Origin of the sequence: Winkia sp. UMB3158, assembly GCF_030217145.1 — a bacterium.
Classification (GTDB): domain Bacteria; phylum Actinomycetota; class Actinomycetes; order Actinomycetales; family Actinomycetaceae; genus Winkia; species Winkia anitrata.
Genome location: NZ_JASONH010000005.1, coordinates 54716 through 167035 on the forward strand (window position 1 = coordinate 54716; position 112320 = coordinate 167035).

The following is a 112320-nucleotide window of genomic DNA, read 5'->3' on the forward strand; positions in this document are numbered from 1 at the left end:
TGAAGCGGAAATGGCGCTGGGTCGAGTACTTATTGCGGTAGCTCAGGCCGAGGTGGACGGTATTCGCGTTGTCAAAGCGGCACACGATATTTCCAATGGCGGCTTGGCTGCAGCAGTGCTGGAGTCGGCTTCACGTTTCGGTATTGGCGCCAACATCGATCTGGCTCGCGTCGGTTTCGAGGGACAGGACGACACAGTCCGGCTGTTCTCGGAATCGCAGGCGCGCGCTTTGGTTGTGGTACCTGAAGTGGCCGTGTCCATGGTTGCTGCCGCAGCGGAAGCAGAGGGCGTAGCTTGCTCGCGCATTGGTACTACCGGTGGTTCGATGGTCACCTTCACTCGTTCTAACGAGAGCGAGCCGGCTGACTTTGAAGAGTCTGTTGCGGGTGCGGCTGACCGGTCTGTGATCGCTTTGGACCTGGCCGATTTGGCCGAGGCTTCCCGCAAGGTGTTGCCGGAACTGTTTGCGTAGCCGGTAGTTGGTCCCGGGCTAGGCTCGGGACCAACGATGGTAGCGTGAAGCCATGCCTATCCTGATTGCTGGTATTTTTTCTGTTCTTTTGACTTTGCAGGCACTGTATTGCCTGTTCCTGGTTATTGCCCCCGGGCGCGAGGGGTTTCGGGTGGGGCATCCGCTAGGTTTGCCCTTTAAGGTGTTGCGTAGGAGCGAGACGGTTTGGCATCGGGCGCACATGCATGCCTGCCCATTCTTCTTATTGGCGATTGCCCTAGCTTTGATAAACATTGTGGTGCTGGTGGCGTTGGCCCCTTATGTTTCTGTTGCTACTGGCGTGATTGCCGGCATTGGCTCGGTAATCATTGTGGCAGGTATGTGGGCCCTAGCGGCAGCTGCGGCTTTGCGGTGGGCGAGATTGAACTAGCTGCCCAAAGTTTCCTTGCGAACTTTTAGTTTAGTCAAAGACAAGTGTATAACTATTGGTGCGCACCTAACGGAATAGTAAAGCGCGGGTAAAGCCCGGGTGTCTAGGGAAGGAATATAATGCATAAAGCAGCAGAAGCGGTGTACCAAGACGTGTTGCGCCGCAACCCAGCAGAACCAGAATTTCACCAGGCAGTAGCAGAATTTCTGAACTCTATCGGGCCGGTTTTGGATGAGCATCCCGAATACGCCGACCATGCCCTGTTAGAAAGATTGGTAGAGCCGGAACGTCAGATTATTTTTCGCGTCCCCTGGATCGACGACTCTGGCAAGTGCCAGGTAAACCGCGGCTATCGTGTTGAATTCAACTCCGCCCTCGGCCCGTACAAGGGTGGCCTCCGCTTCCACCAATCCGTAAACCGCAACATCATCAAGTTCCTTGGCTTTGAACAGATTTTCAAAAACTCTCTAACCGGGCTTGGCATCGGCGGTGGCAAAGGTGGGTCTGACTTTGACCCGCACGGGCGCTCCGACAACGAAGTGATGCGTTTTTGTCAGGCCTTTATGAGTGAACTGTACCGTCACATCGGCCAGTTCACAGACGTACCTGCCGGCGACATTGGCGTGGGTGGGCGCGAAATCGGTTACCTGTTTGGTCAATATAAGAAACTGACCAACCGCTTCGAAGCAGGCGTCTTGACGGGGAAGAAGCTCGGCTGGGGCGGCTCGCTTGGGCGCACGGAAGCAACCGGTTACGGCACTGTCATGTTCGCCCAGTCCATGCTGGGCACCATATCGGAAGGGCTTGAGGGTAAAAGCGTAGCGGTTTCCGGTTCCGGCAACGTAGCAATTTATGCGGCGCAATATGCCCAAATGAAGGGCGCAAAGGTGCTGACCGTGTCTGATTCGAACGGGTGGGTCTACGACAAGGACGGCATTGACGTAGAGCTACTACAGCAAGTCAAAGGGGTAGAACGAGGGCGGGTAAGCGATTACGCGCAACGCAAGAGCGGTGCCGTATTCCACGCCGAAGGCCGTCCCTGGCAGGTAGCCGTGGACGTGGCGCTGCCGTGTGCGACCCAGAATGAACTCTCGCAGGAGGACGCTAAGACTCTGGTGAGCAACGGAGTGAAGGTAGTTGCCGAGGGGGCTAACATGCCGTGCACCCCGGGCGCTATCGACGCTTTCCAGCAGGCAGGCGTGCTCTATGCTCCGGGCAAGGCCGCAAACGCTGGGGGAGTAGCAACCTCCGCCCTCGAGATGGAACAGAATGCTTCCCGCACGAAGTGGACCTTCGAGCAGGTAGCCACAAAGCTGGAACACATCATGGCCGACATTCACGACACCTGTGCGGAAACTGCTGCCCGCTACGGGGCCGAGGGCAACTACGTGCTGGGCGCGAACATTGCGGGATTCAAGCGCGTAGCTGACGCCATGATCGATCAGGGATTCATCTAAAAATAGCAGTGGGGTGTGGATCGATTCACAGTTACGGTGATGATCGCGTTATCCTTTAGACATGATTGATCTTCGTGCACTTGAAGCCGATCCCACCCCCGGCTACGCCTCGCAGAAGGCTCGCGGGGAGGACCCGGCCCTTATCGACCAGGCCATTGCAGCAGACCGCAAGCGTCGCGAGGCGCTTAGCGAATTCGAATCCGCCCGTGCGGAACAGAAATCTGTGTCTAAGTCGGTGGGTAAGGCCAGTCCCGAAGAACGTCCAGCCGTCCTCGCAAAGGCGAAGGAACTGGCAGCACACGTAAAGGAACTGGAAGCCGAGGCTAATAAGGCGGCTGAAGAGGCTCGCGCAATTGCCATGCGCATCGACAACATTGTCAGCCCGGAAGCCCCCACCGGTGGGGAAGAGAACTTCACCGACCTAGAGCACGTGGGGGAGCGGCGCGACTTCGCCGCAGAAGGGTTTGAACCCAAGGATCACCTGGCAGTAGCCGAAGGGCTCGATGCCATTGATATGAAGCGGGGCGCTAAAGTATCCGGCTCGCGCTTCTACTACCTAAAGGGCATCGGCGCCCGCATGGAACTGGCATTCCTTACCATGGCATGGGACCAGGCCGAGGCTGCTGGTTTCGTCCCCATGATTACGCCCACCATGGTCAGCCCCCAAACAATGGGAGGCACCGGCTTTTTGGGTGCCCACGCTGACGAGATCTACCATCTAGAGGCAGACGACCTGTACTTGACGGGTACCTCCGAAGTGGCGTTGGCTGGCTACCACACTGACGAGATCTTGGATCTGTCTAACGGGCCGAAGCGCTACACCGGTTGGTCTACGTGCTACCGGCGCGAGGCCGGCGCTGCGGGCCGCGACACTCGCGGCATCATCCGCGTCCACCAGTTCAATAAGGTGGAAATGTTCAGCTACTGTCGCATTGAGGACGCAGCTGAAGAGCACAAGCGCTTGCTTGGGTGGGAACGCGAGATGCTGGGCAAGATGGAGCTTCCCTACCGGATCATCGATACTGCAGCAGGCGACCTTGGTTCTTCTGCGGCTCGCAAGTTTGACTGTGAAGCATGGCTCCCTTCGCAAGAGCGATGGATGGAGGTAACCTCCACTTCGAACTGCACTCAGTTCCAGGCCCGCCGGCTAGGAATTAGGGAACGCATTGAACAGGATGGGCGCCAGGTTACCCGCCCGGTAGCCACTCTAAATGGCACCCTGGCCACTACCAGGTGGCTAGTCGCCCTCTTCGAAAACCATCAGCAGGCTGACGGATCCCTGTATATTCCTAAGGCAATGCGCCCGTACCTGGGTGGTCGCGAACTGATCGAACCGGTGAATGCATAAGCTATACCAAACATTGAACGCGCAGGGACTCACCTTTTCGGCGTCAGAAAACATGCCCGTAACAGGAACGTTTATTCCGCCTGAATTCGGTGGGGACCTGCGCGTTAGTGGTGGTTCTAAAACGGCGCCACTGCCGCAGGTCGTCGCTGGCGAAGCACCCGCACAGGTGGTAGATGCTAGTGGCGATCAGCTAGTGGTCCCAGAACAGCTTAGGGGAGTAGATCCGGCGAAGCTGCTGGTTGCTTTTGACATTGACGGCACCATTTTGGGGCGCGATGGTTCTATGTCCAGCGCGGTGTTGCAATCGTTGCGCGCCTTAGACGCTGCTGGGGCCAATGTTGTTATTGCTACTGGCCGTTCCATTCCGGCAGTGGCTGGGGTGCTCACTCTGTTGCAGTTGCGGCATGGCTTCGTAGTTTGTTCTAACGGGGCGGTGGTGTTGCGCACCGCGCCGGGAAAGACGGCCGGGGCGATCGACTACAAGGTGGTAAAAACCGTAACCTTTCCGCCGGCGCCAATCATCGATCGGCTAGTAGAAAAGATCCCGGATGCTTACGTAGGGGTAGAAGCGGTAGGATCCGGATTTTTGGTGTCGGAGCACTTCCCGGCTGGCGAACTGATCGGCGAACAACAAGTGGTAGGTTGGCAAGGACTGCGGCAGAAGGAAGTGACCCGGGTTATCCTGCGGGCGCCTTCGTTAAGCGCACAAGATTTGAAAGACATCGTGGCTGGCCTTGGGATTGACACGGTGCAATGGGACATTGGGTGGACTGCTTGGCTAGACGTTGTGTCTGAAGATTCCACCAAGGCTAGGGCCTTAGCGGAGCTAGCAGATACTTTGGGCGTTGACCATGCGCATACGGTTGCCGTTGGGGACGGCTCTAACGACGTGGCAATGATCGACTGGGCCAGTTGGGGGCTTGCCATGAAGAACGGTTCCCAGGATGCCAAATCCGTGGCCGCTGCGGTACTTCCCCCGGTCACAGAAAATGGGGCAGCGCTGGTAGGAAAGCTTCTGCTCGGATAGGTAAAACCTGGCGTACTCGGCCTGTACTCTTAAGGGGTAATCCTCAACGTAGCGGATGGGAGTAGGCGTGGGTTGGTTCAATTCGATAGAACACAACAGGTGGTTGTCGCAGCAAATGCGCGACCTTCTAGATTTCGGCAAGAACTCGCTGGTAGAGGGCGGGTTCGGGTCGATGGATTTGGAAGGAAAAGTAGACTCTGAAGCGCAACTGCCCCTGTTCGTCACCTGCCGCATGGTGCACGTTTACTCGCTGGGGACGCTCATGGGTATCCCCGGTTGCAGGCGGATGGTAGACCACGGAGTCAGAGCGCTTACGGAAGCCTTCTACGACCATGACCATGGCGGCTGGTATGACCAGATAGAGCCGAAATTGGACCAGAACGGGCATGGCATTGCTGCCTCTAAGGTAAAGATGGCTTATTCGTCTGCCTTTGTGTTGCTTGCTGCGTCCTCGGCGGCAGTGGCGAATAGACCCGGCGCGCAGGAGCTCTTGGCGCTTGCCATGCGGGACCAGGACAAACACTGGTGGGATCCGGAATACCAGATGGTTGTGGACGATCGCAGCCTAGATTTCACTTCGACCTCGGACTACCGGGGGATGAATGCAAATATGCACACCTGCGAGGCCTACCTGGCGTGCGCGGACGCTACCACCCAGCCGAAGTGGCTAGACCGCGCGATGGCGATATTGGGGCGGATGCGCAGAAACGCCCAGCACAATAACTGGCGCATTCCGGAACATTATTCGCCGCAGTGGGAGCCGCAACTGGATTACAACCAGGACAACCCTGCAGACCAGTTCCGCCCCTTTGGATGTACGCCGGGACATGGCATGGAATTTGCAAAGCTCTTGGTGGCGGCACGTGGAGCACTAATTAGGGCGGGCCGTGAGGTTCCCGAGTGGATGCTTGAAACGGCCAGTGAATTGTTTATGAGGGCGCGCCAAGACGGGTGGGCACGCAACGGCAAGCCCGGTTTCGTGTATACGACGGATGCGCGTGGAGGAGTGGTGATTGCCGATCGCATGCACTGGGTAGTATGCGAGGCAATCGGGGCGGCCGTAGCGCTGCGGCGGGCAGAATTGGACGGTCCGGGTGAGCCCGATCGGGGGCTGATCGAGGACTATGAGCACTGCTACCGTACGTTTATTGATTACGCGGACGAGTACCTGATAGCCGGGGATGGGAAGTGGAACCACCAGCTGGGCCCGGATAACCAGTTGGCTACGACCATTTGGCCGGGCAGGCCAGATATCTACCACGCAGTGCAAGCTATGCTGGCCCAGCGGGTTCCTGTATCTCCTGCGTTCGCGCAAGCTCTTGATCAAGGGCTATTGGACACGCCGCAGAGCTTGGGGCAGGAAAAGGGCAGGCCCACCCGCAGGTGAGCCTGCCGCGTGGGCGGTGCTGACTACTTCAGATTCTGGTCGTAGTGGGCGCGCTCGCCGCCAATGTACTTGGGGCGGGTGCGCGCTGCGGTCACGTGTGCTGCTCCGACTTCGGTAGCAGCGAGCCTGACCGGGGAAGCAACGTGCTTCAGATGCATCCCGATGAACGTGTCGCCGATGTCTAAACCGCCCTCCACAGCGACCTTCTCTACTAGCCACGGCTCCTGGATATGTGCGTAGGCGGCACACGAGAAGGATCCGCCCGCGTGTAATTGTGGAACTGCGTTCACCCGTTCAAAACCGCGTTTTCGTGCCAGCTCAGCGGGTACCACGAGGGCGCGGTTCAGGTGTTCACAGCACTGTGCGATTGGAGTTACGCCCGTGCCATCGGTTGCTGCGCACACGCCTTGCCAGACGGCCTCGCCGATCTGTGGTGAAGAAGCCTTGCCAATGCGGTCTCCCAAGATCTCTGACGAAGAACACCCCACTACTATTGCGTCGCCGTCGGAAAGTTTAGCTTTTTCCAGAAGCTCTTTTACTAGGTCGGCAACTTGGGTGCGCACTTGCTCTGCTGAAATATCTGTCTGCGGTGACATTACCCCTCCTAAAATATGGCAATGCGGCACTCCCAGTCTATGCGTTCGGGAGGAGGAAGTAGCTAGCTTGATTTTCGTGGTTGGTTGTTAATTGGTTAGACTGGGAGGCGCGCTTCGCGTTTGGAGAGTTGTCCGAGCGGCCGAAGGAGACGGTCTTGAAAACCGTTGTGTCAGCAATGGCACCAAGGGTTCGAATCCCTTACTCTCCGCTCTACCCCGCCATTCCGTTGGAATGGCGGGTTTTTCGTTGTAATAGTGCGGAAAAGGCCGAAGGGTGAATGTGCGGCGGTATGCGTCTATAGCCGCTAATTTGCAACAAAATAGACCTAAAATAGACCCGAGTTCGCCTATTTTCTAGTAGTTAGTACAGCGAAGAGCGAGAATGCACCGCAAGCGAATCCAGTAATTCCGAGTCCTAAGTTAAATGCGGGCGGAAGGGTAAACGGAAAAACGGTAATAAGGCCGATTGCTAGGGCGATTAGGCCAGTAATTCTAGCGACAGCTAACCTGGTTGGAGTTGTCGCCCCGTCCTGGGAAGGATGATCTGCGGAGGAATCGCCTACCATTTGGCCTTTAGTGAGGCGATATTTTTGGGCTATAAGGCTAATTACAGCGGCACATAGGGTGAAGACGCACGCCCCAATAGCGAACCAGGAGGAACGGTGCGAGGCCGAGGCTAAACAGATCAATGTAGCCGCTACTATGATGAACCAAGTTGTATCGTTTTTTCTCATGGCGCCAGAGTATAGGTCGCCTGTGCGAAATGATGACTCGCACTTCTGGGTTTATTCAAAAAATGTCTCTTAGAGCGGCGGGCTATTAATAGAATTTATTCTGCTAGTCGCCATTTGAACCTAGAGGCGATGTTGGCTGCTGCCCACACCTAGGCTGTGCAACCCGCATGGCAGGAACCGTCGTCAGGATGGGAGTCACCGGCCCTGGGGCGGCCCGCCTACTAAACCAGATCGACATAACCATAAAACCGGCAACAATACGCCAATGGGAACACCGAGGAAAAATAAAACACATAACCGAAAACGGGGAACCAAATACTGGATGGTAGACATACTCGCCTGCCGCGAATCGAACAAATATTCTAAACCAGGGATGACTTGACACTGTCACACGAAAAAATGATAGGCGAACGCCATAGGGAGGTGCCATAAAAACACCACGTAGTGTTCGCCAGGCACCGCCCTTAATCACACCCTCAACCATCCACGGTCGGTCCCGGGTACGCCAAAAAGGATTCAGGGGTAAGGGCGCTAACTAGACCACCCGTGAACACGCAAGGATGGAAGAGGGGAGGGGTGGGCCCGTATTTTGGGGTAGTTTCCGGGTGCAACCCACACGCAAACCGCAATAAACCCCCAACGGGCAAACAGTAGGAGCCCCCATAACGACCCTCGCCCAATGCGACCTAACCGGCTGGCGCATCCTAGACATCATCAAACCCACCATAGGCGGGCACGCCAAATTCCAACGCGTCCTACTCCAACCAACACCCCACACCGAAGGAAAAAGATAATGCCTGAGAAGATGGGCCGCAACAACCGCGAGTACGTTCGCCGCGCCCACGCCCTCAAACGCCGCGTAAGACTCGAACGCCTACCCTGCTGGATCTGCGGGCAACCCATCGACACCACACTACCGTTCACGCACAAGGACGCCTTCACCGCCGACCACGTACGCGAACTACACAAAGGCGGCTCACTACTCGGAGCGCTCATGCCAGCACACCGAGGCTGCAACAGTAGGAGATCCAACAAGAAGCGCAGCACGCAGACCGTTCTCAAACCCGTGAAGACCTCACGCAAATGGTAAGACCAATAAGGCCTAAGAATAAGCGAGGCAAGAGGCTTTCAAAGGCATGCATAAACTGTAAGGCTACGACACGGTAAACGCTCAGCGTAACCCACACGGTGAAACGTAAAAGCGCAGGTAGGAGACGCTTACGGGGGTGGGGGGATGCCCCCGGCCCCCCTCTAGGTTGAGGCACACGGGCAAACTCGCACTTTCCCTCCCCACACTGGGGCGGTGTACACCCTGCTGCGGCGAGGGCACCCGGATATACGAATAGGAGGCTGATTATGAGGCCATGTGGCACTATGGCAGCCTACACGCGCCACCGCCGCCACGGGGAAGAACCATGCCCCGCATGTAAGGAAGCTAAACGGTTACAAACGGCTGAGCGGCGCGCAAAAAAGCGTGCCCAGGCAAAAGCTGTTGCCGAAGGCAGACCGACCCCACCAGCAAGGCCTGTAAGGCGGGAGAAAAAACCGTATGCGGTAAAAGCTTCCGAGGAATGTATCCCCGCCACGACTTTCCCGGCTGCCCCGCCTAAACCAGAGACATTTGACCGGCTGGAGTATGACCGGTTACACGAGAACCTAAACATTGTTGATCATGCTCTCTTCGAGGCATCCCCGGGGGACGTGGCCAGGCTTTCTAAGCGCCGCCAAGAAATCGAAGAGGCTATTTTCGCCCTGCTTAAGCGGGGGAAGAAGAAAGGCGGGAACGCGTTAGATGAGCTCGCAAGACGCCGCGCGCAAAGGCCGACAGAGGCCACGGCTTGAACACTACCCGGCCTATTTCACTACTGCCGGCCAGGACGTTGCCGATCTTGCCGCCCTGGCCGGTCTGGACCTGTTGGACTGGCAAAAGTACGTGCTGGAAAAGTCTTTGGGCGAGCAAAAGGGAGGGCATTGGGCTGCTAGCGAGGTCGGTCTTATCGTGCCCCGCCAAAATGGTAAGAACGTGATCCTTGAGGCTCGGGAACTGGCTGGCCTGTTCTTGTTGGGTGAGAACCTGCTGATTCATACCGCGCACGAGTTCAAAACGGCGGGTGAGGCATTCTTGTCTATGAAGAACAGGATTTTGTCATGCCCGGACTTGGCCGAGTACGTGCTCGGTTGGGAGGGGGACCCGGACGCTAACATTCGGGGTATTCGCACCGCGCACGGGTTTGAGGCAATCGAGTTAAAGACGGGCCGTCGCCTGAAATACGCTACAAGGACAGCTGGGGCAGGGCGTGGTTTCACTGCCGATTTTTTGGCCTTAGATGAGGCTTACGCGCTAACTGAGGAACAGCAGGCGGCTATCTTCTCGATCCTGGCGGCTAGGTCCCTGCAGGGCAGTCCGCAGATCTGGTACACCTCTAGTGCTGGTATGCCGGCTTCTACCGTGCTCGCACGGTTGCGTGAGCGTGGCATGAGCAAGGACGGTGAGGACGGGCTGGCCTATTTTGAGTGGTCAGCAGCCGATGAGGCAGACCCAGAAGATAAGGACACTTGGGCTCTGGCTAACCCGTCGTTGGGGTATTTCATTTCTGAGGGGTTTGTGGCCAGTGAAAAGAATGCCCTCGATGAGGAGAAATTCAAACGCGAACGCCTAGGCATTTGGGCTGAGGAAGCAGAAGACCCCCCAGTGATTGCCCCTTCTGATTGGCAGGCCTGTTTCGATAATGCTTCACAGATTGGGCAGAGCGTGTGTTTTGGGGTGGATATTCCGCCCTCGCGTGAGAGCGCGGTAATAGCCGCAGCATCCTTACGCGAAGATGGGATGACGCACGTTGAGATTGTTGAACAAGACTACGGCACTTCTTGGCTACCGGCCCGACTGCAGGAGTTACAGGCGGCTTATCCGACCTCCAAGCTGGTTATTGATGCTGGCGGGGCGGTTGGGGCCCTGGAGGCAGATCTAGCCAGGTTCAGGGTGCGGGCTAACCGTGTGGGCGGGCGTGATTACGGGCAGGCTTGCGGCCTGTTTTTTGATCTTTCTGGCGAGCACAAGCTACGCCACATCGGCAAAGAACAGTTGACTGACGCGGTCAGTGCGGCCCGAATCCAACCCATGGGTGAATCACTGTGGAAGTGGAAGCGTAAGCACTCTCTAGCGGATATTTCCCCACTAGTAGCTACCTCCCTGGCGGTGTTAGGAGCCCACCGCCTACTAAGAAAACGCAAGCAGGGACGCAGAAGACTCCTGGTTGTCTAAATCAAACCTATGGAAGGAGCCCCTCTTTTGATGAATCTTGACAAAGTTGGCGGTCTCGATGCTGGCGAGCTGGCCTTGCTGCGAAAGATCGGGGCCCGGGTGAGTGCGCATCAGGCCGATAATCTGCAACTACAGGCCTGGTATGACGCGAAAGTGAAAGTCCCGAACCTGGGTCTTGCTCTACCGGAGCGGACCGGCTCGCGGGTGAGGACAGTGGCGGGCTGGCCTGGCATGGTTGTAGACGCTTTGGAAGAACGCCTCGATATTGATGGGTTTGACGGGCCCACGCGTGAGGCAGCAGGTCAGATTTGGGCAGAAAACTACTTGGATTCACAGTACTCAGAAGCCCACATTGAAGCTCTGGTGCACGGGGTCGCCTTTATCGTTACTGATAAGGGCGGGCCGGGAGACCCGCAGGTGGTTATTACTGTGGAGTCCCCACTGACCACGAGCGGGATTTGGGACCCGGTACGCCGCCGCCTCTCGGCTGCCGCCACTTTCATTACTGACCCGGAAAACCCTGCCCGCGTGTTGGCTGCTACCTTGTACCTACCTAATGAGACTATCCAGCTAGATGGGGACGGTACCGGCGCGTTGCAGGCTCGTGACAGTATCGCCCATAATTTGGGCCGTCCCACGGTGGAGTGTTTAGTCAATCGTCCTCGTACTTCTAAGCCGTGGGGGCGCTCAGAGATTACTGAGCCGATTATTTCTTATACGCAAGCTGCTATCCGCACTCTTTTGCGGGCGGAGATTGGTTCAGAGTTCTTTTCTGCCCCGCAACGGTACGTGTTGAACATGAGTGAGGACATGTTCGGCCCGGATAGGTCGATGGCTGAGCAGGCCCTGAAAATGTATGCGGGCCACATGATGATGTTTAGTGCGGGAGATCCGGATGATCCGGTACCCCAGTTGGGCCAGTTCGCGGCTTCTAGTCCGGCACCATTTATTGAGATGGTGAAAATGTATGCGCAAATGGTTGCGGGCGAGGCCGCCTTGCCGCCCACCTATTTAGGGTTTGTGACAGACAACCCGGCTTCAGCGGATCAGATTAGGGCTACTGAGGCAAGGCATGTAAAGCGTGCTGAACGCCGTCAGCGTACTTTTGGGCGGGCCTGGCAGGCAGCTCTTACTACTGCTGTCGCATTAGGTGGGGGCACGTTCCCTGATAACAGGTTGGCGGTGCGGTGGAAAGATGCTTCTACCCCGACTAAGGCGGCTACTACTGACGCGGTAGTTAAACAGGTCCAGGCCGGGATTTTGCCGACTAATAGTCCGGTTACTTTCCACGAGCTTGGTTTTGACGAGGCCGCCACTAACCAGCTCTTACAGGCCCAGGCGCAAATATCTCGCCAGCAGGTAATGCTAGCAACCCTTGCTGGCGGGCAGCTGAATGGGCCGGGTGCGGGGGTAGATAGGGGCCCTGGGGGCGAATGAGTAAGGAGGAGGTATGGCCGATCCTTCGGTAGAACTAGAGGACCTGTATAAGGCTCTTGAGGGCCGCTATTTTGGTAGTGCCCGCCTGGAGATGGAAGCCCTAATGGAAGTCCTCTTCGCGCGGGCAACCCAGGGGGCGAAAAAGGTCTGGGCTGCCCGCCCAGAAGACAAGGAAGAACTAGACGAGTATCTGTTCAATCAGCTTGTTGAACTCTCGCAGGGGCCATTGTGTCAGAGCGCGGATGATGTGGGAGCCCGCTATGTGAGTGTTCACCGCGCAGAGCAAGGCGCTGGCACTTCCCTGCCGCTTATAACCCCGCAAAGGGAAGGCAAACAGCTCCTAGGTGCTCACGCCCGCACGGTAATGGACGTACTTGCCTCGAAGGGCCAGTATGAGGCAGAAAAACGCTTCACCGGTATCTACGGGGACCTGGTGCTAAACAGGGTGCGTAACACGGTAAAACTATCAGCTAAGGCTGCTGGTAATAAATGGTGCCGTGTGCCTGAGGCGGGGGCTTGCCCGTTCTGTCTGATGCTGGCCTCACGCGGGGCTGTCTACGAGGATAAAACTACTGCTACCCGCTCTCAGGGCGGGAGCCGCTACCATGCGCACTGTAAATGCACGGCTGTGGAAATCCTGCACGAGGCCGACGTACCACCAGCTGCCCGCAGAGCGTGGGATCTGACCGAGAAATTCAACCTACGCACCGTTACAGACTGGGCCGCTGCCCGTAAAGACCCCGCCATCATTGAATACCTGCTAGACAACGGGATTAGAGACGACCCAACCCGCACGGTAAGGCTCGGGCCAATGCTCCACCCGGAAATCCCTACCCTGGACCCTTTAGGGCCGCTACCAAGACCAACCCTAGAAGACTTCGACGTAAACTGCTTCGGTAAATCACAGAAACGGAAGAGCGGGAAAATAAAGTACTATGGGGGCCACCTCTACGGTACCGGTATTCCAGGCAAAACCGAGTTCCCAGCATCATGGACAGCCGACGACATCATCTACGCTACAGAACTAACCCTGAGAGAACCGCAGAGAATTGTACCTAGAGGGTCGCAGCGAACTAGTCATTTCAGGGAAGTGCATGGTGTAGTAGTGGAGGTCTCTTTCTATCAAGTTAGTCCATTGGAGGAGCCCGTCTATAGGCACTCTGTTCCGATTAATGGCAACGGAGTATACTTTCGTGGAGAAGACGGTGTTGTAATGGCACGGCCGATTGATGTGTCTATTCTAGGAAGGGGAAGTTATGGACATCATTAGCCGCCAGTTCTTCCCTCATCTAGAAGGTAGGGTGGTTGAAAATATTTGGCCCTATCTGACTGGTGAATATCAGAAAATAGTCAATTTTGATGCAAGCGTGGGGGAGTTTTGGGATGCCATGGGCTCTGCCCTTGAAGGGGCGAGCGTTGCAGGGTACCGGGTCCCAGAAGAACTACTAAAAGCGGTTGAAGAAGAGTGCGACGATTTAAGCTACGCACCAGATAGCATTGACCGCTGGATCGCGACTCGTTTTCTTGACAAGATTCGTGCTTTTGATGATGTGCCCGCTAGTGTTAGTTAGCTGATCGCTGGCTGCTTGTTATTCTTGCCCGCCTGGGGTTTTTCCTGGGTGGGTTTTGTTTTACCCGAAATATTGGTCCCGGCATGGGGTTTTATCTCCCGACATGGGAAACCGTTTTTGAGAGGAAAGGTTAGTTATTATGGCTGAGGCGAAGATCAGCTCTGAGGTTGAAGAAGAATCCGCAAAGGCTGTAGCTGAGGGCGAGTCCGCTCCTGACAAGGAGGTGGATTGGCAGGCTGAGGCGAAAAAGTGGAAGGTTCTCTCACGTAAGCACGAGGCTAACGAGAAGGCGCTAGCGTCTAAAGCATCCGAGTACGATAAGTATTTGGAGTCTCAGAAAACTGAGGAGCAAAAACGCGTTGAGGCCCTCCAGAGGGCCGAGAAGGAACGCGATGAGGCTAACGCGAGCCTGGCTCGTATGGCTGCAGGGATCAAGTACGGGCTTTCCGAAGAAGACCTGGCCTTGCTGGGTGCGGGCGAGGATTTCGAGGAAAGGGCTAAAACCCTGGCTGAACGCCTAAAAGCCGGAAGCCCGGTGCGGGCGCGTTCTGCCACCCAGGGGGTAGAAGCCGGCAGTACTGTTTCTGATGATTTCCTTGGCGAGGTGCTGCGCTCACGCTAAAGCGCTGTTTCCCTTTCGCAATCACAAATTTTTTTAGTCATTTGTTTTGGCCGCCTAACCGGGCGGCCTTTCGTGTTTAAAACACGAGTTTTCCCATGAACGTAAAAGGAGAAAAGAACATTATGGGTACTTATAACAAGATTGTGGGTCGCTCCCAAACTGGTGAGCAGCTGATCCCACCGGAACAGGTAAAAGCAATCCTGCAAGATACTCCGAAGTCTTCTGTTGTCCTGGATAAGGCAGTAAAGGCTCGCATGTCTACCACAAAGCAGACCCAGCCGGTCCTGGCGACTTTGCCGGACGCCTACTGGGTTAACGGTGATACCGGGCTGAAACAGACTAGTGAGGCAACCTGGAAGGGCCAGACCATGACCGCTGAAGAACTAGCGGTTATCGTCCCGATCCCGGACGCGGTTGCTGATGATACTTCTATTAACCTGTGGGAGGCAGTAAAACCCCTGCTAGCTGAAGCACTAGGCAAGAAGATAGACCAGGCCGTCATCTTTGGTACGGACAAGCCTACTAGCTGGCCGGACGCTCTTACAGCCGGGGCCGAGGCTGCTGGTAACAGTGTAAAGCTGACAGCAAAGAAGAATGTTGGGGACGCGGTTATTGAGCTGGGCGAGAAGATGGCAGCCCAGGGGTTTGGTATTAACGGGTTTATTTCCCGGCCCGGCCTGGACTGGAAGCTACGCGGCCTAAAGGATGCTAACGGCCAGCCCATCTACGGCGGTAAACTCTCTGAGGCCCAGCCAGCCACCCTGTTCGGTTTCCCGCTAAACCCGGTAATTAATGGGGCTTGGGATGCTGCTGCGGCAGAACTGCTAGCCGTGGATTGGTCCAAGGTCGTTATCGGTACCCGCCAGGATATTACTTACAAGATCTTCGAAGAAGGCGTCATCTCTGACGAGAATGGCAAGGTCATCCTAAACCTCATGCAGCAGGACACTAAGGCTATGCGCGTGGTTATGCGCCTGGGATACCAGGTTATTAACCCGCCCACCAGGGTCGCCGGCGGAGCGGTAATACTTGCGCCCTTTGAGCATGTACGCTTCCACGCTGCCCACACACCCTGCCCATGCCCCAAACAAAGCTGTGGCTATTTTAGGTCTATCTTGTTGCACTTTAGCGGCTATAGGCACACACTGCCGCACATTCACTCTTTGGAATTTCCAGCACCATAACAACGAAAAACCCCGCCATTCCAACGGAACAGCGGGGTCAGAGCGGAGACGATGGGATTTGAACCCACGAGGGGCGAACGCCCCAACCTCCTTAGCAGGGAGGCGCACTAGGCCACTATGCGACGTCTCCACCGGCAAGCCTACCCAAATTTACGTCCTGTTCACAAACTGATTCGCGGAAGAAAGGCTAAGTTCACACAAAAGCTGCTCTGCCGTCCTCTTCTGGCACCTACTTTCGGCCCATAACCTGCCTCCTGCTATCTTGTGCGGACCATGGCGATTGCGCCTAAACTTGGGACCACTCTGACAAGGGCGGGGCTGATTCGATGGCTGACTTCATTTTGCAGCGTTGGCGCCAACTACTATTCATGTCCATCCAACACGCCTGGCTGGCAGCCCAGTGCGTTTTGCTAGCCACGCTAGTGGCAGTGGCCCTGGCAGCCCTAGCCTATAAGTCGACTCGTCTTCGTGCCCTCCTAAATAACGTTTCCACCATAGGGCTTACTATCCCCTCATTTGCGCTCTTGGCCCTACTAGTGGCACCGCTGGGGTTCGGAGTCGCTCCGACAGTAATCGCCTTAGTGTTCTATGGGGCTCTACCTATCATGCGTAATGCTGTGGTGGGGCTAGCGGGGGTAGACAATACAGTCATCGAATCTGCGCGCGGGCAGGGGATGTCCGCTACCGCAATATTCTTCCGGGTGCGCCTCCCGCTATCCTGGCCACTGATCCTTTCAGGCATACGGGTATCAACTCAGATGGTTATGGGCATTGCTGCCATTGGTGCTTACGTCTTGGGTCCCGGTTTAGGAAGCCTTATCTTCACCGGACTTGCCCGGCTAGGTGGGGCTGGTGCCGTCGAATCAGCTGCGGTGGGCACTCTACTAGTCGTAATTGTGGCGCTAATTGCCGACTTTGGCCTGGCCATACTTGGTCGTCTTACTATCTCCAGGGGGATTCGTGACTAGCCAGAAAACTTCTGAACCTACCCGCCACGCTGCTGCGGGAGGAGCCTCAATCAGGCTTTCACACATGAGCAAAACATACCCGGGTGCAGACTCGCCAGCGGTAAACGACTTCAACCTTGATATTTCCGCAGGGGAAATCCTGGCCCTTGTTGGCCCCTCCGGCTGTGGCAAGACCACCACCCTAAAGATGATCAACAGATTGATCGAACCGTCCACGGGAAAAATCATCATCAATGGCCGCGACGTTACAGATATGAACCCAGACAAGTTGCGCCGCAAGATCGGCTACGTAATTCAGGCCGGCGGCCTGATGCCTCACCTGTCCGTGGCGCAGAACGTTGCAATGGTGCCCAAGATGCTCGGCTGGACGAAGAAGCGCATTGCTGCCCGCGTTGACGAACTGCTGCGCGCCGTTGCCCTCGAACCGGAAACATATGCCGACCGTTACCCCCGCGATCTGTCCGGTGGTCAACAACAACGCGTAGGAGTTGCCCGCGCCCTAGCTGCGAATCCGCCCGTCCTCCTAATGGACGAACCATTTGGCGCGGTAGATCCGATCACCCGACGGGCATTGCAGGAAACCTTGCTAGCCACCCAAGCCCGCCTGGGAACGACCGTAGTGATCGTCACGCATGATCTGGATGAGGCCCTAAAGCTCGGTACCCGCATCGCCATCCTTTCCGAAGGTGGCAGGTTGCGGCAAGTAGGAACGCCAGAACACATCCTTATGGATCCGGCAGACGAATTCGTGTCAGACTTTGTGGGAGCAGACGCCGCCACGCGCCTCCTGAAAATTACCCCTGTCGAAGATCTGACACCTTCGCGCACCGTGACCGCACACCTGGGGGATGACCGGGAAAAAGTGCTCGCCCAGGCAGCCGCAGCAGGCGGGCACGGCATCGTCATCTTGAACGAGGACGGCAGCCCGCTCGCCTGGTTGAGCACCAAACAATATCGGGCTAGCACCGGCCGGCACCCCCAGGACAACTCCCTGCCCCTGGTGCGCGGAACCGACTCCGCGGCAGATGTCATGGAGCTGATGCTCACCTCTACCCACAACGGCGTCTTAGTAGTAGATCGTCAGGGCCGCTACCGCTTCGCCCTGCGTGCTTCCGACCTGTTAGACCAAATCAGCCAGGAGGCCTAATGAGCCGCCTTCTTGCAAAACGAAACGTCTGGATGCCACCGCTAGCGCTCCTGATCGGGTTCAGTCTCTTCTTTATGTGGCTGCGCACCGCAAGCCTTTCCCCAAAAGAGTCTCGGCAGCTAAACACCGCAAACCTCATCACCATCATGGGTGAACACCTACTACTTACAGTGCTCGGCGCCGTCCTGGTAGTCCTGATCGCGGTGCCAGCAGGCATCATCCTCACCAGGGGGCCGTTGCGTCGCCTTGCCCCCGCCGTACTAGCCCTTGCCAACGTTGGCCAGGCTGCGCCCTCGATAGGGCTGATAGTGCTTATTGCGATGGGGATAGGCTTCGGCATGAAAACAGCGCTCATAGCGATCGTTGCCTACGCCGTACTACCCGTACTCTCGTCCACCATGGTGGGGTTGGAAGGGGTAGACCGGAACACTGTTGAAGCAGCCCGCGGCATGGGCATGAGCGCCCTGGCTGTCCTCGTGAAAGTAGAACTGCCGCTAGCAAGCCCGGTTGTCCTTGCCGGGCTACGCACCGCCCTAGTCCTGCTAGTCGGCACGGCGACGTTAGCCGTCTTCGTGAACGGCGGCGGCCTAGGAGTCCTAATCCAAACGGGCATGACCCTCTTCCTGTACAAACTGCTGGTGGCGGGGGCGCTACTGGTAGCCCTGCTTGCCCTAGCCGTCGACTGGGTTGGGCGCATGATCGAACTGTGGGCCCGGCCGAAAGGAATCTGATGAGACGCATAGCAACTTCCCTGGCCCTCCTGAGCGTCATTAGCCTTGGCGGGTGCGCGCTTTCGCCCTCGTCCGGATTTGCCCCGGACATGGCCCCCGCCGAAATTGCGCATGAAAAGGGCGCCGAGGGCGTGCACGTCACCGTCGGATCCAAAAATTTCACCGAAGGTTTAGTCCTTGGCAAACTCGCCGTGATCGCCCTGCGCGCGGCAGGCTACCAGGTTACCGACATGACCGGGATGCCCGGATCCCAATCCGCGCGGCAAGCCCACACCACCGGGGCAGTAGACTTCGAATTCGAATACACCGGCACCGCCTGGACCATCTACCTAGGCGGCAAAGGCGTCGCGAACCGCCAAAAACAGTACGAGCTAGTGCGCGAAGCAGATAAGAAAAATGGGCTCACCTGGTTACCCCCTGCCCCCATGAACAACACGTACGGCTTCGCGGTGCGACAAGAAGACAAGGCACACCTGCGAACGCTATCTGACGTGGCCGCCCTCGCCCCGGAAACGCTAACCATTTGCGCGGATCCGGAATTCTTTTCGCGCGACGACGGCTTGCAGCCGGCCTTGGCCCACTACGGTCTGAGGCTGGGGGAAAATCTGCCGAGAAGAAACATAAAACTGATGGATCAGGGAGCCATGTTCCAGGCGCTCGCGGACGGGCAGTGCAAAGTTGGCGAAGTCATGAGCACGGATGGGCGGATTATGTCGTTGCACCTTGCCACGCTCGAGGACGACAAAGGGTATTTCCCGAACTACGCGGTAGCTCCCGTCATTGCTACAGCGAAGCTGCGCGAGTCTCCCGCAATTGCGGAAGTATTTTCCCGTATCACCCCGAAGTTGACCACTAAGGCGTTGCAACGGATGAATGCCGCGGTAGATGTCGAGGGCGAAGATCCGGCCAATGTGGCAGCAAAATGGTTGCAGAGCCAGGGGCTGGTGGCTAAGAAATAGGAGTTTCGCGCGGCATGAAAAATAATGCCAAACCTGGACTGGGTGACTAGGTTGTAAGCATGAACCAGACTCTAGAAAAACAGCTTTCTCGTAAGAGCATTCGCCGCTTCTTGGATGAGCCCATTTCCGATCAGGTCAGAGCAGATCTGCTAGAGGTGGCACGCCGGACGGCTACTTCCTGTGGGCTTCAGATGAGCTCCCTGATTCGCCTCACTGACCCGAAAATCAAAGAAGAAGTGGCAAAAATTTGCAACCAGGCCTACATTGCGGAAGCCCCGGAAATCTGGGTGTTCGTGGCCGATCTGAACAGCGCCCAGCATATTGTGACCGAGAAGGGGCAGGATGGGGCGAACGCCACCACCATGGACGGCTTCTTCCAGGGATTTACCGATGCCGTGCTGATGGCCCAGAATGTTGCTACAGCTGCCGAGTCAATGGGGCTCGGTACTTGTTTCTTAGGGTCGCTGTTGAATGATCCGTGGGCGCTGGTTGAGCTGCTGCAGCTGCCCAAGTTGGTATTTCCCGCCCTGGGGCTGATGTTCGGCAAGCCTGCCCAGGAACCACAACTGAAGCCGCGGATGCCCATTGCTCTGCGCGCCTACGAAAACGTTTACGACGAGGGCGAGGACGGCTCTTACCTGGAAACATTCAAGGATTACGACGCCGAGATGACCACCTACTACGATCTGCGAGATGCCAACAGGCGTGTCGATTCGTTCACCGAGCAGCTGACGCGCATCATTACCCGCGACGCGCCTAAGCGGCGCCGCATCGTGGCGGCTATAGCAGATCAGGGATTTAATCTGGCCTTGCAGGACAAGTAGGCGGTGTATGCCTAGACGTAACGCATGGCGGTGGCTACGGTGATTCGGCCGTAGCTGCCGCCGAATATTGCGGCGTGCACCGCCAGAATGTGTAGTTGGTGGATGCCCATGCGTTTCTTCCAACCTTCTTGCAGTTTCGAGACGGAATTGTAACCGGCGTAGATGCGATCTAGGTAGGGTTGGCCGAATACTTCTAGGTAGGCCAAGTCGGTTTCTGCGTGTCCACCCTGGGCGGCCGGGTCGATGATGACTCCTACTGTATTGTGCAGCGCGTCGCGGTTTCCTTCGGGACTTCCGGTCCCAGCTGCCTGGGGCGCCCACTGCAGGTCTTCCTTACGAGCCCACAGCACATTGCCCGTCCATAGGTCACCGTGGATGCGCGCTGGGGCGTCTGCGGCCAGTAGAGCCGGTTGGGCCGAGGAGAAGTCGCCGCGGCTGATGCGGGCAGCAACCTTTTCCACGATTTTTACGTCCGAGGCTGACATGGATCCGTTTTCGCGGGCGTATTTCATACACGGCAAGATTCGTTGCTCAGCAAAGAATTCGCCCCAGGTAGGTAGTGATTCCTTGGAGTTGGCTGCCGGTAGGCGTAGTTCTTTCCGGCCCATGTAGCCGTCCCCCTGCCATCCGGCGGGAGGGGCTCCCCATCCGGCCGCCCCGGCCGCGTGGGTGCGTGCTAGGGCACGCCCAAATTCAAAAGCGGCTACCTCATCTACGCGGGTCTCGTGGATGCGCCTGGTAGAGAGACGCCCGGGCACCGCCCCGGTGTGGGGGACAACGAAGGCGCCCCCTTGCGCCATCGGTTCGGCTAACCACTGTAGGCCCAACGCCTCGAGTACAGTCGCATATGGGCGAGACGGCTCCGTCTTTGCGAAGTCGTCGTGGGCAGGGGCAACCATAGGATCTAGCTGTTCAACCATGCATCCATTGTCTCGCTAAGAGCCAGAGGTGTGAACTGGACAGCAAAAGTTGCGCTGAAAAAGGGCTGTTAGTTCGCGGGTTCCTACATAGGCGCAGGTAAGAGCCTCTGTGATCAGGATCGCGTCCCGCCGGTTTGGAGGTTTCGCGTTCCGGTTGTAGAGTAATTACGTCAAAGCGAACAACGCTTATGCGCCCGTAGCTCAATGGATAGAGCATCTGACTACGGATCAGAAGGTTGGGGGTTCGAGTCCCTTCGGGCGCGCAGACACCCCGTCTAGTTGAGACCCAGCTAGGCGGGGTTCGTCGTACCCGCTAACTAGTTCTTGTACAGTGACGCGCAAGACTTTAGCGACTTTATCGAGTTCCGATAGTCTCCACTCGCGTTGCCCGCGCCACCTGAACCCCGCGCTGGCTCTATCCATGCCTATAGCGCGCGCTAATTCTGAACAGGTTACGCGCTTTACGGCGCAAAACGCCCTAATGTTGTTTGCTACCGCGTCCGCTGTGGTGTGTGTTGCTGGTGCTATCTTTGTCGCTGTCATAGATCCAGGATAATGCAAAATGCACAGAATAGAAAATATCTAGATATATCGCCGGTCGGTGTGTCGCGCATCTTTTCTTGTGCGAAATCGACAAAGATAGTTCGCGTGACTACTTCTCAAGTTTTGGCTAGCCGCGCGGTCAAGAATTATTTAGCGCGGCGTGGGTGTCCTATGGGCACCCTCGCGAAAGAAGCGGGTATGAAACCCGCTCGGTTTTACGAGCGCCTACGAGGCCGCTCGAAATGGACTGTTGATGAATTGTTCGCCCTCGCAGACGCGGGCGTTCAAATCCCTGGCATTGATCCGACTTTCATCCCCGCATGGTTGGAGGGTGCCCAATGAGTGAAGGAATAAAAAGGGGGCAGGTAGTCGGTAGTACCGTCCGTGAAGCCCTAACGGCAATCATTGACGATATTGGAGATCACCAAGTGCTAGCCCTTGCTTTGATCTCAATGGGTCAACCCGACTGTGCCCAGGCTGTCGTTACTGTAAACCCCGCTCAAACGCCTTATAGCGCTATCCAGGCCGTAGATTATGCGACTTCCAAGCTCCAAAACGCGCTAAAAGTCGCTCTAGTTCAAAGGGGAAACTATGAAGACTAATTGGTTTATCGCCGGGGCATGGGCCTGTCTAGCTGTTTCGTTTGTCTCGCTAATGCTTGTTATCGCCCTGTTCATGCTGCCTTTTGACGTGTTCGGGGGCATAACCAGGGCAGCGGCAATGACATTCGCCAGCGCGCTAACAAGCTATCTGACCCTTATCGGCGCGTTTGTCCTATCCCTACTTGACCAAGTAAGGGGTCGGTAAATGGGTGCCGCGCCAGAGCCTAATGCTTCGTGGCCTTTGCCGTCGCTTTTGACCTCACTTAAGCGCGCTCATTGGGGTGTGCTTACCGGTGGCAGGCGGCAAGGCGTTCGCTCAACGCTCGAGGGCCTTGCCGCTCAACTTCCACATGTGAAAGCCCAAGGGCGAACAACAGTGCTACAGATCGCCGGGGCGGCTGGCCTCTCGGAAGACTGGTGCCGCCAGTGCTTGCGCTGTCTAGAGGACATGGGCGTAATCGTTTGGCACAGGGGAACTATTTTCGAGGGAAAACCGATACCGTCTACGTTCCGAATCGTAAAGAAGAAGCTAGTACAGCTAATCCGCATCGCGCGCGGGGAATCGTCTAGGCGCCTTGCTCAGGCTCGCAAGGCATTTGATGCACGACTTTCGCGCCTTAAGAGGAATAGTTTACCGCCGTATAAGAGGGAAAACGCGGCCCTCCGTACAGAACCCAGTAGGGGCCTCACCACCTATAAAGGTGAGTCGCCTACGGCGGCGAACTCACCGCAGACCAATAATTCCGCAAAGGCTGAAAGCCGAAAGAAAATGCCAGCTATCCCAAATGATATTCCAGCTCATAGACTCGCCCACCCCTGTCCGCATGGCCACCAGTCGGCTAGCCGATGTGCACAGTGCCGTTATAACGCGATGGACGCTAACCAGATAGCCGAATGGCAAGCCGAACGCATGAACTCCCTAGGAGGGTATTACCAGACCATCCCCGCGGCCCCTATAACTCACCTCAGTGCCCAGGTAGAGGTATTGGTAGCCAAAGGCCTTAGCGGGGCAAAGATAGCCCTCGCAATGGCAAAGAAGAAGCGAGAACAGCATGTGCGCTAATGATCTAGCCCAAGCACGGATAGAGCGGGCGCTAGAGGACGTGGCAGCGGCAATTAGCGCCCTGGAAGTCGTTGAGTCAATGCTAAAGACCCCACTATCTGCCAAGGCGACCAGGTTCCCGCAAACGCGCGCAGTACAGCAAGCCCGCGCGGCTTTGGGTATGAGCGTTGACAACCTCGTCATAGCCGAATCGTTCTTACGCGCCCGCAAACGCCAGCTAGCGGCGCTACAGCAAAAGAAGGGGGTGGGGGTATGAGAGCGTGGACCGGTAAGGAGAAAAAGCGGTGGGGGCCCCTCATTATCGGTACCTATGGGGCTAAGTGCTGGATATGCGGACGCCCGATCAATCTAGCGTTGAAACATCCACATAAAGAATCATTCACAATTGACCATGTTCGCCCGCGCGCGCTTGGCGGCTCCAACTCACTTGCTAACCTTCGTCCCGCGCATCTTGTCTGCAACTCGAGGAAAGGAAAGCAAGTGAAAGTCACGCGAAATCCGGAGGACAACAGCGACTTTTTTAAGTGAACCAGGTGCCAGGAGATCCCGCGCCAGCATAGAAGTTTATCTATAAACCAAATAAAAAAACGCCCCCACGAAAGAGGGTGAAACCAGCAAAATAAAGCCAAAAAATAGACCTGAAAAGAGAGCAAAAAAGTGTCAAAAACACCCCAACTTTTCCACATTGGACCCGAAACCGACGAACCAACCCCCTTAGAGCTCGCAGCCAAGAACCATTTAGCCTATTTGAAAGACCAAGGCCTACTAGGCAAGCAACATGAGCTAATATCACAGCTCGTTCTAGACCTAGCGAAAGCGGTAGGAGTAGGGGCACAGTCCGCTAAAACCTCAACCCCGCTCGCAGCCGCCCAATTACTCGCAGCAATGGAGCGCCTACCACAAATGCCAGACGCTACCACCGCAGACCAGCTACAAAAGACTCTCAAGGGACTAAGCACAAAGTGAGAGAGGACGAACTCACCGCCCGCGCCGCCTCGGACTGGAACAAGTTCTTAGCTGGGGATGAAAAACGCGCCGCCCCGCCCAAATACGCCACCAGCCCAAAGGCAGGGGCCGATAACGAGCTAGAGCTAATCGAATCTGTCTCTAAGGGCCTTGACGCCCCCTTGTTGCAATGGCAGCGATACGTTACCCGCGTAGCTACCGAAAAGACCGAGGACGGCGAATACCGGTACAAAATCGTAATCGTCACAGTTCCGCGCCAATCGGGAAAAACAACGTTAATGCGCGCGATCCTTACCGCGCGCCTGTTAACCCGGCCCGGCTTCGTCGGACGGTTCACCGCGCAAAACGGCGCAAAAGCGCGGGAGCGTTTCGCAGACCTGATTAAGATCTTCGAAAAAGACGGCAACCCGCTAGCCCCCTTCGTGAGAATCAAGCGAGGGATAGGCGCGGAATCCATCGAAGCGAAATGGAACGCTAGCGCGGATCTGAAACCTTTCGCCCCAACCCTGAAAAATGGCCACGGCGACACCCCGACTTGCGTTTTTCTTGATGAAGCCTGGGCATTTGATACCGGGGCCGGAACCGGGCTACTTGGCGCGCTTATCCCGTCTATGCAAACCATCAAAGACCGTCAATTTTGGATTATCTCGACCGCTGGCAACCTCAATTCGACATTTTTCAAGGAATGGGTAGACAAAGGCCGCGCCGCCCTGGATGACCCGCACGCCCCTATAGCGTTTTTTGAATGGTCAAAACCCGACAGCCTAGACCTTGCAGACATTAGCGCTTGGGAACAGTTCCACCCCGCCTGTGGAGCCCCGCCCCTGGGCATCGTTTCAGCGCAGACGCTAACGAGTGACGCGGCCCTCGTGCCCGTGGTAGAGCGAGAACGCGCTTACGGCAATCTCTGGCAGGCAGAGGACGAAAAAACCGTAATACCCCTTACCGACTGGGACGCGTGCGAGGGCAACCTCGAAGCCCCCGGAAAAGGCGTTGACGTAGTGCTCGCATACGAGGTGGCAGGATTCAACGAGCACGCTTGCGTTGTCGCAGCGTGGAAGAACGAGGGCGAAAAAGTCTGTATCAAGACCGTCAAAAGCGCACCCGGTACCGATTGGATACTGCCCACCCTCGAAGACCTACGCACACGGCTTAGCCCGCGCGCTATCTTGGCAGATGACGGCGGCGCGACACGCGAAATTACTGATCTAGCCCGCCTGAAAGGCATCGAGGTATACACCCTTAGGCCCCGTGAGTTCGCCACTGCTACTAGCGCTTTCATAGACGGGATAAAGACCGGACGGATAACGCACGGAGGCAGTGCGGAAATGCGCGCGTGTGCCCAGCGCGCCGCCCTTAGACCCATGGCAGACGCCTACGTTTGGTACCGGCGCGGTTCCAACGGACCGATAGACGATCTCATTGCCGCCACCGTCGCATACCGGGGCGCTCTCATGGCTCCACCGCCCGCGCCGGGCCCGCTAATAGCTTTCACATAATCCACAGGCCAAACCGCGCCACCACGCGCAAAAACCAAACCCACCCGGCCCGCGCCGGGCCCCGCCTGTCATAGGGCCCTGGCAGTCTTTGGGGCATGAAGCTCTTTGACTACCTCGGTATCACCACCCCGCGCGCGGGCGTGCTATCCCCGGTCGCTGACAACTCGAACCTAGAGCGCATAACCTTCGAAAGCCTGTTCGGTGACCTCGACAACCTACCAGTGGGCAGAGAACAAGCCAAAAGGCTAGGAGTAGTATCGCGCGCGGTACAAATCATTAGCGGTCAAATCTCCCTAATGCCAATGGTGGCAATGAAAGGTACCAAAGCCACCCAAAACGCTTTCATCACCCAGCCGGAAAAACTACGCCCCCGGATCGCTACCTTGCGCGACACAGTAGAAGACCTGATCTTTACCGGGACGGCATTTTGGAAAATAACCGGCTATGACAGCGCCGGTCAAGTCCGCAACGCCAAATACATTAGCGGCGAAAAAGCCAAAGATGTTCCAGCCTCCGAGTTGATCTACTTCGAAGGACCACACACCGGCGTACTACGCGGCGGGGCAGGCGCCGCCCTTAGGGACGCGCTCAAGGCCCGCAAAGCCGCCCGCCTGGCAGCCGCGAACCCCGTCCCCTCGGTCGAACTCCACCAAACCCAGGGCGACCCGCTCACCCCCGAAGAAATAAGGGGATTAATCGACTCATGGAACGCAAATCAATCGCGTTCTAAGACGGCATTTACCAACCAGTCCTTAGAAGTCAAAACGCACGGACAAGCCGCTGAACAACTCCTAGCGAAATCGCTAGAGGACTCAGCAATCGAACTCGCGCGCCTGTTTAATCTGCCCGCCTGGGCAATAGACGGGGCCGTACACGGATCTTCGGTTACCTACTCTAATAGCCCCTCAAGGGCCCGCGAGCTCGTCGACTTTACCCTTGCCCCATACATGGAATCAATCGCGCAACGGCTCAGCATGGACGACGTTTTACCCCGCGGGACGTGGTGCCGCTTCGACACCTCGAACATCCTCCGTCAAGACGTAAAAACGCGCATGGAAGCCTACAAAACCGCCATCGAAATAGGCGTCTACACCGTCGAAGACTGTAGAGGCCTAGAGACCGGCATACCCCTCGAATAGGAAAAACAATGACTACGCTATCTTTTGCCACCCCCGCCACCACCAACGAGAACGGCCGCACCATTAGCGGACTCGTAGCCCCATACGGCAAGCCCGGCTACGCATCTACCGGAAAAACGCAAATCCGCGCCGGGGCTATCACCGTGCCTGAAGAGATAAAGCGGGTAAAGCTCCTACTCGATCACGATCCGGCCCGCCCGGTCGGCTATGCCACCGCCGCCGAAGAAAAGGAAGACGGCCTACACATGTCATTTACCCTGGCAGACACCCCAGCCGGTAACGCCGCCCTCGCAGAGGCCCGCGCCGGTCTAAGAGACGGTCTATCGGTTCGAGTGCAAGCCACCGAGGAGGACGGAATCGTTCAGCGGGCCGGGCTATGCGAGGTAGTAAACGCCGATCTAATCGAATGCTCACTAGTAGCTATCCCCGCCTTCGCAGACGCCCGCATAAGCGAGGGCGTAAAGGCCGCTTTTATCAACCCAGAAACACCAACCAAGGAAGAGGAAACCATGACAAACACCAAGACCAAGCCCGTCGAAGATACTGAAAAGGTAGAGGCAAAACCCGGCGAAACCACCGGCGGCGAAATGCGCGCCGCAATGGCAGAACAAGCACCAAAACCCAAAAAGGTGACCGCTGCCAGCATCGCCCACACGGTCGCTACAGTTATGGCATCCGGGGGCAACGCCTCCGAAGTCCGGGCCGCGCTATCCGATATCACCCCAGAGGTCGACAAAGCCAACGGCATTGCCCCGAACCGCCCCGCCTACCTAGGAGAGCTTTGGACCGCCTCCAACATCGACCGGCCTTTCATTGACGCGATCACTACCAAGCCACTCACGGCGATGAAGATGTGGGGATTCAAATGGAAGAAACGCGCCACGGTTGACGAATACGCGGGCAACAAGAAAGACATCCCCAGCTCTACCGTAGAGACCGAGGCCCTCGAGGCCGTGGCCAAGCGCTACGCCGGCGGCTGGGACATCGACCGAATCTTCGTTGACCTCGGTGACGCTTCCGTTATCAACTCCATCTTTGCCCACGCTGTAGACGACTACCGCCTAAAGACCGAGGCCGCAGTAGCTAAGACTATCCAGGAAAAAGCCACCGCAGTCGATGGGTCCAAGACAGTGCTCGAGGCCCTCGCAGCCCTTGGAACCCGCGCATCGAAGATCGGATCACGCCTTGACTTCGTAGCCCTTTCGGCCCAGGCATGGGCAGAGCTGGCAGCAATCCCACGCGACATGCTGCCCTGGTGGATTACTGGCTCGCTCAACCTCGCAGGCGGCGGGAATGTGGCCGGGCTGAAACTGTTCACCGCGCCCGCCCTAACTGGCAACACCGTTATTGCTGGTGATAAGCGCGCCGCGACGTTCTTCGAAAAGCCCCCGATCAGGGTAGACGCAATCGACCTCGCCCACGGCGGCGTTGACCTTGGCGTATTCGGATACGCGGCAACTCTAGTAGAAGGCGCCGAAGCGATATTCAAGGCAACCGTAACCGCCCCCGCCCACACCGAGGCAGCATGAAACTCGACGGCGACAGCCTCACGCTACTAACCGGCATGTGGGCAAAGCTCAACACCAATGCAGGAAACTACGACCATGCGTGCCTAAAAGAATGCGCCGAAGCCGTGGTAGCCCTACTTGAGTCTTTGCCCACCGTCCCGGTGGACGCATCGGGGGAAACCCCCGCGCGGGTACGCCTTGCCGCGATGATGCTTACCGCCCGCCTATATCGGCGGCGAAACTCACTAACCGGCATCGAGACAATCGCAGACCTAGGCACCTCCTACGTAGCCCGCTATGACCCCGATATTGCCCGAATGCTACGGATCGACGCTTTCACCCCTCCACAGATCGGCTAAAACAATGGGACGTCTACAAGAGGCTCTACAGGCCTTGGCAGAGCGCCTAACCGAGGCCGGACTACCCGCCACCGCCGGGGTAGAAGGTCTAACAGTACCAGGGGCAATACTTGCCCCCGAAAGACTCGAATACAACCGCCTTGGACGATTCTTAGAGGCCACCATAGAGGTAGTAGCGCTAGCCCCGGCAAACAGCTACGAGCTCGACTACCTCGAACAGGCATCCGCCTCGATCCGAGCCGCATTCGGAATTGACCAGTTAGAGTTTGGCACTTTCACCCTTCCATCCCTTAGTCCGGACCCGCTGCCATGCGTAACCGGAAAAATAACCATCGAAATAACAGGAGCATAAAAATGAGTAAGAGCCCGCGCATTATCGAAATGGGACCCGGCACCCTCGTTATCGGAGCCTCAGAAACCATATGCGCTATGGAACACCAAGTGCTAGAGGCAACGCTAAAACCCGACGCCAAGCACGAAAAACCCATGCGAGTACTCTCAGGGGACTACATCCCCGGCACCCGCTCCGAATCATGGACCCTATCAGGCAAGCTTGCCCAGGACACCGGAGAAGAGGACTCGGTACAAGACTGGCTATTCGACCATCGCGGCCAAGAATACCCCTTCGAGTTCACCCCACGAAATGCACGCAAGCAAAAATTCCAAGGCAACCTAATCGTCGAAGCTACCGCCATTGGTGGCCAGTCCGGGACAAAGCCCGATACCGAATTTGAGTTCGAGCTAGTCGGGGCACCAATTAGGCAGAAACTAGGCTAATGCTCTCCGGGACCGAGTTCGCAAAGGTAGAGGTAGAAGGCGCCCGCAAACTCAGGCGCGAACTACGCCGCGCGGGCCGCTCACTCGATGACCTGAAAGAGGCAGGGCGGGCGGCGGCGAACATCGTCGCAGAGCGCGCCCGCACCCTCGCCCCGAAAGGCCCCAGCGGCAATCTCAGCGCGGACATCCGCGCCGGGAACATCGCAACCGGAGGAATAGTAAAAACCGGGCGTAAACGCATCCCCTACGCCGGTCCTATTCATTGGGGCTGGCTCAAAGTGGGGGCCAACTACTCAGGGGGCAAATACAAGCCCGGCCAAAAAAGAAACATCAAGCCAAATCCGTTCCTATCGAACGCAGCTACCGAGACCGAACGGATATGGGTACCCGTATACGAAAAATACTTAGAAAAAGTCCTAGACGATTTGAAAGGAAAAGAAATATGAACATAGTCGAATCAACCGCACTCCTAGAGCGAGAAGACGGAACCCTACGAGAAGTAACCGTACGCTGTGACCAACGCGACTTGCGCGCCTGGGAACTCTACGCCAAACGCAACCGGCTAGACGATATGACTAAAATGCCGCTTACAGCATCGGCATTCACCGTCTATAACGCTCTGAAACGAACCGGCGAAATCGAAGCGGGAACGACTTTTGAGGCGTTCAACGACACCCTAATTTGTCAAAGCGATGAAGCCGTAGAAGTAAACCCTACTCTGGCCTCCTAGAGGCAGTCGTAGAACTAGCCACCCTAACCGGCATCCCTTTCACGCAGTGGGTGGAAGAAGAACCCGAGGTCATAGCCACCGCGATCAAGGTAATCAATAGAAGGGCAGAAAATGGGTAAAACCGCTATCGTTTCCGTGCGCATCTTAGGAGACGCAGCCGGGGCAAAACGCGCCACCAAAGAAACAGAAAGCGCCCTTGGCAAGCTCGAAGGCAAACTAAAAGGCATTACCGCCCCCGCCGCCCTGGCCGGGGGCGCGGTGGCCGCTATGGCCACTCAAGCCGGTCGCGCAGCCTCGAACCTACAGCAATCCACCGGGGCGGTCGCAACCGTGTTCAAGGACCAGGCTAAACAGGTCGAAAACTTCGCTGCCTCAGCTGCTACCACCATGGGGTTATCTGCGAACCAGTATCAAGAAATGGCCTCCGTGATGGGCTCGCAGCTAAAGAACCTGGGGGTAAACCAAGACCAGCTAGTAGGCAAGACCTCCGACCTTATCCGCCTTGGCTCTGACCTGGCAGCGACCTACGGGGGCGAAACCTCCGAGGCCGTGCAAGCCCTTAGCGCCCTCATGCGCGGGGAAGCCGATCCGATCGAACGCTACGGCGTGTCGATAAAGAAGAATGACATAAACGCGCGCATGGCTAAAGAAGGCCTCACCGGCCTCACCGGGGCAGCGCTGAAACAGGCGGAAACGCAAACCATGCTGAAAATGCTGTATGAACAGACCTCGGACGCGCAAGGCCAATTCAAACGCGAGACAGACTCCGAGGCCGGATCAAGGCAAATACTCAACGCCCAATACGAGAACACCAAGGCTAAGCTCGGTGAAACGCTCTTACCGATTATGACTAAGGCTAACGAGGTACTCCTAAGTGCGGTTAGCTTTGCTGGCAGGCACACTACCGCCGTCGGCATTTTGGCGGGGGCGATTGGTACCGCCGCCGCTGTAGTCATAGGTCTAAACGCGGCGCTAAAGATACACACCGCCGTATCTAACGCCGCGAAACTCGCAACCATGGGGGTTGCAGCGGCGTCGAAAATATGGGCCGGGGCGCAGTGGCTCCTAAACGTTGCTCTCAACGCTAACCCCGTAGGTCTACTCGTTGCCGGGATTGGGTTGCTTATTGGTGCCTTCGTTCTTGCCTATAACAAGTCTGAGACATTCCGCAATGCCGTTCACTGGCTCGGAGAAAAGATCAAGTCTGTTTGGGAAAACTACATCAAACCCTTTTGGGACAAAATATCGGGCGCTTGGTCGGCTGTGTCTAATTGGTATTCCACAGGGCACGCAGGCGCGCACTTTTCCGCCAACGGTCCTACTTGGGAGCTAGTCAGCACGCACGCCGCCTATTTTTCAACCCAACAGCGTCCCCAATCGGAGGGAAAGAACATAAACATCACGGTCAATGGGGCGCTAGATCCGGTAGGGGTAGCAAACCAAATCAAAGGCATTCTAGATAGCCAATCGCTACGACTGGCAGGGGGGCGAACATGGTAGCAACCACTGCCCCGAACGTCATAGTAGGAGGCACTAACTACACCCAGTTATGGGAGTACCCAACCGCCCTAGCCGGACTAACCCTCCGTTGGGGTAGATCCGGGGCGGGGGCACAACCGGAAACCCCTACCGCCCAATTCACTATCCTTTACGACCAGGAAGACCCAGAGGCCGCACGTATCGCGCAAGCCGATCTAAGGCCCGGCCAAGCCGTAGTAATAGAAGATGACAATTTTGCCCCGCCCCTGTTCTTCGGGTGGGTATCCAATGTTGAGCATTCCGACTACACCAGTCGCGTTATCGCGGTGGGGTGGGAATGCCTGTTAGAAAAAGAAATAGACCTCGGATACCGGCCGGTCGAACCATGCCAAAGCCGGGTAGACGCAATCTTGACCGCACTACCCATACCGGTCAAACGCGTGCCCTTTGCCCCATATGACCCCAATAAGAACTTCCAAGTAACCCCGTATCCGCCTAACGTGACTTTGAACGCCAAAGACGACATGAAAGGCACCGCCATAAGTCTACTTAGAGATGTGGCGAAAACTACCGGGGCGGTGTGCTGGCCATACGTCCAAGGCAAAAAAGGCGAATTTGCTATATGCTTCGAGGCCCCAATATCACGCTACCCAGGCCGGGGCGCGCTCCTATATGACACTATGCGCCACTTCGACGCCGACATAATCCAGGCCCCTATCACCTTTCATCAAGACGTCGCAAGCTGCCCACCAGAGCTAACCGTAACCTACTACAAAGGCTTTTCTTCCACCGGGGGTAAATACGACAAAGGCGAATCCACCTACACCATGGCAGATATCGGCATACCAGGGCAAAAAGGCCTAAAAGTGGAAACCGACTACCTGTACCAACCCAATATCGGGGTTATCCAATTCGATCTACCCGAATACCTCTACCGGCAAATCGAAGTCGCAACCGAAACAGTCTCCAACCTACGCCTATCAACAAAACACCTCACCCGCGCCCAATGGCTAGGCCTCATGGACCCAGTAGCCCGGATAGGCAAAACCATCCAAATACACGGCCTGAACGCCCTATACGAGCGCGCCGAACACCTTTGCCTAGAGGGTACAACATGCACCTACAACGGGCGGGACTGGCTAATAGAAGCAACCTGTTCGCTAATCCCTAGAAGTATCCCGGATGTCACCCACGGCCCCGGCAACGGCAACCGGTCCGGAGGCACCTGGGCAACCTCTACCGATACATGGGCCAAAGCACAAGAAAGCTGGAATAACCGATGAAAGACTACCGCATAAGCGAGAGTGCAAAGATAAGAGACTTTCCCGCTGAATACAACGACTTTACGAACATGGTCACCTCAAACCTAGTACACCACCGCGACCGGCTAGAGAGTGTGGAAAGCCTCTACAAGAACCTTTCCCACTCCAAAGGAGGCGGGGACCCATACACCGCCACCATCGAGGGGACCGCCCGCCAAACCACCGGCGTATTCACCTCTGTTAGCTGGTCAAAAATCCAAGACCTAACCAAACGCCAAAGCACCCAGTACATAGGCCAGGTAGCCCAGCCTTTCAAACCACCAAGCGGATGGAGGTTCGCTTGCTTCGTGATCCGTAGTGAACCAATCGCCTACGCACACACCGCATACGAAAACAAAGGCAGCATCTACATCAACCTCGAGCTAATAAAACCCGGCGCCATCGACGAAATCGAAATCGGCTGGCACCTAATCAAGGAATAACAAGATGACATTCTCATACCGAACCGAACTTACCACCCCGAACCGGTGGCACGGGGCAAATGCCCGCGCCTCCATCACTATCCACCACTTCGGCGAAAGAAATAACTACGCGAACGATGACAGCGCCGCCGCCTCTGTCGCTAGCTACCTATGCAACCCCGACGCCGGGGTATCTGCCCACTTCGTCGCCTCACATAACACCGTCTATTGCCTTGCCGCTTGCTCCGATCGCACCTGGGCAACCGGTACCCGCGCGGGCAACAACTCAACTATCTCGATTGAATGCAACCCCCACTGTGACCCCACCACCTTAGAGAGCGTGGCAATGCTGATCGCCGTGTTATGGCATTGGTACCCACACCTGAAAGGCAGGGGCCTAGTCCCGCATTCGGCATGGGTACCCACCAATTGCCCAGGACTTTACCGAAAGCGCCTGGAATGGCTCCGAGACCGCGCCCTAGCGCTTTTCCCGATAGTAGACCCGGACCACCCCGGCCAAACCCTCAAGACAGGCGCCCCGCCCGTGGGGAAATACCCCAAAGACCCCGCAACCGCCTCCACCGCCGCCCTTGCCCCCGATGGATACTGGGGTACCGAGACAACCAAGGTTTTGCAAACTATCGCCGGTACCCCGCGCGATGGGCTCATATCATCACAAAATGAACGATGGGAAGGCATAAACACAGGCCTAACAAGCGGATGGAGATGGGAAGAATATCCGGCAGGCTCGCAGCTAATCGCCCACCTACAACACCGCTGGAACACCGACACGGACGGGCTAATAGGCCCGGAAACAATTCGGGCCATGCAACGCTACTACAACACCCCCGTAGATGGGGTACTAGACGCCGACTCGCCCGCCATTGCCGCTATGCAAAAAGAAGCTAACCGACTAAGTAGAAAGTAAAACCAAATGGGTAAACACGAAGCACCACAACCGATAAGCTGGCTAACCCCACGCCTTCGCGCCTGGCTCTATGGCATCCTAACCGCGCTAATACCCTTGCTAATCGCCTACGGGGTCCTAGAGGCCTCTACCGCCCCGCTCTGGCTAGCATTGGGGGCCGCTGTCCTTGGCACCGGCACCGCGCTAGTACACACACCAAGGAAAGACGGAAAATGAGTGACATAATCGCCCTACTATCGGCAACAGGCGGGCTAACCGGCCTTGCCGCATTTATCACCTCTCTACGCAACCTACACAACACCCAGCAAGTCAAAGCTGACACGATCCACTTACGGCCAGATTCCAAAGTGCTATTGACCAAGATTGACGGCATGAAAGACCAGATAACACTGCTAGGAGATCAAATAAGTTACCTAAGATCTGATACCGCAAGCTCGATAAAAGACCTACGCGAAAGAGTAGGAGTCCTGGAGGCAAGAAAATAGAGGACCTGGGCACCAGCCTAGCCGGTGCCCAGCTAGCCAACCTACTTACGCATATAGTCAATCAACTCAATGATTGATACAATCGTAGTAGGAAGAGCTAGGAATAGCGAGATGATGGTTAATGTGAACATCTCATAATCCCTTCCTCTAAGCCGCCGGGTTCCGCCCCCGGCGGCATCCTAATGTTGAGACCGGATTATCTCAACACGCCAATCATGCCATACGTTCAGCTCGCTACTTGCACCGCTGCCCTTAGCGCTGAAAGCGGGGCAGGTACATATCTTTGCGTTGTAGCAAGCGAGGCATGTCCTAACAGCATTTGCAAAGACCTGAGGTCTTTTGTCTGTTCGTAAATCTTTGCGCTAAAGCGGTGCCGCAGTGCGTGTAAACCGGTGCCCTCTGGCAGATACTTACAAGCTAGCTTGCCCACATGCCGGGGCGTAAGTGGGTGCCCTGTAGTCTCATTAGGCAGCAAATAAGGGCCGGGCAGCTGCCTAAGCGCGCGCTCAACCTCGCTAGCAAGCGAATCGGTTAGGGGAACTAGCCTTATTTTTGCGCCTTTACCATGAACAATAAGGGTAGTCCCGCCCAAATCAGCCGTTAAATCACTAACCGATATCTGGGCAATTTCAGCCCGTCTTAGCCCACCCTCACCGGCAAGCCGTAACACTATATGGGCGCGCCAATCATTCACACTAGCAACAAGCGCTGTCCGGTAAACTGCCTCCGAGGCTGGGCGTGGACATTCCGGGCCCGCTTTGACCTTCGGCAAGGCGGCGCTAATATCCTCGCTGCCACTTCGGGCCGAATAGTATCCATAAAACCGCGTGACCGAGGCGTAAAAACTCCGGCGCGTTTCCGCCTTCCAGACTTGCGAACCGCAAAACTCAATTAGGCGCCCTTTGGTCAACATTGATGGGGTTGGGGTCTTAGTATGTCTTGCCAAGCGCCTAATATGTTCGCTTCGAGTCTCTATCGTCGCCTTTGACGCACCCGAGGCCGCTAACGCCTTTTCCCAATGCTCTATCTCAACAGCCCACGCGCGGGGCAAATAACGCCTATGCATAGCGGTTAATAATAATGACAACCATTACCAAAGCGTTAAGCCGCCAAAGTAAACCAGCTGGTCAAGTAGCCCGAGGCTCCAAACCAGAAGGTTGGGGGTTCGAGTCCCTTCGGGCGCGCAGACGCTCCTTTGAACTGAGGCCCAGTTCAAGGGAGCTTGTCGTTTAAAAAGTGCTATAGAAGCGCGGTCTGCAGGTCTTGCCAAAGCCCAGATGGCTGGCCCAACGCCTTGCGCGCCCTCCGAAGTAAAACTAGGAGGCGTGGCAACGGTCTACTGTGCGTAGCGCCGGTGGCAGGCCTGGGCAGCTATCTGTTAGAGACAGAACAATTTTGCGGAAAAAGTTTAGCGAATAGCAACCTTCCAGGGGCAGGCTGTGGTCTGCCCCTGGAAGGTATGGGCGCGACTAATCTTCCTGTGCGCTGGGCTCTAGCGCACAGGAGCCAACTGCCCAAAGCGTCAGATTCTAGTGGTGCGACAACCAGATCAACATCTTTCGGCGGAGCACTGGCGCTTCTGGTTCGTTGAACACTTCATGACGAGCGGCGGGTACGTCCACCACCGTTACGTCCTGGGCGCCGCCAGCGCGAGCGTCCTCGGCAAAATAGTGGGACCCAGCTGGCGCAGCCAATTTGTCCTCTTCGCCGTGGAAGATCAGAAGCGGCAGGCGCCAATCGCTGGCATTGGACAACACCTCGCCACCCTGGGCAACCATAGTGAGGGCGGTGAGCGCGGGAACCTTGCCCGTGAAATTTAGAGGATCGGTCGTGTAGCTTTCCACTACCTGCGGGTCGCGCGAGACCTGATCGGCCGAGAGGCGCACCGTGCCCAGGGCTGGAAACATCTGTGCTAGCGGCATGAGCGCCCGAGCAACCTTGGGAGTCAACGAAGCATTCATCAAGGCTGGCCCGGACAGTACAACCCCGGATACGCCCTCGGGCTGCAAAAGTGCTGAGGCCGCAGTTACTAGGCCCCCCATGGAATGCCCGAACAGGAAAAACTTGTCGGTGCGAATGCGTGCGGCAAGGTCCATGCGGGCTTGCACGTGATCCTTGATCAATGCCCCCACATCCACTTGCGCGCGGGGCCCCGGCGCCAAGCCATGCCCGTACTGGTCGTAGCTGTAAACGTCGTATCCGCCCTGCACCAGCGCGTCCTTGAGGGCCCTGTAGCGGCCTTGGTGTTCGGCGTAACCGTGCAAAATAAGTACGGATCCGCGCGGATCCTTGGCTAAATCTTCGTGGAAGTCAGCTTTCATAGACCCTAGTTTGCCAGGGAACGCGCACCTTTGTGCCTAAACGAGCGCTGCTAAAGCACCATTGCCGCAATCCATCCAGCTACCATTAGCGGAATGTTGAAGTGCAAGAACGTGGGGATAACCGAGTCGCGAATGTGGTCGTGTTGCCCATCCACGTTGAGGCCGGCGGTTGGCCCCAATGTCGAATCGGAGGCGGGGGAGCCCGCGTCCCCTAGGGCCCCGGCGGTACCGACAAGCGCGACGGTGGCCATGGGACTAAAACCAAGTGCGCCGCATAGCGGCACATAAATGGCGGCAATGATCGGCAAGGTAGAAAACGACGAGCCAATCCCCATCGTTACAAGTAAGCCCACCAAGAGCATGGCAAGAGCGGCCATGGCCTTATTGTCGCCGAATAGGGCGGCTGTGGATTTTACGAGCGGCTCGATCTGACCGGATTTGCTCATCACGTTTGCGAATCCCTGTGCACTGATCATAATGAAGCCGATGAGCGCCATCATGCGCATGCCCGAAGTGAATACCTCGTCGGCCTCCCGCACCTTAATTGCGCCGGTAAAGATAAATACGCCCAGACCAACTAGCGCGCCAACCAGCAATGCGTCCGCATCAGAGTTGATGGTGTTCAGCACCAGTTGCATTGAGAAACAGGCAAGGATGGCGATGACCGATACGGTGATGCGGTACTTTGAAATTTCTTTTTCTTCCGCCTCGATTTTTGTTGCGCGGTAGGTGCGTGGCCGCCTGTAGGTGACGAAGAGGGCGAATAGTAGACCTAAGAACATGCCGAGGGCGGGAATGCCCATCGTGCGCATGATTGATATGTGGGAGGTGTCCAGCCCCGCCTTTTTGATATTGCCCAGCAGGATGTCATTTAGGAAGATCTTGCCGAAGCCGATGGGTAAAAACATGTAGGTAGTGACTAGGCCGAAGGTTAGTACGCAGGTAATAGCGCGCCGGTCTAGGTGCAGCTTATTCATAACCCCCAGTAGCGGGGGTATTAGTAGCGGAATGAAGGCGATGTGGACGGGGATTACGTTCTGGCTCATGACCGCCATGGCTGCGATTGCGGCGATCATGCCCCACTTCGTTAGCAGGCGGGCTTTGGAGGAGCCCTGCTCTTCTGCCTCGTTCAGCTTGGTAATTAGCTTGCTTGCCAACATGTCGGGCAAGCCCGAATGCGCAACTGCCATAGCGAAAGCTCCGAGGAGGGCGTAGGACAGGGCAATCTTGGCGCCGTCGCCTAGGCCTTCTTGGAAGGCAACCATGGTGCCATCCAGGCCTAAGCCGCTAAGCAGCCCCCCGACCAATGCGCCTATGAACAGGGCGAGGACCACGTGCACTCGTGCTACTGCCAGGAGGAGCATGAGGCAAACTGCTATAACAACTGCGTTCATACGCAAACCCTAATGGCAGGGTTGTGCACGTGCGAAGGTTTGTCCACTAGGTGGCTTGGCGTCAGCGCCTATTCCCCTTGCGCCAGTTGGGCAGTTTCATTCCCATGGCCAGTCCGATGAGTCCCGCCGAGGAAAGCACAATAAAGCCCACAATCAGCAGATCTACGTCGAAATAGTGGGGTGTGGCCTGCTCGACGGAAGTGGTTGGCAAGATGACGTGGGGATGGTCAACGGTGTTTTCTGAGTCGCTACCTTCCTCAGAATCTGTCTTAGAATGTGAACGCTTCGGGCTGATTGGGGTTGGCCCGGGCGAACTGGAAGCTTCGGGCAGCACCTTCGGAGAGACGCCCGCGTTGCCCGCCTTGCCAGGCGCTTCAGTGGCCAAGCTAGCCCCGTCTGCCTGCTCGGGGGCAGCGTTTGGCGAGGGCGCGGCCGCAAGTGTCGAACCGGCAGCTTCAGTCGCTGGGGATTCGGGTAGTGAATCCGAGTCAACCGAGGGCGTTATCTCTTTAGGGGCACGCTGGCCCTTCACGTTTGCCTTGGGGGCGTGGGGGTGACTTTTGGGGGAGGCGACCTTCGTGCCGGGCGCCTTCTTGTCGTCAGTCTTCGGAGCTATTTCGCCACTCGGCTTGGAGCCTTGCCCGTCGGCTGCGGCGGGGGAATCTTTCCCCGCTTCCTGCGTGCCCTTCTGGTATTCCGCGGTGGAAGTGGAGGGCGAAGAAGTGGGCTCGGCTGTTGGCGATTCATCGGCCAGAGCCACCGAGGGGACTAGTAGGAAGGGCACTAATGCCGCAAAACCTACCATCCGGAAAAGGGGGCGGAAATGATGGAGTAGCAGCGCTGACATGACTCCCCCTAACTGAATCAGTCGTTACATTACAAAACCATAATGTTTTTTTCATCTTTTTGCGACCTGTGGTAAAAATTCGTCCTCGTCCTTGAGGGCGCAACCACGCTTGCACGTGGTGGTCGCACTTTCCAGCCCCTCCAGCCTACGGAAAAAATGCATTAAAGTCCCACAAACCGGGATGGAATATTCGCCACATTATGGAAGGCGTACAATTTGCCCAGTTAGTAACCCCTTAACGGTGAGGATTTTTATGTCTGGAAGCGCAAGTAGAACCCACTTAGATCGGAGGTTGACATCCGGTCAGGTATCAATGATCGGACTGTCTGGTGCCCTGGGCACTGGCCTCTTTCTGGGGGCAGGCTCTACTATCGCGCTAGCCGGGCCTGCCACCGTTATTTCGTACGCGCTTGCGGGACTGTGCGCCCTCTCCATCGTTTGGGCGTTAGCCGAGATGGTGTCCGTTTACCCGGTTCCGGGCGGACACGGCGCAATTGCCGCGCACTACCTGGGGAAGATGGGTGGCTACGTCACCCGGTGGAACTTCTCGGTGTGTATGTTGACGGCGGTGGGGGCCGAAGTTACGGCTACCGCCACCTACTTGCAGCACTGGTTTCCCGGCCTGTCGTTAGGGCTGGGTACGGTACTGTGCTCCGTATTCATCGTGGGCCTCAATATGGCCACGGTGCGGCTGTATGGCACCTCTGAATACTGGTTCTCGATGATTAAAGTAACCGCCATCTGCGTATTCATCCTTTTGGGATTGTCGCTGCTGCTCTTTGGGTGGCCGGCCTACCCGGAGCCGCTCGGTTTCGCACACCTGACAGCCCACGGCGGTTTTGCGCCCAAAGGTTTGGGCGGGATCCTGATCGCTGCTTGTATGGCGGTTTTCAGCTTCGGCGGTATTGAAAACGTATCTGTGGGGGCAGCTGAATCTGAACACCCCGAGCGGGATATTCCGCGCGCTGCCGGCGCTATGATCTGGCGACTGCTGATCTTCTACGTGCTGGCAGTTACCGTGGTGGTCGCGCTTCAGAATTGGCAGGACACGGCTGCCCATACAGGTTCAGTCTCAGAATCGCCCTTCGTGAAGGTCTTGGACGCTTCCGGAGTGCCAGCTGCAGGGCACATTATGAACGCCATCTTGATCGTGGCAGCGCTGTCGGCCGCGAACGGCTGCCTGTATTCGTGCTCCCGCATGATCCACTCGCTCGCCCTGGACAAGATGGCTCCCAACTTTGCTCGCTTTACTTCTAGGCACGGGGCTCCTCGGGGCGCGGTCCTAATAGCAACGGTGGGAATGGTGATTGCCTCCGTTCTGGCGATCGTGGCACCAAACAGTGCCTTCCTGTACCTGTATGGGTGCGCCACCGTGTCGATCCTGGTCACTTGGGTCATGGTCATGCTGACTCACCTGCGTTTCCGCAGGGACACTACGCATAAAGAAAAGCCGCCGGCATGTCTGGTTGGCTACCCGGTGGTGAATTACCTGATCATTGCTATTTCGGTGGCCATTTTTATCCTGCTGTACTGGGAACTTCCCGTGGTGTGGTACGCGGGCATTCCATACCTGATTATCTTGGTGGCTTCCTACTACCTGCTGGCGCGGTCGCGGAAGCTGCCCGATCCCGCCCCGCTTACCACCATGGATCAGAAGCGGGCCGAATGACCGGGGCAGATTCTGGCGCGGTCCGGGTGGACCAGTGGTTGTGGGCGGTGCGCGTGGTAAAAACGCGCACGCTCGCCACCCAGATGGCTAAATCTGGTCATGTGCGTATCAATAAGGAGCCGGTCAAGCCGGCTACTAAGGTGCACGTGGGCGACGAGGTGCGGGTGCGCGTTCAGGGCTTCGACAAAATTTTTGTGGCGCAAAAGCTGCTGAAGAAACGGGTCGGGGCACCAGTTGCCCGCACCTGTTACGAAGATCTCTCGCCAGCCCGTCCTCGGTTCTACATTCCGGTGGCTAAACGCGAGCCGGGAAGTGGGCGCCCAACCAAGCGGGAGAGGCGGCAATTAGACAAATTGCGCGGGCACGATCCGAACTGGGATAGGCGCTAGATAACTAAGCGAAATAAAACACCTTTTCCTAAATGGAGTTTTTTCTTTCTCGTTCTACCGTTACAGGTAGTAACTAGGAAAGGAAAGAAAGTGACGCGTATCCCCGCTGATCAGCTTGGTATTGATCTAGCAGATCTAGTTCATGATCTACATGTTTTTGCTTTCAATAGGCGCGACGAAGAACTGTGGGTTGAGGTAGCTAATAAGCGCCAGCTTTCTAAGACCACTCAGGGATATGCGTGGCTGCTCGAAGAGGTGGCTGACGAGGCGAAGCTGGCGCGCAGGGATCTCTCGCACGGGTCGCAGGAACTTACCGAATCTATTCCCGAGGACGACGAACTGGAATTTCAGGCGGTGACTTTGCTGGAAAACGCGTTGGCGTCGGATATGTCTGGATTGCAGCGCACGCTTGAAGACGTAGATATTGAGGACGTGGACGAAGTTGCTGAGGTTATCGGAGAGCTCTCTGGCCGCCTGTTGCAGATGCAGTTGGAACCGGCTGGACTGCACGAGGCGTTGGTTCAGGTTGGCCAGCGCTACGACGTGGACTTTGCCGACCTGGATACCCAGGTTGAAGACGAAGACGACGACGAAGAAGAAGAGATAGCCGACATCCAGATCGAGGACGAAGAGGACGAAGAAGAAGAGTGGTAGAGCGGGTGCAAGAACCCGGGTCTATCCCGCATAATTGAGCTATGGATAGCGCGAGCAGGCTTTTACAGAACATTTGTGTAGAGGCGGGGATGCTTCCCGCGTCGTTTAACCTTCAGGTGGCGGACGATCCGACGCAGGAGACGTTGGATTATGCGCAGGTTTTGCGTGCCGCCTTTGCTGGCATAGCCCACTCCCAGGTGGCCGCGGCATTTGAGCAGGTGTCGGCTTTGGCTGAGGCCATGGAGATGGAAGGGGAGCTGCCGGCTCTGCATGCGCTTGCTTCCGCTTACGAGGGGCAAAAGGCCGAAGCAATCCAGTACTCTACGGTGCCTGATGCCGAGGTCGATTCTTTTGGGGAATCGCTAGCGTTTATGGCACATTCGACGCTACAAGAGGTTTTTGTTGAGCCGCAGGCGATGCTTGATGCGCTGCAGTCGGCGTCACGCCAGCTGGTGGGTGAATCTTTGCCGGAGCAGGTTTCTGCCGGCCAGGATGACACGGATGTGTCGGGGCTTGACCTGTCCGATGCCGATCTGGCTGCTGCGGTTGCGATCTTGAATCCGCATGCCGATGCGCAGGAGGTTGCCGAGGAGCAGCTGGATAGTGCCGGTGTGGTAACCGATCAGTCTGAGGCCGACCAGGGTGATGAAGAGGACGAGTTGGCCCAGTGGGCAAAGTCGGGCTGGGACCTGGATATGGATCCGGAGGCAGACGGCCAAGACGAGGCCGGTTTTGCCGATTGGCATGATGATCGTTTCGATGATGAAGAGGACGAGCAAACTGACTCGGACGATTTAGACGACTGGGACTACTAACCTGTAACTAGCATTGACGGGCTCCTGATGGTTATCCACAGGAGCCCATTAGCGTACTTATCCACAATCGCCCCTTTTTTCGGAGAGGCCGATGCCTGCATTTGGTTAGCGTGCGGGTATGAAAGATGGTTATGAAGCGGTCGTTGGTCAGGACGGACTAGGGCGCCCGGCATGGGCATACGCAGATCAGGCACTGCGCGATTATTACGATTCAGAATGGTCTGTGCCGATGTGGGGAGAACAGGGCATGTTTGAGCTGCTTGCCTTACTGTTGTTTCAGGCGGGAATGCGATGGCGGCTGATTTTGGCTCGCCGCCCGCAGTTGCGCCGCCTGTTCTGCTCCTTCGACGTTGATCGGGTAGCTGCTTTTACGGACACCGATGTGCGGCAGATCTTGGACGAGTCGGCAGGCATCCGCAACGAACAGAAGGTCCGGGCCGTGATCGCGCTAGCGAACGCGGTACAGAAAATGCGCGCAGTCGGGGGACTACCCAAGGTTGCGTGGCAAGCTTATGACCCAGATCGTCCTCGGCCTATGCGAGGCGAAGAGGTGCCGTCTTATTCGGCGCGCTCGGCTGAGCTGGCGAAGCGGCTCACCGAGTTTGGCTGTAAGCGGGTGGGAGCCCGCACCGCATACGCGTTTATGCAGGCATGCGGCATCGTAGATGACAATGTGCCGGGAACCTGGCGGGCCGATGTGTTAGCTGACGAGCAGGGCAATTATTACCAGGATGAATATTCCTACCTCGGAATAACCAATGACCTTGGGGCGGATTCGCTTCCCGGTGTGGGCGGAATACCAGGGAGCGAAGGCGGATTTGCCGGCCAGGAATATCCACCAGATGAAGGCGTTTATTGGATGAAGCCAGGTGTGGAAGACGGCTACGCTAACCCCGATGCTAGCTAGCACGTGGGTGCCAATTGACAGGGCGACCATCGGGATAGAGCCGCGATTGCGCACTAAGGATTTTACGTAGGGTACTGACAGCCAAAAATAGGTGGTCAGGATTATGCTCAGCAAAAACACCCAGGGCCAACCGGTAAGAGAGGCATTTTCGTTAGTGGCAACGCCGGTATCAATATGACCATTGCTAAAAAGATTGGAAATGGTCTGCACGCCCGTTGCGCACGCATACCCGACCAGAGTCATCATGCCAGCGGCAAGAATTGTCGCTGACCGGGCAACTAGAGAGCGGCCAGCGTGGTGCACGGTTCGTTCTAATGCAAGCGCTGCCAGTGGAACAAAAGGCACTGCCCAAGCCAGCAGCCATGGGCGGATAAATGCGGCAGTCAATCCCAGTAGGGCAGTGATGGTCGTGTATACCAGAGTCGGTTTTAGTCCCCTTCTGCCTTTAGAAAGGAAGTATTGGCTGGCGCTGAAGAAAGCAAAGTAACCAACGAACCAAACTGCAAACACTAGCAAGGTAAGGAACACGTAGTCTTCGCCTTGCAATGCTCCAATCCAGTAAGGAACGACGACCATCGCCCATGCGCCATGCTGGTTGGGAACCCATCCTTGCCGTGAGCGGGAGCCGCGCTCGTTTTTTGCAGTCATACCCCTCATCTTCCCATGGGCTTTGTCCCACTCCAAGTTCCCATATGCTTGAATGGTGCGTTCCATAGAGGAAATAAATCAGGCTGCGGGCGGGCTGCCCGCCTACGCTGTGCTAGCCCCGCTGGCTGTCGCGCTCGCTAAAGATGGGGCGGCTGTAGTTTCAGCACCGCCCGGAACCGGAAAGACCACTCTGATTCCGCCCGCCCTTGCGGCAACGGTGCCAGGACGCGTCATAGTCACCCAACCTAGGCGGCTGGCTGCCCGCGCCGGCGCCCACCGCCTGGCCAGTCTGCTGGGCGAAAAAGTTGGCCACCAAGTAGGACTCACTGTGCGGGGCGAATCCAAACTAAGTGCGCACACCAAAGTCGAATTTGTAACCACCGGGGTATTCATCCGCAGGGCCATTGCCGATCCCGAACTAGCGGGAGTTGGCGCCGTAGTACTAGATGAGGTACACGAACGCCACACCGACACTGACCTGGCAGTGGGGATCTGCCACGACATTGCTCAACTGCGCGAGGACTTCCAGGTGGTTGCCATGTCCGCAACCCTAGATGCGGACAGATTCTCCGCCACTCTGGGTGGGGTAGAAGAAGTTGCCATCGACGCCGAATCCTACCCGCTCCAGATCGACTACCAGCCAGGCAAGATGCAACGGCTAACTGACCGGGGCACAAACCCGGATTTTCTTGCCTACGCGGGCAGGGCAGCCGCCTCCGCCCTCGAAAAGGATGAGGGGCAAGTAGCGTTGCTATTCCTCCCCGGACTACGCGACCTGGAAATTGCTGCCCAAGCCGCGCGCGCCGCCTGCCCGGACATGGACGTCAGATTGCTACACGGACGCCTGAGCGGAGCCGAGCAAGACAGCATCCTCGCCCTGCCTCAGAAGGGCAAACGCCTAGTCTGTACCACCAATGTGGCAGAATCATCCATCACAGTGCCAGGGGTGCGCCTAGTAGTAGACGCGGGCCTGGAACGAGTGGCCACCTTTGACGTCTCCCGCCAAATGACCGGCCTGGTCACTAACTATTCTTCAAAAGCCTCCTCGACCCAGCGGGCAGGTCGCGCCGGCCGCCTCGGTCCCGGCCGCGTCATCAGACTGTTCTCCAAAGTCGAATGGGCTCGCATGCGCTCCCATTCCTTGCCAGAGGTCGAAACCTCTGACCTAGCCCAATTGCTCCTGCTGCTGGCGGCGTGGGGGGCTCCGCGCGCTCGCGGGATGGCGCTTCCCTCGCCACTGCCCGAAGCTGCTAGTGACCGAGCAGAGAATACACTGCGAACTCTGGGAGCGGTAGACGAGCGCGGGACGATCACTGCCTTCGGTCGCCAGCTGGCTCGCATCCCCGCTGATCCGCGCCTTGGGCGTGCCCTTTTGGAAGGGGGCAAAAGGTTTGGTCCTGCCCGCGCCGGGGCGCTGTTGGCCACTCTCAGCTCTGACGAACGCGATGCGGGAGCTGATCTGCCCGCGCTGCACAGGCGGCTCAAGCGGCAGTGCCCACCGCGGTGGAAGGCGGATGCGAAGCGTTTCGCGCAGATGGCCCCCACCGAGCAAAGTCCCACTAGCGCAAGCTTAGAAGCCGAAATGGTAGCGTTGGCCTACCCTGGCAGGATCGCTCGCCGTCGCGGTAATTCCGACGAATATTTGCTGGCCCAAGGCAACGGCGCCGCCCTCCCGAAAGGCTCGCCGCTGCAAGGACAAACCTGGCTGGCGGTAGCCGACCTGACCAAGGCTAGCCCTACAAACATCATCCGCCTGGCGGCCGAATTAACTGAGGCGGACGCGTTGCGTCTGGGAGAGCCGCTGAAAAATACCTCCGTGACCGTGCACTTTGAGGACGGCAAGGTACGTGCCGAAGAGACGGTGACGTTGGGGCACATCGAACTCTCGGCAAGGCCGGTGCCTGCTCGGGGCGAGGCCGTAGCCGAGGCCGTTCGCGCAGAATTCGCCCGCCAGGGAGCCCGCCTTTTCACCTGGTCGAAGAAAGGCGAGAACCTGCGCCGCCGCCTGCTATTGCTGCACCGCACTTTGGGTGCTCCCTGGCCCGACACCTCAATGGAGGGGTTAGGGAAGAACGAACTATTCGCCGCCCCTTTGCTTGCCCAGCTAGAAAAAGGGGCGAGCGTACCGCAACTGTCGCCAACCTCGGCCTTGCAGGGTATTTTGCCGTGGCCGGAAGCAGCCAAACTAGACGAGCTCGTCCCCGAACGCCTGCAAGTGCCTTCGGGAAGCACCGTCGCCCTCGAATATTTAGAGGACGGCGCCCCACCCCGACTTTCAGTGAAGCTGCAAGCATGTTTTGGGTGGGAGCAAAATCCCACCGTTGTAGATGGGCGTGTGCCCGTACAGCTGTCCTTACTGTCTCCAGCTGGGCGGCCGCTGGCACTAACCCAGGATTTGGAATCATTCTGGAAGAATGCCTATCCGGGGGTGCGTGCCGAAATGCGGGGCCGCTACCCGAAACACCCCTGGCCGGAGGATCCCACTACGGCGCAGGCAACGATGAAAACCAAGAAGGCGCTTGCTCATAAAAAATCTTAACTTCGAAGTCTAAACCAGCGCGTTTTCCGGCGGCCTCAGAGTTAGGCATAATGGATACGTGTTGCTAAGTGATCGTGATATTCGGCGCGCCTTGGATTCGGGAAGGGTGAACCTGGACCCGCTCGCCCCCGAGCTAATCCAGCCTTCCTCTATCGACGTGCGCCTAGACAGGTGGTTTCGGCTTTTCGATAACCACAAGTATTCGGTGATCGACCCTGCTAGCGAGCAGGAAGATCTCACTCACCTTGTCAAGGTCGAGGGCGACGAGCCCTTCGTCTTGCACCCGGGCGAGTTCGTGCTGGGCGCCACTTGGGAAAAGGTTACGTTGGGGCCGGACATTGCTGCCCGCCTGGAGGGCAAGTCCTCGCTGGGGCGGCTGGGGTTGCTGACGCACTCGACCGCAGGTTTCATTGATCCGGGCTTTTCCGGGCACGTCACCTTGGAACTGTCGAACACCGCCACCATGCCGATTTTGCTGTACCCCGGAATGAAGGTCGGCCAGCTGTGCTTCTTTGAGCTGACTTCGCCGGCACAGAATCCGTACGGTTCGGGTGAACTGGGATCGCACTATCAGGGCCAGCGCGGCCCGACCGCCTCCCGCTCTTACTTGCGTTTCACGCGAGGCAATCCGGAATGAATAAACCAGTTCGCCGAGTTTCGACCGAACAGAAGATGGCGTGGGCGGCCGAGCAGAACTTTTCGGAGGACATCGCAGCCATCCCCAACACCGTCACTTCTACCGCGTTAGGCATTCCCGCCTACCGGGTGGGGGCCACGGGTATCACCACTGCCGAGGGCGTCTCGATCGATCCCGGCGCAGAGTGGTACAAGGTGCAGGGGGAGCTGCCGCTCGAAGAGGCCGCCCAGGCCGTAGTCTTGGGCGTTGCCGACGAGGTCGAAGTCAGCGAACTAGAAGCGCTCGCGGTGTCGCTGTGGCCCCGCGCAGGCTGGGTTGGTCCCGGCAGGTTACAGATTTCTGAGGCGGCAACGCTTGCTGGGCCTTTCCAGGTCGAGAAGCTGGTGGCTTCCGAGATGGGGTTTCACGCTACTGTCACGCAGGCGTTTATTTTGCAGTGCGAGCAGCAGGTGGCTGGGAAGATGCCGCCGCATCTGCGCGGCCTGGACCCTCTGATGGATGCTTTCACTGAGGCTCCCGCGGGTGAATATCTGCGCGCGGTCAATGCGTGCCGCAAGTTTGCGCGCCGGTTGGCAGGTCAGTTGCGCGTGCCCGACACGGCTAAGGTCATTACCCCGGATCCGGATTCGTCGGTGGGCATGGTAGTTTACGGCCCGCACTACTTGGATCCTGCCCAGTTGGTCGAGTCCCTAGAGACCATTGTGCCCACGCTAGATGCACCCGCCCTGGCGGAACCGCCCCTGGCGCCGAGCAAGCTGGCTATGGACAAGCACGGGATTCGGGAAGCTGCGGTTGCGCAGATGAGCGAAGCGGAACGGCAAGAATTGCATCGTCGCGCCGACGAGTACGATCAGGAAGCTGCCTATGCGGAGCTGACTCCCGGCTACCACCTGATGGGGCGAGCCGGGCATTCCTCCAGCCTCGAAATTGTGGTTGAGCCGGCTCACTACCTGCCTGTGTGCGTGCAGTATGAGACCTGGGCCGAGGACGAACCGACCAGCTATTTGATCCAGTGGGTACCGGACAATCCGGCCAAGGCGGGGGCTGCCAAGGTGCAGCGTTCCATGCGAGTAGAACGGTTGCGGGTCGCTTCTACGATTGAGCAGGTGGCGCGCACATTGTGCACCTTGACTGGCGGGCGCGCTGTAGACGAGGACGGTTTCCTAGTCTTCTAGGCTCAGTCGAAGAAATCGTCCCAGTCGTCTTCCTCTTCTTCCTGCTGAACCGGTTTTTCTTCAACAGTCTTTTCCAGTACTGCGTCGCGCAGCAGGATGGCCACGTCGGCAACCTGTGGGGCTTCGCCCTCTTGCGGCCTGCCGGAGGCCAGCATTGTCGAACAGAATGGGCAGGCGGTTGCCACGGTGTCTGCCCCGGTGGCTGCGGCTTCGCTGACCCGCGCATCGGCAATGCGAACGCCGATTGTGTCCTGCATGAAGGCATGGGCACCGCCAGCACCGCAACACATTGCCCGGTCTTTAGTGCGCGGCATTTCGGTTACTTCGAAGCCGGGGAGGGCGCCGAGCAATTCGCGCGGGGCGTTGTAGATGCCGTTGTGTCGGCCCAGGTAGCAGGCGTCGTGCAGGGTCACTTTGTGCTTGCCGTTTTCGATGAGGGGCTTCAGCTTGCCTTCGGCTACCAGTGTGGACAGTAATTCAGTGTGGTGGATTACCTGGTAATTCCCCCCAAGCTCGGGGTATTCGTTGCGAATGGTGTTGAAGCAGTGGGCACAGGTGACCACGATGCGTTTGGGGGCGGCTTCGTTCAGTTTTTCTACCGCTGCGGCGGCCAGTGTCTGGTACAGCAGTTCGTTGCCGGCGCGGCGGGCCGGATCGCCGGTGCAGCTCTCGCCGCTGCCGAGCACTGCAAAGGTGACGCCGGCGTGGTGGAGCATCTGCGCCACCGCCTGCGTAGTCTTCTTGGCTCGATCGTCGTAGGCACCCGCACACCCGACCCAGAATAGGTAGTCGACTGAGGAGGCATTCGGAATGTCCTGGCCTACGACGGGCACGTCGAAATCTAAGTCTTTAGCCCAGTCCAGTCGCTTCTTCCCGGAGATGCCGTACGGGTTTTGTTGGCGCTGCAAAGACCGCAGTGGGCGGGCCAGATCCTGCGGGAAGGCACTTTGCATGGTGACCTGGTGGCGGCGGATGTCAATGATGTGATCGAGGATCTCTAGATCGGTGGGGCACTGGTCGACGCAGGCGCCGCAAGTGGTGCAGGCCCACAGGGTTTCGGGAGAAATTACGTTGCAGACTAGTGGCGCCGGTTCGATGGCCACCCCGTCCGCGCCGGTGATCTTCGCGTCCCGGAGCGCCCCGAGCACATCTGCGTTGTGAGGCATGAGCGAGCCGCGGTACAGGCTCTTGGTGCCCTGTACTAATTCGTCGGTATCGCTAGCGCCCATTTTGGCTGCGGCCTGCGCGAATGACGAGGACGCCACCGCGTGGTCGCGGAGGGCAGTAATGAAAAGTTTGGGGGACAGGGGCTTGCCGGTGGCCCACGCCGGGCACACCTCCTGGCAGCGGCCGCACTCGGTACACGAGAAGATATCGAGGCGATCCTTCCAGGTCATGTCTGCCAGAGAGCCGACTCCTAGCGATTCGCCCTCGAGCGCCTCCAAGTTCTCCATTGACTTGGCGGTGACCGGCTTGCCGCCAGCGTACATGGGAGCGGCAGCCCCCAGCGCTTTCGAACCATCCACCTTGCGGCGCGCGTAAATGTTTACGAACGCCAAGAACCGGTGCCAAGCTACGCCCATCGAAATGGCCAAGCCGACCACTACCATCCAGGCCATGGAGATGACGATCTTTACGGTCGCGGTAACCACAATCGCGTTCTGCAAAGCCCCAACCGATGCGTGCGCTGCCAGCTTGCCCAGAAGGAAAGTGAAAGGGAAATGCCATGCGGATACGGCAGTAGCCGGATCCTTAGACAGCAGGGCGTATTCCAATATGCGAAGCAACAGCACGCAAATGACGACCCCAAGGATGACGCCCTCGACGAAGCGGGCATGGCTCCAGGCAGACCCCAAAAAGCGAGACGGCCTCTTCTGACCGTCCCGACCAGTAGATTCTGCCTCTCCGGGCCTTCCCTTGCCCGCGCGAGTGCGCACCACAATCAGCCAGATGATACCGGCCATCGAGGCCCACGCAATGGCCTCAACAGTCCACTCCCAGGGCGCAAACGAACCCAGAATTGGGAGCGTGTAGTGCGGGTTCACCACCTGGCCGTAGCCGGCAACCAAAGTCAAAAACAGCAGCGGGAACGACACCATCACTAGCCAGTGCGCCGCCTTGATGAAAGGTCGACCCTTAAAAGCTGAGTGCGACAGGGGCTTCGAGATAGCAAGCCAAAGGCGGCGCGCAAGAGGCTTCCCCCTGCCCGGGGCAGGGGCGCCCTCGGCAATGATCGAAACCATCTGCGAAAGACCGCGGATAAAGCTGCCTATCCCAACCACCGTCGCAATAACGACCAAGGTCAAGCATACTGTTTGCAATACCGACAATTTCACGAATCCCACCCTACTAAAGCCCGCCCAAGATTCTACGGCGAAGAAAATGCAGTGGTGATCAAACACTCCAAAAACTACCGCGCTAACTCCACGCTTGTGGGAGTAGCCTATGCGAGGAGGAAATCAATGGGAAAAATTTTTAGCAGGTGGGGTGCGCCCAAAAACGAAACTATGGAGGTCATCGCAGGCCTCCTATTAGTCATGTTCGTGGCAGTAATGTCACTAACGATCGTGGGAACGGCTCTGCCCGTAATGCTCTCCTCGCTACACGGTTCCGAAACCCAGTACGCGTGGGTAGTAACCTCCATGCTGCTTTCTTCAACGGCAGCCACACCCATCGCCGGCAGACTCGGCGATTTATACGACAAAAAGAAACTGCTGATTTTCTTTATTGCCATTTTCGCCCTCGGATCGTTGCTAGCTGGAGCCTCGGTGACGGCGGACATGCTAATCCTGATGCGAATCGTCCAAGGTGCCGGCCTCGGGGCACTAATGGCCATGGTGCAAACCGTCATGGCAGTGATCACCTCGCCGCGCGAGAGGGGTAAATACAACGGCTACTTTGGCGCGGTCGTCACCGTTGCCAACGTGTCCGGCCCAATCGTCGGCGGCTTCGTAGTAGACCTGCTGGGATGGCGCTGGTGCCTGTGGATTTCAGTGCCCTTCGCCATCGCCGCGATGGTGGTCCTTGCAAAGAAACTGCGTGTGCCGTCCTCTGTAATAGAAAACCCGAAGATTGACTATCTGGGATCTACCATGGGCACCGCGGGCGTATCCCTGCTGCTCATCTACATGTCGATGGGCGGGGACGGGATCATGGCGTGGACCTCCATGCCCATGATGGTGATGGCGATACTTGGCGTTATTGCAGTGATCGCGTTCGTGTTCGTGGAACTGCGCGCTGACCAGCCCATCGTTCCGGTGCGGCTGCTGGCCAACCAAACCGTGACACTTGCCGTGTTGGCATCCATCGGCTTGGGCCTGGTGCTGAACGCGCCCATGGTCTACTTCGGCCAGTATTTCCAGATCGGGCGGCAAATGAGCCCTACCGCATCCGGCATGTGCATGCTGCCCATGATGATCGCCTCCTTCGTTTTCTCGACCTTCACGGGCAGGATGGTGTCATCGGTCGGCAGGTGGAAACGATTCGTCGTCTCCGGCTTCGTTATGATGGTCGCTGGGCTGGCAATCTTGTCCTTCACCGGCAAATCCACGCCGCTGGTGGTGCTGTGGGTCGGGATGTTCCTGCTCGGCGCCGGGCAGGGATCCTCGATGCAGAACCTGGTGTTGGCAGTGCAAAATACGGTACCGCTGCGCGACATGGGGGCTTCCACAGCGATGGTTACCTTCTTCAGGAACCTGGGCGGTGCAATGGGCGTGCAATTTGCTTCTCTAATCTTCAATATGTCCCTTGCCGTACAACTGCGCAGGAACTTTGCTGAGGCCGGAGTCAAAATGCCGCCCAAAGTGGCACAGGGACATTCGGCCAGTGCAGCCGCGAGCTCCCCGCAGATTGCTCACCTAGTTGCCGATTCTTTTGCCGACGCAATGGGAACAATCTTCATTGCCGGCACCGTCAGCACGCTGATCTGCCTAATCCTTGTGGCCTTCATGAAATCATCCTCCCTGCGCGACACCATCGACGCCCCCGTGTCGGAACAGGTGGCGGAGGTATTTCGGGAGGACGGAATGGAGAGTCGTTCTCAGAAAGAGGAATAACCGCTGGAAGGCGACACAGCCGCACGCGAATGTTACAAATTTGTTAACATCATTAACGGTACTTTCATCAATCTAAAGGAGTGCGCGTGCTTGTATTGCTGTCGCTCTTCGTACTGTTCGGGGCGATGGCAGGGGCCGCAGTAGGACGTTTCTCTGGACGCGGCTATGCAGTGGCTTTTGTTCCCTTTGCCGCCACGGCTATCTGGGCCCTACTCAACACCGGTCGAGCATTCACTGCCACGGTGGTCCAGCACCACACGTGGGTGAGCGTGCTAGGGCTAGACCTAGCATTCCGTTTCGATCCCTTGGCGTGGATCATGACCCTGGTAGTTTCAGGAGTCGGTGCCGCCATAGTCATCTACTGCGCCTTCTACTTTCCGCCTAACGCAGCAGGCAGAGCCCGTTTTGCCGCCACCTTTACCTTCTTCGGCGGATCCATGCTGGGCCTGGTGTGGTCTAACCACGCCCTGATGATTTACACCTTCTGGGAACTGACCTCGGTGTTCTCCTTCCTGCTTATCGGCCACCACTACCGCTCGCGAGCCGCCCGTGCCGCCGCCCGCCAAGCATTCGTGGTAACCACCTTCGGCTCGCTGGCGATGTTCGGCGGGTTCATGATTCTAGGGGCCGGCCCGGGCGGATCCTTCCAAGTCGATCAACTAGTTGCGCGCGGGGCGGAAGGAACGCTACTGCAAGGCCATCCGGGCACCTTGAACGTCGCCCTCGTGCTGGTAATCATCGGCATCCTAACCAAGTCGGCAATGCTGCCATTCCACTTCTGGCTGCCGGCCGCCATGGCCGCCCCGACCCCGGTATCTGCATTTCTGCACGCAGCCACCCTGGTCAAGGCGGGCGTCTACCTGGCCCTGCGTTTCACCCCCGGTTTTGCGGATGTGCCCGTCTGGTCCTCGCTGCTAACCATCTTCGGTGCCGCCACGCTGCTAGTTGGTGGCTGGCTGGCCATTAGACAGACAGACCTCAAACGAGTGCTCGCATACGGCACGGTCTCGCAGCTGGGCCTCATAACCGCGCTGGCAGGCTACGGCAATCGAGCCACGCTGCTGGCCGCCCTCACTTTGGTGCTAGCACACGGCACCTTTAAATCGTGCCTCTTCCTTACTACCGGCACAGTAGAGAAGATCACCGGATCCCGCGACATTCGCGAACTGTCCGGGGTCGGCCGCACCCACCCGGTGCTGGCCACGATTGGCGGCCTTGCCGCGGCCTCCATGGCAGGCTTCCCGCTGACGCTCGGTTACCTTGGCAAGGAAGCTGGCATCCACAACCTGCTGCACCAGGGAGCGGCCGGAGTCATCCTGCTAGCGGGCATAGCTGCTGGTTCCGTCCTAACCGCCGCCTACTCGTTGCGCTGGTGGTTCGGCGCCTTCGGCGGCAAGGAACTGCCAGGACACAGGCTGGCCTCTTTGCTCTCTGAAAAAGAGGCCCCGGTCGGTTCCTACCCGGCAGCAGCACTAATTGCCGTCCCAGGTTTCCTAGCGGCGATCACAGTGTCGGGCGGGTTCTTCCCCGGCTCGGTCAACGCTCTGACCGGCCCCCATGCCGACACCCAGCTGGAAGGGTACTTGGCAACTTCCAACGAGGCCGGCCACCTGGCCCTGTGGAGCGGGCTGATGCCAGCCCTCATCACCGCCCTCATACTGACAGGCGGATATGCCTGCTTCCACTGGCGTGGCAAGGTAATCCGCTTTGCCAAGAAGACGGCACTACCCGAGACCTTCCGTGCAGCTAACCTGTATCGGGTAATCATGCGCAACCTAGAGGCGGTAGCTGGTCGAGTCACCTCATTCACCCAGTCCGGCTCGCTGCCACTAGACATCTCTATCATCTCGACCGTATTCGCCATTGCTGTGGGCGGGGCACTGTGCTACGCCCTCCCAACCATCAAGTGGGGGCCGGTACGCCTATTCGATTCCTTCCTGCAAGCGATAGCCATCGCGATTCTTGCCGGGGCCACCATAGTTGTGGTGCGCGCCCGCAGAAGAATGAAGGCCGTACTGGGCCTGGGCGCAATGGGGGTGGGCATGGCAACCCTGTGGGCCGTGCACGGCGCACCCGACCTGGCCCTGACTCAACTGGTAGTAGAAGCCTTCACCATCGTGGTCTTTGTGCTGGTACTACGCTTTTTGCCCACCCACTTCACCGACCGGCCGCTCCGCTCTTCGCGCTGGCTGCGACTAATTATCTCCGTGGTGGCCGGCGTGGTTACCTCCGGTGGGGTGCTGCTTGCGGCGGCCTCCCGCAAAGAAAACCCGGTCTCTGAACTGCTTCCCGACGAAGTCTTGCAATTCGGCTACGGCCACAACATCGTAAACGTCATCCTGGTAGACGTGCGCGCATGGGACACCGTCGGCGAACTATCCGTACTACTAATCGCAGTTACCGGGGTTACCGCCTTGATCTTCCGCTCCGGCCTAATTAGCCGGCTGACAGTATCTGCGCCCTCGCTGCGTTCCAGCGTGGCAAAGGCGGCAAGCCGTACCAGCACCAACTCTCGTTGGCTGGCAGGGGCCTCCGCCCTCGAAGAAGACCGACGGTCGCTGATGCTAGAGGTAGCAGCCCGAATCCTGTACCCCACGTTGCTGGTGGCCTCCGTCTGGCTACTACTAGTAGGACACAACTCGCCCGGCGGCGGTTTTGCCGGCGGAATGCTAGCCGCCTCGGCACTGTCGATCCGCTACCTGGCAGGTGGGCATTACGAACTGACACTGGCGGCGCCATTTAGCCCCGGCGCAATCCTTGGACTGGGACTAACCATTGCCGCAGCTGCCGGGCTTGCCCCGGTGCTCGCAGGGGGAGCGCCCTTCCAAACCCTGCCCGTCGACATTCTCTTCGGCCCGCTCGGCACCGTCCACTTCACCACTGCTATGGGGCTAGATATTGGCGTGTACCTGGTGGTTCTGGGGCTGGCTGTAGACATTCTTGGGGCACTGGGCGCCGCCCTCGACCACGACGAAGAACAGGGCGTGCAACTAGTTAGCTCCAGAAAGGGGAAGACAAAGTGATTCCCACTTTGGGTCTGGTTTTGCTAGCCGGCGTACTGGTTGGTGCCGGTGTCTACCTGGTAACCGATCGCACTTTCACCCGCATCGTCATCGGGCTGGCCCTGATCGGCAACGGATCGAACATTGCCTTGTTAGCAGCAGGTGGAGCCGCCGGAGCGCCCCCAATTCTAGGCACCGACGCCCTCTCGTCCATTGCCGATCCGCTGCCACAAGCCATGATCTTGACTTCGATCGTTATCACCATGGCCACCACCGCGTTCATGCTGGCGTTGGCATTCCGCGAATGGATTCTTACCGGCGGTGACGAGGTTGTGGACGACGTTGAAGACCGCCGTCTAGCAAGGCGTGCAGCTACCGGCCGTGGCAGCGAACGCATCGAAGACGCTCCCGAGACCGAGGACGAAGATTCCGGCCAGGACGAAGACCAAGCAGACCGCGACGACAAAGATGAAGCAGAAGGGGAGGATGCCAAGTGACCTGGTTACTGCCCATTCCCGTCATTGCGCCGCTACTAGCTGCAGGACTATCGCTCGTACTTGGTCGCTTCCGCCGCACCCAATTGTCCGTTACCGTCATTGCGTTGGCCGGGTCGTTGGCGGCGGCAATCGCCATGGCGTTCGAAGCCGACACCGCCCCCATGGTGCTCGACGTCGGCTCATGGGCTGCCCCGGTTGGGGTCTCGCTGGTTGCGGACCGGCTTACCCTAATGATGCTGATCGTGTCGCTGATAGTGACTGTGGGCGTGCTGATCTACTCGTCCTCGCAGTCGGTATCCCGCGACGAGTCGGCCTCCCCAATGCCCGTCTATTACCCCTCCTACCTGGTGCTTTCTGCGGGCGTGTCGGATGCGTTCCTGGCTGGGGACCTGTTCAACCTGTACATCGGCTTCGAGATTTTGTTGGCGGCCTCCTTCGTACTGATCACCTTGGGAGGCACCCGGTCCAGGGTGCGTTCCGGCACCGTGTACGTCGTGGTTTCCCTATTTTCCTCTGCCGTTTTCTTGATCGGCATAGCCTTCACATACGCCGCTGTGGGAACGGTCAACATGGCGCAGCTGGCAATCCGCCTGTCGGAACTTCCAGAACCCACCCGCATCCTGTTGCAGGCCACTTTCCTGGTTGCCTTTGGGATCAAGGCGGCAATCTTCCCACTGTCGGCATGGCTACCTGACTCTTACCCGACAGCTCCCGCCCCGGTCACGGCCGTGTTCGCCGGCCTGCTTACCAAGGTGGGTGTCTACGCCATTATTCGCACTCAGTTCCTGCTGTTCCCAGGCGGAGCGCTGGATACCATCTTGGCCGTCCTCGGCATGTTCACCATGATCGTGGGAATTTTGGGTGCGATCGCCCAGGACGACATAAAACGTATGGTGTCCTTTACCCTTGTTTCGCACATCGGTTTCATGATCTGGGGCATTTCGTTGTCTTCGGAGGCCGGCCTTGGCGCCGCTATCGTGTACGCCGCCCACCACATTTTGGTGCAGACTACGCTATTCCTGATCGTAGGCCTCATGCAGTACCTGGGCGGAACTACTTCGCTTGCCAAACTGGGTGGCCTGGCCGGAAAGTCTCCGTTCTTGGCGGGCATGTTCTTGATCGTGGCATTCAACTTGGTCGGCATCCCTCCGCTGACCGGTTTCTTGGGGAAGGTGGGCCTCGCCCGCGCTTCGGTACTTGCCGGCACTGGGCGCGGTTGGGCGCTGCTCGCGGCTGGCCTAGTCGCGTCGATGCTCACCCTGTACGTGGTGGTCAAGGCCTGGTCCATGGCGTTTTGGCAGCCTAGCGAGGGCGAGAAACAACTCAAGGCTGAAAAGCGCTCCTTGCCGAAGGCAATGGTAGTAGCCACTGCAGGCCTACTGCTAGTGCAGGTGGCGATGGCCGGGGGAATGAACATTATTTACGGATATGCCGAAAGAGCCGCTGTCGATCTGAAAGCGCGCACGCCCTACCTCAATGCCGTCCTCGGCCAGGATGGGCGAGGCAGCGGGCACTCATCTGACGTGGTGCGTCGCAGTGATTTCGACGTTCTGCCCCCGCACACGCAGCGGCCGCAAGTTCTGCCCGCGCCGCTCCGCCTGGATTTTGATACCGACACTCGCGAGCGGGTACGCGTAGGGGAGGACCAATGAGGATGATTCGGAATACTTCCTGGAAGATGACCCTGTGGCTGCTGCTGGTGTGGCTCGTTCTGTTCCGGTCTATCGAACCCGTAGTAATCATTGGGGGTATCCTGGTTGCGCTGCTAGTGCAGTGGGTGGGGCCGATGATGCGAGTGGGAGCCCTGGGCAGGATTAGGTTTGTGCCCCTGCTGGCTCTAATCGCGCGTTTCGCCTGGGACATGTTCATGTCCGCCCTCCACGTGTCAAAGCTGATCGTCACCGGCAAGCGGTATCGCAGCGGCTTCGTTTCCATCAACCTTGGTGCCGTAAGCGACATGGAGTTGATGATCAGCGCGGCCATGACTTCTTTGGTTCCGGGCACGCTCGTAATTGACGTGAATAGGCACGAAAGCGACGCCGACGGTTCCATGTACTTGCACGTGATTGACATGGAAGCCTCCGGCGGCGAGCGTGGAGTGCGCGAAATGATTACCAAACAGACCGCGCGTATTGGACGTGCCCTACCCAGGCCACAGGAGGACTAATGCAATTCGTGCTCGTTGCAGCCGGCGGATTCTTGGCCCTGGCCGTGCTGCTGACCCTATACCGGTTAGAAAAAGGCCCTTCGCTGGCTGACAGAGCGATCGCCACCGATCTAATGACTGCGGTGCTGGTGGGTGTGATTGCAGTGTGCGCCGCCCTCTTCGAACGCGATGATCTGCAGCCACTGCTGGTAATTGTGGCGCTGGTTGGTTTTATCTCCTCGGCTACGATCGGGCGCATTGCCCGCCACGGCGGGGAAGAAAACCGCAGAGTCATCTCTGCTGCCGAAGAAAAGGCACGTGAGCGTCGCTTGCAGGCAGAAGAAATGAAGGCACAGCGTGCCGAGGGCGAAGAAACCTCCCACCTGACCCCTGAACAGATAGCGAAGGCGCAAGACGAACAGGAAGCAAAGGCGAAGGGGGAAGGCAAATGATCGTCCTCGAATGGTCAGGGGCTATAATCATGCTGGCCGGTGCTATTTGGATCTGCATTTCTGCCCTGGGGATCGCCCGGTGGAAAGACACGCTCTCGCGCATGCACGCTGCCACTAAACCCCAACTCTTTGCTTTTGCGGTAATGATGATCGGGCTCGCCCTTTACATGCACACTTTGCAGTGGGTGGTGCTGGTCATCCTGGCAATCGGTCTGCAGGCAATCGCGACCCCGGTGGCAGCTCAGGTGCTGGGTCACGCCAGGGTCAAAGAGATGCGCACGAAGGTAGATCGGCAGGCCGCAGAAAACATGGGAAATGATGGGCACTCGGCCCCAAAGCGTGAAAAACTATAGGCCTAGGAGGAAACATGGATATTGGTTGGAAAGTAGCAAGTGCAGCATCGGTTGCAGGGGCCGGGTTTGTGGCCGATCGTCTGATCGACTTGATCTGGAAGGGATTCACCGGTCATAAGCCCCCGCGCGGTAGCGAGGACGAAGCCGTAGCTAACATGCTCGAAGTAGCCCTCTTCGGGGCCCTGTCGGGACTTACCGTGGCACTCATCCAGCGTCTGGCCGTGCGTGGTACCTCCAAATGGTATGGCGGCAAGAACAAGAACGCTTTAGCAAACTCCCAAAAGTAACTACAGCGAACCTGCCAGGCATACTGCCACCACTTTCGGGTCATAGATGGAAGATTGCACTGAAATCATGGTGCGTGCTGCCCGGTTGACCCTGCAGGAGTCAGTGAGGGTGTCCACGTCGGCATCTCGGGGCACCTGATCGGTGGTGACGACGCTCAGTATTTCTTGGGTGCCCTCAACCTGGCAGTTAGCTTTCATCATGGTCACGTCCGCAGATTCGGTGGAGATGCGTTGCACTAGCACGCAGCTGCCAGCCGGCAATGGGGCGTGACCTTCTATTTTCTTAGTTACTTTTGGGGCGGTGAGCTTAGCTGTCTTACCGTAGCCGGGCGCGAGCACAATCTGCCCGTTAGTACCCGAGACCGTGATTCTTCCCTGGGTAGTGTCCAGGCGGGGCGCATCTCCTACCCGCTCCGGCGAGGTCCATGTTGCCTTACCGTCCTTCACTACGGACACCTCGCCCTGTTTGGAGACGGCTAGGGTGCCGAGCTTACTGGCGGTTCCCTGCGCCAGTGGCTGCTCGAACCTCCAGTCCAGATGCCCGTCGTTGCCGACTTGGACCAGGCCGGCATCGACGCCCATCGCCAGCCCGGCAGAATTGTGGGCAATAAACGTGGGGGCACCAGAAAAAACGGCCCTGTCCGCGCGAAATAGCGGATTGCCTAGCTTGCCATTCTTGAAGTGGTGCGGCACCTTGTCCAGTAGCGCTACCGGGGGAACGTGCGAGTCTGTTGTGCGGGGGAGCACCAGGTGTTCCGGAAGGTCGGCCACCTTGTCGCCGATCAGCGCCGCTCCTCTATTGCAATTGGGAAATGGCGAAATGTAAACGTCGGATCCGGACAGTAGCGGGTAGCCGGAACTGCGCAGCAGCACACGTTTAGGTTCTACCACGTCGACCGTCCCGTTTACCGATACTACTGCCCGGTTAGGTCCAAGCGTTTTAGCCATGTTCGGGGTGATCGGCGTGGCCGAGGCCGTAGGGCACCGATTCGCTTTGGGTTCGTCTTTTGGCCAGGGCAGCGACACAAGTTCCCCGTTCAAGTCGACCTGCGCATATTTGCCCTTCGGCAGGGCCAGCAGGATATTTCCTTCCAATGCGGCTACGGCTTCCGCTTTGGTGGGCATGGAAAAAAGCCACCGGGCCTTACCCGTATTCGCATCGACAAGCAGAAGACGCGACCCCTCGGTAGAAGAAGACAGGCAGGCGAAAGTTTGGCCGGTAATCGGTGAGGTGGTACATGCAGATAGTGCCGTCTTCGTCTGGAGTTGCCACGAAACGTCCCGGTCTAACCGCATCAATATGGTCTGGCCATGATTCCTAGCAAGACCGATGGTGGCTTCTCCGATTCGGGCGGGGCCAGCTGGCGAACCCTTCCCGAACAACGGAAGGAAAGCGGATACCCCCACATTCTTTGCGGATATAGAGGAGGCGACGTGCACCTTCGCCTTGGCAGGATGGGCGCGCTGGTAGGCGCTAATAGCGAGCGCAAGTAAGGCTATTACTACTGCCCCCACAATAATCGTGAGCGCTATCCGCGAGGCCCTCCTTCCCGCCGGTGGAGGCGAAGCATGCGACATTATCCTCTAAGCAAGGACGGATCGACCTTGCATTCCTTTCCTAGCCTCATAGGGGCGATCAGGCCCTTCTCGCGCAGGTCGTACAGCTTGCCCAGGACCCGGTCGCGAACTCCCCATGGATCAATAGTGTTCAAATAGATGCGGGTGCCGCCCTCGAACCCGGCAAGGGTAGAGATGCGCCACTTGACCAGAATCCGCCAGCGCAACGGCGAAGCTACCGAGGCCGGACGGTGGTACCACTCCTCGTTGCACGGCACATCCGGGCCGGTAGCGGCGTGCACGGCGTGCAGTATGTCAGAGACTCCCCGTACCTGTTCAGGTGCGGCCTCCCAGGGGTTCACCGGATCCCCGAGCGCCCACACCGCCACCGTGGGGAAGCGGTGGCCAATGCCAGAGAGCGCCACCGCGTAATCATTCTGCGCCAATATCAGGTCGCGGGAAGCCCCCACGGACAAGATATCGTCATAAATGTGCGGAGTGCGGCGGAGCCTGTCCATTTCGGCCTCGATCTGTACCGGGCGTTCATCGATAGCGACCAGCTGCTTGTGCAGGTGATCAAACGAGGCCCCAGCGGGCTTGCGCCAATTCTGGAAGGCCGCCACATAGCGCACTGCCGGATCCAAACCATACAAGTCACCCATGGAATCGCAGGTGAACTGGGTGTAGGCAGCATGCTCGTCCGGGGTGAGCGTGCCCGAGGACGCCAGTTGGGAATCGTTAGTAGCCCCATCCACGAAGTGGCGGCGCGCCACAATCACGTCGTGCCCGCCCGTGAAGAAGCCCATTGCCTGTGGCATCAGTTCCTCATCGCGTTGCGACTCGATCTTCTTCTCGGGAACGCCGTAGGCGCGCAGCCGGGCCTTTAGAATCCGCATAACGTGGTCGTAGCCCACCGACGAGGAAAGGTAACGAGCCATCCGTTCGCGCTCCTGGGTACTGGGCTGGTGGCCGTGGTTTAGCGCCCAGTAGTTTGCAGAGACGATCTCAAAAAGATTGGGAATTCGGCGAAACTGGGCAACTTCATCTTCGAGTTCCTCGGCCGAAACCCCAACCTGCTTGACCCACTTTCCGTCCCGCAGAACGATCCTGTCCTTTTCGGGTGGGGTCTCAAAGTATCTGCGGGAGCAAAATGCGCAGTGGGCGCCTTCCTTGGCTGGATCCAACGGCTTAGGGTCCTGCTGCGGCACAGCCAGAGGGCGATGCCCCCTGCCAGGGACCGTCCATACTTCAGTGCCCGTCAGCATGTTCTTCTGTTTAACCGTCCCGTCCTGCATGGCAGTGAGCGCGGACGAAAACTCGTTCTTCGATGAACTCATGCTTTAACCCTATAGGCAAATAGTCATGAATACGTATGTAGGAAGGGGGAAGCGCTAATCCGGCTTACAGCCAACCCTGAGCTTGCTTAGACAGGTCCCGCAGCAGTTCAATCGCGTCGTCGGTCATCCGCTTGGGAACGAAAATGTGGTCGTGGTAGAAGCCGGCAATCACGTTGCACGGGATAGAACGGGCAGACAGCGCCTGTGCTACAGCCGAAGTAAGCCCTACCGCCTGCGGTGACGATTCAACCCGCAAAGTAATACGCGTATAGATATCAGTGATCTGGTACCCGGCTGCTTCTGCATCCTCGCGGGCAATGACACAGGTAGTGCCTTCGTCCTCGGCAACCGTGGCAAAGACATGAACGTCCTTGGGGATCCTAGAAGAGACAAGGTAGATGTATTCTCCCTGGATCTTCGCGTCAAGGCGGGCAAGCATCTGGTCTAAATTAATCGGACTCACTGAACCAAAGATAACGGGAAAATTGCTTAGGCGCCATAGTGATTCCAAAGGGCGAAAAGCTAGCAATAATAGGGCATTTTGGGCATGAAAAAGTGGCGGACAGAACCTGCCCGCCACTTCCACGCTAATTGACTACTTGTCGGTGAAGCCTTCCTTCAGCTTCTCGGCAGCGGCCTTGATGTTTGCACCTAGGTCGCCTGCAGCATCCTTAGCCTTCTCGGAAAATTCGGAAGCCTTGTCCTTGACCTCGGCGCCAACCTGGTCCATCTTGCCTTCGGCTTCGGTGTCCTTGTCGCCAGTTACCTTGCCGGCTGCTTCCTTGGCCTTGCCGCCTAGGTCCTCGCCAGTGTTCTTCAGCTTGTCTTCGAAAGACATATTTTCTCCTTTTATCTTTTTCGAAGCGGTATTAGCTTCAATGTGCTTATGTCGGGTAATCCGCCGGACTAACGGACGCGATCGGACGAGCCGATCAATGAACGCCAATCGTTTTGGATGTGTACGCAAATGGGTGGTGTAGTGCCCAGAAGCGAATCTACGCGTGCGATTGCCCGATCCATGATCTGCCGGATGTGAGCGGGGGAAGCCCCCTTGTACGCGCCAACCTTAATTAGGATTCCCGGTTCGTTCTTTACCTCGTAGCCATACGCAGACACGTTAGTGATCCACCGGTCGTCGCCGACCTCGTGTTCAATTACCTGTTGCACCAGGTCGATGCTGGCAGTAGTGGTGCCTGAGGAGGTTTGCGAAGGAACCAACGAAGCGGTGTGAGTACGCCCGCCGCCCTGCGAGAAGATGACGCAAAGGGCAATGATCACGCCGATTACAGCAAGCGCAATGAGGGCGATTGCCAACCAGGACATGTCAGTGTTGCCGACCGTAGTGCGCTCAGCTAGATCGGAGTAGCTCTGCAGCACGGTAGGTGCGTTCTTCTTGTAAGCGTCGGTAGCGGTAGGCCACAGGGAGATGAGTAGGGCGCCAATGCCGCCAACTAGCAACAGTGCTGCCAGCAGGAACAGTAGGAACCTATTCAAAGCTCTTGGTAAGTGCCTCACTTTGCCACCTCCCCATTGGAGTTAAGCTTCACCGAACCGGTTGTGGCCGGATTTAGCTGGTAGCCTTCGACCTCGGTATTCAGTACAGACTGAATGGAGCTGGTATCGACCTCACGGCCAGACGTGGGAGTGACCTGCACGTTGGCGTTACGCTTTGAAAGCGAAGTCGCAACCTGGCCCTCGGGGAGTCCAGCGTGTTCGCGCACCGCCCTGGAAAGGGCCGAGGCAGTAACCTTGTCGTCAACAATGTAGGCAACTCGATCAGAGGCCAGCGAGTGGCGATCCAAAGCTCCGCCGCCCAAGGCCTTCCCCAGCATCCACAGGCCGAGCAAAGTGGCGACGATGCCGCCAACGATCAGGGCCCACTGGGGGACACCGGCAGGCAGCTTTACTACTGAATTGGCGATCTGGTCCCAAGAGGCAAGCAAGTTCGGCTTGCCCATGGCAGTTAGAATGCGTTCAGCAATCAGCCACACCAACACCACAGCAACGATCAGGCCAACAATAGAGGCCGTGATAGCACGAGATGAGTGCGTCTCGCGGCGCACCATGTACGACACATGCGGCCCCTGCGAAGCCGGCTGTACTGGAGCGTCGGAGGTAATGGGCTTGTCGGTGCTCATTCAACCCTCCTCTTTGGCTCGGGCTTGTAGTGAATACCCGTCAAAACCATGCGGACGTCACCGATCTTGTGACCGGTAATGCGCTCAGCATTGCGAACAATGCTTTCGCGAGCCGCATCCGCTGCGCCAAAGATGTTCATATCCTTGGTGCGGGTAACCCTTTCCACTGTTGTTTCGGGAACGGGAGTGGAAATGTCTAAGCCCAAAGCGCTTTCCGAATCGTGCAAATCTACCGAAATCTTGTCAGCTGGAACCGACAGGGCATCACCAACTACCGCAGCCGCCGCCCTCTTAATGGCTTTGGCGCGAATAGTGGTGTGACCGCGGTAGTTATGCGCGTTTGCAGATGCTTCAGACACAGTTAGTCAGACGTGGTGGTGTGCTTGCCGATCAAGGCGCTCCCGACAGCGCGCAGGTCGAGCTTGCCGGTGGTGGCGCGACCCAAAACGGCGCCAATAACCATGAACAGAGCAGTCAGAATGAAAGCCCAAAAACCGAGCTTAACTGCAACGACTGCAAGAATGGCACCTACGAAGATGCCCATTTGCGTGTTAGTCACTTGACGCGCTCCCTCTTCTTTTCGATTTCCTTGACCTCTTCCTCATCGTCGTCATCTTCGTCGATGGAAGGAATGTGAACGTCGGCAATGTCGATGTTCACTTCGGTGACCTCGAGGCCGACCAAGCCCTGGATGCCTTCGATGATCTTGGAACGAACCTGGTCGGCGACCTCGTTGAGCGGGTACGGGTACTCGGCGACGAGGGTCAGGTCAACAGCGGCCTGAGTCTGGCCGACCTCGACGTTGATGCCCTGCTTGACGTTCTCGGAAGCGCCCATCTTGTCGCGAACCGAGCCGAGGGCGCGGCTGAAGGAACCGCCAATGTCATACACGCCGGGGATCTCGCGGATCGAGAGGCCGGCGATCTTTGCTACCACCTGGTCAGCAATGGTGGTGGTGCCGTTGCCGTGGTCCTTGCCGATATTGGACTGCTGCACGTCAGTGCCCTTGCCCTGGGCAGTGGCGCCAGTCTTAGTGATGTCTTTGCGCGCATCGTTCTTTGCTGCGACGTCGGTCGGCTTTGCCGACGGCTTCTGATGGGATGATGCCACTTTGAGCTCCTTATTTTTCGAACAAGATGTTTAGAGCTTGGCCGCAACGCATAAATGCATCGCGTCATACTCTCATGTTCGAGGCTACCGGCAAACAGAAGTGTTTACCAGTGGAAGCTGCATTTTTCTGCCATTGGTATAAATACAGTCGGATAATTTGCCTGTATTTTTATTGTTTAAACATTTTTTATATCTGGTCGGGCCGCTTTAACCAGTCGCCGCTGGCAGATTCTTCGGTGTAGGCAGAGTTTTGATCCAGTGCGTTTTCGGTGGCCACATACAAATAGCATTCCACCTTCTGGCCTGCGTTTTCGCCCTCGCTAATGGTGGGGTGGGTGATGACTCTGGTGTACAGGTTGTTCGGATCTTCGTCGCCCAAATATCCCTCTAGTTCATCCATGTCGGCTAGAAGGGAATCGAAATTAGCTTCTGAAACGTAAATGACGTCGCCGGTGATCTGGTCTTCTTTTGAAGGTATTGCCATCGGGTAGGAGGGGGTCAGCAGCATTTTGTATCCGGAAAGGCGGGCGGGAATTGCCTCTTTCAGGTGGGGGCCAAGAATGGCCTCGCAGTTTGTTTGTCCTGGACGCAGGGTTCCGTACACGAAGAAGGGTCTATAAGTGGTGTTCATGTATCAATACTGGCACTTCAGGCGTAGAACCTAAGCGATCTTTTCGGGTGCGTCGCGCGTCACGCAAAAATAGGGTTGAGTCTTGTCGGCTCAACTTTTACGCCCAAGGTGAATTAAGTGGCCATCGCAAAGTTGAGCGTCTTAGACTCAAGGTGAACTTGAAAAAAGAAAAGGAGCTCAAAATGGTTAGCAGGTACGATCCCTTCCGCGAGATGGAACGTCTATTCAACTCGACTATGCGCCAGGCTTCTAGCCCGGTTCTTCCCATGGACCTCTACCGCGATGGTGACAAATTCGTGGCCATCCTAGAGATGCCTGGAGTGGACCCCGATACGATCGACATCGATGTCGAAGATCGCACGTTGACTGTGCGCGCAGAACGGCACTCTGTTGAGGGCGAGGACATTGAGTGGCTTACACACGAACGCCCAACCGGAACCTTCGCAAGGCAGCTGTCGGTCGGCTACGGCGTAGCGCTAGACAAGATCGAGGCCGAATATAACGACGGTCTTTTGACCCTTACGATTCCGGTGGCTGAAGAGGCCAAGCCGCGCAAGATTGCGGTCAAGTCGGCTTCTACCGCCAAGACCATCGATCACGAATAGGCAATAAACATTTTGGGGGGCCACTGGCCCCCCAAAATGTTTTTAAATCCGATCCATTGTCTGCGGGCTGGATCCGGTGCGCCCCGCCTCTCCCTTATCTAAATTATTAAGAATTCTCATCGATTCTTCATCTAAGCTGAAATCGAAAATATTTGCGTTCTCTTCAATTCGCTCCCGCGAGGAAGATTTTGGAAAAACAATAACTCCGCGCTGTAACGCCCATCTCAGGGCCACCTGCGCGGGTGTCCGCTCCAGGCGCGTAGCAATCGTCTGCACCTCGGGAATCTCTAGGATCTTGCCCCTAGCCAGTGGGCTCCACGCCTGCACCACAATGCGATGCTTTGCGCAGTAGTCCAAAACCTTATTGTTGGCAAAAAGTGGGTGCATCTCGATCTGATTTACGTGGGGCACTAGACCGGTTTCTGTTCGAAGCCGTTCCAAATGCTCGACCTCGAAATTAGAAACGCCGACTGTGCGCGCGCTCCCGTCGGCAGAAAAATCTTGCATCATCTGGAAGCATTCGGGGAAGCGTCCGCCGTAGCGATGCACCATAGGCCAGTGCATCAAGAACAAGTCAACATAATCAGTCTGTAAATCTGCCAAAGACTGTTCAAAAGAACGGCGGGCATCATCGGAGAGGTGATTGCCGTTATTCAGCTTGGTAGTCAAAAAGATCTGGTATCGGGGAATGCCAGAAGCCGCAATGGCCGCCCCTACCTGCTTCTCATTGCCGTACATCTGGGCGGTATCAATATGTCGGATCCCGGCCTCCAGTGCGGTTTCCACGAGGCGTTGCGTGTCCTCGGGCGCAATCTTGTACGTGCCAAACCCAAGGTAGGGGATTGAGTACCCTCCCATGGTGCGCTTGGTGGGAATTTTCAAAGCAGAATTCATATCTGGCCTCCTCTGCTTCCACCCTATCCATAGCAGGTGCTGCGAATGCAAAGCCGGCACCATACACTGGTAAGCAAGAAGACCGCCTTGTATTAGGAGACAGTAATGTCTGATCAGAACCAAAATGAGTCCACGGGCAGCAATCCGTGGGATCCGAATCAGTTGAATCAGAATGGCTCAACGCCTGTTGGAAACACCTCGCAGGATAGTCGGTACGGCCAGCCCGCACAGCCGGGTCAGTACGGTCAGTACTCTGTCAACACCGATCCCCGCTACGGCAAGATGGGGGAGGCCGGTTACGACCAGAACCCGCAGGGGTACGGCCAGTCCTACTACGGCGCAGGTGCTGGTGGCGCTGGGTACGGTCAGAACGGACAGTACGTCGTAGTCGAGGGCGAACCTCCCGTTGACCAGGACTTCACGCCGCATCCGGGGACGCAGATCCCATCGCGCCTGGCAGGGGTCAAAGGTGTGAGTGTTGGAAAGCGCATTCTTACCCGCATCCTCGACCAGATATTTCAAGGAGTCATCCTTGTGCTCGTATTCGTGATCTCCGGAGGCAGCATTTTCGCTGCAACTGCTCCTCTATCTGAAGTAGAAACGATGTCTGACGACGAGATGGCTGATGCTCTTGCACCCGCGATTCTTGGTTCTTTGGGCAGCTTGGCTTTAGGGGTTATCGTACTAGGAGTGGTGGTGCTCCTGCTCGTGTTCTTCACCGGATACACGCTGGGGGGCCTAGTTACTGGTGTGCGCACAATTGATTACACCACCGGCAAGGGTGGCGGCCTGCGCGCGGTTGGCAAGTGCATTGCTTACCCCATCATTAAGGGAACCGGCATTGGATCAATCTTCCTTCTGTTTGTCTGGTTTGCAACCCGCGACAGCGCCGAACGGCACTGGGTTGACCGCCTGATCGGTACCTGGGTTATCGATGCGCGCGACGGGCGTGATACTCACAAAGAACTGAAGGCACAACGGGGTTAGCAAATAATTCTAAATAAGGCGGTGGGCCGAGGAGTTTTTCCTCGGCCCACCGCCTTATGTTCAGGTGTTGGCTACTGGTAAAGTGCCGGTCACGTTAGGCGGAGGCGCCCTCGAACTGGGATTGGTACAGGCGGGCGTAGGCGCCAGCGGCTGCGAGCAGTTCGGTGTGGGTGCCCTGTTCTACCACGTCACCGTCCTCCATCACGATGATGGTCGATGCGTCCCGGATCGTCGAGAGGCGGTGAGCGATCACGAAGGACGTGTTGCCTTCCTGCAACCTATCCATCGCCTGTTGCACTAGCACTTCGGTGCGGGTGTCCACGCTGGACGTTGCCTCATCCAGGATCAGCACGTCGGAGTGGCGCAAGAAGGCGCGGGCGATGGTCACTAGCTGCTTCTCGCCTTGCGAGAGGGAGCCGCCCTCGTCGGATACTTCTGTGTCGTAGCCTTCGGGGAGCTGCCGGATGATGCGGTCTACCTGGGTGGCACGGGCGGCTTCAACAATTTGTTCGTCGGTGGCTGCCGCGTTGCCGAAGGCAATGTTGTCCCGGATCGAGCCCTTGAATAGCCAGGTGTCCTGTAAGACCATGGCGCAGCGTTCGCGCACCTGCGCCCTGGTCATCTGGCGAATATCTACACCGTCGATCAAGATCTGCCCGCTGTCTATCTCGTAGAACCTCATCAGTAGGTTTACCAGCGTGGTCTTGCCGGCGCCGGTTTGGCCGACGATTGCCACGGTCTGTCCGGGGGCCACGTCCAGGGACAGGTTCTTGATGACGGGCACGCCCTCTTCATAGCTGAACGAGACGTTCCTGAACTCGATATGGGCTCCGCACATGCCAATCTGAGGGCGGGAGGCGGCCTTTTCGTGGCTCTGTTCTGGAGAATCCAGGAACTCGAAGATGCGTTCGGCGCTGGCGCCGGCGCTTTGCACAGTAGAGAGCATTTGTGAGAGCTGGCCCAGCGGCGTTTGTAACTGACGCGAATATTGGATGAAAGCTTGTACCCCGCCCACCGACATGCGTCCTTCGAGCACCATCAGTGCGCCGACGACGCATACGGCAACAAAAGCCAGATTGTTGATCATGGTGGTCACTGGTTGGCTTAGTCCGGAACGCCAGTTGGCGCCGAAGGCGGAGTCGAATAGTTCCTTGTTGTGGTCAGCAAATTTGCGCCGAAATTGGTCGCGTAGGTTGAAGGTCAGCACGATCTCGTGACCCGAGAAGGCTTCTTCCACGGTGGACTGCACGTTCCCGGTCGCCTTCCACTGCCGCTGGAAGTAGGGCTGCGCCCTCTTCATAATGATGAAAATGATGACTAGGCCTGCCGGAACGATCAGCAGCGCCACGATTGTGAGCTGCCATGACAGCATAAACATCATGGTCAGGGTGCCAAGTAGTAAGAAGATGGAGTGGAACAGTTGGTTCACTACCTGCTGAAGGGATTGGGACACGTTGTCCACATCGTTTGTCACCCTAGAGAGGATGTCGCCGCGGGCGGCGCCGTTGAGAGCGCTGAGCGGGAGGCGGTTGATTTTCGCCTGTACCCGCTGCCGCAAGTCATAAGACACGTTTTGCACCGCGGTTCTAGTGCAGAGGCCGGAGAGCCAGTTGAGCACGGCTGACACCAGGTACAGGAGCACTACGGTCAGGAGGAGTTTCCCAAGTAGCGAGTAGTTGATCCCCACCCCTGGAACCACGTCGACGCTTTGCAGCATCTTGGCCATCTGACCTTTGCCAGATTCGGCTAGCTGGCGAATCACGTCAGCCTTTGACTGGCCGGGCTGCATGTTCTTCCCGATCATTCCGGCGAATATCGTATCTGTAGCCCTACCTAGCAGTCGGGGTGCCACTACTGACGCAACAATGCAGATGAACGTCAGGAGTATCGCCGCTATGACGCGTAGCTTTTCGGCCCGAAGGGTAGCGAAAAGTCGGGCGATGGTGCGGATAGGGTTCTTCGCCTTTTGGCCTGGTTTCCTATTGTTTGGTCTGGGGCTCATGCTGCCTCCTCGGCGCTAAGCTGCGAGGCTACGATCTCGCGATACGTCTGGGACGATTCCATTAGTTCCTCGTGGGTGCCCTGGGCAGTGATCTGACCGGCGTCGAACACCAGGATGTTGTCTGCGTGGCGGACCGTAGAGACTCGTTGCGCCACCACTACTACGGCAGCGTCGCCCACGTATTTCCGAAGGTTGGTGCGCACGCGCGCGTCCGTTGCGTAATCGAGGGCGGAGAAGGAGTCGTCGAAAATCACCAGCCCCGCTTGGGCGTAGAGGGCCCGGGCGATGGTCAGTCGCTGCTTTTGTCCGCCGGAGAAGTTGCTGCCGCCGGATTCTACCTTCGCGTCTACGCCGTCTTCGAGCTTGTCAACAAATTCGTCGGCTGCGGCGCCGGTTAGGGCCCGCCGTACCCTGGCGCGAACCTCGTCGGTAATCTGCTCCTTAGTAAGCCCGGAAACAGTGGTGGCGATAGTGCCCGAGAACAGGTAGGCCTTTTGCGGCACGAGGGCGACGTGGCTGCGTAGTTGTGCCAATTCTATGTTGCGAATATTGGTGGTGTTGCCGTCGCGCTCGCGCACAACCAGTTCGCCCTCGGACGTGTCCATGAGACGGGGGAGCAGGTTTACGAACGTCGATTTGCCGGTACCGGTAGAACCGATGATGGCGGTGGTCTTACCTGCCGGGATGGTCACGTTGATGTTGGCCAGGACAGGAGACTCGGCACCGGGGTGCGTGATCTGGGCGTTCGTGAACACAAAGTCCACTGGTCCCTGCGGCATGGGCACGGGCGAGCTTGCGTCCTGCACCTGTGGGGTGGTCTGCAATACTTCGCCAATGCGCCCGGCGCTGACGCGTCCGCGCGGGATCATCATGAACAGCATTGCTGCCATCATGACCGCGCCCAGAATCATCGCTAAGTAGTTGATGTATGCCATCAGGTCACCGATTTCCATCTGTGCCGCCTCTACTTGGCCGGAGGCAAACCAGACTACCGCCGCGTTAGATATCCCAATGATCAGGGAAATTGAGGGAATAAAGATGGCGAAGATATTGCCGGCGCGCAGTTGCATCTTGCGTAGCCGGGCATTGGCATGGGCAAAGCGATCGGCCTCGCTATCCTGGCGGCCAAAAGCGCGGATCACCTGTACGCCGGTGAGCTGCTCGCGCAGTACCGCGTTCACGTCGTCGATCCTGCTTTGAATGCGCTTGAAGATGGGGGCCAGCAGATACATGGCCCCGCCGGCGGCAGCGCCCAAGACCGCGATCGAGACCGCCAAAATCCATGACAGGCCCACTGCCTGGCGCAGGGCCATGAAGATGCCGCCGACCATCATTACCGGGGCTACTACCATCACGGTCAAAGTAATGAACGTGACCATCTGTACTTGCTGGGCGTCGTTAGTAGCACGCGTGACAAGCGTGCCGGCGCCAAAACGGTTGATTTCGGGAAGGCCAAATTCGCCCACCTTGATGAACTGTACTTTGCGCAGGTATTTGCCCAGTGCCATAGACAGGCGAGCGCCCTGATAAACAGCTAGGAAGGAGAGGCCCGCAGACAGGAAAGAAAACAGGATCATGGTGAGCCCGGACTGCTTTACTACCTCTAGGTTTCCGGCAACCACGCCCTTGTCGATGATGCGGGCATTGAGTGCCGGGAGGAATAAATTCAGCAGAGTTTGCGCCAACTGTGCGAGCACGACCACGGCAATGGCAAATTTGTGGCGGTGCAAATATTGCCAAGAAAGTTTAAGGAGCATTTCGCCTCGGATCTATAACTTATTCAGGGCTGATACAAGCCTATATTCCGCTTTTCAATAGCGCCCAAGATATCGCTGCTGCCGAAGTGTGTCCCCCGGGGGCGAATTATTGTGGGTAGGAAGACTTTTTCACCTAGCACCTCAGCGGGCGATCGGTGTGGGATGATTGAGGCATGAATAAGCGCAGATTCTTCAACTTTGCTTGGAAAACAATTGGTGCCACCACCGTTTCGCTAACGGCTACCGGACTGGCTTGCTGGAGGGTGGCCGTTCACAAGTTGGCCCGCCAGCGCCGCCCCTACCGCCGCGCTTGGGAAGACGCACAGCTCGGAATCAGCGTGGACCTGGATCGTATTGCTAAGCAGGCTCCGGCAGAACGCCCTCTTATCTATGTGGCGTTGGGCGATTCGGCAGCCCAGGGGATCGGCGCTCGCACCATAGAGGACGGGTACGTGGCTCGCATTGCGCAGGGGCTTGAGGCTGCTTCCGGGCGCAAAGTACTGTGCGTGAATCTGTCGGTTTCTGGCGGCACTGCGGTAACGGTGCTAGGCAATGAATTGCAGCAGCTCCGCGGCATGGGCTTGGACGGTTCGTTGCTTACCCCCGACGTGATCACCCTGGACATTGGTGGCAACGATGTGATGATGAAGCACCTCGAAGCAAAAACGTTCGGGCAAGCTATCGAAAATATCCTTGCTCAGCTGCCCACCAAGGCCTATGTGGCCAACATCCCTAGCTATGGTTTTGGCAACTGGGAAAAGCGGGCAAAACTGTTCTCGCAAAAGGTTGACGAGGCCGTCGAACAACACGGACACACCGTTATTGACCTGCGCACTTACTCCCGCTCTCTGCCTACCTGGTTCTACCTTTTCCGGCGTCATGCTGCCGATTTGTTCCACCCGAACTCGGCTGCCTACGCAGACTGGGCGGGCATGTTCTTGCAACGCATCTGCGCTGACCACAACTGGGAGGTTCCCCAGGAACAAAATGCCTAGTAGACGGTAAGCCAACAGTGGGCAGCGGTACGATTTTGGTGTGCTTGACCTTCTTTGTTCCCACCCACTTTTAACCGTTTTCTTAGTAGTTGCTCTGGGCGCCATTTTGGGCGCTATCCCTTTTGGCCCCATCCGCTTCGGAGCTGCGGGCGCCCTCTTCGTGGGACTGGCACTAGCTGCTGCTCGGCCGCAGTTGGGCGAAGGGATGGAACTGCTGCAGGGGCTGGGGTTAGCTCTCTTCGTCTACTCGGTAGGAGTGGGGGCAGGCACTACCTTTCTGTCGCAATTTCGCCGGCAATTGCCTCTCATGGGGATAGCCACGGCTTCGGTGTTGATAGCCGCCGTTGTAGCAATTGTTGGCGGCCACCTTGCAGGTCTTCCCAAAGCGCTTACTACGGGACTTTTTACCGGCGCGCTAACGGCGGCCCCCGCCCTCGACACGGCAGCAAAGTTGACCGGCTCGCATGAAGCCACTGTCGGCTACGCGCTGGCATACCCGCTGGCCGTTATTGTGGGCATCGTAATCGCCGCGATTACCGTGGGGCTGAAATGGAAAGGACACAACGACGTTCCTTCGCTGGCCGGCCAGGGCCTAGTTTCCTACACCGTCGAAGTGCACAGGTACATTCCGGTGCGGGACGTGCCGGGGATGCGCACCGGCGAAGTGCGCATGTCCTACCTGCGGCGCGACAAGCACACGCGCGTAGTTGCACCGGGGGAAGATCTGGTTCCAGGCGACGAAGTCGTAGTAGTAGGAGTTGGGGAAGCCCCGTTGGAGACCGTCGAGTACCTGGGGCAGCTAGTGGAAGAGCACCTTGCTGACGATAGGTCCGAGGTCGATTTCGAATGGTTTATCTGCTCGAATCCGGAAGTGTCGGGACGCACCATCGCAGAGCTCAACCTGCCTGCCCGCTTCGGCTCCCAAGTCACTCGCATCCGCCGCGGTGATCTGGATTTGCTAGCAACTGACGAGACCATTATCGAACCAGGCGATCACGTTGCCGTGGTAGCTCCCCGCGACGAAATGGAAAAGATCTCGGAATTCTTCGGCGATTCTGAACGGCGCGTCAGCGAAATTGACGCGGTAGCAGTTGGCATTGGGCTAGTAATCGGCATGATCGTCGGCTCTGCACAGATCCCCATGCCCGGAGACATGAGCTTCTCATTGGGGCCGGCAGCTGGGCCACTAGTAGTAGGCATGGTGCTAGGCGGGCTGCGTCGTACCGGACCGCTAGTGTGGGCATTGCCGCAGGCAGCCAACCTGACCATGCGCCAGCTGGGACTGCTATTTTTCCTAGCCGGACTGGGCCTAGTAGCGGGGCCATCCTTTGCCAAGATGGCAACCAGCCCAGAAGGATTTAGAGGCATCTTCGTCTCGGCTGCGATCGTGCTCGCATCCTGCCTGGGCACCGTAATTCTTGCCTATTTTGCCGGCCTGTCAGCGCCCAGAACGGCTGGCGCAGTAGCCGGCGGCCTAGGCCAGCCAGCGGTCCTGAGCGCTGCCCAAGACCGCGTGGCTGACGAACGCATCGAAAATGCCTACGCCGCCCTCTTCGCCTTTTCGATGATCATCAAGATCATCCTGGTGCCGGCGATTTTCGCCTTCTAAGAAGCCAGGTAAGCTGCCATCACGGCGCTGGTTGCCTCGAAGTCCGGAAGGAACGAGACTTCGCGGGCCGAATGCATGGACAGAATCGGCTGGCCTATGTCAACGGTTGTGATACCCAAGCGAGTGGCGGTCAAAGGCGCGATCGTAGAACCGCACGGACTGGAATTATTAGAAACAAACACCTGCGTCGGCTGCCCTGCCTCGGCTGCAGCGGCTGCAAAGATAGCCTGCCCCACCGAATCGGTGGAATAGTGCTGGGCGGCATTTAGCTTTAGTACCGGACCGCCGCCAAACACTGGGTGGTGCTGCGGATCGTGCTTCTCAGAATAGTTGGGGTGTACGGCGTGGGCCACGTCAGCGCTCAGGCAGGTAGTTTGGGCCATGAACTGTTCGCGCACTTCTACCGTCTCGCTGCCAATGATGCGGTTCAATACGGATTCAAGGAAGGGGCCGCACGCGCCCGAACGGCTTTGTGAGCCGACCTCTTCGTGGTCGAAACACGCCAAGATCGCAACGTGGTTGCTGTCTTCCAAGTCAAGCAGGGCGTGCAAGCCCGCCGCTGTGGAAAGCAGATTGTCCTGCCGCGCCGAAGCCAGGTAGTCACCTCCGAATACTCGCGGGCCCTCGGTGGGGTAGGTCAGTAAGTCGTGGCCGACAATATCCTGCTTCGCGATCCCCGCCTCTTTGGCGACTACGGCCAAAATGTCCTCTTCCTGCAGGATCGGCTGCAGGTGCTTCTGCCTGTCCAACTCCAGCTTGTTGCCGGCGCTCCGATCCAGATGAATTGCTAGCTGCGGCAGGAAGGCCACCGTGTCGGTACGCACCAGGTGTGACTTGCCCGTCCGGTCGGTGATGCGCCCGGCCACGCCCAGTTCGCGATTGAGCCACGAGTTCGGCATCATGCCGCCATACACCTCGACGGCAAGCTGGTTGTAGCCGTCCGCAGTGGTGAACTGTGGCTGCGGCTTCAGCTTGAACGCGGGAGAATCGGTGTGCGCCCCCACGATGCGGGCTCCGGGCTTAGCCGAGGTCGGAATATACCAGGCGATGAATGCGCCATCGCGAACAACCACGTGCCCACCCGGGGAAGCATCGAAGGGCTGGGCTTCGTCCTCGACGTTGTACCCCGCCTGTTTTAGCAGTTCACAGGCGCGCGCGGCGGCGTGGAAAGAAGTGGGCGAGTGGGCGATAAAATCCGTCAGAAATTGACGCTGCTCTTCTTGACTCATGTAAAGATGATACGTCGACCTGCCTGGTCTCCCTATTGCAAAGAATCAGAAAAAGTGTTGTGCTACACATATGAACACACCTGAAGAAATCGCATACGAAGCAGTAGCAATCACCGGCGGCGGACGCGATGGCAAGGCCTATTCGCGCAACCCCGACATCACCTTGCAGCTGGCCACTCCCTCCGAAATGGGTGGCACTGGCAAGGGCACTAACCCCGAGCAGCTGTTCGCAATCGGCTACGGCGCCTGTTTCCAAGGCGCCATGGGGATTGCCTCAAAGGAACTGGACATTCCGCACAAGGGATCGAAGGTTCGCGCCACTGTTGGAATTGGTCCCGAGGGCGACTCCTTCGCGATCAAGGTAAAACTAGAGGTGACCGTACCCGAGGTGCCAGTAGAGCAGGTGCAGAAGCTAGCTGAGCGCACTCACGAATTGTGCCCCTACTCGAAGGCGACCAGGGGCAACGTCGATGTCACGATCCAGGCCGTTGACCACATTGACGATGGGATCGACGACTAGTCGAATTAGATAGCAAAATGGGGGAAGCAGCTGCTTCCCCCATTTTTGTTTGCGCTAATTAGGCGAGCTTGGAAGTTACTTCCACTACCCGCTTGGCCATGTGGTCGAGGGCGTCTACGGTGGCCTGATCGATTTCGTTCTTATTTTCGGGGCCAGTCACCTTGGACACGCCGTACGGGTTGCCGTCCACGAACTTGAGGGGAGCGGTGAAGCCCGGGGTGACGATGATGCCGCCAAAGTGCATCACCATCTGGTAGATCTTGTGCAGCGTGGTTTCCTGGCCACCGTGGGCGGTCTGCGAAGAGGTGAATGCCGCGTAGACCTTGTTGGCGAGCTTGCCTTCGGCCCACAGTCCGCCCAGAGCGTCGATGAAGGCTTGGAACTGGCTGGCGGGCGAGCTGAAGCGAGTGGGGGTGCCGAAGATGACCGCATCTGCCCACACCAGATCGTCGCCGGTGGCGGCTGGCAGATCCTTTGTGGCCTCGTAGTTGGCGCTCCAGGCCGGGTTAGAGGCGAAGGTTTCGGGGCTTACAGTTTCAGCGATGTGGCGCAGGCGCACCTCGGCTCCTGCTTCTTCCGCGGCCTTGGCAAGGCGCTCTGCCATGTCAGTGCCGTGTCCGGTCGAGGAATAGTAGATGATTGCTACCTTGGTCATTTCTATCCTTTCGTCTCTTGGCCTCACGGTAACATCAAAATGGTTGCGCGCGCAATGAATATTGAAAATATTGTTTCGCAGGGGTTAATATGATTCGGCTGGTAATTGAATTTTTTGGTGTAAGTCGCACCGGAGGAAACAGTTGCTCGGTGCGGGTAAAGTTTTTTGCCTACAATGGGGACCTAAAGATCGGGGATGAAAGTTAAGGAGGGGCTCGTGGCCGACAACTTCTCGCTGTGGCATCAGCTTGGCTATGTATTTCGCAAGGTGGATGACGTGCTTGACCTGGAGTTGTCTGCTCTGGGGCTGTCCTTGCAAGATGTACAGTTGTTGTATTCGCTGAAACAGGCTCCTGAGTGGCGGCTGCGCATGAGTGACCTGGCTGATTCCGTAGCGCTGACCCGCTCTGGGGTTACTCGCGCTGTGTCTAGGTTGGTGAAGCGGTCGCTAGTTTGTAGGCAGGTTTGCCCTAAAGATCAGCGCGCGATGTATGCGGTAATGACCTCCGAGGGCGACGATGCTCTTGCGGGGGCGATGGAAATAGTTGAGCCCGTGCTGCAAAAGTATTTCTTTGACGGGCTGTCGAAGATGGATGAACGCGCAATTATGCGCGTAATGGAGCAGGTGTCTGTGCTGCTGGCAGACTCGAAAGCCTGCCAGCGAGCCGAGGTGCGCTAATCGGCGAAACGGTAGACGTTCGTTTCGCGTAGTTTGAAGCCGCAGCGCTTGTACAACCTGTTTGCCGCCTCTCGGGAGGGGCGGGAGGTTAGGTCTACGGTGCGGCATCCCAGTTCTTTGGCGTGGGCGACCGCGGCCTCTACCAGTGCCTGGCCGGCGCCCTGGCCGCGCGCTGCTTCGTCTACTACTACGTCCTCGATCCAGGCGCGCAGGCCGGTGGGAATCTTGAAGGTGGCGAGCGAAAGCATGCCAAGTAGTTTGCCCTTGTTTTCTTCGGTTTCGGAGCGGAATCCGAACAGATAGACCCCGTCCTGGGCAATAAATTCCGCGGTCTGCTCTGCGGTAAGTGGTTTCGAAGAGCGCGATAGCTGCGGAATTAGTTCCTGCATTAGTGCTACTACTTCGTCAGTAGTCTCGGTTAGTAGTTCGGTTGCCATTTTTCCTCCGATTTGCTGTTACTTGCCTAGTTTCGCACGTTCTGTGGGAGCTTGCGTACCTCGACCCAAGCGGGGTGTGAGGGAGCTTACTTAATTGCTGGAATAAAAGCGTTGCCCTCATAGTTGAGTTAAGTAGACTCAACTTTTGGAGTGGCGACTTGACAGTCGAAAGCTCCTAAGGAAAACTTGAGTGCAACAGACTCAATGATGGTCGCTATGTTCGCGGCGGCCAGATGGAAGGAAGATAAATATGGCACGTGCAGTAGGTATTGACCTTGGCACCACGAACTCGGCAATTGCAGTACTAGAAGGTGGCGAGCCCACCGTTATCGCCAACGCGGAAGGCGCCCGCACTACTCCGTCGGTAGTCGCTTTCTCCAAGTCTGGCGAGGTGCTGGTCGGTGAAATCGCTAAGCGTCAGGCGGTAACCAACGTCGATCGCACCATCTCTTCTGTGAAGCGCCACATGGGTACCGACTGGACCGTCGACATCGACGGCAAGAAGTACACCGCTCAGGAAATCAGCGCTCGTATCCTTGGCAAGCTCAAGCACGACGCGGAAGAATACTTGGGCGACACCGTTACCGATGCGGTTATTACCGTTCCCGCATACTTCAACGATTCCCAGCGTCAGGCAACTAAGGATGCCGGTAAGATCGCTGGCCTAAACGTAAAGCGCATCGTCAACGAGCCTACCGCCGCAGCGCTGGCCTACGGCCTCGAAAAGGGCAAGGAAGACGAACTGATCCTAGTGTTCGACTTGGGTGGCGGCACCTTCGACGTGTCGTTGCTGGAAGTTGGCAAGGACGAGGACGACTTCTCCACTATTCAGGTGCGCGCCACTCACGGCGACAACAAGCTTGGTGGCGACGACTGGGATCAGCGCATCGTCGACTGGTTGGTGCAGCAGGTGAAGTCCAAGACCGGTACTGATCTGACTACCGATCGCGTTGCTCTGCAGCGTCTGCGCGAAGCAGCTGAGCAGGCCAAGAAGGAACTGTCTTCTGCCACTCAGACCTCGATTTCGCTGCAGTACCTGTCCATGACTCCCGAAGGCCCGATCCACTTGGACGAGTCCCTGTCTAGGGCAAAGTTCCAGGACATGACTTCGGATCTGATCGAGCGCACCAAGGCGCCGTTCCAGCAGGTAATCAAGGACGCGGGCATTTCGGTGTCCGACATCGACCACGTAGTGCTGGTTGGTGGGTCCACCCGTATGCCGGCCGTGACTGACGTCGTCAAGGAACTGACCGGTGGCAAGGAACCGAACAAGGGCGTAAACCCCGACGAGGTTGTTGCTGTTGGTGCAGCACTGCAGGCTGGCGTCATTCAGGGCGAGCGTTCCGACGTGCTGCTGATCGACGTGACCCCGCTGTCGCTGGGCATCGAGACCAAGGGTGGCGTGATGACCAACCTGATCGATCGCAACACCGCGATCCCGACCAAGCACTCCGAGGTGTTCTCGACTGCCGAGGACAATCAGCCCTCCGTGCTGATCCAGGTCTACCAGGGTGAACGCAAGTTTGCTCGCGACAACAAGCCGCTCGGCAACTTCGAACTGACCGGTATTGCTCCGGCCCCGCGCGGCATCCCGCAGATCGAGGTCACCTTCGACATCGACGCCAACGGCATTGTGCACGTGTCCGCTAAGGACCGCGGCACTGGCGGCGAGCAGTCCATGACCATCACCGGCACGTCTTCGCTGTCTGACGAGGACATCGACCGCATGGTGAAGGAAGCAGAAGAAAACGCTGAAGAAGACAAGAAGCGCCGCGACGCCCAGGAGGCTCGCAACAACGCAGAGCAGACTGTCTACTCCATCGAGAAGCTGCTGAAGGACAACGCTGACAAGCTACCCGAGGACACCGTGGCTCCGGTCCGCGAATCTGTGGACAAGGTCAAGAAGGCTCTAGAGGGCGACGACACCGAGGCAGTAAAGTCCGCCATGGATGAACTGAACCAGAAGGCACAGTCGATCGGCCAGGCCCTGTACGCACAGGCCCAGCAGTCCCCGCAGAACGAGGCCCCGGCTGGCGACCAGAACGCCTCCTCCGCCGATGACGACGTCATCGATGCCGAGGTAGTAGATGATGAGGATTCCTCCAAGTGAGTGAACTAAACGAGCCCCAGGAGCGGGCTGACAAGCCCGCTCCCGGCGTTTCGGACGCCGAGAACGCGAAGGCAGAAGAGTCTGCCGCACAGCGCGAAGCGCCATCGGAAGATACCACCGCAGAAACTGAGGACGCTCCCGCCACACAGGCGAGCGAGGGCGAAACAGAAGAAGCGCCCAAGGATAAGCAGGAAGAAGAGGTGCCTAGCACCGACCAGATCATTGGCAAATTAGGCGATGATTTGGCCAGGGCAAAGGCCGACCTGTACAACCTGAACAACGAATACCAGTCTTACGTCCGCCGGTCGAAGGCTGATATTCCCGCGCACAAGACTGCTGGACAGCTGGACGTATTGGAGTCGCTGCTGTCCGTCCTCGACGATATCTACGGTGCCCGCACCGCAGGGGATCTGAAAGACGGCCCCTTTGCGGCAATCGCGCAAAAGTTGGAAGAAACGCTGCAGAACCGCTTCGGTCTGGAACGCTACGGAGCCGAGGGCGACCACTTCGACCCGAAGCTGCACGAAGCGCTCATGGCCAACGAGTCTGCCGACGTAAGCGAACCAACGGTTACCCAGGTACTCCAGCCCGGCTACAAGGTCGGCGATCGAGTCCTGCGGGCAACAAAAGTTATGGTTTCCAATCCCGCATAAAGAGGAGGTGAGCTGGGATGACCAACCAAGATTGGCTTTCTAAAGACTTCTACAAAGTCTTAGGCATCTCCAAGGATGCCGACCAAGCAGCCATCAAGAAGGCATACCGCAAGCTCGCCCGCAAGTATCACCCGGACCAGAACCCTGGCGACAAGACCGCCGAGGAAAGGTTCAAGGAGGTCGGGGAAGCTTACGCGGTGCTCTCTGATAAGAAGCAGCGCAGCCAATACGACGCCCTCAGACGGATGGCCGGGGGAGGTGCCAGGTTCTCCGCGGGCCCTCAGGGGGCCTCCGCCGGGGGGTTCGAAGACATGTTCGCGTCAATGTTCGGCGGGGGCGGAGCGAATTCAAGAGTTCGCTTTTCAAACTCCGGCGGCGGGGGCGCGGGATTCGAAGACATCTTGTCCGGGCTCTTCGGCGGCGGAGCCGCGGGCGGCGGCTTCGGTAATTCCGGCTCGTTCGGGGGCTTCTCGCAAGCCCCGCAGAAGGGGCAGGACTTGGCTACGGAAACCTCGCTTGACCTGCGACAGGCGGTACACGGTACCACTCTGAAGATGAAGGTCGACGGGCGGATTATGACCGTGCGCATCCCTGCGGGCGTGCACGATGGCCAGAAGCTGCGGTTGCGCGGGAAGGGCCGCCCATCTGCGAATGGGGGAGCTCCGGGCAACCTGGTCGTTACCATTCATGTCAAGCCGCACCCGGTATTCGCGATCGAGGGCGGCAACCTAGTTGCCGATCTTCCCGTGACTGTCGAAGAGGCAGCTTTGGGCGCGAAGGTGCAGGTGCCGTTGCTGGATGGAAAGTTGGTTACCGTGAAGGTGCCTGCCGGGTCTTCTTCAGGGGCTGTGCTGCGGTTGCGTGGCCGCGGTGTGCCCAAGGGCAAGAAGGCTTCAGACCTGCTGCTTAAGCTTAAAGTAGAAGTACCCAAGAAGCTGTCGCGCAAGGCCAAGTCAGCCTTGGAAGAATTTGCTGCTCAGACGGCAGATTTCGATCCGCGCTCCGGGTGGCAGGCGCAGGCAGCGCAAGACTAGTTTGGAGGTGATGGCGTGTTTGACGCAGCGATGTACGTGATCTCAGTGGCTGCTGAGCTCGCTGGCATGCACCCCCAGACTCTGCGCCAATACGACCGGCTGGGGCTGGTTACCCCGCAGCGCACTAAGGGGAGAGGGCGCCGGTATTCGCCCTCGGATATAGCGCGCCTGCGTCGTATCCAGCAGCTGAGCCAGGAAGAGGGCATCAATTTGGCGGGGATTTCCCGCATTATTGAGCTCGAAGAGAAGCTGGGGCGGCTCGAAGCTGAAAATGAGCGGCTGCAGGAACTAGTGGCTCGTTCTTCGCGAGTGTTCGCTGCTTCCTCGTCTGGGGAGGTGTGGGAATCCGCGCTCGGAGAACGGTTCCGGGCGCCGGCCAGAGGCGGTGCCTTGGTGCCGTACGGCTCGCGACTTGGCTTTTCGCGCGAGCAACGGCCTGCTTCCAGGGCTGTCGTAGTATTGGACGTCTAGCAAGAATACTGATGCGCTCCTTAGGGAAACCTGAGGAGCGCATTTGTATATCTGGGTGCGTCTGCACGCTTCCTAGTAGATTTCGTATGCTTGGTACACACGAACTATGGAAGGTGAGTAATATGTCTGAAAATACTCCGCAGCAGCACAGGTCGCAGACACCGCCACCACCGCCTCCGGTGGCAACTACTGAGGGCGATTCTTACGCTTCTTCTGTGCAATCGCATTCTGAAGGGCAATCGCAGGGCGCCCCTACGCAGCAGCCTTCTAGCGGCAATACCTCCCACCCGTATCCCTACCAGCAGGGAGGACAGAACCAGCAGGGCGGACAGTATCCACCTACCGGCCAGTACCCACCTACCGGGCAATACCCACAGTTCCAGCAGGGCCCCGGCTACTATGCCCAGCCGCAGCGGTCCGGGGATACGTTCTTTGGGGCTCTCTTTGACCTGAAGTTCGAAAAGTTTGTCACCATATCTTTTGCACAGGTTCTTTACGTCCTGCTAATGGCTTGGGTGGTCCTGCTGTGGGTGGGGGGATCCCTGCTGATTGCCTCGGGCTCGGCCGCATCTGCTAGCTACGAGTTCTCCAGCGCGGCATCTGGCACGGGAACGTTCATTGGGACCTTCCTTGCGTGCCTGTTTGTTGGGATTGTGCCCTCTTTCTTCCATCTGGTGTTTGGGCGAGTAGTTCTGGAACTGCTAGTGGCAAACGTGCGAACTGCGCGTAACACTTCTAAGCTCGTCAACGCGGAACAGAAGTAGACGTAGATGGCCACTCCTGAAAAACCGCGCTATGGGGTTCGGTTGCCCCGCGACGAGCAGGGCAGGCCGATCCTGCCTGACGGATCTGTCTATCAGGCCGCGCCGGAGGTGCCCAAAGCGCCGACTGAAGAAACACCGTCCTGGCCTCCGCGGCCGGGCCAGTGGTCCACAAAGGTGGCAAAGAAGAAGAAACGGGGCCTGGGGTTGCCAATTGCTTTGCTGATCGGTGGGCTGCTTTGCGCTTTCATCATTGCTCCAATGATCGGCGGTGTAGCGATGTTCATGAGGGAGCCGGCAGGGTTACAAAAAGCGTTGCAGTCTCCTGATGCACTGCAGGTGCACGACGGCGCAAAGGTCCAGATGTCTCAGCTTGGCATCACGTACGTAGGTTTTTCCGAAGAGGGCGCCGGTGACGATTGCACAATCGGCCAGGGACAGGGACGCACGAAGCTAGTGCCCGCTCCCTTTTCCAAGAAGGTCTACATAGCTCCCATTCTGTCCTCGGGCGAATACGTGTTTCGGTGTAAGGCACAGGGGACGGCTACGGATTCGGCACAATATTTGGACCCTGAGTTTCAGGGCGGGCTAGCCCCGGGATATGCCATAGCCATCCAGGTTGCGGTCTTCGCTTCTATGGTTGCCGCCGGGATCGGCATGGTGCTCCTAGTGCGCCGGCTGCGCGTAAGGAAGGCATAAAAATACTGGCCCAGCTAAGCTGGGCCAGTATTTTTATGCGATCGCGCTTACTGGGCGTCCTTGTTTTCCTTAGGGGCGTCCTTGGGCTTTTCCTTCTTCTGTTCAGTCTGCTTGTCCTCGTTTGAGCCAAGGTAGTTGTCTGCAGCACCGCGAGCCTGATCGATCTTGTCGTCATACTTACCGCCGGTGACTTTCTTAGCCGCCTGGGAAGCCTTGTCCAGAACAGAATCGGTCAGCTTCTCGTTGTGCGATGCTTCGCGCACCTTGTTCATTGCTTGATTCTTGATGTTGTTCAGGTCCATAACCGTCCCCTTTAACTAAATAAGGGTGGGGCAAATGCCCCACCCCTGACGATTGGATTATTCGCCTAGGCGCTTGTCTGCAGCGTCGCGGGCCTGATCAATCTTATCGTCGAACTTGCCACCGGTAACCTTCTTGGCGGCGTCGGAGGCCTTGTCGAGGCCAGCGTCAGTGGTTTCCTCGTTGCCGGTGACCTCGGATAGCTTTTCGGTTGCCTTGTTCTTCAGATCATCTAGTCCCATGTTTGCTCCTTGGGTAGAAAATATGTCGGACACAACTATTTTGCTTGAAAAGATTCATTGGCGCATTATTTTTCTGCTATGGCCCGCCGTGAAAAGGGGAGTGAGCCCAGGTTGGGGTAGGAGTCTGAGAAATACATTAGAAGTGAGCTAAGCTACACTGTAAAGCGGGATTGAGTGGAATAGACTCAACTTTAGGATTGTTGGACTAATCAGATAGGAAATTCTTGAGGAGGTCCAAGTGAACACCAAGCTCACTACTAAATCGCAGGAAGCGGTAACCGCTGCGTTGCAGGCTGCCTCGGCAGCAGGTAATCCGCAGGTGGAACCGCTGCACCTGCTCAATGTTTTATTGGAAGATGAGGGCGGGATTGCCCTGGCCCTGTTGGAGGCAGCGGGCGCGGATCGCAAGCAGATCGGCGCGCACGTGCGGAAAGCCCTGGTGGCATTGCCGTCCTCGTCAGGTTCTTCGGTTAGTGAACCATCCACTTCCAGGGCGCTGCTGAATGTGATTACCCAGGCCAGCGAGAGCGCTGGGGCCATGGGGGATGAGTACGTCTCTACTGAGCATTTGCTGCAGGCTCTGGCGAAAGTTCCCTCGGCGGCAGCCGAGGCGCTAAAAGCTGGCGGGGCTACGTCCGAAGCTCTCGAAGCGGCTATGCCCAAGATTCGGCAGAACGGCCCCGTTACCTCGCCGAATCCGGAGGGCACCTTCGAGGCTCTGAAAAAGTACGGGCGCGACCTGACCCAGGTTGCTAAGGATGGCAAACTCGACCCGGTCATTGGCAGAGACAGTGAAATCCGACGCGTGGTACAGGTTCTTTCTAGGCGCACCAAGAACAACCCGGTGTTGATCGGTGAACCCGGCGTTGGCAAGACTGCGGTAGTGGAGGGGCTAGCCCAGCGAATCGTCGCGGGCGACGTGCCGGAATCTCTTCGCGACAAGCGCCTGATTAGCCTGGACATTTCGGCAATGCTGGCGGGGGCAAAGTACCGCGGCGAATTTGAGGAACGCTTCAAGGCAGTGTTGGCTGAAGTGAAGTCTGCTGACGGGCAGATCATTACCTTCATCGACGAGTTGCACACGGTGGTAGGCGCCGGGGCCGGTTCGGAAGGTGCGATGGACGCGGGCAACATGCTCAAGCCGATGCTGGCCCGCGGGGAACTTCGCCTGGTGGGCGCTACTACGCTCGACGAATACCGCGAAAACATTGAAAAGGATCCGGCTTTGGAACGCCGGTTCCAGCAGGTTTTCGTGGGGGAGCCCTCGGTTGAGGACACCGTGGCAATACTGCGCGGCATCGCTCCTAAGTACGAAGCTCACCACAAGATCACCATTTCGGATGGCGCCCTGGTTGCTGCTGCCCGCCTGTCCGACCGCTACATTACCGGCAGGCAGTTGCCGGATAAGGCGATCGACCTGATCGACGAGGCGGCTTCTAGACTGCGCATGGAGCTGGACTCTTCGCCAGAAGAGATCGACCAGCTCACCCGCGAGGTGGACCGGTTGCGCATGGAGGAGTCCTACCTGACTGATTCGGACGAGGCAGACGACGCTGCTAGCGCGGAACGGCTGGCTAAGCTGCGCGAAGAGCTGGCCAACAAGACCGAGGAATTGCGCGGACTCACTGCCAGATGGGAGGCCGAAAAGGCCGAGCACAACAAGGTCGGCGATCTGAGGGTAAAACTCGACGAGTTGCGCACCCAGTTGAACGTGGCCATGCGCGATGGGCGTTGGGAAGAAGCCGGCCGCCTGCAAAATGGCGACATCCCCCAGGTGGAACGGCAGATCGCCGCCGCCGAGGAGGATGAAGAGACCCCGCTCGAACCCATGATTGCCGAAAAGGTGGGGCCCAGCGAGGTTGCCGAGGTAGTCGAAGCGTGGACCGGCATTCCCACTGGCAAACTGCTAGAGGGCGAACAGGACAAGCTGTTGCACATGGAAGACGTCATTGGCGAACGCCTAATAGGCCAGAAGAAGGCTGTTCAGGTGGTGGCCGATGCGGTGCGGCGCTCGCGGGCAGGGGTGTCTGACCCTGACCGGCCGACTGGTTCCTTCATGTTCCTGGGGCCGACTGGTGTGGGTAAGACCGAATTGGCAAAGTCCTTGGCGGACTTCCTGTTTGACGACGAGCATGCGCTGGTGCGTATCGACATGTCCGAGTATTCCGAGAAGCACTCGGTTTCGCGTCTGGTCGGTGCTCCTCCGGGATACGTCGGTTACGACGAGGGCGGCCAGCTCACCGAGGCGATTCGGCGTCGCCCCTACTCAGTGGTATTGCTGGACGAGGTCGAGAAGGCTCACCCCGAGATCTTCAACATTTTGTTGCAGGTCCTAGACGATGGCCGGCTTACTGATGGGCAGGGGCGCACGGTTGATTTCCGCAACACCATTTTGGTGCTGACTTCGAACTTGGGTTCGCAGTTCTTGGTGGATCCAACCATGGACACCGAGGAGCAGCACAACTCGGTAATGTCTACGGTCCGGAGTGCGTTCAAGCCGGAATTCCTGAACAGGTTGGACGAAGTAGTAATCTTCGACGCCCTTGATGAGGACGAATTGGGCCAGATTGTCACTTTGCAGGTGGCCTCCATGGCGGCCCGTCTGAAGGACCGCAGGATCAAGCTTGAGGTGGATGAATCGGCCCGACAGTACCTGGCAAGGGAAGGGTATGATCCGGCGTACGGTGCCCGCCCTCTGCGGCGACTGGTACAGCGGGAAATTGGCGATCCACTAGCGAAAATGCTGCTTGCTGGAAAGGTTAAGGAGGGCGAAACCGTCACCGTTACGGCAACGGATTCGAAGCTTAATCTTGGCGTGGCATAATTGACCGGCGCTTGGCGCGGAGTGATCCCAGTTTTGGGATCGCTCCGCGCTGTCGCATAACAATTTGTAAAGCAAAAATTAAATTTACAGTAATGTGCTCGGAACGGGCTAAACTAAGGTAGAAGAGGTCAGAGGGGAGATTGTGATGCCTGCGCGAAAGAAAGAGCGGGGACCTTATGCTGGCGGCCTAGCTCGGCGGCAGAAAATCCTAGATACAACGGTTGCGCTCCTTGGCGAGGTGGGATATTACGGTCTTTCTATGAGGGATATCGCTCGTCGAGTCGGCATCTCTCACCCCGGCGTCATCTACCATTTCCCCACTAAAGAAGCGCTGCTGGCGGCGGTTATCGAACGCTACGAAAGCCAGTTCGGCGTAACACTCGACAGTGTCGAGCACTTGGAGGCACACGAGGTCGTTCGCCTTTTCTTAGCTCTTACCGGTATTCACGTACACGACCCGGCTCTGGCTCAGATGGACTGTGTAATCGAGGTGGAGGCTGCTTCTACCGGTCATCCGGCCCGGGAACATTACCAGTACAACATGACTCGCATCGCGAAGGCGTTGACCAGGGCATACAAGGCATTTGAAGAGCACGGCCTATTCAAGGTGAATACTTCTGCCGCGGATCTGGCCCAGCAGCACCTGGCACTGTGGCGGGGGCTGCGCATCATGTGGCTATACGATCACAGCGTGGACGTGCAGGGTGCGCTTCGCGGGAAATTGTGAAGGCCTTCGACATACTGAGCCCGCATCACGCTTCGCTCGCAAAATACTTGGAGCTCGACACTCCGCAGGCAATGTTGCAGATACAGCGGGTTACGGGCATGACCCTTCGGGACTTCCTAGACATTGGGCTGCTGGATGTTTCCCCCGACAATCTGTCTGATATGGGCGTTGGCCACCTGCAGATCGGACTGGTTTACCGCATTCTTAACGCGGATGTGCTCACGGTTCAAGACATTGCTGACAGCTATTACGCCCACGAGGTTCCCAAGCGAGTCGTGGACAAGATTATTGCCTCCGACATCGTCACCGATCGGGACCTGGTCCTAGCGAAGGGCTGGGATGACAGCGAAGAACAGGATCGGGAAGAAGCGATCCGGCAGCTGTTTGCACCTGTACAGCAAGAAGAAGACCCACAGGGGAAATAGATGCACTCCATGCCTCGGCAATTGCAGCAATCGTTAGATGAAACCGACCGACTGCTGCAGGAACCGTGGCAGCTGGTAGTGGTAAAAAGAGGCAAGGCGGTAGGGTGGACGCCCGGCATCCACCAGTCCTTCCCGCTCGCCTCAGTAACCAAATTGCTCGCGTCGTGGGCATACTTGGTAGCGCTCGAAGCGGGAAAGATATCGCTTTCAGATCCGCTAGGGCCAAAGGGGGCAACCCTCGAGCACGTCTTCTCGCACGCTTCCGGGTTGGCCATGGATTCAGATAAGGTGCTCTCTCCGGTTGGCACCCGGCGCATCTACTCGAACCGGAACATCGAAATCTTGGGCCAGGCAGTCTGCCAGAGCGTGGGAGCTGAAAACGCGGGGCAGTGGATCAAGCAGGCGGTACTGGAGCCGCTGCAAATGACCGAAACATCCGTGCCCGGATCGCCGGCGTATTCGGGAATATCAACCACTAATGACCTGACGCTGTTCCTGCGGGAACTGATGGAGCCCACCCTGATCAGCAAAGAAACCGCTGCAAATGCGATGCGCCCTCATTTTGATGGACTCAGCGGGGTGCTGCCCGGCTATGGCAGGCAAGACAACAACCTGTGGGGGCTAGGATTTGAAATCCGGGGGCAGAAATCGCCGCACTGGACCGCGCCCTCAGCCTCTCAAAAAGTGTGTGGGCACTTCGGGCAATCCGGGTCGTTCCTATGGGTGGACCCGCAGCTGCAACTGGGGGCCGCCTTCATTGGAGCCAAGCCGTTTGGGAAGCAACATGTGCAGGCTTGGCCGGGCCTAAATGAGGCGATCCTGGCAGCCTACGCCGATTAGTCGAATAGGGTCTGCCACGCTGGTCCTTGAGCGCGGGCCTCGAAGCACATGCGGATCTGCGCGGGCGTGTTCTTGGAATCAGAGACCTGTGGCAGCTCATCCAGGCTGAAGTAACCGGACTTTGTAGTTTCGATGTTTGACTCGAAGCTGCCGCCCTCGTTGTGGCAAAGGAAAAATAGCTTCCACACCGAATAGGCAAACAGGGGTTGGTTGTGCTTGTTGCGATCTTGCACCGCCACCAGCTTGTAGGGGCGCACGCGCAGCCCCGCTTCCTCGGCTGCCTCTTTTGCCGTGTTCGAGGCCGGGGACTGCAAGATGTCAGCCCAGCCTCCCGGAAGGGACCACTGGCCGTCATTCTCACGCACCAAAAGGATCTTGTCATCCCTAAATATTGCCGCGCGTGTATCCACCTTCGGAGTCTGATAGCCCGATTCGTTGCAGAACAGCTCTCGTGCCTTCTGCGTGGGAATATCTGCCTGGTGAGCCACCATTTCGGCGGCTATTTCCCGCAGCTCTTGGTAGCGTGCGCGATCGAAGTTGTTATCCGTGTATGCCAAACCCGTTTGGGCTAAAGACTGAATGCGCATAGCCCACGAGAGCCAGCGTTCCACCTGCTGCACTGTTCCTCCTACAGGTCGAAGTCAACAATTACGGGCACGTGGTCAGAGGCGCCTTTGCCCTTGCGCTCTTCGCGGTCGATCTGCACGTTAGTGACCGCTTTATCGAGGGCGGCGGTGGCGTACATCCAGTCGATGCGCATGCCCTCGTTCTTGGGGAAGCGCAGTCGCCGGTAGTCCCAGTAGGTGTAGCCTTCCGCCCGGTCCCGGGTCACCTCTACCATCCCGAGGTCGGAAAAAGCGGCGAATGCTTCGCGTTCCGGAGCGGACACGTGCGTGGAGTCTTTGAAGACCTCCATGTCCCACACGTCCTTGTCTTCGGGGGCCACGTTCCAATCGCCCATTAGGGCCAGCCTATCCTGCCCCGACTCCAGCTGCGCGCTGGCAAAGTCTTTCAATCTAGCCAGCCAGTCCAGTTTGTACTGGTAGTGGGGGTCGTCCAAGGCTCGTCCGTGAGGCACGTACAGGGAGCCGATGCGTACCCCGGCGCAGGTGGCGAATATTGCCCGCGGTTCTACCTTGTCTTTGAAAGTAGGACAGTTCGGAAAAGACACCTGGACGTCCTGCGGTTCGCTGCGCGAGAGGATCGCCACCCCGTTCCACTGGCTGATGCCGGCAGCGCAAGAGTAGTAGCCGACCTCGGCAAAAGCGTCCGCGGGAAAGACCTCTTCCTTGCACTTGGTTTCTTGGATGGCAAGCACGTCCGCTTCGGAGCGATCCAAAAATGCCAGGACGCGGTCTAGTCGGGCTCTAATAGAGTTCACATTCCAGGTTGCAATACGCATACTTCTAAGCTATCGCACGGCCGGGCGCGCCAAGCCTGTAAAGTAGAGGCATGTCTAACGATCCGCAGCACAACAAACTTGCCGAACTAGTACGTGAACTGGCCGTTATTCGCGGGGAAGTTACCCTTGCCTCCGGCCTCAAATCTGATTTTTACGTGGACATGCGCAGAGCAACTTTGCACCACGAAGCAGCCCCTCTGATCGGGCACGTCATGCTGGACATGCTGGAAGAAGCCGGCATTTCCCCAGAAGATATTGACGCCGTTGGCGGACTCACTATGGGAGCCGACCCGGTTGCCACCGCGATCATGCACGCAGCCGCTTCCAGGGGCCTAGACGTGGACGCCTTCGTAGTGCGCAAGGCCGCCAAGGACCACGGCATGAAGCGCCGCATCGAAGGGCCGGACATTGCTGGCCGCAACGTGGTGGTGCTCGAAGATACCTCTACCACCGGCGGCTCCCCGCTGGAAGCCGCAAAAGCTGTTTCCGAGGCCGGCGCCAATATCCTGGCCGTCGCCGTTGTAGTAGACCGCGACACGGGTGCCAAGGAAAAGATCGAAGCGGCCGGGTACAAGTACCTGCACGCCCTCTCGCTTTCGGATTTGGAGCTGGACTAAGTGGCAACAGCCCTAATCACCGGTGCCTCTTCGGGCATCGGTGAAGAGTTTGCCCGCCAACTAGCTGAACGTGGACACGACCTGGTGCTAGTGGCGCGCAACGAAACTAAATTGCGGCAGGTGGCGGCCGCCCTCGACTGGGTAAATGTCGAGGTGCTGCCCGCGGACCTGTCGAAAGCGGCAGACACGGATCGGGTCGCAGCCCGGCTCTCTCAGTCGGAGCGGCCCATCTCGCTGCTGGTAAACAACGCCGGCTTCGGCTTGGGGCAAGTGTTCGTCGAGGGCGACACGCAGCGCGAACTAGACGCGTTGAACGTGATGGTGCGTGCGGTCATGGTGTTATCCCAGGCTGCAGCGCGCGCTATGAAGGCGCGCCACCACGGCGCCATAGTCAACATTTCCTCGATGGCTTCCTGGACGGCAGGGGGCACCTACGCTGCCCACAAGACCTGGGTGAACGTCTTCTCGGAAGCACTTGCCAGTGAACTGAAGGGGAGCGGGGTCACGGTCACCTCCGTGCGGCCGGGCACCACCGCCACCGAATTCTTTGACAAGATCGGTTTCGACTTCGCCTCTCTGCCAACGATTGCTCGGATCAGCCCACAACAGGTCGTAGCCGAAGCTATGCGTGGGGTTAGCGCAGGAAAGGTCGAGGTCGTACCTTCCTTTACGTACAAGGTGGTCGACGCCCTCACCCACATCAGCCCCCGCCCCCTAATCAGGCTCATCACCGGACGATCCAGCTGGAGGATCAGATAGTGGCAGAAGAACGTATTGATTCCCGCGAGGTCGGGGTAGGCCCTTACCCCGGAGGGAAGAAGGCATGGCCGGACGATCCGCGATTGGATCCGACCCTGCTCGAATATGGTGACCGGCGAAACGTCTCAGATAAATACCGGTATTGGAAGCTGGATGCCATTGTTGCTGATCTGGATCAGTCGCGATCCTCGCTTGAAGTGGCCATCGAGAACCTGGACCACGATTTCAACATCGGCTCCATTGTGCGCAGCGCCAACGCCTTCAATGCCCAAGCGGTGCACATCGTTGGCAAGAAGCGTTGGAACCGGCGCGGAGCAATGGTCACCGACCGGTACCTGCACGTAGACAACCTGGCCACGCCAGAAGAATTTGTTAGCCGGATGCAAGAACGCGGCAAACTAATCATCGGCATTGACAATGTTCCCGGCTCCACCCCAATCGAAGAGGTGGAACTACCGCGTGAGTGCGTGCTAGTTTTCGGCTCCGAATCAGAAGGACTAAGCGAGCCGATGCGAGCCTCTTGCAGCGCAATTCACCACATCACCCAGTACGGTTCCACCCGCTCCATAAACGTGGGTGCTGCCGCCGCGGTCGCAATGTGGGCATGGGCCAGAGTGCACCTTAGCCGCCCTACCGGTTAGCTACAGGCGAATATTGGGCTAAATTGGGACTTTGGCACTCGGAAAAAAATGTGAAACAGGGTAAATTTATCCCTGTAGCGATCCTCTAGTTAAAAGGAGATACCTGTGGCAATCGCAACCCCAGAGGTCTACGCCGAAATGCTGGACCGGGCAAAGGAACAGAAGTTCGCGTACCCGGCAATCAACGTAACCTCTTCCCAGACCCTAACTGCTGCCCTGCGTGGATTCGAGGAAGCCGAATCTGACGGCATCATCCAGGTTTCCGTAGGTGGTGCCGAATACTTCTCTGGTTCTACCAAGAAGGATCGCGTTGCCGGCTCGCTGGCAATGGTTGCTTACGCCCGTGAGGTCGCCAAGAACTACAACGTCACCGTTGCGCTGCACACCGACCACTGCGCCAAGCAGAACATCGACTCTTGGGTACGTCCGCTGCTAGAGCTGGAGGCCGAAGAGGTCAAGGCTGGCCGCGATCCGTTCTTCCAGTCGCACATGTGGGACGGCTCCTCCGTTCCGCTCGACGAGAACCTGAAGATTGGCCAGGAGCTGCTGGAGCTGTCCCAGAAGGCCAACACCATCCTGGAAGTTGAAATCGGCGTTGTCGGCGGCGAAGAAGACGGCATCAAGGGCGAAATTAACGAGAAGCTGTACACCACCACCGAAGATGGCATCAAGACCGTCGAGGCTCTTGGCCTAGGTGAAAAGGGCCGTTACATGACTGCTCTTACCTTCGGTAACGTTCACGGCGCATACAAGCCCGGCTTCGTGAAGCTGCGTCCGGAAATCCTGGGCACCATCCAGGAAGAGGTCGGCGCCAAGTTCAACGCTGGCGATCGTCCATTCGACCTAGTAATGCACGGCGGCTCCGGCTCCACTGCCGAAGAAATCGCCACCGCTGTAAAGAACGGCGTCATCAAGATGAACGTCGACACCGACACCCAGTACGCCTTCACCCGTCCGGTTGCTGCCTGGATGATGGAGAACTACTCCGGCGTCCTGAAGATCGACGGCGAGGTAGGCGTCAAGAAGCAGTACGATCCCCGTTCTTGGGGCAAGGCTGCTGAAGCTGGCATGGCTGCACGCGTTGTCGAGGCCTGTGAACGACTCGGCTCCAAGGGCACCAAGATGAAGTAAATCCTGCGCGGATTTGTGGGGCTGGCGCCAAAGAGCGCCGGCCCCATTTTCGTTGGAGAAAAATCATGAGGGTTGTACTTGCACCAGATTCATTTAAGGAATGCCTGAGCGCCGCCAAGGTGGCCGCCGCAATGGAGTGGGGAGTCCGCGAAGTGGCACCCGAGGCAGATTGCACTTTGGTTCCCATGGCAGACGGAGGCGAAGGCACGGCCTCGGCAGTTGTTGCAGCGTTGGGTGGATACTGGCAGGAATTGCAGGTGCACGGCCCAATGGGCACTTCCGTAGGTGCTCGTTTTGGCAAAGTCGGGCAGGCGGGAGTCTTTGAGGTGGCGTCTGCTGTGGGATTGGGCCTGGTAGCCCCTGCTAGGCGGGACATTTGGTCGGCCTCTTCCAGAGGGGCAGGGCAGACACTGCGAGCGATGGCATCGATGGGCATACATCGAGCACTGATTGGCCTGGGCGGATCTGCTACAAACGATGGCGGGATCGGACTCCTGGCAGGGCTGGGAGCACAATTCTTTGATCAGAACGGACATGCCGTAGAGCCGCTAGTAAAGAATATTCCGCAAATTACGCAGCTGGCCCTGGAACCTGCTCTGCAGACTGTGGCGGCAATGGAACTTACCGTAGCTAGCGACGTAACTAACCCGCTATGCGGCCGCGAGGGCGCTTCCGCGATTTTCGGCCCGCAAAAAGGGGCCACCCAATCTGACATCGAAGACTTGGATCGCACTCTGGCGTATTGGGGAAGGCTGCTGGAACAGGTTACCGGCAAAGAACTGATTGATCTTCCCGGGGCAGGGGCAGCAGGGGGCATGGGGGTTGCCCTCCTTGCTCTGGGTGCCCAGCTACGACCCGGAGTGCAGGCGGTCGGAGAAGCCGTGGGCCTGCCGGAAAAAATCCGGGGAGCAGACCTGGTCTTTACTGGCGAGGGCAAGATTGACGGGCAAACTCGTTACGGGAAAACCCCATATGGGGTAGCGCAGATGGCTGCAGAACAGCACGTGCCAACCATCGCGGTGGCGGGCAGGGTTGGGTCCGACGCGGAGGAACTGGTGCCGCACCCGTTTGCAGCGGTTGTGCCTACCCTGTTTGCCCCAATGTCGCTTGAGGAAGCAAAGAAGAGTGCCGCCAAAAACATTGCGAGCACCGTCGCGAATTGTCTGCGCCTAAAGCTGCTGTAGATACGCCTCGATTTGTGCCCGGCTGGGGGAGGTGGCAGGGCCTGCTTTGGTGACGGTCAGTGCGCCGGCCACATTCGCGCGCCTTACTGCCTGAACCGTGTCCAGGCCAGCTAACAGGGAAGAACAAAAGACTCCCGCGTGGGCGTCTCCGGCCCCATTGGAGTCGACGGGACTTACCACGGGCGTTGCCACGTGCTTGGGTGGATCCGAGGACGGCCAATAGATAGTGGTGCCCGCGGCTCCAGCCCGAGCCAGCACGGTTACGTGGAATTGTCTAGCGAGGGCGGCTCCAGCCATAGCCGTGGAGTATTCGAGCAACGCTAATTCGCGTTCGTTCACGCTGACTACACTGCACAGGCCAAGCACCTTATCGAGGGCGGCAATGTCGCCTACCACGGGACTGACATCTAATACGATCTGCTTGGCCTTGACCGTGGGCAACCACTGCAATAGTGCCGCGCTGTTTTGGGGGTGAACGAAGGAATACCCGGAAAGATAGATTACGTCTTCGGAAGATAGCGGCACCTGCGCCAGCAGCTGAGCGGTTAGCTGCGCTTCGGCGCCCACCGTAGAGACGAAGGTTCTTTCTGCCTGTGCATCCGTCATGGCAATGCAAAAACCAGTGTCTTGATCGGGAATGGGCGGCAGGGCTAGATGGACGCCCTCGGCCTGCATTGCGCTGCGCACTAGGTCCCCAAAGAAGCCCGTGCCACAGGTCCCGGCATAGACTACCTCGGCGCCGTCGCGAGCTGCCGCTGCCATGACGTTGAAACCGCCGCCAGCTGCAAAGTTGTGTGAATCTACGAAGACGTCCTCGCCTGCCTTAGGTACCCTGGCGAGGGACATTGTGAGGTCTACAATCGCCTGGCCGGTATGGATCAGTCGCGCCATCAGAATCGCCTCCTAGCAAGAGGGGCGTAGCAGGCTGCGGCAAGTACCAAGGTTACTAGCCAAGCCAACCCTGCCTGACCAATCCAGGTGGAATAGGCCGGTCCCGTAAATATGGGCGTCGACCCGTCGGTTACCTGAATGAATAGTGAACCAATTCCGATGGCAAGCAGCCAGGGAAGAAGTGCTGCCCACCTGATCCCGCCGGTGTAAAAGTACTTGCCTCCTGCCGAAAGGTCTAGCAGGTCAGGGCCGCTGTAGCTGTTCCGGAAGCACATGTCCACCAAGAAGATGCCGATCCACGCGGCAATGGGAATCGCCAGCACGGAAATGAAGGCAACAAATGGCCCGTAAAAACCCTGCGCCACAAGCAGAAACAGGATGGATCCTGAAGTGGTAGCGACCACGTCAACTAGCACTGCCCACACGCGGGGAATGCGGATGCCGAGGGTGAGGGTAGTAAGCCCGGCTGAATAAACCGACAGGTGATTAGAGAGCAAAAGGCCGACAATCGAAACCAGTAGGTAGGTAGCTGCCATCGGCTCGGGCAGAGTTTGCCGAATAGCCTCCATCGGGTTGGGGGATGCAAGCACCTGCTGGTTAGAACCGCCAATGAGGGCACCCATGCCGATCATGATGACCAGCGGGATGCCGGCACCCGCGGCGGCAGAAAGTACGAGGGCGCCCCCTGTCACCGAGGGACGCTGGTAGCGGGCCATATCGGCGCCGGAGTTAGCCCAGCCAATGCCCGTCCCAGCGGCAATGATGCCTATTCCCGTGAGCACTTCGGCAAGGCCGGCACCGGGCTTTGTTCCCAGCGCAGAGAAATTCACTCGGACCAATAAAAAGGCTGCCACCAGCAGGTTTAAGGCTCCGAATATCCAAGTCGCCCATTTTTGCACCACCAAGATAGCGGCGTGGCCCAGTCCAGCCGCCGCGACCGTCAGGGCGACAAAACCAACAGCTCCAACCACTGCAATGACAGGTGCCTTTGCCGCCGTGCCGGCAGTGCCAAAGCAGTAGGAGCAGAAAGTCACGAACGCCAGTGCCGCCGTCGCAGTATTGACTGTTTCCCAGCCCAATCGCGAGAGCAGGGAGATGAACGTGGGCCCAATGTTGCCCAGGGTGCCGAACATCGCCCTGGACAATGTGAGCGACGGCGCCCCACCATTCCTGCCAGCTACCGAAATGATGCCCACGACGGCAAAAGAACCCACTGACCCGACGGTGGCCGCAAAGAGAGCCTGCGGAATACTAAGTCCGAGGGCGATCAGCGAAACTCCCAGGGGAAGGCCGAGCACTGAAATATTCGCCGCGAACCACACCCAGAACAATTCCAGCGGGTTGCCGCCACGCTCGCTGGCAGGAACCGGTTCGATGCCTCGCTGCTCGTAGGAAGTAAGACGGCGGCCCATTATTGTTCCCCTTTGCGCAGTGCCAAGAGCTTTTCGGCAGTGCCGGCAAAATCGTGCTCATTGACCTCTTCAACCAGGCCAATCTGCGAGGGCGGAAAACCAGCAGGGCCGTGCAGGGCACCTAAGATGGCCCCGGCTATGGCCCCAATGGTGTCGGTGTCCCCGCCCAGATTCGCCGCCGCGCACAGGGCCGTAAAAGGCTTGTCCGCATACTTGCAGGCCAGCAGTAGAGCGGCAGTAACCGATTCGGGAGACTGCACAGACGTGCCCACTACCTGCTGTAAGAAGGTAGAAAATTCTTCCTCACCCATGGATTGACACAGTGGCCACAGCGCCTTGAAGCGGGCGGGGATTGACGCGCCCGCGACCCAGTTGCCGTAGTCTTTGCTGCCCTCGGCGATCCCCGCAGCTAGCGCCTCGGGCAGGGCCGCCCCCTCCAGGACATTACTGATGGTCACCGCCACCGTCATGGCGGCCGAGATGCCGATCGTAGTGCCGTGAGTGAGTGACGATATCTGGCAGACGGACTCCCGAAGGTGCTGGCCAGGCGGGTAGGCAATGCCCACCGGCGCAATGCGCATCGTAGAACCGTTAGTGGAGCCGTATTTTCCCGCCTCTGTCAGGTCCCCGCCCTCGCGAATCTTATAGAGGGCGGCCTTGGTGGAAGGGCCGAGCAGATCTAGCGAACCTATCGCGATCATGTGGTCTTCCCAATCGAGTAACGCCTGCGCAAAGGCGGGAGCGGAGAGTCCCTGCACTAGCATGTGGGCGACGATGAGCGCCTGATCAGTGTCGTCAGTGACCCGTCCGGCAGGAAGATTCGGTGCGATTGGTTGGTCCGCACTGGCATCCCGAAGGTGCGTAATGCGCCCGTAGGTAGAGATAATCTGCTGCGGCGACAAGGATTGCGTGGGGGCCCCGAGCGCATCCCCTAAAGCTAGGCCTAGCAGGCAACCTTCCGCTTTTTCAATGAGGTCAACAGTCATTATTCCCCTAAGGTTTTTTCTAACCCTAGCGCTTTTAGAAAACACGGGTAAATGAATCTCAAAAGACGCAAAAGTGGTAGCTCAAAATGCGGCAACAGCCAATACAGAACAAATGCGGTTAACGTTTCCTGCCCATTCGGTAACTGCGTTAACCTGGCAGTAGTCAACTTTTCTATGCCTATTAGGGGGCGAAAATGCGGACTCGTTTCTCCAAGTTGCTTGCCGCAAGTTCAATCATTCCGATTTGTGCGCTAGCAGGGTGCACAACAAATACCACCTCCGAACCCATCGAATTTTTACATACGCTGCCAGACGGACAGAACATGGTAAGCGTTTCCCAGATGGTGCAAAAGTGGAACAAGGAGCACCCAGCTTCGCAGGTCAAGGCCGAAAAATTCGATGCGGGCCTAGACGAACTGATCAAGAAGCTCGAGCTGGATGTAAAGGCAGGCACCGCCCCCTGCCTGGCAATGATGGGCTACAACGAGATCCCCGGTGTTTATACGAAATCACTGGTGCAAGACGTTACCGCCCAGGTAAAGCAATATCAGAAGAACTATTCGCCCTCGGCAGTGTCAATGACCGGGGTGGACGGCAAGTACTTTGGGCTCCCCACTGATACGGGCCCACTGGTGTATTTCTACAACAGGTCGGCTTTTGCGCGGTTAGGAATTGACCCGCCGCAGAATATTGCAGACTTTCGGAAGATAGGAAAAATAGCAGCCGAAAGTGGAAAATATGTAGCCGACTTTGAGCCTGACGAATCCCCATACTGGTTCTCCGCTCAGGCCATGGCCGCCGGAGACAAGTGGTACCAGATCGAGTCCGGCAAGTGGAAAGTGGGCGTGGATGGGCCAGGAGCGAAGAGGGTCGCCAGCCTTTGGCAGGGTCTCTTTGCAGACGGCGCTGCTCTGAAACTGCCCCGGTGGGATGACACCTTCAAGAAGGCACTGCAACAGGGAAAACTGATCGGTACCATCGGAGGAGCCTGGGAGGCCCCGCTGCTGGCCGCAGACATGCAGGAGACAACCGACAAGTGGGGGATTGCCCCGCTGCCCGATCTGGGGGCGGGCAAGCAGACGGCTCCTGACGGCGGCTCTGCCGTAGTAGTCATGAAGGGGTGCAAGGCCCCGGACAAGGCCGTCGAATTTGCAAACTGGTTCAACACCAACGTGGACGACCTAGCCTCGCAGGGGCTGGTGGTAGCCGCGAAGGATACCCCGAAGAGCGATGCGAAAGTATCGCAGTTCTACGGCGGGCAGAATGTAGTAGCGGCCGCTAAAGAAGCTGAAGACGCAATGGTGCAAGATGCCTACTTTATTCCCGGTTATGACACGGTAGCCGAGGCAATCAAACGCAGTGCCGGCGAAGTGGCCGACGGTACTGCTCCTGTCGGCGAGCTATTCTCGGTGGCACAAGCTGAATCAGTGCTGGTGCTGAAAGACTTGAAACTTCCGGTAGCGGAAAGATAAAAATTTGGGGCGGTTAGCGCGTAGCTAACCGCCCCAGAACTTTGCACGCTTACTTGATCGAGCCAGCCGTGAGACCGCCGATTAGGCGCTTTTCAACCACCGCAAACAGAATCACCACCGGAATGATGGCAACCACGGAAACCCCGAAGACGTACTGCCAACTGGTCTCGTACTGCCCCACGAACTTGGTGAGCGCGACCGACAGTGGTTGCTTGTCCGGCGAGGACAGCACTACCAGGGAGGCGGCGAATTCGTTCCAGGCGGCAACGAACGTGAAGATCACCGCAGTCACGATTCCTGGCCAAACGAGCGGCAAATTGATGCGGAATAGGACGGTCAGAAGCCCGGCCCCGTCAATTTGTGCGGCCTCGTCGACCTCGGCAGGTACGGAGGCAAAGAAGGAATGCATAATCCACGTTGCGAAGGCCAAGTTGAAGGCCGAATTGATAAGGATCATTGCCAGTAGCGTGTCGTTGAGGGACAGCATCTGGAATTCCCGGAAGAGCCCAGCAACTACCAGCGCCGGGGGACACATTTGCGTAAGCAACACCAGGAAGAGGAAGGCACCGCGCCCAGGGAACCGGAATCTGGCAGTGTAATAGGCTGCCGGCATCGCCACGATCACCACGATCAGGGTGGCCACTGCGGCAATGATCAGAGTAGACAGCAGGTTCTGCCCTACCGGCGTTTCAGGCGTGGACCACATGGTCAGGTAATTGTCGAAATGCCAGTTTTGGGGTAGGTACGTGGGCGGGATTGACAGCACTTCTGCCCGCGACTTGAGCGAGCCGAGCACCATTACCAAATATGGCAACACGAAGAGGACGATCAGCACTATGCCCGCTGCAACGCGCAGGCCGGTGTGCGGGTGTGCTCCCGGGGCCGACGGTTCGCTGTGCCGTTTCCACCAGTTTTTGAGCATCAGTCTTCAACCCCCCTCATTGGTTTCGCAAGAGCCAGATAGATCCCTATGATGACGATCATCAGGACCAAATTCAGTACCGAAAGGGCACTGGCCCAGTCGACGTGGCCGCGAGCGCGGATGTATTTGAACAGCAGTGTGGTCGTGGTGTCGGCGCTGTTGCCGGGGATGGCGCCGGTCATAACCTGCAGGATTGGGATGTTGTTGAACACGTTGATGATGTTGATGGTGGTGGCGGTTGCCAGTGCTGGTTTCAGCTGCGGCAGGATGATCGAAAAGTAGGTGCGCACCTTGGAGGCGCCGTCTACGCGGGCGGCTTCTAGCACGTCATTGGTGATGGCTTGGTGGCCGGCCAGCAGCGTGTAAGTAGTGAACGGAAGTGAAACAAATACTGCTACTGCGATTGCCACTAGGAAAGCGGGAATGGGTTGGGAAGTGATTCCTAGGTCGGTTCTGGAAGTCAGTCCGATGTCTTTTAGGAATTGCTGTGCCAACCCTAGTTTTGGTTGCAGGGAGTAGTAGACCACGGTGGTGGTCATTACTACCGAGGCAGCCCAGGGGATGATGACTGCCAGGCGCACTAGGCGGCGGCCTGGGAAAGCTTTGTTTAGGAAGTTGGCCAGTGCTAGTGAAAGGACGATGGTGATCACTACGACGGCGATTACCCAGATGGCGGTATTGGCCAGGACGCGGGGAAGAGCCGGGTCCGAGAGCACCTTGGTGTAGTTGTCCAGTCCCACAAATCCTTTGTCACGGCCGATGCGCGATATTTTGCGGGTGGAATTGAAGATCATCAGTCCCATTGGGTAGGCAACGATGGCTGCGATTAGGACGAGGACGGGCGCGAGCCAGGGGAGTGCTCTGAGCGCCGCGGAGGTCTTATTTTTGTTATTTTTCATGGGGGTGGAGTGGGGGTGGTTTCCCACCCCCACCGTTTTAGTCTTGTTCGGATTCGGATTGGATTTGTTTTAGTACCGTGGCTGGATCTTCTGTGGCGATCTTGCCAATGTTGGATTGGATCGAGCCCTGCACGGATTGCCACTTTGGGTTGGTGAAGGGGTAGAACTTCGCCTTGGGGAGCAGCGGAATGAATTCCTTGGTGGTGGGGTCGTCCTTCATGGCCTCACCAGCGCTCTTGGTGATCGGGATGAAGCCTAGGGTTCCTACGAACTTGGGGTAGGCAGCATCTGAGTAGAAGTAGTCGAAGAACTTCTTGATCGCTTCCTGCTTGTCGGCGCCGTTGTCGAAGGCCATCAGGTGGTCGGCAACGCCCAGGGTTACTTCTGAGCCGTCTTTGGTGGGTATTGGGGCGATCTTGTAGTTCAGCTTGGGGTTCTGTTCTTCGATCAGCTTCTTGTATTGGGGTAGTCCGACTACCATGCCGAGCTTGCCTTGGAAGAATGTTTTTCCGAGCGGGGTGCGTTGGGCGGAACCGGGGTTAGCTTCAGTGGCGCCCTCTTTGATCAGCTTCTGCATGAAATTGGCGGCCTCAACGTTGGCCTTCTGGTCTACCGTGATCTTGTTTTCGTCACCGTAGCCGCCGCCTGCGCCGAAGAACCAGATTGCAGCCTCAGCCTGGGCCTCCTCGTTACCGAGCGGCATTCCGTAACCGTCTACACCATCTTTGCCTAGGGCTTTGATTGCTTTGGCGTCCTTTTCTAGCTCAGCCCAGGTCTTTGGTGGGGCGGTGATGCCGGCCTCTTTGAATAGGTCTTCGTTGTAGAAGAGGGCGCGGGCCGAAGCGAATAGGGGTAGCCCGTACTGGGTGCCCTCCATGGAGGCATTCTTCCTGAAGGAGTCCTGGATGTTATCCAGGGTCTTCTTCGAGGCAACGTCCTCGGCACTGTAGAGCAGGTCGTCGGCGGCAAAATCAGTGAACGAGTCGATGTTCAAAATGTCGGGTGCTTTGTCCGCTTGAATGTTCTGGCGCACCACGTCATTGATGTTCTCCCACGATTCAACCTGCAGGTCGATGTTGATGTCTGGGTTTTCTTTCTTGAAACCGTCGATAACCTCGCCCCACAATTCCTTCACATTGTCGGTGTAGGCGGGCACCAGCATCTTTAGGGTGGTACCTGAATCTGAGGAAGCGGAATCATCTTTGCTTTGCCCACAACCGGCAAGGGTGAGGGCGGTAACTCCGGCGACACCTGCCGCCAGTAATCGCGTCGTTGCGTTGCGCATATGTATCCCTAACTGTTTTTATGCACCTCTGCGTGCACCGTTAAAGTATGCGCAATTGGATGGGCCGGGAAGGCCAATAACTGGCATTATTAGAAGATTCTAATGAACCACCTGCGGTTTTACTGCCAGTTATCGGCCAACTGTTCCATCCTTATGAGCGATATAGCTGCAGGAGGCGTTCGACCTCTGCGCGCACCTGCTCATCTGCCGGCCCCAAATACTTGCGAGGGTCGACCAGCTGTTCGTCCTCCTTCAAAGCCGCCCGCACCTGCTGGGTGCAGACCACATTCAGGTGGGTAGAGACATTGATCTTGGTCATTCCGGCCCTGATTGCCGCTACCATGCCGTCGTCAGGAACCCCCGAAGACCCGTGCAGCACAAGGGGAACAGGCACTGCTTGGCGGATCCGTTCGATCAGGGAATTGTCTAACACCGCTTCGCGAGTTGCCATGGCGTGCGAAGAACCCACCGCCACCGCCAGTAGATCCACGCCGGTATCCGCTACGAACTGGGCCGCATCTTCGGGAGCAGTGCGGGCCTTCGGATCGTGCACGCCGTTCTTGCCCCCGACCTCACCTAGCTCGGCCTCGACGGACACGCCGTTCTGGTGCGCGTAAGCGACGATCTGCGCGGTAGCTTCGCGGTTTTCCGCATCCGGCAGCTTGGAGCCGTCGTACATGACCGAGGAATAGCCCAGGTCAATGGCGCGGCGGCACAGTTGCGGATCTTCCGCATGGTCTAGATGCACCCCCACCGGCACTTTTGCCTCTTTCGCGAGGGCGAGCAGTGCTGAAGATAGGGGCGCGAACCTGCCGTGCCATTTCACGGCATTTTGCGACAGCTGCAAGATCACCGGCAGCCCTACGTTTTCGGCGGCGCGGACGAACATTTCTGCGTGGTGCAGCAGCACCACATTGAAAGCGCCCAAGCCCTGCTTGTTTGCTGCTGCCTGGCGAGCCAGGGCAGCGGTGTCGGATAGGGGCATTATTCCTCCAAAAGTTTTTGGTAAAGCGCCGGGTCGAAAGCACCGGCCGTAGGGGCGGCTACCGTAGCCGCCGCCAATGCGCTGGCCTTCCTTAGCCAGCAAGAAAGTTCGTCTTTGGATTGTGGGAGCTGGCCGGCCTCCTCCATCTGCGAGGCCAGCGAGGCAACTAAAGAATCGCCAGCACCGGTCGGGTTGCCGTGCACCCGCGTGGCGGGCGGCTGGCTGACCTGCATATGCGCGGTAAAAGCAGCCACGCCCTTGGCGCCCAAAGAACACACCACCATCTGGGCCCCCAGTTGCAAAAGCCGGGCCGCCCCCGCGGCCACTTCGCCCGCGCCGGTCGCCGCCGCCAGTTCTGCCTCGTTAGGTTTCAGAAGGTCCGCGCCCGCGTTCGCGGCCTCCAGTAGCAGCGGGCCGGAAGTATCTACAACCACCAGGCTTCCGCCCTCCTTGGCAGCCTCAACTAGCATCCGCAACACTCCCGCGGGGGTGTGGGGTGGAAAGGAGCCGCAGATAGTTACAACTTGGGCGCCCTCGTCCCGCAGCTGGCAAGCCAAGGTCTGCCACAGCGAATCGGGCTGGTCCGCCCCCGCCTCGTTGAAGATCGTGGCGTCACCGTCAGAAGTGATATTTACGGTCTGGCGGGTAGGGGCGGCAGAAGGCACAAACCGTTGCTCTACCGCATCATCTTGCAGCAGGCGGCGAATGCGGTTCCCGTTGGCTCCACCCAGCGGACCGGTAGTCGCGACCCGATGCCCAAGACGGGCTGCCACCCGTGCCACGTTGATTCCCTTGCCGCCAGCGGCAACTGTGGGCGCAACGCGGTAAGAAGACCCCACCTGCAGGTGCTCCACCCGGTAGGTAACGTCGAGGGCGGGATTAGCGGTAAGTGTCAGAATCATCTAATCCACCGCTGGGAAACTAATGGGCAGTGCGCGCCACTGCACGTAGGAATCGAACGAGCGCACTGCAGCCCCCAGAGCCTGACTGTAAGTACCCAAGGTGGCACTGCGCAGAGGAGCTTCGGGGAGCAGCGGCGAGTACGAGCGCAGCTGCTGTGCAATGGGATTGAGCAGCAGAGGACCAGCCCCAGCCATACCCCCACCCACGACTACGGGAATGGGACCAAGCAAATGAATGGCAGCGGCAATGGAGCGCGACAACTCGCCCAGACCAGAACTAATGATGTGCCGCGCCAATTCGTTGCCGCCGCGAGCCAGATCGAAGACCTCGCGCGCCCCCGCATCCTCTGCAATGAGGCGCGGATCCGCCCTCCACATGCGGCGTGCGAAAGCGGAGGCCGAACACACCTTTTCCAACGTGGTGTTCTGGCCGGGCCGATCCGGATCGGGCACCAGGTGTTGCCCGATCTCGCCAGACCACGGGTGGGCGGCCACGGGGTAGCCGTCGATGATCAAGGCTGCGGAAACGCCGGTACCCAGGGCAATGTAGAGGCTATCGGCCTCTGCCGCACCCCACCTGCTTTCCCCAAGAGCGCCCGAACGCACGTCATGCGCTAGCACTACGGGTACCTGCAGGGCAGTGGCGAGGGCGTCGCGCAGCGGGTAATCTTTCCACCCCAAATTGACGGAGTAGACCCCCACCCCGTGTTCCTCGTCAACAATGCCCGGTACTGCCACCGTTACGGTGGGTACCAACTCGGTGACGCCCTCGAGCCCGCTACTTTCAGCGCGCATAGTGGCATACAGATCCGCGAGCGCGTCGATAATGTCCTCCACCTTGCCGGTGCGCGGAGTGGGGCGATTCCACCTGGCTGCGACCTCGCCGGTTTTGCTGGCAAGCACCGCCTTGATGTTGGTGCCGCCGACATCTATCCCGAAGGCGTGCATCAGTGTTGCCCTTCAGCAAGAATCACCGAACGGGTCAGGTTCCGAGGGGTGTCTGGGTTTAGGCCGCGATCCTCGGCGCGGGCGACCGCCAGTCGCTGCGCGAGCACCAGGTGTGCTAGCGGGTGCAGCTCGCTGGTAACCAGTTCTGCGCCGGTCTGGGCCACCTGCTCCGCCAGTCCGGCGGGGAGCTTCCCGAAGGCCCACACCAGCCTGCCGGGTTGGGCGATCGAAATGGGGCCGTGCCGGTACTCCATGGCCGGGTAGGATTCAGCCCAGGACTGCGAGGCTTCCCTGTTCTTCAGGGCTGCTTCGTTTGCTAGGCCAATGGTCCAGCCGGTACCCAGGAACGAGATCTGGTCTGCCTTTACCCATCGCTCGGGAATGTCTAGTTGCAGGGCCTTTTCGCAATCGGCGGCGGCCGCCTGTACGTCCTCGCCAAGAGTAGAGAGCAGCAATAGTAGGGCGGTGGTAGCAAAGCGGGTCTGTACCACCGATTCTTCGTCGGCAAAGGCAAGAGTAATTTCTTCGTCCGCGTAGTCGCTGCCCGGGCCGGGGGTGACCGCGGTGATCAGGACGTTCGGAACGTTCTGTTCGCGCGTCGCCCGCAGCAGATCGACGATTTCGGTAGTGGTACCGGAACGAGAGATGCAGATGACCTTCTGCCAGTCGCCCATGGGGAATTCGGTTGCGGTGTAGGCGAAAGTTGCCTCTCCCGTCTTTAGTTCGCGCATCCGGGCGTATGCCTGCGCCATGAACCATGAGGTGCCGCAGCCAACCACGGCGACGCGCCCCTTCTCAGTGACGAGGGCGGAGGCATCCACCTGCGTAGTTTTCCGCCAGGTTTCCGGCTGTGAATTGATTTCCTGACTGGTTAGCGACATTGCTGCACCTTTCTGATTGAATTTCGACTCAAGGCTAGGGTTTTCGGTCAAAATCGGTCAATGAGTCGGGCTTGTGACGGTGAAAAATAAGGGGTTTAGGCAGAAAAAATCATCGCGAAATAGGCTTCTGGGCGGGGCATATAAGCTTCGATCAGCAAAAGTGAGCAAAATTTCTTGCACAGCTTGAGCGAATGTGACAAGATTTTGCTTGTCCCGGCTAGCAAAGGAGTGGCAGTGGGCAGACAAGACCGACAGTCAAAAATTGTCGACTTAGTGATCGAGCGTGGAAGTGTGCACGTAGACGATATTGTCGCCGCCCTCGGAGTATCTCCAGCTACGGTTCGCCGCGATCTAGATGCCCTGAGCGAGCAGCAACTTATCACCAGGGTACGAGGTGGTGCGAAGGCAAACGCGTCCTCGGGAGAATTGCCCATGCGCTACCGCACTTCGCGGGAATGGGACGAAAAGCAGGCCATTGCTCGGCGCGCGTGCCTGCTCGCAAAACCCGGCTCTGTTGTCTCGTTCAACGGCGGTACCACCACCACAGTGGCGGCCTACGAACTGGGCGTGCGCACGTCCTCGGAAAGAGCCTTTACCGAACGGCCGCTGACAGTGATCACTAACGCCGTAAACATTGCCAACGACCTGACTGTGCGCCCCAACGTGCAACTCGTGGTGATCGGTGGGGTGGCGCGCTCCCGCTCCTACGAACTTGTAGGGTCGCTGGCCAAGGCCGTATTGGAGCGCATCAAAGTGGGACTCTTGTTTTTAGGAGTCACCTCCCTCGATATACAATCAGGTGGCATTTACACAAACAACGAAGCCGAAGCTGTAGTGAATACGGCCTTGGTGGAAGTGGCTCAGAAAGTTGTAGTTTTGGCAGACCACACCAAATTCGGGCAAAGCGCCTTCGCTAACATCTGCTCTTTCGACAAGATCGACCAAGTTATTACCGACGGTGGTACCAGTGCCGATCAGATAGCCGCACTAACACGACACGGAATCGAGGTCACCGTAGCATGAGCACGCGCAAGGCAGTCATTATGGCTCGCGGACTCGGCACTCGCATGCGCGCCGACGACGGCACGAAACTAGAAGACTCCCAGGTAGGGGCCGCATCCGCCGGCACCAAGGGGCTGATCGACGTGGGCCGTCCCTTTTTGGACTACGTTATTTCCGCCCTCGTGAAGGCCGGTATCAAGGAAGTTTGCCTGGTAATAGGGCCAGAACAGCAAGCGTTCCGCGACTACTACGATTCGCTGGCTACCAAGAAGGTCACCATCTCTTACGCCGTACAAGAGAAGCCGCTAGGCACTGCCGACGCGGTGGCCGCCGCCAAAGATTTTCTTACCGAGGGCGCATTGGTGCTCAACTCGGACAACTACTATCCGGTCGGCGCGCTCAAGGCACTGGCGCAAACCGATGGTACTGCCACTGTTGGCTTTGACCGCGACGGGCTAGTAGCTAACTCCAACATTCCTGCCGACCGCATTGCGGCCTTCGCCATCATGGCAACCGAGGACGGCCATCTTCGCGACATCGTGGAAAAGCCGACTGCGCAGCAGCTGCAAGAATTGCCCGGAGCTCCCGTGTCAATGAACTGCTGGCGGTTCACCCCGCAAGTCATTACTGCCTGCGCCAATATTTCGCCCTCGCCCCGCGGGGAATACGAGGTAGTGGATGCGGTTAGATATTTGATTGAGCAGGGCGAACAGGTGACGGTAGTGCCTTCTAAAGAGGGCGTGCTGGACATGTCTTCGCGCCGCGACATTGCGGCGGTCAAAGAAGCCTTGGCAGATGTGTCGGTGAGTCTGTAAATCATGGATCCGGTCCTCTATCCCACAGGCCCCATCACCGGGGCAATCAACATTGCCGCAAAGGTATCTACCCCCGACGCGTTGCCGGGGCCTGTAAACGAAGTGTCCTGGTTTGTGCCCGGGCGTATTGAAGTGCTGGGCAAGCACACGGACTATGCGGGTGGCCGGTCACTGCTTGCGGCAGTAGACCGCGGGATTACGTTTACCGCCAGGCGCATCGACGAGCCGGTGGTGCGCGTGTATTCGTCGGCAGTTGGCGAAAGCGTAGACATTCAGATCAGCGGGGATAGGCCGCCACTGCCGCCGGGGCATTGGGCCGCCTACCCCGAAGCGGTAGTGACCCGCCTAGAAGCAAACTTTCCCGGCTACGTGGTGGGGGCACAAATAGATGTGGACTCCACCCTGCCGTTGGCATCGGGCATGTCTTCTTCCTCGGCAATGGTCATCGGCATCTCCCGCTGCCTCATTGACCTGGGCGGTATTGCTTCGCTGGCGCTCTTCCGCCGGCACATTCGCGACTACGAATCGTTGGCGGGCTACATGGCTTGCATCGAGAACGGAATGACTTTCGGGGATCTAAAAGGCAGACGCGGGGTAGGAACCTTTGGCGGCAGCGAAGACCACACCGCCATGCTGTGCTGCGAACAGGGCAAACTAGCGGAATACTCCTTCTCGCCGGTGCGGCGCCGGGCATTGGTACCCGTGCCCGAAGGGTATGCCTTCGTGGTGGCAGTGTCCGGGGTGCTGGCCGAAAAGACCGGTGCTGCCCGCGACGCTTACAACCGGGTGTCTCTGGCGGTGCGCGAAATTGTGGGGTTGTGGAATTCAGATACCGGCCGTACCGATACCTCGTTGGCCGAGGCAATCGCCTCCTCTGAGCATGCCTTAGACCGCATGCGGGAACTGGTAGGCGAAGACAACTATTTGCGTCGCCGGCTGGACCAGTTCTACGCGGAATCCGAAGAAATTGTGCCGCTGGCGGCCGACGCGCTAGCAGGCGGTCACTTGAAAGATTTTGGTGAACTGGTGGACCGTTCTCAGCAGTTGGCGCAGACAGGCCTAGAGAACCAGGTGCAGCAGACCGTTTTCCTAGCCCGCAGCGCCCGGCAGCTAGGCGCGCAGGCAGCCAGTGCATTCGGGGCTGGTTTCGGGGGCAGCGTCTGGGCCCTTGTCAGGCGCGAGAGTGCTGAAGAATTCGCCAGTAAATGGCTAAAGGAATACCTGCGGGTATTCCCGTATTTGAAAGACCGCGCTGCCACCCACGTGGCGGCGTTTGCCGGACGAGCATATAGAAGGAGCACCAATGGATAGTGGCCGCTTGACCCTACCTATCGAAGAGGGCATGGACAGCCAGATTCGTGAACTGGTAGCCCGCCTAAAACCGGATGCGGTGCGAAATTCTGACGGCACCGCCCTGCCCGCACTAGCGAAGGAGCTAGTCGACAAGGTGTATGCCACCTATTTCCCGTCTAGGGGCGACCACGGCTGGTCGCGGGCGCACCCAGATCAGCGCGTGCACCAGTATTTGATGAGCCGCCGCAAAGTAGCTGGCAGCAATGAAGCGCTCCAGATCGATGTGATGGAGGGGTATTTTGCCCAGCAGTTTGCGCCCGAACTAGAGTGCGACCTGGCTAAGTACTGGCAGGTCATAGACCGTACCACCGGCAGGGAAGTGCCTCCCAGCGGGTGGAGCGTAGCGCCGGCCCCCGCCCGCCCAATTGATCGGGAAGCGGAAGCGGCTAACTCCGGTCCAGAAGACGCAGAATCGGCCTCGGCAATCGTCACCATTGCCAGCCCCGAACTGCTCCACGAATACACGGTAAACTTCCTGGCCCGGCAGATTTGGGATTCGACCCAGATCTACAACTACCTGACCAACGACTGGGCAAGCGATCCCACCCGCAAGAAGGACAAGACTTACGATCCTGCCTACGCCCAGACCTGGCAGTTCATGCAGAAGGCCCTGAAGGAATGGTTGGATGAACACCCCGAAGTAGACGTGGTTCGCTTCACCACCTTCTTCTACCACTTCACCCTGGTCTTCGGTGAAGATGCCCGCGAGAAGTACGTAGACTGGTTCGGCTATTCTGCCGCGGTTTCCGTGCCCGCCCTGCAGGCGTTTGAAAAAGAAAAGGGCTATGCGCTGCGCCCTGAAGACTTTGTGGATGCCGGCTATTACAACTCGCCCTTCCGCCCTCCAAAAGCGCATTTCTTGGACTGGATTGACTTCGTCAGCAAGCAGGTGGCAGACAAGGCAAAGACCCTGGTGAAGACCACTCACGATGCCGGCAGGGAAGCCATGATGTTCCTGGGCGACAACTGGATTGGCACCGAGCCTTACGGGAAGTACTTCCCAGACATCGAATTGGATGCGGTAGTCGGGTCCGTTGGCAACGCCGCGACCTGCCGAATGATCAGTGACATTCCAGGCGTGCGCTACACGGAGGGACGGTTTTTGCCCTATTTCTTCCCAGATGTGTTCAACCCCGAGGGCGATCCGGTGGGCGAAGCCAACGAATCGTGGCTGGGCGCTCGCCGAGCCATCATTCGTAATCCCCTGGATCGCATGGGCTACGGCGGCTACCTCTCACTAGCCATGCAACACCCTGACTTCATCGACCGGGTGGAACAGATTGTTGCAGAATTCCGTTCCCTCCACTCGGTCACCGATGGGCAGCGCCCGCTGAACAGTCCTATCAAGGTGGGAATCGTCAACGCTTGGGGCGCTCTGCGCAGCTGGCAGACCCACATGGTGGCGCACGCCCTGCACTACCGCGAGGCCTACTCCTACGTGGGGGTTATTGAAGCGCTCGCGGGGCTACCTTTTGAGGTGCAGTTCCTCAGTTTCGCCGACGTTGTAGACGGGGCGCTAGAGGGCGTCGACGTGGTAATCAATGCCGGTTCTGCTGGTACTGCTTTCTCGGGTGGTCCGGCATGGGAGGATCCGAAGTTAGTGGTGGCTATGCGCGAGTTCGTGGCGCGCGGGGGCGGCTTCATCGGGGTAGGGGAACCTACTGCGTTGACCGCGGCAGCTGCCGGGCGTACGGGCGCTACTTTCGCCCTCTCCGATGTGCTGGGTGTTGACCGGGAACGCGATTGGTCCTTGTCCACTGACAAGTACCCCAGGCGGGCAGAGGATCACTTTATTACTGCCGATTTGTCTGCCCCCTTTGCTCCCGGCGAGGCAATAAATGGGGTATTCGCTACCACTGGTACCTCGTTAGCTCATACCGAGGGTGGGCTGATCCTAGCAGTCAACCAGTACTTTGCGGGACGCGCAGTCTACGCATCCGGGTTGGCCTATTCGATCCCTAAT

General features: G+C 57.9%; 120 protein-coding genes, 3 tRNA genes and 1 pseudogene (2 of these 124 only partly in view). 84 read left to right on the plus strand and 40 right to left on the minus strand.

The genetic code is table 11. From position 1 onward, the window contains the following. From purL to QP400_RS06730, 6 genes are all read left to right on the plus strand, one after another. On the plus strand, positions 1-472 hold the 3' end of the coding sequence (purL, locus tag QP400_RS06705) for a phosphoribosylformylglycinamidine synthase subunit PurL (protein ID WP_004806682.1). The gene continues 1916 nt to the left of window position 1, outside the view; only the last 472 of its 2388 coding nucleotides appear in the window; its start codon lies off the left edge, out of view; its stop codon occupies positions 470-472. 52 nt (positions 473-524) lie between these two features. Beyond that, a complete protein-coding gene (locus tag QP400_RS06710) occupies positions 525-881 on the plus strand; it encodes a hypothetical protein (protein WP_004806680.1) in 357 nt (118 codons plus the stop codon). A gap of 119 nt (positions 882-1000) precedes the next feature. Next, the gene (gdhA, locus tag QP400_RS06715; RefSeq protein ID WP_004806678.1) at positions 1001-2338 is read left to right on the plus strand and encodes an NADP-specific glutamate dehydrogenase; all 1338 of its coding nucleotides are present in this window, start codon (positions 1001-1003) and stop codon (positions 2336-2338) included. Between the two features lie 61 nt (positions 2339-2399). Continuing rightward, positions 2400-3686 (plus strand): serine--tRNA ligase, encoded by a 1287-nt coding sequence (gene serS / locus QP400_RS06720; protein WP_004806676.1) that lies wholly within the window; start codon positions 2400-2402, stop codon positions 3684-3686. Beyond that, complete coding sequence (locus tag QP400_RS06725; RefSeq protein WP_004806674.1) at positions 3679-4713, plus strand: HAD family hydrolase; 1035 nt, start codon at positions 3679-3681, stop codon at positions 4711-4713. Before serS ends, QP400_RS06725 begins: the two co-directional genes overlap by 8 nt. 67 nt (positions 4714-4780) lie before the next feature. Beyond that, entirely contained in the window at positions 4781-6100 is a 1320-nt protein-coding gene (locus tag QP400_RS06730; protein ID WP_316645790.1) for an AGE family epimerase/isomerase, read from the plus strand. A 23-nt stretch (positions 6101-6123) separates the two neighbouring features. Here QP400_RS06730 and QP400_RS06735 read toward each other — a convergent pair whose 3' ends face one another. Then, positions 6124-6696: a TIGR01440 family protein gene (locus QP400_RS06735; RefSeq protein ID WP_004806670.1), complete on the minus strand. Its 573-nt coding sequence runs from the start codon at positions 6694-6696 to the stop codon at positions 6124-6126. Between the two features lie 122 nt (positions 6697-6818). On the opposite strand from QP400_RS06735, the gene QP400_RS06740 reads away from it, so the two are divergent. From QP400_RS06740 to QP400_RS06780, 9 genes are all read left to right on the plus strand, one after another. Beyond that, positions 6819-6905: transfer RNA gene (locus QP400_RS06740), tRNA-Ser, on the plus strand. 1318 nt (positions 6906-8223) lie between these two features. After that, complete coding sequence (locus tag QP400_RS06745) at positions 8224-8520, plus strand: HNH endonuclease (RefSeq protein ID WP_004806666.1); 297 nt, start codon at positions 8224-8226, stop codon at positions 8518-8520. Between the two features lie 284 nt (positions 8521-8804). Beyond that, complete coding sequence (locus QP400_RS06750; protein WP_070425011.1) at positions 8805-9272, plus strand: hypothetical protein; 468 nt, start codon at positions 8805-8807, stop codon at positions 9270-9272. Beyond that, positions 9223-10692 (plus strand): terminase large subunit domain-containing protein, encoded by a 1470-nt coding sequence (locus QP400_RS06755; protein ID WP_285462595.1) that lies wholly within the window; start codon positions 9223-9225, stop codon positions 10690-10692. Before QP400_RS06750 ends, QP400_RS06755 begins: the two co-directional genes overlap by 50 nt. Positions 10693-10722: 30 nt before the next feature. Then, positions 10723-12129 (plus strand): phage portal protein, encoded by a 1407-nt coding sequence (locus QP400_RS06760; RefSeq protein WP_004806661.1) that lies wholly within the window; start codon positions 10723-10725, stop codon positions 12127-12129. Between the two features lie 13 nt (positions 12130-12142). Further along, positions 12143-13399, plus strand: a complete 1257-nt coding sequence (locus QP400_RS06765; RefSeq protein WP_004806659.1) for a VG15 protein — start codon at positions 12143-12145, stop codon at positions 13397-13399. Continuing rightward, positions 13386-13700 (plus strand): hypothetical protein, encoded by a 315-nt coding sequence (locus tag QP400_RS06770; RefSeq protein WP_004806657.1) that lies wholly within the window; start codon positions 13386-13388, stop codon positions 13698-13700. Before QP400_RS06765 ends, QP400_RS06770 begins: the two co-directional genes overlap by 14 nt. Before the next feature lie 139 nt (positions 13701-13839). After that, the gene (locus QP400_RS06775; protein WP_004806656.1) at positions 13840-14322 is read left to right on the plus strand and encodes a hypothetical protein; all 483 of its coding nucleotides are present in this window, start codon (positions 13840-13842) and stop codon (positions 14320-14322) included. 95 nt (positions 14323-14417) lie between these two features. Then, a complete protein-coding gene (locus QP400_RS06780; protein ID WP_004806654.1) occupies positions 14418-15506 on the plus strand; it encodes a phage major capsid protein in 1089 nt (362 codons plus the stop codon). 43 nt (positions 15507-15549) lie between these two features. Here QP400_RS06780 and QP400_RS06785 read toward each other — a convergent pair. Beyond that, positions 15550-15636: transfer RNA gene (locus QP400_RS06785), tRNA-Ser, on the minus strand. A gap of 196 nt (positions 15637-15832) precedes the next feature. Between QP400_RS06785 and QP400_RS06790 the strand changes: the two genes are divergently transcribed. The 5 genes from QP400_RS06790 to QP400_RS06810 all read left to right on the plus strand — a co-directional run bounded on the left by QP400_RS06790 (position 15833) and on the right by QP400_RS06810 (position 20135). Then, positions 15833-16474, plus strand: coding sequence for an ABC transporter permease (locus QP400_RS06790; RefSeq protein ID WP_004806652.1), 642 nt, complete (start codon positions 15833-15835; stop codon positions 16472-16474). Between the two features lie 64 nt (positions 16475-16538). Beyond that, positions 16539-17621 carry an ABC transporter ATP-binding protein gene (locus QP400_RS06795; protein ID WP_051004230.1) on the plus strand — a complete coding sequence of 361 codons (1083 nt, stop codon included), beginning with the start codon at positions 16539-16541 and terminating at the stop codon, positions 17619-17621. Continuing rightward, entirely contained in the window at positions 17621-18352 is a 732-nt protein-coding gene (locus QP400_RS06800; protein WP_004806649.1) for an ABC transporter permease, read from the plus strand. Before QP400_RS06795 ends, QP400_RS06800 begins: the two co-directional genes overlap by 1 nt. Continuing rightward, positions 18352-19311: a glycine betaine ABC transporter substrate-binding protein gene (locus tag QP400_RS06805; protein ID WP_004806647.1), complete on the plus strand. Its 960-nt coding sequence runs from the start codon at positions 18352-18354 to the stop codon at positions 19309-19311. The genes QP400_RS06800 and QP400_RS06805 overlap by 1 nt, the downstream gene beginning before the upstream one ends. A 59-nt stretch (positions 19312-19370) precedes the next feature. Then, positions 19371-20135, plus strand: a complete 765-nt coding sequence (locus tag QP400_RS06810) for an NADPH-dependent oxidoreductase (RefSeq protein ID WP_004806646.1) — start codon at positions 19371-19373, stop codon at positions 20133-20135. An 11-nt stretch (positions 20136-20146) separates the two neighbouring features. Here QP400_RS06810 and QP400_RS06815 read toward each other — a convergent pair whose 3' ends face one another. Next, a complete protein-coding gene (locus QP400_RS06815; protein ID WP_004806643.1) occupies positions 20147-21055 on the minus strand; it encodes a fructosamine kinase family protein in 909 nt (302 codons plus the stop codon). A 190-nt stretch (positions 21056-21245) separates the two neighbouring features. On the opposite strand from QP400_RS06815, the gene QP400_RS06820 reads away from it, so the two are divergent. Then, positions 21246-21318: transfer RNA gene (locus tag QP400_RS06820), tRNA-Arg, on the plus strand. Here QP400_RS06820 and QP400_RS06825 read toward each other — a convergent pair. After that, positions 21284-21598: a helix-turn-helix domain-containing protein gene (locus QP400_RS06825; RefSeq protein ID WP_004806641.1), complete on the minus strand. Its 315-nt coding sequence runs from the start codon at positions 21596-21598 to the stop codon at positions 21284-21286. The two genes, QP400_RS06820 and QP400_RS06825, sit on opposite strands and share 35 nt — an antisense overlap. Before the next feature lie 198 nt (positions 21599-21796). On the opposite strand from QP400_RS06825, the gene QP400_RS06830 reads away from it, so the two are divergent. The 21 genes from QP400_RS06830 to QP400_RS06920 all read left to right on the plus strand — a co-directional run bounded on the left by QP400_RS06830 (position 21797) and on the right by QP400_RS06920 (position 34856). Further along, complete coding sequence (locus tag QP400_RS06830; RefSeq protein WP_155855896.1) at positions 21797-21940, plus strand: hypothetical protein; 144 nt, start codon at positions 21797-21799, stop codon at positions 21938-21940. Further along, positions 21937-22200, plus strand: a complete 264-nt coding sequence (locus tag QP400_RS06835) for a hypothetical protein (protein WP_004806637.1) — start codon at positions 21937-21939, stop codon at positions 22198-22200. The genes QP400_RS06830 and QP400_RS06835 overlap by 4 nt, the downstream gene beginning before the upstream one ends. Beyond that, the gene (locus tag QP400_RS06840) at positions 22190-22405 is read left to right on the plus strand and encodes a hypothetical protein (protein ID WP_004806635.1); all 216 of its coding nucleotides are present in this window, start codon (positions 22190-22192) and stop codon (positions 22403-22405) included. The genes QP400_RS06835 and QP400_RS06840 overlap by 11 nt, the downstream gene beginning before the upstream one ends. A gap of 666 nt (positions 22406-23071) precedes the next feature. Further along, positions 23072-23263 carry a hypothetical protein gene (locus QP400_RS06845; protein WP_143484516.1) on the plus strand — a complete coding sequence of 64 codons (192 nt, stop codon included), beginning with the start codon at positions 23072-23074 and terminating at the stop codon, positions 23261-23263. Further along, complete coding sequence (locus QP400_RS06850) at positions 23253-23519, plus strand: hypothetical protein (protein WP_004806632.1); 267 nt, start codon at positions 23253-23255, stop codon at positions 23517-23519. Before QP400_RS06845 ends, QP400_RS06850 begins: the two co-directional genes overlap by 11 nt. Further along, the gene (locus QP400_RS10490) at positions 23516-23791 is read left to right on the plus strand and encodes an HNH endonuclease (protein WP_004806630.1); all 276 of its coding nucleotides are present in this window, start codon (positions 23516-23518) and stop codon (positions 23789-23791) included. Before QP400_RS06850 ends, QP400_RS10490 begins: the two co-directional genes overlap by 4 nt. Positions 23792-23920: 129 nt before the next feature. Beyond that, positions 23921-24229 carry a hypothetical protein gene (locus QP400_RS06855; RefSeq protein WP_004806628.1) on the plus strand — a complete coding sequence of 103 codons (309 nt, stop codon included), beginning with the start codon at positions 23921-23923 and terminating at the stop codon, positions 24227-24229. Next, the gene (locus QP400_RS06860; RefSeq protein WP_004806626.1) at positions 24226-25728 is read left to right on the plus strand and encodes a terminase large subunit domain-containing protein; all 1503 of its coding nucleotides are present in this window, start codon (positions 24226-24228) and stop codon (positions 25726-25728) included. The genes QP400_RS06855 and QP400_RS06860 overlap by 4 nt, the downstream gene beginning before the upstream one ends. A gap of 95 nt (positions 25729-25823) precedes the next feature. After that, a complete protein-coding gene (locus QP400_RS06865; RefSeq protein WP_004806624.1) occupies positions 25824-26867 on the plus strand; it encodes a phage portal protein in 1044 nt (347 codons plus the stop codon). 8 nt (positions 26868-26875) lie between these two features. After that, a complete protein-coding gene (locus tag QP400_RS06870) occupies positions 26876-28396 on the plus strand; it encodes an HK97 family phage prohead protease (protein WP_004806622.1) in 1521 nt (506 codons plus the stop codon). After that, positions 28393-28734, plus strand: coding sequence for a hypothetical protein (locus QP400_RS06875; protein ID WP_004806620.1), 342 nt, complete (start codon positions 28393-28395; stop codon positions 28732-28734). Before QP400_RS06870 ends, QP400_RS06875 begins: the two co-directional genes overlap by 4 nt. Positions 28735-28738: 4 nt before the next feature. Beyond that, positions 28739-29086 (plus strand): hypothetical protein, encoded by a 348-nt coding sequence (locus QP400_RS06880; RefSeq protein WP_004806617.1) that lies wholly within the window; start codon positions 28739-28741, stop codon positions 29084-29086. Between the two features lie 2 nt (positions 29087-29088). Then, entirely contained in the window at positions 29089-29511 is a 423-nt protein-coding gene (locus QP400_RS06885; RefSeq protein WP_004806615.1) for a hypothetical protein, read from the plus strand. Next, complete coding sequence (locus QP400_RS06890; RefSeq protein WP_004806613.1) at positions 29511-29957, plus strand: hypothetical protein; 447 nt, start codon at positions 29511-29513, stop codon at positions 29955-29957. Before QP400_RS06885 ends, QP400_RS06890 begins: the two co-directional genes overlap by 1 nt. Next, positions 29954-30241 carry a hypothetical protein gene (locus QP400_RS06895; protein ID WP_004806610.1) on the plus strand — a complete coding sequence of 96 codons (288 nt, stop codon included), beginning with the start codon at positions 29954-29956 and terminating at the stop codon, positions 30239-30241. Before QP400_RS06890 ends, QP400_RS06895 begins: the two co-directional genes overlap by 4 nt. A gap of 111 nt (positions 30242-30352) precedes the next feature. Then, a complete protein-coding gene (locus QP400_RS06900; RefSeq protein WP_004806609.1) occupies positions 30353-31741 on the plus strand; it encodes a phage tail tape measure protein in 1389 nt (462 codons plus the stop codon). Next, positions 31735-33003, plus strand: coding sequence for a hypothetical protein (locus QP400_RS06905; protein ID WP_004806605.1), 1269 nt, complete (start codon positions 31735-31737; stop codon positions 33001-33003). Before QP400_RS06900 ends, QP400_RS06905 begins: the two co-directional genes overlap by 7 nt. A 68-nt stretch (positions 33004-33071) precedes the next feature. Next, positions 33072-33464: a hypothetical protein gene (locus tag QP400_RS06910; RefSeq protein WP_143484517.1), complete on the plus strand. Its 393-nt coding sequence runs from the start codon at positions 33072-33074 to the stop codon at positions 33462-33464. A 4-nt stretch (positions 33465-33468) separates the two neighbouring features. Continuing rightward, positions 33469-34371, plus strand: coding sequence for an N-acetylmuramoyl-L-alanine amidase (locus QP400_RS06915; RefSeq protein WP_004806602.1), 903 nt, complete (start codon positions 33469-33471; stop codon positions 34369-34371). Between the two features lie 6 nt (positions 34372-34377). Further along, positions 34378-34587, plus strand: coding sequence for a phage holin (locus QP400_RS10540; protein WP_004806600.1), 210 nt, complete (start codon positions 34378-34380; stop codon positions 34585-34587). Then, the gene (locus QP400_RS06920; protein WP_004806598.1) at positions 34584-34856 is read left to right on the plus strand and encodes a hypothetical protein; all 273 of its coding nucleotides are present in this window, start codon (positions 34584-34586) and stop codon (positions 34854-34856) included. Before QP400_RS10540 ends, QP400_RS06920 begins: the two co-directional genes overlap by 4 nt. A 226-nt stretch (positions 34857-35082) precedes the next feature. Here the strand turns inward: QP400_RS06920 and QP400_RS10495 are convergent, their stop codons facing one another. The 4 genes from QP400_RS10495 to QP400_RS06935 all read right to left on the minus strand — a co-directional run bounded on the left by QP400_RS10495 (position 35083) and on the right by QP400_RS06935 (position 39418). Beyond that, on the minus strand, positions 35083-35922 hold the full coding sequence (locus QP400_RS10495) for a tyrosine-type recombinase/integrase (RefSeq protein ID WP_004806596.1): 840 nt from the start codon (positions 35920-35922) through the stop codon (positions 35083-35085). A gap of 463 nt (positions 35923-36385) precedes the next feature. Next, the gene (locus tag QP400_RS06925; RefSeq protein ID WP_004806595.1) at positions 36386-37177 is read right to left on the minus strand and encodes an alpha/beta hydrolase; all 792 of its coding nucleotides are present in this window, start codon (positions 37175-37177) and stop codon (positions 36386-36388) included. 50 nt (positions 37178-37227) lie between these two features. After that, complete coding sequence (locus QP400_RS06930; RefSeq protein ID WP_004806593.1) at positions 37228-38571, minus strand: Na+/H+ antiporter family protein; 1344 nt, start codon at positions 38569-38571, stop codon at positions 37228-37230. A 61-nt stretch (positions 38572-38632) separates the two neighbouring features. Next, positions 38633-39418, minus strand: coding sequence for a hypothetical protein (locus QP400_RS06935; RefSeq protein ID WP_004806591.1), 786 nt, complete (start codon positions 39416-39418; stop codon positions 38633-38635). 253 nt (positions 39419-39671) lie between these two features. Here QP400_RS06935 and QP400_RS06940 point away from each other — a divergent pair, with 253 nt between their 5' ends. The 5 genes from QP400_RS06940 to QP400_RS06960 all read left to right on the plus strand — a co-directional run bounded on the left by QP400_RS06940 (position 39672) and on the right by QP400_RS06960 (position 43852). Next, positions 39672-41087 (plus strand): amino acid permease, encoded by a 1416-nt coding sequence (locus QP400_RS06940; RefSeq protein ID WP_040315100.1) that lies wholly within the window; start codon positions 39672-39674, stop codon positions 41085-41087. Continuing rightward, on the plus strand, positions 41084-41476 hold the full coding sequence (locus QP400_RS06945) for an RNA-binding S4 domain-containing protein (RefSeq protein ID WP_004806585.1): 393 nt from the start codon (positions 41084-41086) through the stop codon (positions 41474-41476). Before QP400_RS06940 ends, QP400_RS06945 begins: the two co-directional genes overlap by 4 nt. 90 nt (positions 41477-41566) lie before the next feature. Beyond that, complete coding sequence (locus QP400_RS06950; RefSeq protein ID WP_004806583.1) at positions 41567-42130, plus strand: hypothetical protein; 564 nt, start codon at positions 41567-41569, stop codon at positions 42128-42130. Positions 42131-42171: 41 nt separating this feature from the next. After that, complete coding sequence (locus QP400_RS06955; RefSeq protein WP_141740516.1) at positions 42172-42945, plus strand: hypothetical protein; 774 nt, start codon at positions 42172-42174, stop codon at positions 42943-42945. 118 nt (positions 42946-43063) lie between these two features. Next, positions 43064-43852, plus strand: coding sequence for a DNA-3-methyladenine glycosylase I (locus QP400_RS06960; protein WP_004806579.1), 789 nt, complete (start codon positions 43064-43066; stop codon positions 43850-43852). A 243-nt stretch (positions 43853-44095) separates the two neighbouring features. On the opposite strand, the pseudogene QP400_RS06965 reads toward QP400_RS06960, so the two are convergent. Further along, positions 44096-44566, minus strand: a pseudogene (locus tag QP400_RS06965) (YwiC-like family protein); the annotation flags it as partial. On the opposite strand from QP400_RS06965, the gene hrpB reads away from it, so the two are divergent. The 3 genes from hrpB to QP400_RS06980 are packed head-to-tail and all read left to right on the plus strand — an operon-like array spanning position 44553 to position 48851. Further along, positions 44553-47039, plus strand: a complete 2487-nt coding sequence (gene hrpB / locus QP400_RS06970; protein WP_004806577.1) for an ATP-dependent helicase HrpB — start codon at positions 44553-44555, stop codon at positions 47037-47039. The pseudogene QP400_RS06965 and the gene hrpB sit on opposite strands and share 14 nt — an antisense overlap. Positions 47040-47097: 58 nt before the next feature. Then, positions 47098-47676 (plus strand): dCTP deaminase, encoded by a 579-nt coding sequence (gene dcd, locus QP400_RS06975; protein WP_040315098.1) that lies wholly within the window; start codon positions 47098-47100, stop codon positions 47674-47676. Beyond that, positions 47673-48851 carry a hypothetical protein gene (locus QP400_RS06980; RefSeq protein ID WP_004806574.1) on the plus strand — a complete coding sequence of 393 codons (1179 nt, stop codon included), beginning with the start codon at positions 47673-47675 and terminating at the stop codon, positions 48849-48851. Before dcd ends, QP400_RS06980 begins: the two co-directional genes overlap by 4 nt. Positions 48852-48853: 2 nt before the next feature. On the opposite strand, the gene QP400_RS06985 is transcribed toward QP400_RS06980, so the two are convergent. Continuing rightward, positions 48854-51187: a (Fe-S)-binding protein gene (locus QP400_RS06985; protein ID WP_004806572.1), complete on the minus strand. Its 2334-nt coding sequence runs from the start codon at positions 51185-51187 to the stop codon at positions 48854-48856. A gap of 126 nt (positions 51188-51313) precedes the next feature. On the opposite strand from QP400_RS06985, the gene QP400_RS06990 reads away from it, so the two are divergent. The 8 genes from QP400_RS06990 (at position 51314) to QP400_RS07025 (ending at position 59643) form a co-directional block, all read left to right on the plus strand. Then, positions 51314-52906, plus strand: a complete 1593-nt coding sequence (locus tag QP400_RS06990) for an MFS transporter (RefSeq protein ID WP_004806569.1) — start codon at positions 51314-51316, stop codon at positions 52904-52906. Positions 52907-52986: 80 nt separating this feature from the next. Then, complete coding sequence (locus QP400_RS06995; RefSeq protein WP_143484518.1) at positions 52987-55929, plus strand: Na+/H+ antiporter subunit A; 2943 nt, start codon at positions 52987-52989, stop codon at positions 55927-55929. Then, positions 55926-56405, plus strand: a complete 480-nt coding sequence (locus QP400_RS07000; protein WP_004806565.1) for a Na(+)/H(+) antiporter subunit C — start codon at positions 55926-55928, stop codon at positions 56403-56405. Before QP400_RS06995 ends, QP400_RS07000 begins: the two co-directional genes overlap by 4 nt. Further along, on the plus strand, positions 56402-58057 hold the full coding sequence (locus QP400_RS07005; RefSeq protein WP_004806563.1) for a Na+/H+ antiporter subunit D: 1656 nt from the start codon (positions 56402-56404) through the stop codon (positions 58055-58057). The genes QP400_RS07000 and QP400_RS07005 overlap by 4 nt, the downstream gene beginning before the upstream one ends. Continuing rightward, on the plus strand, positions 58054-58572 hold the full coding sequence (locus QP400_RS07010; RefSeq protein ID WP_004806561.1) for a Na+/H+ antiporter subunit E: 519 nt from the start codon (positions 58054-58056) through the stop codon (positions 58570-58572). Before QP400_RS07005 ends, QP400_RS07010 begins: the two co-directional genes overlap by 4 nt. Further along, a complete protein-coding gene (locus tag QP400_RS07015; protein WP_004806560.1) occupies positions 58572-59003 on the plus strand; it encodes an MrpF/PhaF family protein in 432 nt (143 codons plus the stop codon). Before QP400_RS07010 ends, QP400_RS07015 begins: the two co-directional genes overlap by 1 nt. Beyond that, entirely contained in the window at positions 59000-59356 is a 357-nt protein-coding gene (locus QP400_RS07020) for a cation:proton antiporter (protein WP_004806559.1), read from the plus strand. Before QP400_RS07015 ends, QP400_RS07020 begins: the two co-directional genes overlap by 4 nt. A gap of 14 nt (positions 59357-59370) precedes the next feature. Continuing rightward, positions 59371-59643, plus strand: a complete 273-nt coding sequence (locus tag QP400_RS07025; protein WP_004806557.1) for a DUF4235 domain-containing protein — start codon at positions 59371-59373, stop codon at positions 59641-59643. Here QP400_RS07025 and QP400_RS07030 read toward each other — a convergent pair whose 3' ends face one another. The 10 genes from QP400_RS07030 to QP400_RS07075 form a co-directional block, all read right to left on the minus strand. Further along, a complete protein-coding gene (locus tag QP400_RS07030) occupies positions 59644-61221 on the minus strand; it encodes a hypothetical protein (protein ID WP_004806555.1) in 1578 nt (525 codons plus the stop codon). Continuing rightward, positions 61221-62537, minus strand: a complete 1317-nt coding sequence (locus QP400_RS07035) for a DUF4921 family protein (RefSeq protein WP_004806554.1) — start codon at positions 62535-62537, stop codon at positions 61221-61223. The genes QP400_RS07030 and QP400_RS07035 overlap by 1 nt, the downstream gene beginning before the upstream one ends. A gap of 64 nt (positions 62538-62601) precedes the next feature. Continuing rightward, positions 62602-63000, minus strand: a complete 399-nt coding sequence (locus QP400_RS07040) for an ACT domain-containing protein (protein WP_004806551.1) — start codon at positions 62998-63000, stop codon at positions 62602-62604. A gap of 132 nt (positions 63001-63132) precedes the next feature. After that, complete coding sequence (locus QP400_RS07045) at positions 63133-63375, minus strand: CsbD family protein (RefSeq protein WP_004806549.1); 243 nt, start codon at positions 63373-63375, stop codon at positions 63133-63135. Positions 63376-63443: 68 nt separating this feature from the next. Beyond that, positions 63444-64052 carry a hypothetical protein gene (locus QP400_RS07050; RefSeq protein WP_048707733.1) on the minus strand — a complete coding sequence of 203 codons (609 nt, stop codon included), beginning with the start codon at positions 64050-64052 and terminating at the stop codon, positions 63444-63446. Continuing rightward, a complete protein-coding gene (locus tag QP400_RS07055) occupies positions 64049-64675 on the minus strand; it encodes a DUF6286 domain-containing protein (protein ID WP_004806544.1) in 627 nt (208 codons plus the stop codon). Before QP400_RS07055 ends, QP400_RS07050 begins: the two co-directional genes overlap by 4 nt. Further along, positions 64672-65034, minus strand: coding sequence for a hypothetical protein (locus QP400_RS07060; RefSeq protein ID WP_004806542.1), 363 nt, complete (start codon positions 65032-65034; stop codon positions 64672-64674). The genes QP400_RS07055 and QP400_RS07060 overlap by 4 nt, the downstream gene beginning before the upstream one ends. 2 nt (positions 65035-65036) lie before the next feature. Next, positions 65037-65234 carry a DUF2273 domain-containing protein gene (locus QP400_RS07065; protein ID WP_004806540.1) on the minus strand — a complete coding sequence of 66 codons (198 nt, stop codon included), beginning with the start codon at positions 65232-65234 and terminating at the stop codon, positions 65037-65039. Further along, on the minus strand, positions 65231-65785 hold the full coding sequence (locus tag QP400_RS07070; RefSeq protein WP_065420895.1) for an Asp23/Gls24 family envelope stress response protein: 555 nt from the start codon (positions 65783-65785) through the stop codon (positions 65231-65233). Before QP400_RS07070 ends, QP400_RS07065 begins: the two co-directional genes overlap by 4 nt. 187 nt (positions 65786-65972) lie before the next feature. Next, on the minus strand, positions 65973-66416 hold the full coding sequence (locus tag QP400_RS07075) for a gamma-glutamylcyclotransferase family protein (protein ID WP_004806536.1): 444 nt from the start codon (positions 66414-66416) through the stop codon (positions 65973-65975). A 182-nt stretch (positions 66417-66598) separates the two neighbouring features. Here QP400_RS07075 and QP400_RS07080 point away from each other — a divergent pair, with 182 nt between their 5' ends. Continuing rightward, positions 66599-67021 carry an Hsp20/alpha crystallin family protein gene (locus QP400_RS07080; protein ID WP_004806535.1) on the plus strand — a complete coding sequence of 141 codons (423 nt, stop codon included), beginning with the start codon at positions 66599-66601 and terminating at the stop codon, positions 67019-67021. A gap of 42 nt (positions 67022-67063) precedes the next feature. Here the strand turns inward: QP400_RS07080 and QP400_RS07085 are convergent, their stop codons facing one another. Continuing rightward, positions 67064-67915 carry an aldo/keto reductase gene (locus QP400_RS07085; protein WP_004806533.1) on the minus strand — a complete coding sequence of 284 codons (852 nt, stop codon included), beginning with the start codon at positions 67913-67915 and terminating at the stop codon, positions 67064-67066. A gap of 105 nt (positions 67916-68020) precedes the next feature. Between QP400_RS07085 and QP400_RS07090 the strand changes: the two genes are divergently transcribed. After that, positions 68021-68902, plus strand: a complete 882-nt coding sequence (locus QP400_RS07090) for an RDD family protein (RefSeq protein WP_004806532.1) — start codon at positions 68021-68023, stop codon at positions 68900-68902. A gap of 94 nt (positions 68903-68996) precedes the next feature. Here the strand turns inward: QP400_RS07090 and QP400_RS07095 are convergent, their stop codons facing one another. Both QP400_RS07095 and QP400_RS07100 read right to left on the minus strand, forming a co-directional pair. After that, positions 68997-70904, minus strand: coding sequence for an ABC transporter ATP-binding protein (locus QP400_RS07095; protein ID WP_004806530.1), 1908 nt, complete (start codon positions 70902-70904; stop codon positions 68997-68999). Beyond that, a complete protein-coding gene (locus QP400_RS07100; protein ID WP_004806528.1) occupies positions 70901-72661 on the minus strand; it encodes an ABC transporter ATP-binding protein in 1761 nt (586 codons plus the stop codon). The genes QP400_RS07095 and QP400_RS07100 overlap by 4 nt, the downstream gene beginning before the upstream one ends. A gap of 173 nt (positions 72662-72834) precedes the next feature. On the opposite strand from QP400_RS07100, the gene QP400_RS07105 reads away from it, so the two are divergent. Continuing rightward, a complete protein-coding gene (locus tag QP400_RS07105; RefSeq protein ID WP_004806526.1) occupies positions 72835-73656 on the plus strand; it encodes an SGNH/GDSL hydrolase family protein in 822 nt (273 codons plus the stop codon). Positions 73657-73696: 40 nt separating this feature from the next. Further along, on the plus strand, positions 73697-75265 hold the full coding sequence (locus QP400_RS07110) for an aspartate:alanine exchanger family transporter (protein ID WP_004806524.1): 1569 nt from the start codon (positions 73697-73699) through the stop codon (positions 75263-75265). On the opposite strand, the gene QP400_RS07115 is transcribed toward QP400_RS07110, so the two are convergent. Then, on the minus strand, positions 75262-76494 hold the full coding sequence (locus QP400_RS07115) for a M18 family aminopeptidase (protein WP_004806523.1): 1233 nt from the start codon (positions 76492-76494) through the stop codon (positions 75262-75264). The two genes, QP400_RS07110 and QP400_RS07115, sit on opposite strands and share 4 nt — an antisense overlap. 70 nt (positions 76495-76564) lie before the next feature. On the opposite strand from QP400_RS07115, the gene QP400_RS07120 reads away from it, so the two are divergent. After that, the gene (locus QP400_RS07120; RefSeq protein WP_004806521.1) at positions 76565-77014 is read left to right on the plus strand and encodes an organic hydroperoxide resistance protein; all 450 of its coding nucleotides are present in this window, start codon (positions 76565-76567) and stop codon (positions 77012-77014) included. Positions 77015-77072: 58 nt separating this feature from the next. Here the strand turns inward: QP400_RS07120 and wrbA are convergent, their stop codons facing one another. After that, a complete protein-coding gene (gene wrbA, locus QP400_RS07125) occupies positions 77073-77669 on the minus strand; it encodes an NAD(P)H:quinone oxidoreductase (RefSeq protein WP_004806519.1) in 597 nt (198 codons plus the stop codon). A 195-nt stretch (positions 77670-77864) separates the two neighbouring features. Between wrbA and QP400_RS07130 the strand changes: the two genes are divergently transcribed. After that, positions 77865-78347 (plus strand): MarR family winged helix-turn-helix transcriptional regulator, encoded by a 483-nt coding sequence (locus tag QP400_RS07130; protein WP_070425007.1) that lies wholly within the window; start codon positions 77865-77867, stop codon positions 78345-78347. Here QP400_RS07130 and QP400_RS07135 read toward each other — a convergent pair. Continuing rightward, a complete protein-coding gene (locus tag QP400_RS07135; RefSeq protein ID WP_004806515.1) occupies positions 78344-78784 on the minus strand; it encodes a GNAT family N-acetyltransferase in 441 nt (146 codons plus the stop codon). The genes QP400_RS07130 and QP400_RS07135 overlap by 4 nt on opposite strands. Before the next feature lie 250 nt (positions 78785-79034). Between QP400_RS07135 and dnaK the strand changes: the two genes are divergently transcribed. From dnaK to QP400_RS07165, 6 genes are all read left to right on the plus strand, one after another. Continuing rightward, the gene (gene dnaK / locus QP400_RS07140; RefSeq protein WP_004806514.1) at positions 79035-80894 is read left to right on the plus strand and encodes a molecular chaperone DnaK; all 1860 of its coding nucleotides are present in this window, start codon (positions 79035-79037) and stop codon (positions 80892-80894) included. After that, entirely contained in the window at positions 80891-81547 is a 657-nt protein-coding gene (locus tag QP400_RS07145; protein ID WP_004806512.1) for a nucleotide exchange factor GrpE, read from the plus strand. The genes dnaK and QP400_RS07145 overlap by 4 nt, the downstream gene beginning before the upstream one ends. 17 nt (positions 81548-81564) lie before the next feature. Further along, positions 81565-82581, plus strand: coding sequence for a DnaJ C-terminal domain-containing protein (locus QP400_RS07150; RefSeq protein WP_004806510.1), 1017 nt, complete (start codon positions 81565-81567; stop codon positions 82579-82581). A gap of 15 nt (positions 82582-82596) precedes the next feature. Next, a complete protein-coding gene (locus tag QP400_RS07155; protein ID WP_004806507.1) occupies positions 82597-83052 on the plus strand; it encodes a heat shock protein transcriptional repressor HspR in 456 nt (151 codons plus the stop codon). A 122-nt stretch (positions 83053-83174) separates the two neighbouring features. Next, positions 83175-83816 carry a DUF4282 domain-containing protein gene (locus QP400_RS07160; RefSeq protein WP_004806505.1) on the plus strand — a complete coding sequence of 214 codons (642 nt, stop codon included), beginning with the start codon at positions 83175-83177 and terminating at the stop codon, positions 83814-83816. Between the two features lie 6 nt (positions 83817-83822). Next, complete coding sequence (locus tag QP400_RS07165; RefSeq protein WP_048707695.1) at positions 83823-84512, plus strand: hypothetical protein; 690 nt, start codon at positions 83823-83825, stop codon at positions 84510-84512. 47 nt (positions 84513-84559) lie between these two features. Here QP400_RS07165 and QP400_RS07170 read toward each other — a convergent pair whose 3' ends face one another. After that, complete coding sequence (locus QP400_RS07170; protein WP_004806500.1) at positions 84560-84814, minus strand: antitoxin; 255 nt, start codon at positions 84812-84814, stop codon at positions 84560-84562. A 57-nt stretch (positions 84815-84871) separates the two neighbouring features. Then, positions 84872-85054 (minus strand): antitoxin, encoded by a 183-nt coding sequence (locus QP400_RS07175; protein ID WP_004806497.1) that lies wholly within the window; start codon positions 85052-85054, stop codon positions 84872-84874. Between the two features lie 238 nt (positions 85055-85292). On the opposite strand from QP400_RS07175, the gene clpB reads away from it, so the two are divergent. From clpB to QP400_RS07195, 4 genes are all read left to right on the plus strand, one after another. Beyond that, the gene (gene clpB, locus QP400_RS07180) at positions 85293-87878 is read left to right on the plus strand and encodes an ATP-dependent chaperone ClpB (protein WP_004806495.1); all 2586 of its coding nucleotides are present in this window, start codon (positions 85293-85295) and stop codon (positions 87876-87878) included. A gap of 145 nt (positions 87879-88023) precedes the next feature. Continuing rightward, complete coding sequence (locus QP400_RS07185; protein ID WP_285462597.1) at positions 88024-88605, plus strand: TetR/AcrR family transcriptional regulator; 582 nt, start codon at positions 88024-88026, stop codon at positions 88603-88605. Beyond that, entirely contained in the window at positions 88551-89030 is a 480-nt protein-coding gene (locus QP400_RS07190; RefSeq protein ID WP_285462614.1) for a hypothetical protein, read from the plus strand. The genes QP400_RS07185 and QP400_RS07190 overlap by 55 nt, the downstream gene beginning before the upstream one ends. 9 nt (positions 89031-89039) lie before the next feature. Next, positions 89040-89870, plus strand: a complete 831-nt coding sequence (locus QP400_RS07195) for a serine hydrolase domain-containing protein (protein WP_160309235.1) — start codon at positions 89040-89042, stop codon at positions 89868-89870. Here QP400_RS07195 and QP400_RS07200 read toward each other — a convergent pair. Continuing rightward, a complete protein-coding gene (locus QP400_RS07200; protein WP_004806489.1) occupies positions 89867-90490 on the minus strand; it encodes an NUDIX hydrolase N-terminal domain-containing protein in 624 nt (207 codons plus the stop codon). The genes QP400_RS07195 and QP400_RS07200 overlap by 4 nt on opposite strands. Positions 90491-90498: 8 nt before the next feature. Next, the gene (locus QP400_RS07205) at positions 90499-91272 is read right to left on the minus strand and encodes an exodeoxyribonuclease III (RefSeq protein WP_004806486.1); all 774 of its coding nucleotides are present in this window, start codon (positions 91270-91272) and stop codon (positions 90499-90501) included. A 50-nt stretch (positions 91273-91322) separates the two neighbouring features. Here QP400_RS07205 and pyrE point away from each other — a divergent pair, with 50 nt between their 5' ends. From pyrE to QP400_RS07230, 5 genes are all read left to right on the plus strand, one after another. Further along, on the plus strand, positions 91323-91889 hold the full coding sequence (pyrE, locus tag QP400_RS07210; RefSeq protein ID WP_004806484.1) for an orotate phosphoribosyltransferase: 567 nt from the start codon (positions 91323-91325) through the stop codon (positions 91887-91889). After that, entirely contained in the window at positions 91890-92648 is a 759-nt protein-coding gene (locus tag QP400_RS07215) for an SDR family NAD(P)-dependent oxidoreductase (RefSeq protein ID WP_285462599.1), read from the plus strand. Beyond that, the gene (locus tag QP400_RS07220) at positions 92648-93289 is read left to right on the plus strand and encodes a TrmH family RNA methyltransferase (RefSeq protein WP_004806480.1); all 642 of its coding nucleotides are present in this window, start codon (positions 92648-92650) and stop codon (positions 93287-93289) included. Before QP400_RS07215 ends, QP400_RS07220 begins: the two co-directional genes overlap by 1 nt. A 105-nt stretch (positions 93290-93394) precedes the next feature. Continuing rightward, positions 93395-94420 (plus strand): class II fructose-bisphosphate aldolase, encoded by a 1026-nt coding sequence (fbaA, locus tag QP400_RS07225; protein ID WP_004806479.1) that lies wholly within the window; start codon positions 93395-93397, stop codon positions 94418-94420. Between the two features lie 65 nt (positions 94421-94485). Then, on the plus strand, positions 94486-95604 hold the full coding sequence (locus QP400_RS07230) for a glycerate kinase (RefSeq protein WP_004806477.1): 1119 nt from the start codon (positions 94486-94488) through the stop codon (positions 95602-95604). Here the strand turns inward: QP400_RS07230 and QP400_RS07235 are convergent. The 3 genes from QP400_RS07235 to QP400_RS07245 are packed head-to-tail and all read right to left on the minus strand — an operon-like array spanning position 95590 to position 98893. Beyond that, on the minus strand, positions 95590-96495 hold the full coding sequence (locus QP400_RS07235) for a PfkB family carbohydrate kinase (protein ID WP_004806474.1): 906 nt from the start codon (positions 96493-96495) through the stop codon (positions 95590-95592). The genes QP400_RS07230 and QP400_RS07235 overlap by 15 nt on opposite strands. After that, positions 96495-97907 carry a purine-cytosine permease family protein gene (locus QP400_RS07240; protein ID WP_048707687.1) on the minus strand — a complete coding sequence of 471 codons (1413 nt, stop codon included), beginning with the start codon at positions 97905-97907 and terminating at the stop codon, positions 96495-96497. Before QP400_RS07240 ends, QP400_RS07235 begins: the two co-directional genes overlap by 1 nt. Next, complete coding sequence (locus tag QP400_RS07245; protein ID WP_004806469.1) at positions 97907-98893, minus strand: ADP-ribosylglycohydrolase family protein; 987 nt, start codon at positions 98891-98893, stop codon at positions 97907-97909. The genes QP400_RS07240 and QP400_RS07245 overlap by 1 nt, the downstream gene beginning before the upstream one ends. A 194-nt stretch (positions 98894-99087) precedes the next feature. Between QP400_RS07245 and QP400_RS07250 the strand changes: the two genes are divergently transcribed. Continuing rightward, positions 99088-100365: an ABC transporter substrate-binding protein gene (locus QP400_RS07250; RefSeq protein ID WP_004806467.1), complete on the plus strand. Its 1278-nt coding sequence runs from the start codon at positions 99088-99090 to the stop codon at positions 100363-100365. Between the two features lie 49 nt (positions 100366-100414). Here QP400_RS07250 and QP400_RS07255 read toward each other — a convergent pair whose 3' ends face one another. The 7 genes from QP400_RS07255 to QP400_RS07285 form a co-directional block, all read right to left on the minus strand. Continuing rightward, the gene (locus tag QP400_RS07255; RefSeq protein WP_004806465.1) at positions 100415-101287 is read right to left on the minus strand and encodes a carbohydrate ABC transporter permease; all 873 of its coding nucleotides are present in this window, start codon (positions 101285-101287) and stop codon (positions 100415-100417) included. Beyond that, entirely contained in the window at positions 101287-102186 is a 900-nt protein-coding gene (locus tag QP400_RS07260) for a carbohydrate ABC transporter permease (RefSeq protein WP_040315086.1), read from the minus strand. Before QP400_RS07260 ends, QP400_RS07255 begins: the two co-directional genes overlap by 1 nt. 37 nt (positions 102187-102223) lie before the next feature. Further along, positions 102224-103471: an extracellular solute-binding protein gene (locus QP400_RS07265; RefSeq protein WP_004806462.1), complete on the minus strand. Its 1248-nt coding sequence runs from the start codon at positions 103469-103471 to the stop codon at positions 102224-102226. A 151-nt stretch (positions 103472-103622) separates the two neighbouring features. Next, complete coding sequence (locus QP400_RS07270; RefSeq protein ID WP_004806460.1) at positions 103623-104456, minus strand: class II fructose-bisphosphate aldolase; 834 nt, start codon at positions 104454-104456, stop codon at positions 103623-103625. Further along, on the minus strand, positions 104456-105358 hold the full coding sequence (locus tag QP400_RS07275) for a 1-phosphofructokinase family hexose kinase (protein ID WP_004806457.1): 903 nt from the start codon (positions 105356-105358) through the stop codon (positions 104456-104458). Before QP400_RS07275 ends, QP400_RS07270 begins: the two co-directional genes overlap by 1 nt. Further along, positions 105359-106306, minus strand: coding sequence for an ROK family protein (locus tag QP400_RS07280; RefSeq protein ID WP_004806455.1), 948 nt, complete (start codon positions 106304-106306; stop codon positions 105359-105361). Beyond that, on the minus strand, positions 106306-107187 hold the full coding sequence (locus QP400_RS07285; RefSeq protein WP_004806453.1) for an SIS domain-containing protein: 882 nt from the start codon (positions 107185-107187) through the stop codon (positions 106306-106308). The genes QP400_RS07280 and QP400_RS07285 overlap by 1 nt, the downstream gene beginning before the upstream one ends. Before the next feature lie 234 nt (positions 107188-107421). On the opposite strand from QP400_RS07285, the gene QP400_RS07290 reads away from it, so the two are divergent. The 4 genes in view from QP400_RS07290 to gnpA are tightly spaced (at most 3 nt apart) and all read left to right on the plus strand, a layout consistent with a single transcriptional unit that may run on beyond the window. Further along, positions 107422-108210 (plus strand): DeoR/GlpR family DNA-binding transcription regulator, encoded by a 789-nt coding sequence (locus QP400_RS07290; protein WP_004806451.1) that lies wholly within the window; start codon positions 107422-107424, stop codon positions 108208-108210. Beyond that, positions 108207-109004, plus strand: coding sequence for a sugar phosphate nucleotidyltransferase (locus tag QP400_RS07295; protein ID WP_004806449.1), 798 nt, complete (start codon positions 108207-108209; stop codon positions 109002-109004). The genes QP400_RS07290 and QP400_RS07295 overlap by 4 nt, the downstream gene beginning before the upstream one ends. A 3-nt stretch (positions 109005-109007) precedes the next feature. Beyond that, positions 109008-110315, plus strand: a complete 1308-nt coding sequence (locus tag QP400_RS07300) for a galactokinase family protein (RefSeq protein WP_004806447.1) — start codon at positions 109008-109010, stop codon at positions 110313-110315. Continuing rightward, positions 110308-112320, plus strand: partial view of a 1,3-beta-galactosyl-N-acetylhexosamine phosphorylase gene (gene gnpA, locus QP400_RS07305; protein ID WP_004806444.1) — the 5' portion only. The gene runs 219 nt beyond the window's last position; the window shows 2013 of its 2232 coding nt (coding positions 1-2013); its start codon is at positions 110308-110310; the stop codon falls past the right edge of the window. The genes QP400_RS07300 and gnpA overlap by 8 nt, the downstream gene beginning before the upstream one ends.

Bases quoted from the DNA above. Each gene is read 5' to 3' on its own strand.
- QP400_RS06780 (WP_004806654.1), top strand. From the start codon at position 14,418: ATGAACGTAAAAGGAGAAAAGAACATTATGGGTACTTATAACAAGATT.
- QP400_RS07105 (WP_004806526.1), top strand. From the start codon at position 72,835: ATGAATAAGCGCAGATTCTTCAACTTTGCTTGGAAAACAATTGGTGCC.
- QP400_RS06910 (WP_143484517.1), top strand. From the start codon at position 33,072: ATGGTCACCTCAAACCTAGTACACCACCGCGACCGGCTAGAGAGTGTG.
- QP400_RS07240 (WP_048707687.1), bottom strand. From the start codon at position 97,907: ATGGGCCGCCGTCTTACTTCCTACGAGCAGCGAGGCATCGAACCGGTT.
- QP400_RS06735 (WP_004806670.1), bottom strand. From the start codon at position 6,696: ATGTCACCGCAGACAGATATTTCAGCAGAGCAAGTGCGCACCCAAGTT.
- QP400_RS06835 (WP_004806637.1), top strand. From the start codon at position 21,937: ATGAGTGAAGGAATAAAAAGGGGGCAGGTAGTCGGTAGTACCGTCCGT.
- QP400_RS07080 (WP_004806535.1), top strand. From the start codon at position 66,599: ATGGTTAGCAGGTACGATCCCTTCCGCGAGATGGAACGTCTATTCAAC.
- QP400_RS06830 (WP_155855896.1), top strand. From the start codon at position 21,797: ATGAAACCCGCTCGGTTTTACGAGCGCCTACGAGGCCGCTCGAAATGG.
- QP400_RS10495 (WP_004806596.1), bottom strand. From the start codon at position 35,922: ATGCATAGGCGTTATTTGCCCCGCGCGTGGGCTGTTGAGATAGAGCAT.
- QP400_RS06895 (WP_004806610.1), top strand. From the start codon at position 29,954: ATGAACATAGTCGAATCAACCGCACTCCTAGAGCGAGAAGACGGAACC.
- QP400_RS07285 (WP_004806453.1), bottom strand. From the start codon at position 107,187: ATGTCGCTAACCAGTCAGGAAATCAATTCACAGCCGGAAACCTGGCGG.
- QP400_RS06935 (WP_004806591.1), bottom strand. From the start codon at position 39,418: ATGTCAGCGCTGCTACTCCATCATTTCCGCCCCCTTTTCCGGATGGTA.
- QP400_RS07150 (WP_004806510.1), top strand. From the start codon at position 81,565: ATGACCAACCAAGATTGGCTTTCTAAAGACTTCTACAAAGTCTTAGGC.
- QP400_RS07205 (WP_004806486.1), bottom strand. From the start codon at position 91,272: ATGCGTATTGCAACCTGGAATGTGAACTCTATTAGAGCCCGACTAGAC.
- QP400_RS07115 (WP_004806523.1), bottom strand. From the start codon at position 76,494: ATGAGTCAAGAAGAGCAGCGTCAATTTCTGACGGATTTTATCGCCCAC.
- QP400_RS07130 (WP_070425007.1), top strand. From the start codon at position 77,865: ATGAAAGTTAAGGAGGGGCTCGTGGCCGACAACTTCTCGCTGTGGCAT.
- QP400_RS07035 (WP_004806554.1), bottom strand. From the start codon at position 62,537: ATGAGTTCATCGAAGAACGAGTTTTCGTCCGCGCTCACTGCCATGCAG.
- QP400_RS06815 (WP_004806643.1), bottom strand. From the start codon at position 21,055: ATGGTTGAACAGCTAGATCCTATGGTTGCCCCTGCCCACGACGACTTC.
- QP400_RS06840 (WP_004806635.1), top strand. From the start codon at position 22,190: ATGAAGACTAATTGGTTTATCGCCGGGGCATGGGCCTGTCTAGCTGTT.
- QP400_RS07075 (WP_004806536.1), bottom strand. From the start codon at position 66,416: ATGAACACCACTTATAGACCCTTCTTCGTGTACGGAACCCTGCGTCCA.
- QP400_RS07195 (WP_160309235.1), top strand. From the start codon at position 89,040: ATGCCTCGGCAATTGCAGCAATCGTTAGATGAAACCGACCGACTGCTG.
- QP400_RS07100 (WP_004806528.1), bottom strand. From the start codon at position 72,661: ATGCTCCTTAAACTTTCTTGGCAATATTTGCACCGCCACAAATTTGCC.
- QP400_RS07025 (WP_004806557.1), top strand. From the start codon at position 59,371: ATGGATATTGGTTGGAAAGTAGCAAGTGCAGCATCGGTTGCAGGGGCC.
- QP400_RS06885 (WP_004806615.1), top strand. From the start codon at position 29,089: ATGAGTAAGAGCCCGCGCATTATCGAAATGGGACCCGGCACCCTCGTT.
- QP400_RS07160 (WP_004806505.1), top strand. From the start codon at position 83,175: ATGTCTGAAAATACTCCGCAGCAGCACAGGTCGCAGACACCGCCACCA.
- QP400_RS07235 (WP_004806474.1), bottom strand. From the start codon at position 96,495: ATGGCGCGACTGATCCATACCGGCCAGGCGATTGTAGACCTCACAATG.
- QP400_RS06890 (WP_004806613.1), top strand. From the start codon at position 29,511: ATGCTCTCCGGGACCGAGTTCGCAAAGGTAGAGGTAGAAGGCGCCCGC.
- QP400_RS07270 (WP_004806460.1), bottom strand. From the start codon at position 104,456: ATGCCCCTATCCGACACCGCTGCCCTGGCTCGCCAGGCAGCAGCAAAC.
- hrpB (WP_004806577.1), top strand. From the start codon at position 44,553: ATGGTGCGTTCCATAGAGGAAATAAATCAGGCTGCGGGCGGGCTGCCC.
- QP400_RS07170 (WP_004806500.1), bottom strand. From the start codon at position 84,814: ATGGACCTGAACAACATCAAGAATCAAGCAATGAACAAGGTGCGCGAA.
- QP400_RS06750 (WP_070425011.1), top strand. From the start codon at position 8,805: ATGGCAGCCTACACGCGCCACCGCCGCCACGGGGAAGAACCATGCCCC.
- QP400_RS06900 (WP_004806609.1), top strand. From the start codon at position 30,353: ATGGGTAAAACCGCTATCGTTTCCGTGCGCATCTTAGGAGACGCAGCC.
- QP400_RS06990 (WP_004806569.1), top strand. From the start codon at position 51,314: ATGGGAAAAATTTTTAGCAGGTGGGGTGCGCCCAAAAACGAAACTATG.
- QP400_RS06760 (WP_004806661.1), top strand. From the start codon at position 10,723: ATGAATCTTGACAAAGTTGGCGGTCTCGATGCTGGCGAGCTGGCCTTG.
- QP400_RS06800 (WP_004806649.1), top strand. From the start codon at position 17,621: ATGAGCCGCCTTCTTGCAAAACGAAACGTCTGGATGCCACCGCTAGCG.
- QP400_RS06955 (WP_141740516.1), top strand. From the start codon at position 42,172: ATGGATAGCGCGAGCAGGCTTTTACAGAACATTTGTGTAGAGGCGGGG.
- QP400_RS06930 (WP_004806593.1), bottom strand. From the start codon at position 38,571: ATGAACGCAGTTGTTATAGCAGTTTGCCTCATGCTCCTCCTGGCAGTA.
- QP400_RS06905 (WP_004806605.1), top strand. From the start codon at position 31,735: ATGGTAGCAACCACTGCCCCGAACGTCATAGTAGGAGGCACTAACTAC.
- QP400_RS06825 (WP_004806641.1), bottom strand. From the start codon at position 21,598: ATGACAGCGACAAAGATAGCACCAGCAACACACACCACAGCGGACGCG.
- QP400_RS07030 (WP_004806555.1), bottom strand. From the start codon at position 61,221: ATGTCGCATGCTTCGCCTCCACCGGCGGGAAGGAGGGCCTCGCGGATA.
- QP400_RS07275 (WP_004806457.1), bottom strand. From the start codon at position 105,358: ATGATTCTGACACTTACCGCTAATCCCGCCCTCGACGTTACCTACCGG.
- QP400_RS07010 (WP_004806561.1), top strand. From the start codon at position 58,054: ATGAGGATGATTCGGAATACTTCCTGGAAGATGACCCTGTGGCTGCTG.
- QP400_RS07265 (WP_004806462.1), bottom strand. From the start codon at position 103,471: ATGCGCAACGCAACGACGCGATTACTGGCGGCAGGTGTCGCCGGAGTT.
- QP400_RS07015 (WP_004806560.1), top strand. From the start codon at position 58,572: ATGCAATTCGTGCTCGTTGCAGCCGGCGGATTCTTGGCCCTGGCCGTG.
- QP400_RS07185 (WP_285462597.1), top strand. From the start codon at position 88,024: ATGCCTGCGCGAAAGAAAGAGCGGGGACCTTATGCTGGCGGCCTAGCT.
- QP400_RS06915 (WP_004806602.1), top strand. From the start codon at position 33,469: ATGACATTCTCATACCGAACCGAACTTACCACCCCGAACCGGTGGCAC.
- dnaK (WP_004806514.1), top strand. From the start codon at position 79,035: ATGGCACGTGCAGTAGGTATTGACCTTGGCACCACGAACTCGGCAATT.
- QP400_RS06940 (WP_040315100.1), top strand. From the start codon at position 39,672: ATGTCTGGAAGCGCAAGTAGAACCCACTTAGATCGGAGGTTGACATCC.
- QP400_RS07175 (WP_004806497.1), bottom strand. From the start codon at position 85,054: ATGGGACTAGATGATCTGAAGAACAAGGCAACCGAAAAGCTATCCGAG.
- QP400_RS07045 (WP_004806549.1), bottom strand. From the start codon at position 63,375: ATGTCTTTCGAAGACAAGCTGAAGAACACTGGCGAGGACCTAGGCGGC.
- QP400_RS10540 (WP_004806600.1), top strand. From the start codon at position 34,378: ATGGGTAAACACGAAGCACCACAACCGATAAGCTGGCTAACCCCACGC.
- QP400_RS06850 (WP_004806632.1), top strand. From the start codon at position 23,253: ATGTGCGCTAATGATCTAGCCCAAGCACGGATAGAGCGGGCGCTAGAG.
- QP400_RS10490 (WP_004806630.1), top strand. From the start codon at position 23,516: ATGAGAGCGTGGACCGGTAAGGAGAAAAAGCGGTGGGGGCCCCTCATT.
- QP400_RS07085 (WP_004806533.1), bottom strand. From the start codon at position 67,915: ATGAATTCTGCTTTGAAAATTCCCACCAAGCGCACCATGGGAGGGTAC.
- QP400_RS06845 (WP_143484516.1), top strand. From the start codon at position 23,072: ATGGACGCTAACCAGATAGCCGAATGGCAAGCCGAACGCATGAACTCC.
- QP400_RS07255 (WP_004806465.1), bottom strand. From the start codon at position 101,287: ATGCTCAAAAACTGGTGGAAACGGCACAGCGAACCGTCGGCCCCGGGA.
- gdhA (WP_004806678.1), top strand. From the start codon at position 1,001: ATGCATAAAGCAGCAGAAGCGGTGTACCAAGACGTGTTGCGCCGCAAC.
- QP400_RS06805 (WP_004806647.1), top strand. From the start codon at position 18,352: ATGAGACGCATAGCAACTTCCCTGGCCCTCCTGAGCGTCATTAGCCTT.
- wrbA (WP_004806519.1), bottom strand. From the start codon at position 77,669: ATGACCAAGGTAGCAATCATCTACTATTCCTCGACCGGACACGGCACT.
- QP400_RS06980 (WP_004806574.1), top strand. From the start codon at position 47,673: ATGAATAAACCAGTTCGCCGAGTTTCGACCGAACAGAAGATGGCGTGG.
- QP400_RS06795 (WP_051004230.1), top strand. From the start codon at position 16,539: ATGAGCAAAACATACCCGGGTGCAGACTCGCCAGCGGTAAACGACTTC.
- QP400_RS06710 (WP_004806680.1), top strand. From the start codon at position 525: ATGCCTATCCTGATTGCTGGTATTTTTTCTGTTCTTTTGACTTTGCAG.
- QP400_RS07260 (WP_040315086.1), bottom strand. From the start codon at position 102,186: ATGAAAAATAACAAAAATAAGACCTCCGCGGCGCTCAGAGCACTCCCC.
- QP400_RS07165 (WP_048707695.1), top strand. From the start codon at position 83,823: ATGGCCACTCCTGAAAAACCGCGCTATGGGGTTCGGTTGCCCCGCGAC.
- QP400_RS06875 (WP_004806620.1), top strand. From the start codon at position 28,393: ATGAAACTCGACGGCGACAGCCTCACGCTACTAACCGGCATGTGGGCA.
- QP400_RS06765 (WP_004806659.1), top strand. From the start codon at position 12,143: ATGGCCGATCCTTCGGTAGAACTAGAGGACCTGTATAAGGCTCTTGAG.
- QP400_RS06880 (WP_004806617.1), top strand. From the start codon at position 28,739: ATGGGACGTCTACAAGAGGCTCTACAGGCCTTGGCAGAGCGCCTAACC.
- QP400_RS07095 (WP_004806530.1), bottom strand. From the start codon at position 70,904: ATGAGCCCCAGACCAAACAATAGGAAACCAGGCCAAAAGGCGAAGAAC.
- QP400_RS06920 (WP_004806598.1), top strand. From the start codon at position 34,584: ATGAGTGACATAATCGCCCTACTATCGGCAACAGGCGGGCTAACCGGC.
- QP400_RS06925 (WP_004806595.1), bottom strand. From the start codon at position 37,177: ATGAAAGCTGACTTCCACGAAGATTTAGCCAAGGATCCGCGCGGATCC.
- QP400_RS06810 (WP_004806646.1), top strand. From the start codon at position 19,371: ATGAACCAGACTCTAGAAAAACAGCTTTCTCGTAAGAGCATTCGCCGC.
- QP400_RS07280 (WP_004806455.1), bottom strand. From the start codon at position 106,306: ATGCACGCCTTCGGGATAGATGTCGGCGGCACCAACATCAAGGCGGTG.
- QP400_RS07295 (WP_004806449.1), top strand. From the start codon at position 108,207: ATGAGCACGCGCAAGGCAGTCATTATGGCTCGCGGACTCGGCACTCGC.
- QP400_RS06865 (WP_004806624.1), top strand. From the start codon at position 25,824: ATGAAGCTCTTTGACTACCTCGGTATCACCACCCCGCGCGCGGGCGTG.
- QP400_RS07090 (WP_004806532.1), top strand. From the start codon at position 68,021: ATGTCTGATCAGAACCAAAATGAGTCCACGGGCAGCAATCCGTGGGAT.
- QP400_RS07230 (WP_004806477.1), top strand. From the start codon at position 94,486: ATGAGGGTTGTACTTGCACCAGATTCATTTAAGGAATGCCTGAGCGCC.
- QP400_RS07250 (WP_004806467.1), top strand. From the start codon at position 99,088: ATGCGGACTCGTTTCTCCAAGTTGCTTGCCGCAAGTTCAATCATTCCG.
- QP400_RS06960 (WP_004806579.1), top strand. From the start codon at position 43,064: ATGAAAGATGGTTATGAAGCGGTCGTTGGTCAGGACGGACTAGGGCGC.
- serS (WP_004806676.1), top strand. From the start codon at position 2,400: ATGATTGATCTTCGTGCACTTGAAGCCGATCCCACCCCCGGCTACGCC.
- QP400_RS06775 (WP_004806656.1), top strand. From the start codon at position 13,840: ATGGCTGAGGCGAAGATCAGCTCTGAGGTTGAAGAAGAATCCGCAAAG.
- QP400_RS06770 (WP_004806657.1), top strand. From the start codon at position 13,386: ATGGACATCATTAGCCGCCAGTTCTTCCCTCATCTAGAAGGTAGGGTG.
- QP400_RS06870 (WP_004806622.1), top strand. From the start codon at position 26,876: ATGACTACGCTATCTTTTGCCACCCCCGCCACCACCAACGAGAACGGC.
- pyrE (WP_004806484.1), top strand. From the start codon at position 91,323: ATGTCTAACGATCCGCAGCACAACAAACTTGCCGAACTAGTACGTGAA.
- QP400_RS07135 (WP_004806515.1), bottom strand. From the start codon at position 78,784: ATGGCAACCGAACTACTAACCGAGACTACTGACGAAGTAGTAGCACTA.
- QP400_RS06755 (WP_285462595.1), top strand. From the start codon at position 9,223: ATGAGCTCGCAAGACGCCGCGCGCAAAGGCCGACAGAGGCCACGGCTT.
- QP400_RS06745 (WP_004806666.1), top strand. From the start codon at position 8,224: ATGCCTGAGAAGATGGGCCGCAACAACCGCGAGTACGTTCGCCGCGCC.
- QP400_RS06945 (WP_004806585.1), top strand. From the start codon at position 41,084: ATGACCGGGGCAGATTCTGGCGCGGTCCGGGTGGACCAGTGGTTGTGG.
- QP400_RS07120 (WP_004806521.1), top strand. From the start codon at position 76,565: ATGAACACACCTGAAGAAATCGCATACGAAGCAGTAGCAATCACCGGC.
- QP400_RS07055 (WP_004806544.1), bottom strand. From the start codon at position 64,675: ATGAGCACCGACAAGCCCATTACCTCCGACGCTCCAGTACAGCCGGCT.
- QP400_RS07245 (WP_004806469.1), bottom strand. From the start codon at position 98,893: ATGACTGTTGACCTCATTGAAAAAGCGGAAGGTTGCCTGCTAGGCCTA.
- QP400_RS06725 (WP_004806674.1), top strand. From the start codon at position 3,679: ATGCATAAGCTATACCAAACATTGAACGCGCAGGGACTCACCTTTTCG.
- QP400_RS07020 (WP_004806559.1), top strand. From the start codon at position 59,000: ATGATCGTCCTCGAATGGTCAGGGGCTATAATCATGCTGGCCGGTGCT.
- QP400_RS06790 (WP_004806652.1), top strand. From the start codon at position 15,833: ATGGCTGACTTCATTTTGCAGCGTTGGCGCCAACTACTATTCATGTCC.
- QP400_RS07300 (WP_004806447.1), top strand. From the start codon at position 109,008: ATGGATCCGGTCCTCTATCCCACAGGCCCCATCACCGGGGCAATCAAC.